This is a genomic window from Allobosea sp. MMO-172 (assembly GCF_037147855.1).
Lineage (GTDB): Bacteria > Pseudomonadota > Alphaproteobacteria > Rhizobiales > Beijerinckiaceae > Allobosea.
Window position 1 is genome coordinate 56,444 of record NZ_JBBCUM010000001.1, and the last position, 114,291, is coordinate 170,734.

General features: G+C 67.3%; 100 protein-coding genes (1 of these 100 running past the window's edge). 49 read left to right on the plus strand and 51 right to left on the minus strand.

Annotation, left to right across the window (positions count from 1 at the left end; genetic code table 11):
- Window positions 1-50 precede the first annotated feature (50 nt).
- Complete coding sequence (locus WFK61_RS00270; protein WP_336809483.1) at window positions 51-1,334, minus strand: cystathionine gamma-synthase family protein; 1,284 nt, start codon at window positions 1,332-1,334, stop codon at window positions 51-53.
- Between the two features lie 133 nt (window positions 1,335-1,467).
- Here WFK61_RS00270 and WFK61_RS00275 point away from each other — a divergent pair, with 133 nt between their 5' ends.
- Window positions 1,468-1,938: an Lrp/AsnC family transcriptional regulator gene (locus WFK61_RS00275; protein ID WP_061964482.1), complete on the plus strand. Its 471-nt coding sequence runs from the start codon at window positions 1,468-1,470 to the stop codon at window positions 1,936-1,938.
- Here the strand turns inward: WFK61_RS00275 and WFK61_RS00280 are convergent, their stop codons facing one another.
- Both WFK61_RS00280 and WFK61_RS00285 read right to left on the minus strand, forming a co-directional pair.
- Complete coding sequence (locus tag WFK61_RS00280; RefSeq protein WP_336809487.1) at window positions 1,939-2,943, minus strand: alpha/beta hydrolase; 1,005 nt, start codon at window positions 2,941-2,943, stop codon at window positions 1,939-1,941.
- A 133-nt stretch (window positions 2,944-3,076) separates the two neighbouring features.
- Window positions 3,077-4,207 carry an alpha/beta hydrolase gene (locus tag WFK61_RS00285; RefSeq protein WP_336809489.1) on the minus strand — a complete coding sequence of 377 codons (1,131 nt, stop codon included), beginning with the start codon at window positions 4,205-4,207 and terminating at the stop codon, window positions 3,077-3,079.
- Between the two features lie 153 nt (window positions 4,208-4,360).
- Between WFK61_RS00285 and meaB the strand changes: the two genes are divergently transcribed.
- Together meaB and WFK61_RS00295 are read left to right on the plus strand one after the other, a co-directional pair.
- A complete protein-coding gene (meaB, locus tag WFK61_RS00290; protein WP_336809491.1) occupies window positions 4,361-5,347 on the plus strand; it encodes a methylmalonyl Co-A mutase-associated GTPase MeaB in 987 nt (328 codons plus the stop codon).
- 85 nt (window positions 5,348-5,432) lie between these two features.
- Complete coding sequence (locus tag WFK61_RS00295; RefSeq protein ID WP_336809493.1) at window positions 5,433-6,803, plus strand: TIGR03808 family TAT-translocated repetitive protein; 1,371 nt, start codon at window positions 5,433-5,435, stop codon at window positions 6,801-6,803.
- A gap of 8 nt (window positions 6,804-6,811) precedes the next feature.
- Here WFK61_RS00295 and WFK61_RS00300 read toward each other — a convergent pair whose 3' ends face one another.
- A complete protein-coding gene (locus WFK61_RS00300; protein WP_336809495.1) occupies window positions 6,812-7,807 on the minus strand; it encodes an asparaginase in 996 nt (331 codons plus the stop codon).
- Window positions 7,808-7,947: 140 nt separating this feature from the next.
- Here WFK61_RS00300 and WFK61_RS00305 point away from each other — a divergent pair, with 140 nt between their 5' ends.
- The 5 genes from WFK61_RS00305 to WFK61_RS00325 all read left to right on the plus strand — a co-directional run bounded on the left by WFK61_RS00305 (window position 7,948) and on the right by WFK61_RS00325 (window position 14,464).
- The gene (locus WFK61_RS00305) at window positions 7,948-8,772 is read left to right on the plus strand and encodes an alpha/beta hydrolase (RefSeq protein ID WP_336809497.1); all 825 of its coding nucleotides are present in this window, start codon (window positions 7,948-7,950) and stop codon (window positions 8,770-8,772) included.
- Between the two features lie 52 nt (window positions 8,773-8,824).
- Entirely contained in the window at window positions 8,825-9,061 is a 237-nt protein-coding gene (locus WFK61_RS00310) for an Lrp/AsnC ligand binding domain-containing protein (protein ID WP_038361355.1), read from the plus strand.
- Between the two features lie 228 nt (window positions 9,062-9,289).
- The gene (locus WFK61_RS00315) at window positions 9,290-11,593 is read left to right on the plus strand and encodes an NADP-dependent malic enzyme (RefSeq protein WP_336809499.1); all 2,304 of its coding nucleotides are present in this window, start codon (window positions 9,290-9,292) and stop codon (window positions 11,591-11,593) included.
- 142 nt (window positions 11,594-11,735) lie between these two features.
- Complete coding sequence (locus WFK61_RS00320) at window positions 11,736-13,334, plus strand: peptide ABC transporter substrate-binding protein (RefSeq protein ID WP_336809500.1); 1,599 nt, start codon at window positions 11,736-11,738, stop codon at window positions 13,332-13,334.
- A gap of 272 nt (window positions 13,335-13,606) precedes the next feature.
- On the plus strand, window positions 13,607-14,464 hold the full coding sequence (locus WFK61_RS00325) for a D-amino-acid transaminase (protein ID WP_336809502.1): 858 nt from the start codon (window positions 13,607-13,609) through the stop codon (window positions 14,462-14,464).
- Between the two features lie 121 nt (window positions 14,465-14,585).
- Here WFK61_RS00325 and guaD read toward each other — a convergent pair whose 3' ends face one another.
- Window positions 14,586-15,911, minus strand: coding sequence for a guanine deaminase (gene guaD, locus WFK61_RS00330; protein ID WP_336809504.1), 1,326 nt, complete (start codon window positions 15,909-15,911; stop codon window positions 14,586-14,588).
- Window positions 15,912-16,028: 117 nt separating this feature from the next.
- Between guaD and xdhA the strand changes: the two genes are divergently transcribed.
- The 10 genes from xdhA to WFK61_RS00380 all read left to right on the plus strand — a co-directional run bounded on the left by xdhA (window position 16,029) and on the right by WFK61_RS00380 (window position 27,767).
- Complete coding sequence (gene xdhA / locus WFK61_RS00335) at window positions 16,029-17,519, plus strand: xanthine dehydrogenase small subunit (RefSeq protein WP_336809506.1); 1,491 nt, start codon at window positions 16,029-16,031, stop codon at window positions 17,517-17,519.
- Window positions 17,512-19,854, plus strand: a complete 2,343-nt coding sequence (xdhB, locus tag WFK61_RS00340; RefSeq protein WP_336809508.1) for a xanthine dehydrogenase molybdopterin binding subunit — start codon at window positions 17,512-17,514, stop codon at window positions 19,852-19,854. Before xdhA ends, xdhB begins: the two co-directional genes overlap by 8 nt.
- Window positions 19,851-20,693, plus strand: a complete 843-nt coding sequence (gene xdhC, locus WFK61_RS00345) for a xanthine dehydrogenase accessory protein XdhC (RefSeq protein WP_336809510.1) — start codon at window positions 19,851-19,853, stop codon at window positions 20,691-20,693. Before xdhB ends, xdhC begins: the two co-directional genes overlap by 4 nt.
- A complete protein-coding gene (locus tag WFK61_RS00350; RefSeq protein WP_336809512.1) occupies window positions 20,677-22,221 on the plus strand; it encodes an ABC transporter ATP-binding protein in 1,545 nt (514 codons plus the stop codon). The genes xdhC and WFK61_RS00350 overlap by 17 nt, the downstream gene beginning before the upstream one ends.
- Window positions 22,214-23,278 carry an ABC transporter permease gene (locus tag WFK61_RS00355; RefSeq protein ID WP_336809514.1) on the plus strand — a complete coding sequence of 355 codons (1,065 nt, stop codon included), beginning with the start codon at window positions 22,214-22,216 and terminating at the stop codon, window positions 23,276-23,278. Before WFK61_RS00350 ends, WFK61_RS00355 begins: the two co-directional genes overlap by 8 nt.
- Window positions 23,275-24,198, plus strand: a complete 924-nt coding sequence (locus tag WFK61_RS00360; protein WP_336809516.1) for an ABC transporter permease — start codon at window positions 23,275-23,277, stop codon at window positions 24,196-24,198. The genes WFK61_RS00355 and WFK61_RS00360 overlap by 4 nt, the downstream gene beginning before the upstream one ends.
- Window positions 24,199-24,231: 33 nt before the next feature.
- Window positions 24,232-25,311, plus strand: coding sequence for a BMP family ABC transporter substrate-binding protein (locus WFK61_RS00365; RefSeq protein ID WP_336809518.1), 1,080 nt, complete (start codon window positions 24,232-24,234; stop codon window positions 25,309-25,311).
- A 292-nt stretch (window positions 25,312-25,603) separates the two neighbouring features.
- Complete coding sequence (locus WFK61_RS00370; RefSeq protein ID WP_336810081.1) at window positions 25,604-25,903, plus strand: HU family DNA-binding protein; 300 nt, start codon at window positions 25,604-25,606, stop codon at window positions 25,901-25,903.
- 83 nt (window positions 25,904-25,986) lie between these two features.
- Window positions 25,987-27,162 carry a vWA domain-containing protein gene (locus WFK61_RS00375; protein WP_336809520.1) on the plus strand — a complete coding sequence of 392 codons (1,176 nt, stop codon included), beginning with the start codon at window positions 25,987-25,989 and terminating at the stop codon, window positions 27,160-27,162.
- A gap of 11 nt (window positions 27,163-27,173) precedes the next feature.
- Window positions 27,174-27,767 (plus strand): hypothetical protein, encoded by a 594-nt coding sequence (locus tag WFK61_RS00380; RefSeq protein WP_336809522.1) that lies wholly within the window; start codon window positions 27,174-27,176, stop codon window positions 27,765-27,767.
- A 3-nt stretch (window positions 27,768-27,770) separates the two neighbouring features.
- Here WFK61_RS00380 and WFK61_RS00385 read toward each other — a convergent pair whose 3' ends face one another.
- From WFK61_RS00385 to WFK61_RS00395, 3 genes are all read right to left on the minus strand, one after another.
- Window positions 27,771-28,193, minus strand: coding sequence for a universal stress protein (locus WFK61_RS00385; RefSeq protein WP_291652199.1), 423 nt, complete (start codon window positions 28,191-28,193; stop codon window positions 27,771-27,773).
- A gap of 116 nt (window positions 28,194-28,309) precedes the next feature.
- Window positions 28,310-28,630 (minus strand): 2Fe-2S iron-sulfur cluster-binding protein, encoded by a 321-nt coding sequence (locus WFK61_RS00390; protein WP_336809523.1) that lies wholly within the window; start codon window positions 28,628-28,630, stop codon window positions 28,310-28,312.
- Between the two features lie 85 nt (window positions 28,631-28,715).
- Entirely contained in the window at window positions 28,716-29,054 is a 339-nt protein-coding gene (locus WFK61_RS00395) for an Hpt domain-containing protein (RefSeq protein WP_336809525.1), read from the minus strand.
- A 262-nt stretch (window positions 29,055-29,316) separates the two neighbouring features.
- Here WFK61_RS00395 and WFK61_RS00400 point away from each other — a divergent pair, with 262 nt between their 5' ends.
- Window positions 29,317-35,349, plus strand: coding sequence for an apolipoprotein A-IV repeat region-like domain-containing protein (locus tag WFK61_RS00400; RefSeq protein ID WP_336809527.1), 6,033 nt, complete (start codon window positions 29,317-29,319; stop codon window positions 35,347-35,349).
- Between the two features lie 84 nt (window positions 35,350-35,433).
- On the opposite strand, the gene WFK61_RS00405 is transcribed toward WFK61_RS00400, so the two are convergent.
- The 5 genes from WFK61_RS00405 to WFK61_RS00425 all read right to left on the minus strand — a co-directional run bounded on the left by WFK61_RS00405 (window position 35,434) and on the right by WFK61_RS00425 (window position 40,065).
- Window positions 35,434-36,147 carry a DNA helicase gene (locus WFK61_RS00405; RefSeq protein WP_336809529.1) on the minus strand — a complete coding sequence of 238 codons (714 nt, stop codon included), beginning with the start codon at window positions 36,145-36,147 and terminating at the stop codon, window positions 35,434-35,436.
- Between the two features lie 187 nt (window positions 36,148-36,334).
- Entirely contained in the window at window positions 36,335-36,940 is a 606-nt protein-coding gene (locus WFK61_RS00410) for an ABC-type transport auxiliary lipoprotein family protein (RefSeq protein WP_336809531.1), read from the minus strand.
- Between the two features lie 3 nt (window positions 36,941-36,943).
- Window positions 36,944-38,086 carry an MlaD family protein gene (locus WFK61_RS00415; protein WP_336809533.1) on the minus strand — a complete coding sequence of 381 codons (1,143 nt, stop codon included), beginning with the start codon at window positions 38,084-38,086 and terminating at the stop codon, window positions 36,944-36,946.
- 3 nt (window positions 38,087-38,089) lie between these two features.
- Window positions 38,090-38,923: an ABC transporter ATP-binding protein gene (locus WFK61_RS00420; protein WP_336809534.1), complete on the minus strand. Its 834-nt coding sequence runs from the start codon at window positions 38,921-38,923 to the stop codon at window positions 38,090-38,092.
- Window positions 38,924-38,925: 2 nt separating this feature from the next.
- On the minus strand, window positions 38,926-40,065 hold the full coding sequence (locus tag WFK61_RS00425; protein WP_336809536.1) for an MlaE family lipid ABC transporter permease subunit: 1,140 nt from the start codon (window positions 40,063-40,065) through the stop codon (window positions 38,926-38,928).
- Window positions 40,066-40,377: 312 nt separating this feature from the next.
- Between WFK61_RS00425 and WFK61_RS00430 the strand changes: the two genes are divergently transcribed.
- On the plus strand, window positions 40,378-41,235 hold the full coding sequence (locus tag WFK61_RS00430) for a hypothetical protein (protein ID WP_336809538.1): 858 nt from the start codon (window positions 40,378-40,380) through the stop codon (window positions 41,233-41,235).
- Window positions 41,236-41,252: 17 nt separating this feature from the next.
- Here the strand turns inward: WFK61_RS00430 and WFK61_RS00435 are convergent, their stop codons facing one another.
- From WFK61_RS00435 to WFK61_RS00445, 3 genes are all read right to left on the minus strand, one after another.
- Window positions 41,253-42,128 carry an ABC transporter permease gene (locus tag WFK61_RS00435; protein WP_336809540.1) on the minus strand — a complete coding sequence of 292 codons (876 nt, stop codon included), beginning with the start codon at window positions 42,126-42,128 and terminating at the stop codon, window positions 41,253-41,255.
- A complete protein-coding gene (locus WFK61_RS00440) occupies window positions 42,125-42,946 on the minus strand; it encodes an ABC transporter ATP-binding protein (protein ID WP_336809542.1) in 822 nt (273 codons plus the stop codon). Before WFK61_RS00440 ends, WFK61_RS00435 begins: the two co-directional genes overlap by 4 nt.
- Window positions 42,947-43,103: 157 nt before the next feature.
- On the minus strand, window positions 43,104-44,135 hold the full coding sequence (locus tag WFK61_RS00445) for an ABC transporter substrate-binding protein (protein WP_336809544.1): 1,032 nt from the start codon (window positions 44,133-44,135) through the stop codon (window positions 43,104-43,106).
- A 148-nt stretch (window positions 44,136-44,283) separates the two neighbouring features.
- On the opposite strand from WFK61_RS00445, the gene WFK61_RS00450 reads away from it, so the two are divergent.
- The gene (locus WFK61_RS00450) at window positions 44,284-45,084 is read left to right on the plus strand and encodes a creatininase family protein (protein WP_336809546.1); all 801 of its coding nucleotides are present in this window, start codon (window positions 44,284-44,286) and stop codon (window positions 45,082-45,084) included.
- 151 nt (window positions 45,085-45,235) lie between these two features.
- Here the strand turns inward: WFK61_RS00450 and soxR are convergent, their stop codons facing one another.
- Window positions 45,236-45,691 carry a redox-sensitive transcriptional activator SoxR gene (soxR, locus tag WFK61_RS00455; protein ID WP_336809548.1) on the minus strand — a complete coding sequence of 152 codons (456 nt, stop codon included), beginning with the start codon at window positions 45,689-45,691 and terminating at the stop codon, window positions 45,236-45,238.
- Window positions 45,692-45,767: 76 nt separating this feature from the next.
- Between soxR and WFK61_RS00460 the strand changes: the two genes are divergently transcribed.
- Together WFK61_RS00460 and WFK61_RS00465 are read left to right on the plus strand one after the other, a co-directional pair.
- Window positions 45,768-46,361 (plus strand): NADPH-dependent FMN reductase, encoded by a 594-nt coding sequence (locus WFK61_RS00460; protein ID WP_336809550.1) that lies wholly within the window; start codon window positions 45,768-45,770, stop codon window positions 46,359-46,361.
- A 98-nt stretch (window positions 46,362-46,459) separates the two neighbouring features.
- Window positions 46,460-47,224, plus strand: a complete 765-nt coding sequence (locus tag WFK61_RS00465; protein ID WP_336809552.1) for an MBL fold metallo-hydrolase — start codon at window positions 46,460-46,462, stop codon at window positions 47,222-47,224.
- Window positions 47,225-47,355: 131 nt separating this feature from the next.
- On the opposite strand, the gene WFK61_RS00470 is transcribed toward WFK61_RS00465, so the two are convergent.
- From WFK61_RS00470 to otnK, 3 genes are all read right to left on the minus strand, one after another.
- Window positions 47,356-48,885, minus strand: coding sequence for a malonate--CoA ligase (locus WFK61_RS00470; RefSeq protein WP_336809554.1), 1,530 nt, complete (start codon window positions 48,883-48,885; stop codon window positions 47,356-47,358).
- A gap of 130 nt (window positions 48,886-49,015) precedes the next feature.
- Window positions 49,016-50,350 (minus strand): malonyl-CoA decarboxylase, encoded by a 1,335-nt coding sequence (locus tag WFK61_RS00475; RefSeq protein ID WP_336809556.1) that lies wholly within the window; start codon window positions 50,348-50,350, stop codon window positions 49,016-49,018.
- 58 nt (window positions 50,351-50,408) lie between these two features.
- Window positions 50,409-51,674 carry a 3-oxo-tetronate kinase gene (otnK, locus tag WFK61_RS00480; RefSeq protein WP_336809558.1) on the minus strand — a complete coding sequence of 422 codons (1,266 nt, stop codon included), beginning with the start codon at window positions 51,672-51,674 and terminating at the stop codon, window positions 50,409-50,411.
- A 291-nt stretch (window positions 51,675-51,965) separates the two neighbouring features.
- Here otnK and WFK61_RS00485 point away from each other — a divergent pair, with 291 nt between their 5' ends.
- The 6 genes from WFK61_RS00485 to WFK61_RS00510 all read left to right on the plus strand — a co-directional run bounded on the left by WFK61_RS00485 (window position 51,966) and on the right by WFK61_RS00510 (window position 58,650).
- Complete coding sequence (locus WFK61_RS00485) at window positions 51,966-53,471, plus strand: ABC transporter substrate-binding protein (RefSeq protein ID WP_336809560.1); 1,506 nt, start codon at window positions 51,966-51,968, stop codon at window positions 53,469-53,471.
- Window positions 53,472-53,616: 145 nt separating this feature from the next.
- Complete coding sequence (locus tag WFK61_RS00490) at window positions 53,617-54,561, plus strand: ABC transporter permease (protein WP_336809562.1); 945 nt, start codon at window positions 53,617-53,619, stop codon at window positions 54,559-54,561.
- On the plus strand, window positions 54,561-55,442 hold the full coding sequence (locus WFK61_RS00495; protein WP_336809564.1) for an ABC transporter permease: 882 nt from the start codon (window positions 54,561-54,563) through the stop codon (window positions 55,440-55,442). Before WFK61_RS00490 ends, WFK61_RS00495 begins: the two co-directional genes overlap by 1 nt.
- 17 nt (window positions 55,443-55,459) lie before the next feature.
- A complete protein-coding gene (locus WFK61_RS00500) occupies window positions 55,460-57,259 on the plus strand; it encodes a gamma-glutamyltransferase family protein (RefSeq protein ID WP_336809566.1) in 1,800 nt (599 codons plus the stop codon).
- Between the two features lie 12 nt (window positions 57,260-57,271).
- A complete protein-coding gene (locus WFK61_RS00505; RefSeq protein ID WP_336809568.1) occupies window positions 57,272-58,000 on the plus strand; it encodes a DUF1028 domain-containing protein in 729 nt (242 codons plus the stop codon).
- Between the two features lie 83 nt (window positions 58,001-58,083).
- Entirely contained in the window at window positions 58,084-58,650 is a 567-nt protein-coding gene (locus tag WFK61_RS00510; RefSeq protein WP_465246942.1) for a DUF2345 domain-containing protein, read from the plus strand.
- A 1-nt stretch (window position 58,651) separates the two neighbouring features.
- Here WFK61_RS00510 and WFK61_RS00515 read toward each other — a convergent pair whose 3' ends face one another.
- The 10 genes from WFK61_RS00515 to WFK61_RS00560 all read right to left on the minus strand — a co-directional run bounded on the left by WFK61_RS00515 (window position 58,652) and on the right by WFK61_RS00560 (window position 69,620).
- Window positions 58,652-59,773, minus strand: a complete 1,122-nt coding sequence (locus WFK61_RS00515; protein ID WP_336809572.1) for an alanine racemase — start codon at window positions 59,771-59,773, stop codon at window positions 58,652-58,654.
- Complete coding sequence (locus WFK61_RS00520) at window positions 59,770-60,228, minus strand: RidA family protein (protein WP_336809574.1); 459 nt, start codon at window positions 60,226-60,228, stop codon at window positions 59,770-59,772. Before WFK61_RS00520 ends, WFK61_RS00515 begins: the two co-directional genes overlap by 4 nt.
- Window positions 60,229-60,279: 51 nt before the next feature.
- A complete protein-coding gene (locus tag WFK61_RS00525) occupies window positions 60,280-60,789 on the minus strand; it encodes a GNAT family N-acetyltransferase (protein ID WP_336809575.1) in 510 nt (169 codons plus the stop codon).
- Between the two features lie 6 nt (window positions 60,790-60,795).
- Window positions 60,796-61,959: an amidohydrolase/deacetylase family metallohydrolase gene (locus tag WFK61_RS00530; RefSeq protein WP_336809577.1), complete on the minus strand. Its 1,164-nt coding sequence runs from the start codon at window positions 61,957-61,959 to the stop codon at window positions 60,796-60,798.
- Between the two features lie 24 nt (window positions 61,960-61,983).
- Window positions 61,984-62,919: an N-carbamoyl-D-amino-acid hydrolase gene (locus WFK61_RS00535; RefSeq protein ID WP_336809579.1), complete on the minus strand. Its 936-nt coding sequence runs from the start codon at window positions 62,917-62,919 to the stop codon at window positions 61,984-61,986.
- A gap of 113 nt (window positions 62,920-63,032) precedes the next feature.
- The gene (locus WFK61_RS00540) at window positions 63,033-63,887 is read right to left on the minus strand and encodes an ABC transporter permease (RefSeq protein ID WP_336810082.1); all 855 of its coding nucleotides are present in this window, start codon (window positions 63,885-63,887) and stop codon (window positions 63,033-63,035) included.
- A gap of 38 nt (window positions 63,888-63,925) precedes the next feature.
- Entirely contained in the window at window positions 63,926-64,867 is a 942-nt protein-coding gene (locus WFK61_RS00545) for an ABC transporter permease (protein ID WP_336809581.1), read from the minus strand.
- 135 nt (window positions 64,868-65,002) lie between these two features.
- The gene (locus WFK61_RS00550; RefSeq protein WP_336809583.1) at window positions 65,003-66,598 is read right to left on the minus strand and encodes an ABC transporter substrate-binding protein; all 1,596 of its coding nucleotides are present in this window, start codon (window positions 66,596-66,598) and stop codon (window positions 65,003-65,005) included.
- 215 nt (window positions 66,599-66,813) lie between these two features.
- Window positions 66,814-68,226 (minus strand): amidase, encoded by a 1,413-nt coding sequence (locus tag WFK61_RS00555; protein ID WP_336809585.1) that lies wholly within the window; start codon window positions 68,224-68,226, stop codon window positions 66,814-66,816.
- A gap of 164 nt (window positions 68,227-68,390) precedes the next feature.
- Window positions 68,391-69,620 carry a M20 family metallo-hydrolase gene (locus WFK61_RS00560; RefSeq protein ID WP_336809587.1) on the minus strand — a complete coding sequence of 410 codons (1,230 nt, stop codon included), beginning with the start codon at window positions 69,618-69,620 and terminating at the stop codon, window positions 68,391-68,393.
- A gap of 144 nt (window positions 69,621-69,764) precedes the next feature.
- On the opposite strand from WFK61_RS00560, the gene WFK61_RS00565 reads away from it, so the two are divergent.
- The 3 genes from WFK61_RS00565 (at window position 69,765) to WFK61_RS00575 (ending at window position 73,037) form a co-directional block, all read left to right on the plus strand.
- Window positions 69,765-71,171: an MATE family efflux transporter gene (locus WFK61_RS00565; protein ID WP_336809589.1), complete on the plus strand. Its 1,407-nt coding sequence runs from the start codon at window positions 69,765-69,767 to the stop codon at window positions 71,169-71,171.
- 195 nt (window positions 71,172-71,366) lie between these two features.
- A complete protein-coding gene (locus WFK61_RS00570) occupies window positions 71,367-72,128 on the plus strand; it encodes a L,D-transpeptidase (protein ID WP_336809591.1) in 762 nt (253 codons plus the stop codon).
- Between the two features lie 96 nt (window positions 72,129-72,224).
- Entirely contained in the window at window positions 72,225-73,037 is an 813-nt protein-coding gene (locus tag WFK61_RS00575; protein WP_336809593.1) for a DUF2076 domain-containing protein, read from the plus strand.
- A gap of 93 nt (window positions 73,038-73,130) precedes the next feature.
- Here the strand turns inward: WFK61_RS00575 and WFK61_RS00580 are convergent, their stop codons facing one another.
- Window positions 73,131-73,946 (minus strand): L,D-transpeptidase, encoded by an 816-nt coding sequence (locus WFK61_RS00580; RefSeq protein ID WP_336809595.1) that lies wholly within the window; start codon window positions 73,944-73,946, stop codon window positions 73,131-73,133.
- Window positions 73,947-74,116: 170 nt separating this feature from the next.
- Window positions 74,117-75,547: a lipopolysaccharide biosynthesis protein gene (locus WFK61_RS00585; RefSeq protein ID WP_336809597.1), complete on the minus strand. Its 1,431-nt coding sequence runs from the start codon at window positions 75,545-75,547 to the stop codon at window positions 74,117-74,119.
- 214 nt (window positions 75,548-75,761) lie between these two features.
- Here WFK61_RS00585 and WFK61_RS00590 point away from each other — a divergent pair, with 214 nt between their 5' ends.
- Complete coding sequence (locus WFK61_RS00590) at window positions 75,762-76,253, plus strand: GNAT family N-acetyltransferase (protein WP_336809599.1); 492 nt, start codon at window positions 75,762-75,764, stop codon at window positions 76,251-76,253.
- Window positions 76,250-77,092, plus strand: coding sequence for a DMT family transporter (locus WFK61_RS00595; RefSeq protein ID WP_336809601.1), 843 nt, complete (start codon window positions 76,250-76,252; stop codon window positions 77,090-77,092). Before WFK61_RS00590 ends, WFK61_RS00595 begins: the two co-directional genes overlap by 4 nt.
- Here WFK61_RS00595 and WFK61_RS00600 read toward each other — a convergent pair.
- The 3 genes from WFK61_RS00600 to WFK61_RS00610 all read right to left on the minus strand — a co-directional run bounded on the left by WFK61_RS00600 (window position 77,079) and on the right by WFK61_RS00610 (window position 78,731).
- Window positions 77,079-77,507 (minus strand): DUF1801 domain-containing protein, encoded by a 429-nt coding sequence (locus WFK61_RS00600; RefSeq protein WP_336809603.1) that lies wholly within the window; start codon window positions 77,505-77,507, stop codon window positions 77,079-77,081. The two genes, WFK61_RS00595 and WFK61_RS00600, sit on opposite strands and share 14 nt — an antisense overlap.
- Window positions 77,508-77,568: 61 nt before the next feature.
- On the minus strand, window positions 77,569-78,051 hold the full coding sequence (locus WFK61_RS00605) for a PaaI family thioesterase (protein ID WP_336809605.1): 483 nt from the start codon (window positions 78,049-78,051) through the stop codon (window positions 77,569-77,571).
- 224 nt (window positions 78,052-78,275) lie between these two features.
- Window positions 78,276-78,731 (minus strand): MarR family winged helix-turn-helix transcriptional regulator, encoded by a 456-nt coding sequence (locus tag WFK61_RS00610; protein ID WP_257735460.1) that lies wholly within the window; start codon window positions 78,729-78,731, stop codon window positions 78,276-78,278.
- 229 nt (window positions 78,732-78,960) lie between these two features.
- Between WFK61_RS00610 and groES the strand changes: the two genes are divergently transcribed.
- From groES to WFK61_RS00630, 4 genes are all read left to right on the plus strand, one after another.
- The gene (gene groES / locus WFK61_RS00615) at window positions 78,961-79,248 is read left to right on the plus strand and encodes a co-chaperone GroES (RefSeq protein WP_047576256.1); all 288 of its coding nucleotides are present in this window, start codon (window positions 78,961-78,963) and stop codon (window positions 79,246-79,248) included.
- Between the two features lie 49 nt (window positions 79,249-79,297).
- On the plus strand, window positions 79,298-80,935 hold the full coding sequence (gene groL / locus WFK61_RS00620) for a chaperonin GroEL (protein ID WP_336809609.1): 1,638 nt from the start codon (window positions 79,298-79,300) through the stop codon (window positions 80,933-80,935).
- Window positions 80,936-81,151: 216 nt separating this feature from the next.
- Entirely contained in the window at window positions 81,152-82,261 is a 1,110-nt protein-coding gene (locus WFK61_RS00625) for a branched-chain amino acid ABC transporter substrate-binding protein (protein WP_336809610.1), read from the plus strand.
- A gap of 373 nt (window positions 82,262-82,634) precedes the next feature.
- Complete coding sequence (locus WFK61_RS00630; protein ID WP_336809611.1) at window positions 82,635-84,728, plus strand: ABC transporter ATP-binding protein/permease; 2,094 nt, start codon at window positions 82,635-82,637, stop codon at window positions 84,726-84,728.
- 102 nt (window positions 84,729-84,830) lie between these two features.
- Here the strand turns inward: WFK61_RS00630 and WFK61_RS00635 are convergent, their stop codons facing one another.
- The 9 genes from WFK61_RS00635 to WFK61_RS00675 all read right to left on the minus strand — a co-directional run bounded on the left by WFK61_RS00635 (window position 84,831) and on the right by WFK61_RS00675 (window position 94,599).
- Window positions 84,831-85,316: an META domain-containing protein gene (locus WFK61_RS00635; protein ID WP_336809612.1), complete on the minus strand. Its 486-nt coding sequence runs from the start codon at window positions 85,314-85,316 to the stop codon at window positions 84,831-84,833.
- A 134-nt stretch (window positions 85,317-85,450) separates the two neighbouring features.
- Entirely contained in the window at window positions 85,451-86,437 is a 987-nt protein-coding gene (gene hisG, locus WFK61_RS00640) for an ATP phosphoribosyltransferase (protein WP_336809613.1), read from the minus strand.
- The gene (locus tag WFK61_RS00645) at window positions 86,434-87,546 is read right to left on the minus strand and encodes an ATP phosphoribosyltransferase regulatory subunit (protein ID WP_336809614.1); all 1,113 of its coding nucleotides are present in this window, start codon (window positions 87,544-87,546) and stop codon (window positions 86,434-86,436) included. The genes hisG and WFK61_RS00645 overlap by 4 nt, the downstream gene beginning before the upstream one ends.
- 243 nt (window positions 87,547-87,789) lie before the next feature.
- A complete protein-coding gene (gene hisS, locus WFK61_RS00650) occupies window positions 87,790-89,364 on the minus strand; it encodes a histidine--tRNA ligase (protein WP_336809615.1) in 1,575 nt (524 codons plus the stop codon).
- A 195-nt stretch (window positions 89,365-89,559) separates the two neighbouring features.
- The gene (glcF, locus tag WFK61_RS00655) at window positions 89,560-90,930 is read right to left on the minus strand and encodes a glycolate oxidase subunit GlcF (RefSeq protein ID WP_336809616.1); all 1,371 of its coding nucleotides are present in this window, start codon (window positions 90,928-90,930) and stop codon (window positions 89,560-89,562) included.
- Between the two features lie 6 nt (window positions 90,931-90,936).
- The gene (locus WFK61_RS00660) at window positions 90,937-91,563 is read right to left on the minus strand and encodes a DUF2585 domain-containing protein (RefSeq protein ID WP_336809617.1); all 627 of its coding nucleotides are present in this window, start codon (window positions 91,561-91,563) and stop codon (window positions 90,937-90,939) included.
- Window positions 91,563-92,750 (minus strand): FAD-binding protein, encoded by a 1,188-nt coding sequence (locus WFK61_RS00665; RefSeq protein ID WP_336809618.1) that lies wholly within the window; start codon window positions 92,748-92,750, stop codon window positions 91,563-91,565. Before WFK61_RS00665 ends, WFK61_RS00660 begins: the two co-directional genes overlap by 1 nt.
- A 69-nt stretch (window positions 92,751-92,819) precedes the next feature.
- Window positions 92,820-93,104, minus strand: a complete 285-nt coding sequence (locus WFK61_RS00670) for a GIY-YIG nuclease family protein (RefSeq protein WP_336809619.1) — start codon at window positions 93,102-93,104, stop codon at window positions 92,820-92,822.
- Window positions 93,105-93,162: 58 nt separating this feature from the next.
- The gene (locus WFK61_RS00675) at window positions 93,163-94,599 is read right to left on the minus strand and encodes an FAD-binding oxidoreductase (protein ID WP_336809620.1); all 1,437 of its coding nucleotides are present in this window, start codon (window positions 94,597-94,599) and stop codon (window positions 93,163-93,165) included.
- Window positions 94,600-94,736: 137 nt separating this feature from the next.
- Here WFK61_RS00675 and WFK61_RS00680 point away from each other — a divergent pair, with 137 nt between their 5' ends.
- Entirely contained in the window at window positions 94,737-95,642 is a 906-nt protein-coding gene (locus tag WFK61_RS00680; protein ID WP_336810083.1) for a LysR family transcriptional regulator, read from the plus strand.
- Between the two features lie 60 nt (window positions 95,643-95,702).
- On the plus strand, window positions 95,703-96,638 hold the full coding sequence (locus WFK61_RS00685; RefSeq protein WP_336809621.1) for an SMP-30/gluconolactonase/LRE family protein: 936 nt from the start codon (window positions 95,703-95,705) through the stop codon (window positions 96,636-96,638).
- Between the two features lie 17 nt (window positions 96,639-96,655).
- Here WFK61_RS00685 and WFK61_RS00690 read toward each other — a convergent pair whose 3' ends face one another.
- The 3 genes from WFK61_RS00690 to mscL form a co-directional block, all read right to left on the minus strand.
- Window positions 96,656-97,717, minus strand: a complete 1,062-nt coding sequence (locus WFK61_RS00690) for an AbrB family transcriptional regulator (protein WP_336809622.1) — start codon at window positions 97,715-97,717, stop codon at window positions 96,656-96,658.
- Between the two features lie 119 nt (window positions 97,718-97,836).
- Entirely contained in the window at window positions 97,837-99,030 is a 1,194-nt protein-coding gene (locus WFK61_RS00695) for a pyridoxal phosphate-dependent aminotransferase (RefSeq protein ID WP_336809623.1), read from the minus strand.
- Window positions 99,031-99,152: 122 nt separating this feature from the next.
- Window positions 99,153-99,572, minus strand: a complete 420-nt coding sequence (gene mscL / locus WFK61_RS00700; RefSeq protein WP_336809624.1) for a large conductance mechanosensitive channel protein MscL — start codon at window positions 99,570-99,572, stop codon at window positions 99,153-99,155.
- A gap of 271 nt (window positions 99,573-99,843) precedes the next feature.
- Between mscL and WFK61_RS00705 the strand changes: the two genes are divergently transcribed.
- Window positions 99,844-103,416 carry a PAS domain-containing hybrid sensor histidine kinase/response regulator gene (locus WFK61_RS00705; RefSeq protein WP_336809625.1) on the plus strand — a complete coding sequence of 1,191 codons (3,573 nt, stop codon included), beginning with the start codon at window positions 99,844-99,846 and terminating at the stop codon, window positions 103,414-103,416.
- Between the two features lie 144 nt (window positions 103,417-103,560).
- Here the strand turns inward: WFK61_RS00705 and WFK61_RS00710 are convergent, their stop codons facing one another.
- Window positions 103,561-104,121: a thioesterase family protein gene (locus WFK61_RS00710; protein ID WP_336809626.1), complete on the minus strand. Its 561-nt coding sequence runs from the start codon at window positions 104,119-104,121 to the stop codon at window positions 103,561-103,563.
- Between the two features lie 104 nt (window positions 104,122-104,225).
- Between WFK61_RS00710 and WFK61_RS00715 the strand changes: the two genes are divergently transcribed.
- The 4 genes from WFK61_RS00715 to WFK61_RS00730 all read left to right on the plus strand — a co-directional run bounded on the left by WFK61_RS00715 (window position 104,226) and on the right by WFK61_RS00730 (window position 107,031).
- On the plus strand, window positions 104,226-104,738 hold the full coding sequence (locus WFK61_RS00715) for a tyrosine phosphatase family protein (RefSeq protein ID WP_336809627.1): 513 nt from the start codon (window positions 104,226-104,228) through the stop codon (window positions 104,736-104,738).
- Between the two features lie 414 nt (window positions 104,739-105,152).
- Entirely contained in the window at window positions 105,153-105,617 is a 465-nt protein-coding gene (locus WFK61_RS00720; protein WP_173049670.1) for an Lrp/AsnC family transcriptional regulator, read from the plus strand.
- A gap of 76 nt (window positions 105,618-105,693) precedes the next feature.
- The gene (locus WFK61_RS00725) at window positions 105,694-105,951 is read left to right on the plus strand and encodes an exodeoxyribonuclease VII small subunit (protein WP_257732584.1); all 258 of its coding nucleotides are present in this window, start codon (window positions 105,694-105,696) and stop codon (window positions 105,949-105,951) included.
- A 159-nt stretch (window positions 105,952-106,110) separates the two neighbouring features.
- Entirely contained in the window at window positions 106,111-107,031 is a 921-nt protein-coding gene (locus tag WFK61_RS00730; protein WP_310089561.1) for a pirin family protein, read from the plus strand.
- Window positions 107,032-107,038: 7 nt separating this feature from the next.
- On the opposite strand, the gene WFK61_RS00735 is transcribed toward WFK61_RS00730, so the two are convergent.
- On the minus strand, window positions 107,039-108,268 hold the full coding sequence (locus tag WFK61_RS00735; RefSeq protein ID WP_336809628.1) for an MFS transporter: 1,230 nt from the start codon (window positions 108,266-108,268) through the stop codon (window positions 107,039-107,041).
- Window positions 108,269-108,449: 181 nt separating this feature from the next.
- Between WFK61_RS00735 and dxs the strand changes: the two genes are divergently transcribed.
- Both dxs and WFK61_RS00745 read left to right on the plus strand, forming a co-directional pair.
- Entirely contained in the window at window positions 108,450-110,360 is a 1,911-nt protein-coding gene (dxs, locus tag WFK61_RS00740) for a 1-deoxy-D-xylulose-5-phosphate synthase (protein WP_336809629.1), read from the plus strand.
- A 10-nt stretch (window positions 110,361-110,370) separates the two neighbouring features.
- Window positions 110,371-111,093, plus strand: coding sequence for a TlyA family RNA methyltransferase (locus WFK61_RS00745; protein WP_336809630.1), 723 nt, complete (start codon window positions 110,371-110,373; stop codon window positions 111,091-111,093).
- Window positions 111,094-111,155: 62 nt separating this feature from the next.
- On the opposite strand, the gene WFK61_RS00750 is transcribed toward WFK61_RS00745, so the two are convergent.
- Entirely contained in the window at window positions 111,156-111,656 is a 501-nt protein-coding gene (locus WFK61_RS00750) for a hypothetical protein (protein WP_336809631.1), read from the minus strand.
- An 87-nt stretch (window positions 111,657-111,743) separates the two neighbouring features.
- Here WFK61_RS00750 and WFK61_RS00755 point away from each other — a divergent pair, with 87 nt between their 5' ends.
- Both WFK61_RS00755 and WFK61_RS00760 read left to right on the plus strand, forming a co-directional pair.
- Window positions 111,744-112,511 (plus strand): SOS response-associated peptidase, encoded by a 768-nt coding sequence (locus WFK61_RS00755; RefSeq protein WP_336809632.1) that lies wholly within the window; start codon window positions 111,744-111,746, stop codon window positions 112,509-112,511.
- A 51-nt stretch (window positions 112,512-112,562) separates the two neighbouring features.
- Window positions 112,563-114,158 (plus strand): gamma-glutamyltransferase family protein, encoded by a 1,596-nt coding sequence (locus WFK61_RS00760; protein ID WP_336809633.1) that lies wholly within the window; start codon window positions 112,563-112,565, stop codon window positions 114,156-114,158.
- 53 nt (window positions 114,159-114,211) lie between these two features.
- Here the strand turns inward: WFK61_RS00760 and WFK61_RS00765 are convergent, their stop codons facing one another.
- A protein-coding gene (locus WFK61_RS00765; RefSeq protein WP_336809634.1) for an ABC transporter permease crosses the window boundary here: on the minus strand, window positions 114,212-114,291 show its 3' portion. The gene runs 697 nt beyond the window's last position; 80 of the gene's 777 nt are visible here — the last part of the coding sequence; the start codon falls outside the window, past its right edge; it ends in the stop codon at window positions 114,212-114,214.

The window sequence follows — 114,291 nt, forward strand, 5'->3', positions numbered from 1 at the left end:
CCGATTTCCGTGATGCTCGGGTCAAGTTCGAGCATGATGGCGGACGGCCCTCACACCGCTTCGAAGGCCTGCGCCAGATCGGAGATCAGGTCCTCGATATTCTCGATGCCGACGGAGATCCGGATCAGCGCGTCGGTCAGGCCGATCTCCTCGCGCAATTCGCGGGCGACGCCGGAATGGGTCATCGCGGCGGGATGCGAGACCAGTGTCTCGGTGCCGCCGAGGCTGACCGCGAGCTTCATGATCTGGAGGTTGTCGAGCACGGCGAAGGCTTCCTTCTCGCCGCCCTTGACGTCGAAGGCGAACGTGGAGCCCGCTGCCGTGCACTGGCGGTCGAAGACCGCCTTGCGCGGGTCGCCGTCCTTGAGATTGCCGAGATAGTGAACCCTGGCGACCTTGGGGTGGCTCTCCAGATACTCCGCCACGAGCTTGGCGTTCTCGTTGGCGCGGCTCATCCGGATGTCGAGCGTCTCCAGCGAGCGCATCAGCATCCAGCAGGAATTCGGGTCGAGTTGCGTGCCGAGCGAGCCGCGCCAGGCCTTGACCTGCCGCACCAGCGCCTCGGAGCCGCTGATCGAGCCACCGACGAGGTCGGAATGGCCGCCGACATATTTGGTCAGCGAGAGCAGCGAGAGATCGGCACCCTGCTTCAGCGGCTTCTGGTATTTCGGGCCGAGCATGGTGTTGTCGACCACGACGGGCGGGCGGTGGCCCTGCGACTTCTCAAGCTCGTCGGCGATCATCTTGCAGGCGGCGAGGTCGACGAGGCCGTTGGTCGGGTTGGCGGGCGTCTCGACCAGGATCATTGCGACGCGCCCCTTGGCGGCGGCGGCCCGCGCGACCTCCCGCATCTGCTCGATGTCGAGGCCATCGGTGAAGCCGAACGGCGTGACGCCGAAGGCGCCCATCTGGTTCTTCAGCAGCGTCTCGGTGCCGCCATAGAGCGGGCGCGAATGCAGGATCGTGTCGCCCGGGCGCAGGAAGGCGAAGCAGGTCGTCGCGATCGCCGCCATGCCCGAGGCGAAGACGGCGCATTTCTCGGCCTCGTCCCAGATCGCCAAGCGATCCTCGAGGATCTCCATATTGGGATGGTTGAAGCGCGAATAGACGAGGCCGGGCTTCTCGCCGGGCTTGGGCTGGCGCCGGCCCGAGGTGAAGTCGAAGAAGTCCTTGCCCTGCTGGGCGTTCTCGAAAACGAAGGTCGAGGTCAGGAAGACCGGCGGCTTGAGCGAGCCTTCCGACATGGCCGGCGAATAGCCGAAGCCCATCATCAGTGTCTCGGGATGGAGCTTGCGGTTGGCGATCCGGTCCTTGTGGTAGTTGTCTTCGCTCATGGCCGTCTCCCTTGCGATCCTGCGATGCAGGCCGGTTTCTGGCACCAGATTATTCCCATCATCGCGCCATTGCTTGGCCGATCAGCATCATCCTAATGTGCCGCAAGCAGCTTTCTGCTCATTTTCGACAAGGATGGAGCATATCGTGCTCGACAGCATCGACCGCCGGATTCTCGCCGTGCTGCGCGAGGACGGACGCATCACCAACCAGGACCTGTCGCAGCGCGTCGGGCTGTCGCCGACGCCGTGCCTCCGGCGCCTGAAGCGGCTGGAAGAGACCGGCGTCATCCAGGGCTATACGGCGGTCGTCGACCCCAAGGCCTATGGCCTGCCCTTCAGCGTCTTCGTCTCGGTGCGCCTCACCCAGCAGAACCAGGAGCAGATATCCGAGTTCGAGAAGGCCGTCGAAAGCTGGAGCGAGGTCGCCGAATGCTACCTGATGACCGGCTCGCAGGATTATCTGCTGCGCGTCGTGACCGATGGTATCGAGGGCTATGAGCGCTTCCTGAAGCAGAAGGCGACGCGGCTCAAATGCATCCAGTCGGTCGAATCCAATTTCGCACTGGCGACGATCAAGAAGCGCTCCGGGCTGCCGCCTGTGTGATCAGCCGCCGCGATCCATGGCGCGGCGCACGACCTGCGTGACCTCGCTATTGGACAGGAAGAGGTCGTGGCGCAGCATGCTCCAGCCCCGGCCGGAGGTGTCGGCGACGCGAACGCCCAGCGCTTCCAGCCGCGAGCGATCCGCCGCACCGGCGCGCGCGACGCCGCCGGCGATGCGCGCGGAGACGGCCAGCGCCCGGTCGCCGGGATCGATGATCACGGTCATGCGCTGGGCGAGCGGCCCGAGCTTCTTCACCGTCTGCTCGAAGGCATCGATATCGACATCCGGCGAGGCCAGCACGACCGAGCCGATCCGGGCGTAGATCTCCTGGGAATCGCGCAGCTCGCGCAGGCCTTCCAGGGTCAGGAACGTGCCCATGGAATGGGCGACGATATGGATGCGGCCGACGGTCGGATTGGCGACGAGCGCCTGCAGCGCCTGGACGAAGCCGTCGCGCGACCAGAGCGCGCTTTCGCGGTCATAGGCGTAGTCGAAAAGCTTGCCGCCCGAGGGCCAGGTGAACAGCGCCGTGCGGCCCTGGAATTCCAGCGAATGCGAGAGCTGGCCGGCGCTGCGCGCGGCAGTCTCGAAGGTCTCGTTGAAGCCGTGGATGTAGAGCAGAACGTCGCGCCCGTTCACGGCATCGGAGAAAGCCCGCGCCGCATCGCCCGAGGTTTCGCGGGAGACTCCGAGCACCGCCCAGTCGCCGCTGACGGCCGAGGACACGCGGCCGGAAATGCCGCGCCCCGGCGGCGACAGTCGCGCCTCGGCGAAGGTCAGCGGGCCACGGTCGGTGTTGAAATAAGGCGTGGCATTGCCGGTCGAGCGGCGCGTCGTCATGACGAGCAATCGCGGGTCCTTGCCGAGCGCCGAACTATCGGCGCGCTCCGGCTCGGAAAAGGGCGAGACACTGGCCTCGCTCTGCGCGCAGGCCGCGAGGCCGAGCGGCAGGAACGCTGCGAGAGCCAGCGAACGGCATGAAAAGGCGCGCCTTGTAACGGGCATGAAGACAGGCATCCGGTCAGAATTGAGGGGCCGAGCTGGCAGCCGGACCTCTAAAGGCAGGCCAAGGCGGCCAGAATGGGGCAAGCGGCCCGCGGCCGCTGCGAAGCGGCCGGAGCGTTGCGCGGAAGCGACATCACTGCGCGGCGCCGGAAATGATCTGGATCGGCGCGGTGACGACGAGCCCGACGGTCGACCCCACCGTGCCCATCACGCCGCCGGCGACATCGCCCAGCCTGTCGCCGAATTGCGGCCCGGCGAAGCCGATGCCCTTATCCTGCTGCAGCCGCTGGCCGATCATCTGCACGACCTTCGGCGAGGACGCGAATTTCGCGTGGTTGAGACTGTCGCCGGAGGAAACCTCGGAGAGGTCGATCAGCCGCACGCCGAGCTTTTCCAGCTCGGCGATCGTCTCGGTGTCCTTGCTCGACACCGCGCCCAGCCGCTTCTTGTCGCCGGCGAACCGCCTGGAGAAGTCCAGCGCCCGGTCATCAGCCGAAACGAAAACCGTTATCGGCCGCCGGATTTCGCGCATCTGCATCTTGAACACGTCGAGATCGACGTCGGGCGCCGCGAGCATGACGTCGCGGAGCTTGCCGCCGAAGGCGCCGTCACCACGGATCGCGGCCTGCCGGAGCGTCTCCAGCGTCAGGAGCGTGCCCATGGAATGGGCGAGGATATCCATGCGCGACGGGCCGAGATCGCGAGCGATCGCGCGCAGGTTCGCCTCAAGGAAATCGCGGGAATAGAAGGCGCTTTCGCGATCATAGGGATAGGCCAGCAGCTGACCGCGCGAGGGCCAGGTGAACAGCACGGGCACGCCCTTGAAGCCGGAATCGTAGACGATCTGGGCGAAGCGATAGACCGAATCGGCGAAATTCGTGTTGTAGCCGTGGACGAAGACCAGCACGTCGCGCTGGGAGGCCGGCCGCCGCGCCAGTTCCTTGCGCACGTCCGAAACGACCGGCGCGAGGTCGAGCTTCTGGAGATTGGTGGCGGTGAAATGCTTCGCGGGATCGCCCGGGCCTGAGTCAGGCAGCTCCAGATTGCCGGACTTGTGGACATGCGGGACGGTGATGTCGAGGCGGGCGAAGGATAGCGTGGGACCACGCTCTCCGCTGAAATAGACCGGCTGCGCCGAGGCCTCGCGCGTCGTCGCGACATAGATCTGGACGGTCCCGGCGACATCCGCCTTCGGCGCCTGGCTCAGCTCCAGAACGCGTGGCGTGCCGCAGGCGGCGAGCGCCAGCGGGACAAACAGGACCAACAGGAGAACACGAAGCCGCATCGCCACGCACATCATTGCCAAGTCGTCTCACCGCAACAGCGAATTCACAAGATGCGCACATGACACAGTGATGAAGCAAGTGAAGCGCGCGGACGCCTTGTCGCCCGCTCCCGCGACTTGCTAACTGGATGCATGGTCGACAGCAGCTCTCCAGCCGATCCGCTCGGCGACGCGATTCTCGCCGGCGAGCGCGCCGCGCTGGCCCGGGCGATCACGCTGGCGGAATCGCGCCGCGCCGACCATCGCGAGCAGGCGCAGGCCCTGATCCAGCGGCTGCTGCCGCATACCGGCCGCGCCATCCGGGTCGGCATCACCGGCGTGCCGGGCGTCGGCAAATCGACCACGATCGATGCGCTGGGCACCTATCTGACGGAGAAGGGCCACAAGGTCGCGGTGCTCGCGGTCGACCCGTCCTCCACGCGCACCGGCGGCTCGATCCTCGGCGACAAGACGCGCATGGCCCGGCTCGCGATCGACCCCGATGCCTATATCCGCCCCTCCCCGTCCTCGGGCACGCTCGGCGGGGTCGCCGCCAAGACGCGCGAGACGATGCTGCTTTGCGAGGCCGCGGGCTTCGACGTGATCCTGGTCGAGACGGTCGGCGTCGGCCAGTCCGAGACCGCGGTCGCCGACCTCACCGATTTCTTCCTCGTGCTGATGCTGCCCAATGCCGGCGACGAATTGCAGGGCATCAAGAAGGGCATCATCGAGCTCGCCGACATGATAGCGGTCAACAAGGCCGATGGCGACGGCGCGACGCCTGCCCGCGCCGCCGCCGCGCAGTACAAGGCCGCCCTGCACATCCTGGCGCCGACCTCGCCGCTGTGGAGCACGCCGGTCGTGACGATCTCGGGATTGACCGGGCTCGGGCTCGACGCGCTCTGGGCGAAGATCGAGGATCACCGCGCCCGCTTCGAGGCCAAAGGCCTGATCGCCGACAAGCGCCGCAAGCAGGATGTAAAATGGATGTGGGCGATGGTGCAGGACCGGCTTCAGGCGAAGCTCCGGCACGATCCCGCCCTGAAGGCCCGGACACCGGAGCTGGAAGCCGCCGTGGCAGCCGGACGCCTGCCCCCGACATCCGCCGCTGACGAGATCGCGCGGGCGCTGGGGTTGTAGGGCTCGCGTCGCGCACTCCAGTTCCAGATCGGCACAGCCTGAGCTGGCACGCGGCTTGATCAGCGGCTGCCGAGCAGGAGGTTCCATGGTGCATTCCCGACGCAGCGTGCTGGCGATGGGGCTTTTCGGCACGGCTTCGGCCGTTCTGCCCGCACATGCCCAGTCGCGGGCCCCTGCTGCCACGCCTCTCGGCCATCTCGGGCTCGACGCCAGCCAGTTGGGGCTGCGGCCCGGCGCCACGGAAGACCAGTCACGGCAATTCCAGACTGCGCTGAAGCAGGCCGCCGCGCGCGGGGCGCCGCTCCTGCTACCGCCCGGACGCTACCGGGTCGGCGGCATCATGTTGCCGGAGAATGCCCGGATCATCGGCGTGCCCGGCGAGACGCATCTCGTCACCGCGGACGGCCGCCCCGTGCTGATCGCCCGCAATCTTGGCCGGGCCGAGCTGACCGGCCTGAACTTCGACGGGCTCGACATTCCCTCGGCCCAGCGCAGCGGCTTGCTGACGGCGGAGAATGTCGGCGAACTCATCATTTCCAGCTGCGCCTTCGCCAAGGCCGGCTCGGTCGGCCTGACGCTCGACCGCTGCGGCGGGCGCGTCACGACGAGCCGCTTCCGCGACATGCGCGATGCCGCCTTGTTCGCGATCGATTCGAAAGGGCTCACCGTCGAGCAGAACCGGATCGAGGATTGCGGCAACAACGGCATCCAGATCTGGCGCAACCAGCCGGGCGACGACGGCTCGATCGTGCGCGGAAACCATGTGATGCGCATCCGGACCGATAGCGGCGGCGACGGCCAGAACGGCAACGGCATCAATGTCTTTCGCGCCGGCGGCGTCATTGTCGAGGGTAACCAGATCCGCGACTGCGCGCTGACCTTCATCCGCAACAATTCCGGCTCGGGCGTCCAGATCCTCGGCAATCAAGGGCGGCGCTGCGGCGAGGTCGGCCTCTTCTCCGAATTCGCGTTCGAAGGCGCGATCCTGGCCAATAACCATCTTGAAGATTGTGCGGTGGGGGCCTGCATCACCAATCTCGACCATGGCGGGCGCATCGCGGTCTGCGCCAACAACATCATCCGCAACGCGACGCGCAGGGTCGCGCCCTTCAGCAAGGAGGCGGGCGGCGGCTTCGGCATCCAGGTCGAGGCGGAAGCGGCGGTGACCGGGAACGTCATCGAGAACGCCAGCGAGGTCGGCATCGTGCTCGGCTGGTCCTGGGCCATGCGCAACCTCGCCGCCACCGGCAACGTCATCAGCAAGACCGGGATCGGCATCTCGGTCTCGGTCGTGCCGAAAGAGCGCAACGCGCTGGTCGCCAACAACGTCATCGCTGAGGCCCGCAACGGTGCCGTGATCGGCACCGAATACGGCAAGCCCGTCACCGGCGACCTGACCAAAGCCCCCGACGCCAAAGCCTCGGGGATCATGGTCGCCAACAACGCGGTGCGTTGAAGCTTGCCTCAGGCGGCTGCGCGGATGCGGCCGACCTCGATGCCGTTCCAGTTCTTCAGCACGGTCTCGCGCAGCGGCGCGAAGGCGGCCTGCGTGGCATCGTCCATCGGCAGGAAGCGCGCGATCAGGGCACCGAGCGCAATCTCGGCGGCGCGGCCGGCGCCGTCATCGCATTTCAGAGCGATGCCGTAGCCGAGTTCCGGCAGAGACGCGCAATAGACGCCTTCGGCCCCGGTCTTGGTGAAGGCGCGCTCACCCAGCAAGTCCATCAGGCGGGTGTCGTAGCGGCCCGTGCCGGCGACCATGAAGGGATGGGCCGCCGCTGCCGCGCGGATGCGCGCCGCCGCCTTCGCCCGCTCCGGCCCAAAGCCCCGGCCGGTGCCGAACCGGGCGAAGCCCAGCGCCAGCGCCGAAAGCGGCACGGCGTAAGACGGGATCGAGCAGCCATCGATGCCCATCCGGTCTGCGCTATGCGCGGCGCCCGTCACGGCCTCCAACGCGCCGCGCACCGCCTGCTGTACCGGGTGGTCCGCCATCACATAGCCCTTGGGGTCCTCGTCCATGTTGCAGGACAGGCAGACGAAGCCGGCATGCTTGCCCGAGCAGTTGTTGTTCAGCGCGCTCGGCTCGGCGCCGGACTTCGCCAGAGCCCGCGAGACGAGTTCGTTCGACGGCCAATGCGCGCCGCATTCGAGGCAGCCGGCATCGCGGCCGGCCTTGCGCAGCATCGCAAGCGAGGTCTCGGCATGGAGCGGCTCGCCGGAATGCGAGGAGACGGCGAGCGCGATCTCGGCTGCGGTCAGCCCATAGCGGTCGGCGGCGCCGCTCTCGATCAAGGGCAGGCCCTGGATCGCCTTGACGGCCGAGCGCGGGAAAACCGGACGCTCGACATCGCCGGCGGAGAACACCACGCCGCCATCGGCGTCGACGACGATCGCCGCGCCGCGATGGCGCGATTCGACGACATTGCCGCGCGTGACCTCGGCGAGAACAGGGTTTTCCATGGCGACCTCCGTTGCCCATTGCGATGGGCTTGCCGCCTTTTGGCGCCGGAGCGGGATCCTGTCAAAAGCGCTGGCGCGAAGCGCGCCGGGCTGCCACGGTGCCGCCCAGCAGACCCGCGCCCTTCAGCGATGGAAGACCGATGTCGCCGGACTACGAGACCGAATACAATAACCGCGCCCGCGTGCCGGAACATCCCGGCATCATCGCCGGCTGGCAGGCCGATGCCGCCGCCTATCGCGGTGAAGCGCTGTGCGAGCTCGATGTCTCCTATGGCGAGGGCGCGCGCCAGGCCTATGACCTGTTCAAGCCCGAGACGATCCGCGGCAACGCGCTGGTGATGTTCATCCATGGTGGCTACTGGCAGGCGCTCGACCGCAGCTATTTCTCGCATATGGCGCGCGGGCTGAACCGGCTGGGCCTGCCGGTCGCGGTCATCGGCTACGATCTCTGCCCGCAGGTCCATCTCGGCCATATCGTCTGGGAACTGCAGCAGGCGGCAGCGGCGCTCTGGCGGCGCTTCGGCCTGCCGGTAATCGCGACGGGGCACTCCGCCGGCGGCCATCTCAGCGCCTGCACGCTCGCCACCGACTGGAAGAATGTCGATCCCGACCTGCCGGATCAGCTCGTGCCGGCGGCCTATGGCATCTCCGGCCTCTACAATCTGAAACCCCTCGTCGAGACCAGCATTAACAAGGCGCTCAATCTCGACCTCGCTGCCGCGGAACTGGAAAGCCCGCTGTTCTGGCCGGCCCCGTCGCGCCTGACCATGGATGCGGTGGTCGGCGGCGCCGAGAGCGACGAGTATCACCGGCAGAGCCGCCGGCTCGTCGATGTCTGGGGGCTGGAGGGCGTGACGACGCGCTATGAGGAAATTCCCGGCGCCAACCATTTCACCGTGATCGCCGGGCTGACCGACCCAGAGAACGCGATGACCCGGCGGATCGCCGCGCTCGCGGGCGCTTGATCTTCCGGCGTCGAAGATTCTATCCAGACCCAACAGAGTTTCGGAGCGCGCGATGCAGACCTTCTTCGTCGAGATCAAATGCAAGCTCGGCAAGACCTACGAGGTCGCCAGCGAACTAGCCGATCGCGAGATCGCCTCCGAGATCTATTCGACCGCCGGCAATTACGACATCCTGGCCAAGTTCCACGTCGCAGCCGATGTCGACATCGGCCATTTCGTCGCGCAGAAGGTGCAGTCGATTCCCGAGATCGCCGACACGCATACGATCATCACCTTCAAGGCGTTCTGATCCGTCCGAGCCGCTGTTCAGGACGATTTTCCGAATCGGATGAATCGCTTGCAGGCGCCGGCTGCGACGACGCTTCAGGCGCTTCACAGATTGATTCAAATTCAATCGGTTGAGCCGGAACGCCGCCGCCATGGCACAAGGTGCTTTGCGGATTAGGGGCATTCCAAGGCTTGACGCCGCAGCGTTTCCGCGCGACCTCCCTTGCTCCGGATGCTGGGGTCGCCACCGATGAAAAGCACGCTCTCCACCGATCTGCGCTCGGGCGCGCTCGTCTACCACCGTCAGCCCCGGCCCGGTAAGCTCGAGATCCAGGCGACCAAGCCGCTCGGCAACCAGCGCGACCTCGCGCTCGCCTATTCGCCCGGCGTCGCCGCCGCCTGCGAGGCGATCGTCGACGATCCCTCCGAGGCCGCCGAGCTGACCTCGCGCCAGAACCTCGTCGCCGTCATCACCAACGGCACGGCCGTGCTCGGCCTCGGCGATATCGGCCCGCTCGCTTCCAAGCCGGTGATGGAGGGCAAGGCCGTCCTCTTCAAGAAATTCGCCGGGATCGACTGCTTCGACATCGAGGTCGAGCAAAAGAACATCGAGAAATTCGTCGAGGTCGTCGCGGCGCTGGAGCCGACCTTCGGCGGCATCAATCTCGAGGACATCAAGGGCCCGGAATGCTTCGAGATCGAGGAGCAGCTCAAGGCCCGGATGAAGATCCCGGTCTTCCATGACGACCAGCATGGCACGGCGATCATCGTCGGCGCTGCCGTCCTGAACGGGCTCGATCTCGCGGGCAAGAAGATCGCCGACGTCAAGATCGTCGTCTCCGGCGCGGGCGCCGCGGCGCTCGCCTGCACCAATCTGCTCGTCGAGCTTGGGGCGCAGCGCAAGAACATCTGGATCAGCGATATCGACGGCGTGGTCTACAAGGGCCGCAACACGCTGATGGACCGCTGGAAGGAGGTCTATGCGCAGGAGACCGACGCCCGCACCCTCAGCGACGTCATCGGCGGCGCCGATATCTTCCTCGGCCTTTCCGCGGCCGGCGTGCTCAAGCCCGAGATGGCCAAGCAGATGGCGCCGAAGCCGCTGATCCTGGCGCTTGCCAACCCCAATCCCGAGATCACGCCGGAAGACGCGCTCGCCGTGCGCCCCGACGCGATGATCTGCACCGGCCGCTCGGACTATCCGAACCAGGTCAATAACGTCCTCTGCTTCCCCTATATCTTCCGCGGCGCGCTCGACGTTCAGGCGACGACGATCAACGAGGCGATGAAGCTCGCCGCCGTGCGCGCCATCGCCTCGCTCGCCCGCGAGGCGACTTCCGACATCGCGGCCCGCGCCTATGGCGGCGAGGCCTCGACCTTCGGTGCGAACTCGCTGATCCCGAACCCGTTCGACCCGCGCCTGATCATGCGCATCGCCCCGGCCGTCGCGGAAGCCGCGATGGTCACCGGCGTCGCGCGCAAGCCGCTGGTCGATGTCGAGGCCTATCGCGAGCAGCTCTCGCGCTTCGTCTTCCGCTCCGGCTTCCTGATGAAGCCGCTGTTCCAGAAGGCCAAGGCCGATCCCAAGCGCGTGATCTATGCCGAGGGCGAGGATGAACGCGTGCTGCGCGCCGCTCAGGTCGCGCTGGAGGAAGGGCTGGCTGTTCCGATCCTGATCGGCCGGCCGAGCGTGATCGAGACGCGCATCCAGCGCTTCGGCCTGACCCTCAGGCCGGGAGTCGATTTCGAGGTGGTGAATCCCGAGGACGACCCGCGCTATCGCGACTACGTCCAGAGCTATCTCGAGATCGCCGGCCGGCGCGGCATCACGCCCGAGGCGGCGCGCTCGCTCGTGCGCACCAACAACACCGTGATCGCGGCGCTCGCCGTGGCGCGGGGCGAAGCGGACGCGATGATCTCGGGCCTCGAAGGCCGCTTCATGTCGCGGCTGCGGCATATCAAGGACATCATCGGCCTGGCGCCGGGCGTCTGCGACATCGCCGCGATGACGCTCATCATCACCAACAAGGGCGCCTTCTTCCTGTCGGACACCCATGTGAAGCATGATCCGACGGCGGAGGAGATCGCCGACATGACCGTGCTCGCTGCCGACCATGTCCAGCGCTTCGGCATCGACCCGAAGATCGCCCTGCTCTCGCATTCCGATTTCGGCGCGGCCGACACCCCGTCTTCGCTCAAGATGCGCAAGGCGCTGAAGCTGATCCGCGAGCGGGCGCCGCATCTCGAATGCGATGGCGAGATGGAGGCTGACACCGCCCTCGTGCCGCTGATCCGCGAGCGCGTCCTGCCCTCTTCGACGCTGAAGGAGATGGCGAACGTCCTGATCTTCCCCAATCTCGACGCCGCCAACATCTCCTACCAGTTCGCCAAGGTGATGGCCGATGCCCTGCCGGTCGGCCCGATCCTGATCGGCACGGCCAAGCCCGCGCATATCCTCACCGGCTCGGTGACGGCCCGCGGCGTGGTCAACATGACCGCCGTCGCGGTGGTCGAGGCGCAGGAGAGCGCAGCCGCGGCCGCGGCGGGCAAGTGAGCCTATAGCCAACCCCTGACAATCAAGACGCGAAAACCACGGCCCTGCCGTCGTTTTCGCGCTTGGCAGACTCAACGCGACAGGGTCTACTCCCCTGAAGCCGGGCATCGCTCGCAACGGTGCCCGGTTGAGGGAGGTTGCCATGCTCGACGTCACGCGCCGCCACGCCCCCTTGGCCTTCGCCGCCATCCTGGCCGCGACGCGTGCTGCCGCTGCGCAGGGCCGCATCGTCTTCCATCGCGGCAATGACGGCGATCCCGAGACGCTCGATCCGCACAAGACCTCGACCGTCGCGGAAGCCCATCTGCTGCGCGATCTGCGCGAGGGCCTCGTCATCCACGACATGAAGGGCGAGGTCGTGCCCGGCGTCGCCGAGAGCTGGACGATGAGCCCGGACGGCAGGAGCTGGCGCTTCAAGCTGCGCGGCAACGCGAAATGGTCGAATGGCGACCCGGTCAGGGCGTCGGATTTCGTCTATTCCTTCCGGCGCATCGTCAATCCCGAGACCGGCGCGAAATACGCCAACCTGCTCTTCCCGATCCGTAATGCCGAGGCGATCCACAAGGCCGCCGCCGGCTCCTCGCTCGAAGCGCTCGGCGTCAGCGCGCCCGACGAGGGCACGCTGGAGATCGTGCTGGAACGGCCGACGCCCTATCTCCTCGAACTGCTGACCCATCAGAGCGCCCTGCCCGTCCACGCGGCCAGCGCAGCCAAAGCGGCGCAGGAGCCCGGGCGACCGGAGAACTGGATCACCAACGGCCCCTACATGCTCCGGGAGTTCGCGCCGAACTCGCATATCCGGCTGGACCGCAATCCGCATTTCCATGCAGCCGCCGATGTGAAGATCGACACCGTGATCTTCTACCCGGCCTCCGATCTTGCCGCGGCGGCGCGGCGCTTCCAGGCCGGCGAGCTGCACCTGACGACGGACATTCCCGCCGACCAGTTCAAGAGCCTGAAGGAGAAACTCGGCGATCAGGTGCGGATCGGCCCCTATCTCGCGACCTATTTCCTGATCATCAACAGCGCCAAGCCGCCCTTCGACGACGAGCGCGTCCGGCGGGCGCTCTCGCTCCAGATCGACCGCGAATTCATCGCCGACCGGATCTGGGGCGGCACGATGCTGCCGGCCTATGGCGTGATCCCCCCGCATATCGGCAATTACGGCGAGCGGGCCGAACTCGATTTCCGCCATGCCTCGGTGCTGGAGCGCGAGGACGAGGCCAGGCGCCTGCTCGCCTCGGCCGGGTTCGGCAGCGTGCCGCTCCAGGTCGAGTTCCGCTTCAACACCACCGGCAACAACCGCCGCACGGCCGAGGCCATCGCGGAGCAGTGGCGCGCCATCGGCGTCGAGACCCGCTTCGTCGAGACCGATTTCCGCACGCATTTCGCCTATCTGCGCGACGGCGGGGATTTCGACGTCGCCCGCTACGGCTGGATCGGCGACTATTCCGACCCGCAGAACTTCCTGTTCCTGTTCGAGAGCGACAATGCCGGCTTCAACATCGGCAAGTACCGGAACCCGCAATTCGACGCGCTGATGAAGCTCGCGGCCGAGGAGCTCGACATCGCCCGCCGCGCCGCGATCCTGCGAGAGGCCGACAGCATCGTCATCCGCGAGGAGCCCTGGATCCCGGTGCTGCACTACTCGACCAAGAATCTGGTCTCGCCGAAGCTCTCGGGCTTCGAGCAGAACCTGCGCGGCGCGATCCCGACGCGGTTCCTGAGCCTGAAGGCCTAGCTTTTCTGAACTCCCCTTTCCCCGGTCATCCCGGACGGAGCGAAGCGGAGATCCGGGATCCATTCCGGAACCTCACCGAGACATGTTCCGGAATGGATCCCGGGTCTCCCTGCGGTCGCCCGGGATGACCCGCATGTTCCCATAGAAACCATCGAGTGGGCAGCCGGCCCTGCATCAGACGCCGGGCCGTTTCCCCGCCTTGAGGCTCGCAAGCGGCGTCAAGCTTCGCTAGGAAGGTCCGGCGTTCCCTTCCAATCAGCGAGTCCGCATCGATGAGCCGCATCGTCTACGTCAATGGCGCCTATCTTCCCGAGGAAGAGGCCAAGATCTCCGTTTTCGACCGCGGCTTCATTTTTGGCGACGGCATCTACGAGGTTTCGGCTGTCATCGGCGGCAAGCTCGTCGATTGCGAGGCGCATCTGGCCCGGCTCGAGCGCTCCTGCGGCGAAATCCGGCTTGCCCTGCCCTGGTCGAAGACCGAGCTCGTCGCGATCCATGAGGAGCTGATCAAGCGCAACGCTCTGGACGAGGGCGGCATCTATCTGCAGGTCTCGCGCGGCGCTGCCGATCGCGACTTCCCGTTCCCGAAGGATGTCGCGCCCACGCTGGTGATGTTCACCCAGGCCCGCAACTTCGTGAATGCGCCGACGGCCAAGACCGGCATCAAGGTCGTCTCGACCCCGGACCTGCGCTGGGCCCGCCGCGACATCAAGAGCGTCAACCTGCTCGCCCCCGTGCTCGCCAAGCAGTTCGCGCTGGAAAGCGGCGCGCAGGAAGCCTGGCTCATCGAGGACGGCGTGGTGACGGAGGGCGCCTCCTCCACCGCTTGGATCGTCAAGGGCAAGACGCTGATCTCGCGTCCGCTTTCTAACAAGGTGCTGCCGGGCATCACCCGCAAGGCGGTGCTGGCCTATCTCGCCGAGTCCGGCTTCAGCTTCGAGGAGCGCGAGTTCACGCTGGAAGAGGCGCTCGATGCCGAGGAGGCCTTCATCACCTCCGCGACCAGCCTCGTCATGCCGGTGACCACGATCGATGGCCACACGATCCATAACGGAGCGCCTGGCCCGACCGCGCTACGCCTGCGCGAGATCTATATCGACTACGCCCGCAAGGGCGGCGTGCTGGGCTGAGCCCTTCGGCCCGCTTGATGGCGTCATGCTCGCCCTTGTGGCGAGCATCCACGTCTTGAACGCGACCTTCGATCAGCAAAGACGTGGATGGTCGGGACAAGCCCGACCATGACGGATGGCGCTAAGCGCCGCCCGAGAATGACGCGCCGGCAGCCAATTCCCCCATCACATAGGTCGCCGCGACATTGCGCTCGTCGCCCAGCGTGACGAGCACGAAGAGCTCCTCCGCCAGATCGCGCACCGTCTCCATGCGATGCGCCATCGCCCGCGTCGCGCCCGTATCGAGCACGACGACATCCGCCTCGCGGCCGGTCTCGAAACTGCCGATCAGGTGATCGAGGCCGAGCGCCACGGCATTGCCCAGCGTGATCGCATGCAGGGCGTCCAAAGCCGACAGGCTTTGCCCTTGAAGCTGCAGCACCTTGTAGGCCTCGGCCATGGTCCTGAGCATCGAATAGGACGTGCCGCCGCCGATGTCGGTCGCAACCGCGACCTTGACGCCGCGTTGCCTTGCATGAGCCCAGTCGAACAGCCCTGAGCCAAGGAAGAGGTTCGAAGTCGGGCAGAACACCGCGACGGCGCCGGTCTCCGCGAAAGCCTGCCATTCGTTGTGGGTCATGTGGATGCAGTGACCCATCAAGCTCTTCGGGCTGAGCAGGCCGTAGCTTCTGTAGATATCGGCGTAATCAGCGGCTTCCGGGTAAAGCTCGCGAGCGAAGGCGATCTCGGCCCGGTTCTCGTCGATATGGGTCTGGACATGGCAGTCGGGATGCTCGGCCGCGAGCCTGCCCGCCGCCGCCATCTGTTCCGGCGTCGAGGTGATCGCGAAGCGCGGCGTGATCGCATAGAGCTGCCGGCCCTTGCCGTGCCAACGGGCGATCAGCGCCTTCGAATCGCGATAGCCGCTCTCGGCCGTGTCGGTGAGCGCCTCCGGCGCATTGCGGTCCATCATCACCTTGCCGGCGATCATGCGGGTGTTGCGGCGCTGCGATTCCGTGAAGAAGGCTTCGGCCGATTGCGGATGCACTGAGCAATAGACCGCTGCCGTTGTGGTGCCATTGCCCAGAAGCTCGTCGAGGAAGAAGCGCGAAAGCTTCTCGGCATGGCCTTGGTGGCTAAGCTTCTGCTCCTCGATGAAGGTGTATTTGTTCAGCCATTCCATCAGTTGCGCGCCATAGGAGGCGACGACCTGCGTCTGCGGCATGTGGATATGGGCGTCGATGAAGCCCGGCATGATCAGATGCGGGCGATGGTCGGCGATCTCCGTATCGGCCGGCAGCGTCCGCAGCAGGTCCCGCGCTTCACCGGCCGCCTTGATCAGTCCGTTCTCGATGACGAGCAAACCATCCTCGATGAAGCGATGCGCGGCCTCGCCGGCAGTCCGCGGATCATCGACGAACCAGAGCAGGCGGCCGCGCAGGGCACGCAGGGCGGCAGATGAAGTCACGATCGGCAGCTCCGGCACAATTCCACATCACATCTGCACCAAATCGAAGCTTCCGGCCAAGCGCGGATCATGCCTAATCTGCAGGCATGATTTGGCTTTGCGAACGGAGCGGACGGGATGCGTGAGACGCTGCGCTTCCTGCTCGGCGACAGGCTGCTCGAGATCGAAACCTGCGATCCGACGCTCACCGTGCTCGACTGGCTGCGCCTCGACCAGCGCATGACCGGCACCAAGGAAGGCTGCGCCGAGGGCGATTGCGGCGCCTGCACCGTCGTCGTCGGCCGGCTCGATCGCGGCCGACTGCGCTACGAGGCGATCAATGCCTGCATCCGCTTCCTGCCGACGCTGGATGGCTGCCAGCTTCTTACCGTCGAGCATCTGAAGGGGGCGGATGGCGCCCTGCACCCGGTCCAGCAGGCGATGGTCGACTGCCACGGCTCGCAATGCGGCTTCTGTACGCCCGGCTTCGTGATGTCGTTGCTGGCGCTCAGATTAAACGAAGCCGAGCCGGGCATCGGCCGCATCGAGGATGCGCTTGCCGGCAATCTCTGCCGCTGTACCGGCTATGAGCCGATCATCGCCGCTGGCCGCAGCATGGACGCGATCGCGCCGCGCGAGGCGGACCGCTTCCTGCTGGAGCGCGAGGCCGTCGCAGCCCGGCTTGCAGGACTGAACGACACCGAGACACTCGCCCTGCAAGGCGAAGGCGGTCGTTTCTATGCGCCCGCGACTGTCGAAGCGCTGGCCGAACTTGTCTTGGCACATCCGCAGGCGACGCTTGTGGCCGGTGCGACCGATGTCGGGCTCTGGGTCACCAAGGCGATGAAGCGGCTCGACCCGGTCATCTATCTCGGCCGGATCGAGGCGCTGCGCACCATCACCGACGAGGGCGATCACCTCCGCTTCGGGGCGATGGCGAGCCATATCGACGTCCGTGAAGCGCTGGGCGCCCTCTCGCCGCAGCTCGATGAATTGATGCGCCGCTTCGGCGGCGAGCAGGTGCGCAATGCCGGCACGATCGGCGGCAACATCGCCAATGGCTCGCCGATCGGCGACCTGCCGCCAGCTTTGATCGCGCTCGATGCGACGCTGGTGCTGGCGCGGCACAGCGAAACCGACCTCGAGCGCAGGAGCATCCCGCTCGATAGCTTCTTCATCGCATACCGCACGCAGGACCGGCGCCCGGGCGAATTCGTCGAGGCCGTGCTGGTGCCGAAGCTGGCGGAGGGCGTCCAGTTCCACGCCTCCAAGGTCTCGAAGCGTTTCGACGAGGATATCTCCGCCGTCTGCGGCGCCTTCCGGCTGACGCTCGGCAATGACAGCCGCATCGGCGAGGCGCGCCTCGCCTATGGCGGCATGGCCGGCACCCCGAAGCGGGCGGCAGCGGCCGAAGCCGCGCTCGTCGGTCAACGCTGGAACGAGGCGGCCGTCGCAGCGGCCATCGCAGCCCTCGCGCAGGATTTCACGCCGCTCGACGACATGCGCGCATCGGCGCAGTATCGGCTCAAGATCGCCGGCAACCTGCTGCGCCGCTTTCTGATCGAAACGACGCAGGCGCAGACGCAGACCCGGGTCGCCGGCCTGCTGGCGGAGGCCGCCCATGGGTGACGCACGCCGCAAGCTCGATATAGGACTAGAGAGCGGCCCGGTCGGCAGCTCCCGCATCCATGATTCCGCACCCAAGCATGTCGCGGGCGAAGCGCTCTATATCGACGACATCGCCGCGCCCGAGGGGCTGCTGCACGCCTATCTCGGCACGAGCACGATCGCTCATGGCCGGCTGCTCTCGCTCGATGTCGATGCCGTGCGCGCCGCGCCGGGCGTCGTTGCCGTGTTGACGGCGGCGGATGTCCCCGGCGCGAACGACATCTCCTCGACGCATCTGCATGACGAGCCGGTCTTCGCCACCGATGTCGTCCTGTTCCACGGCCAGCCGCTCTTTGCGGTGGTGGCCGAAACGCGCGAGCAGGCGCGCCATGCCGCGGCGCTGGCGAAGGCGGATTACGCCGAGGAAACGCCGCTGATCGACATCGCGGCCGCCCGCGAGGCCGGCGGCAAGCTGGTCACCGCCCCGCTCAAGCTGGAGCGCGGCGATATCACGGCCGCCATGACCGCAAGCCCGCGCCGGCTGAAGGGCGTGATGGCGATCGGGGGCCAGGAGCATTTCTACCTGGAAAGCCAGATCGCGCTCGCCATCCCCGGCGAGGACGACGACATGGCCGTACTGGTCTCGACCCAGCATCCGAGCGAGGTCCAGCATATGGTCGCGGCCGTGCTCGGCGTCGGCTCGCATGCGGTCACCGTCGAGGTCCGGCGCATGGGCGGCGGCTTCGGCGGCAAGGAGACGCAGGCCAATCTCTTCGCCTGCGTGGCGGCCATCGCGGCCCGCAAGCTGAAGCGGCCGGTGAAGCTGCGGCCCGACCGCGACGACGACATGGCGATCACCGGCAAGCGCCACGACTTCGTCTGCGATTACGAAATCGGCTTCGACGACGAAGGCCGCATCCATGCGCTCGATGCCGTCTATGCGGCGCGCTGCGGATGGAACGCCGATCTGTCGGGGCCGGTGACCGATCGCGCCCTTTTTCACATGGACAACTGCTATTTCTACCCGGCGGTGCGCGCCCGCTCGGAGCCGCTCTTCACCAACACCTGCTCGAACACCGCCTTCCGCGGCTTCGGCGGGCCGCAAGGCATGGTCGGGGCCGAGCGCTTCATCGAGGAGGTCGCCTATGCGACCGGGCTCGATCCGCTGGAGGTGCGCCGGCGCAATCTCTATGGCGCAGCCGGTCGCGACGTGACGCCCTATCACCAGACGGTCGAGGACAATATCGCGGGCGAGGTGATCGCGGAGCTGGAGCGGCGCTGCGATTACCAGGCCCGCAAGGCGGCGATCCGTGAGGCCAACAAGACGAGCGCCATCGTCAAGCGGGGCATCGCGCTGACGCCGGTGAAGTTCGGCATCTCCTTCACCGCCACATGGTTCAATCAGGCCGGCGCGCTGGTCCATGTCTATACTGACGGCACGGTCGCGCTGAACCATGGCGGCACCGAGATGGGGCAAGGGCTCTATATCAAGGTGGCGCAAGTGGTGGCGCATGCCTTCGGCATCGGGCTCGATCAGGTCAAGATCACCGCGACCACCACCGGCAAGGTGCCGAACACCTCCGCCACCGCCGCCTCCTCCGGCTCCGACCTCAACGGCATGGCAGCGCTTGATGCCTGCGAGACGATCAAGAAGCGATTGAGTGAATTCGCGGGGAAGCACTGGCAGGTCGAAGCAGAGGACATCGCCTTCCTGCCGGGGCGCGTGAAGGTCGGTCCCCGCGAGATCCCCTTCAAGGAGCTCATCGCCGCCGCCTATATGGCCCGCGTCCAGCTTTCCGCGACGGGCTTCTACGCGACGCCCAAGATCCACTGGGACCGCAAGGCCGGGCGCGGCCACCCGTTCTATTATTTCGCCTATGGCGCCGCGGCGACCGAGGTCGCGATCGATACGCTGACCGGCGAATACAAGGTCGAGCGTGTCGATATCCTGCATGATTGCGGGCAATCGCTGAATCCGGCGATCGACAAGGGGCAGATCGAAGGCGGCTTCGTGCAGGGCATGGGCTGGCTGACGACCGAGGAGCTGGTCTGGGACGGGCAAGGCCGGCTCTGGACCCATGCGCCCTCGACCTACAAGATTCCCGTCGCCTCCGATCGGCCGCGCATCTTCAATGTGCATCTGCTGGAGAATGCGCCCAACCGCGAACCGACGATCCATCGTTCCAAGGCCGTCGGCGAGCCGCCCTTGATGCTGGCGATCTCTGTTCTGCACGCGCTGTCCGATGCGGTGGCGAGCGTCGGCGATCATCGCATCTGCCCGCGCCTCGATGCGCCCGCGACGCCCGAGCGCATACTGGATGCGGTCGAGCGGGTCAGGGCGGAGGCCGCACGATGACCCTCGCCGCCTTCCTGCTAGCCCATCAGCGCGACGGCATCGTTCTCGTCCGCATCGAAGCCGCGGAAGGCTCGACGCCGCGCGAGGCCGGCGCCAGCATGGCCGTCAGCCCGAACGCCGTCGCCGGCACCATCGGCGGCGGGCAGCTCGAATTCCACTGCATCGACATCGCCCGGCACATGCTGAGCGACGGAGCCGAGGACCAGCTGCTTGATATCCCGCTCGGGCCGCAGATGGGGCAGTGCTGCGGCGGGAGGGTCCGCGTGTCGCTTCGTCATGCCGGCGCGGCCGAGATCGCCCTGCTCGGCGCGCGCGAGAAAGCGGAGGCCGCGGCCCGGCCGCCCGTCCTGATCTTCGGCGCCGGACATACCGGCCGCGCGCTGGCGCATGCACTGGCGCCCCTGCCCGTCTCCGCCTCGCTGATCGACGACCGCGACGACGTCATGAGCGGGCTGCCCGCCGCCGTCACCTGCATCCGCATGGCCGACCCTGTCGATGCGATCGCGAGCGCACCGGCTGGGGCAGCCTTCGTCGTGCTCTCGCATAGCCATGCGCTCGACTACCGGCTGGCCGAGGCGGCGCTGGCGCGTGGCGATGCGGCCTATGTCGGCATGATCGGCTCGGCCACGAAGCGCGCCCGCTTCGAATCCGGCTTCCTGCGCAGCGGCGGGCGGCGCGAGACGCTGGCGCGCCTGACCTGCCCGATCGGCGGTTCGGATGTGGACGACAAGCGCCCGGAGGTGATCGCGGCCTTGACGGCAGCCGAGCTGGTGCGTTGCTTGCTTGGCCGCCGGGAGCCGGCGAAAGGGAGACGTTCGCGACATGAATCAGCCGCGTGAGCAGAAGGTGCCGCCGCGGCTGGCGCTCGCCCATGTCTCGAAGAGCTTTCCAGGCGTCAAAGCCAATGAAGACATCAGCCTGAGCGTCCAACCCGGCGAAATCCACGCCCTGCTCGGCGAAAACGGCGCCGGCAAGTCGACGCTGGTCAAGATCATCTACGGCGTCCAGCAGGCCGACCAAGGCACCATCTCCTGGAACGGCTCGCCAGTCGCGATCCCCTCGCCCAAGGCCGCGCGCAAACTCGGCATCGGCATGGTCTTCCAGCATTTCTCGCTGTTCGACGCGATGACGGTGATCGAGAACATCGCGCTCGGGCTCGATGAGGCGGTCGACCGCGAGGAACTCAAGGCCCAGGTCGCCGCGATCCTGCAATCCTACTCGCTGCCGCTCGACCCGGAGCGCGAGGTCCATACGCTTTCGGTCGGCGAGCGCCAGCGCATCGAGATCGTGCGTTGCCTGCTGCAGAAGCCGAAGCTGCTGATCATGGACGAGCCGACCTCGGTGCTGACGCCGCAGGAGGTCGAGCGCCTGTTCGCGACGCTGCGCCAGATCGCGGCCGAGGGCTGCTCGATCCTCTACATCTCGCACAAGCTGCACGAGATCAAAGCGCTCTGCGACAGCGCGACCATCCTGCGCGGCGGGCGCGTCGTCGCGACCTGCGACCCCAAGGTCGAGACGACCAAGCGCATGGCCGAGCTGATGATCGGCGCGGAGTTGCGCAAGATCGAGCACGGCAAGGCGGCAGGGACCGGCGCCGTCCGGCTGGAGGTGAAGGGCCTGTCACTGCCTGGCGAGCCGCCGTTCGGCACCGACCTGGAGAGCGTTTCCTTCGAGGCGCGGGCCGGCGAAATCCTCGGCATCGCCGGCGTCGCCGGCAACGGGCAGGCCGAACTCCTGACCGCGCTCTCGGGCGAGCAGCTCGCGGCCGGTGCAGAAGCGATCCGGCTCGACGGCAAGGCGGTCGGCCTGGATGGCGCAGGCGCGCGCCGGGCGCTTGGCCTTGCCTGCGTCCCGGAAGAGCGCAACGGCCATGCCGCCGTGCCGGATTTCTCGCTCGCCGATAACGGCGTCCTGACCGCCCGCCATCGCCTGCCGCTGGCGCCGCATGGCTTCATCAGCCGTGGCAGCGTCAAGCGCTTCGCCGACAGCGTGATCAAGCTCTTCGACGTGCGGACCACCGGCAACGCGGCGCTGGCCCGCTCGCTCTCGGGCGGCAATCTGCAGAAATTCATCATGGGCCGCGAGATCGGCCAGCAGCCGGCCGTGCTCGTCGTCTCGCAACCGACCTGGGGCGTCGATGCCGGCGCGGCCGCCGCGATCCGGCAGGAGCTCGTCGACCTCGCCGCCAAGGGCTCGGCCGTGGTGGTGATCTCGCAGGACCTCGACGAACTGCTCGAACTCGCCGACCGGCTCTGCGTCATCAACGAGGGGCGCCTCTCGGCGCCGCGCCCGGTCGCGAGCCTCGGCATCGACGAGATCGGCCTGATGATGGGCGGCGTCCATGGCGCGGAGGCAACCCATGCTTGAATGGCGCCGCCGCCGCGAACCCAGCACGCTGATGCTGCTGGCGAGCCCGCTGATCGCGATCGGGCTCACCATGCTCATCGGCATGATCGTCTTCACCGCCATGGGCTATGACGGCTTCCACGCGGTCGAGAGCATCTTCCTGACGCCCTTCCTGGAACCGCAGCGCTGGGGCGATATCGGCGTCAAGGGCGCGCCGCTGGTGATGATCGCGCTGGGGCTGGCCATCGGCTTCCGCGCCAATGTCTGGAATATCGGCGCCGAGGGGCAATACGTCATGGGCGCGATCGCCGGCACCGGCGTCGCCCTCCTGACCTATGACATGACGGGATGGTGGATCCTGCCCGCTATGGTGCTGGCCGGCATTCTCGGCGGCATGGCCTGGGCCGCGATCCCGGCTTTCCTGCGCGTCAAGCTGCAGGTCAGCGAGATCCTGACCAGCCTGATGCTGACCTATGTCGCCGTGCAGTTCCTGTATTTCCTCGTGCGCGGACCCTGGAAGGACCCGGGCGGCTTCAATTTCCCGCAGACGCGGATGTTCACCGCCGACCAGACCCTGCCGACGGTGCTGGAAGGGACGCTCGTCCATCTCGGCATCCCCGCCGCGCTCGTGCTCGCGGTCATCGCCTGGCTGCTGATGGAGAAGACCACCGCTGGCTACGCGATCAAGGTCGTCGGCCTTGCACCGGCCGCTGCCCGCCATGGTGGCTTCAGCGCCGCGCGCACGACCTGGGCCACACTCCTGATCAGCGGCGCGCTCGCCGGGCTTGCCGGGCTGTTCGAGGCCGCAGGCCCGTTCGGGCAGCTCACGCCGCAATTCCCGGTCGGCTATGGCTTCACCGCGATCATCGTCGCCTTCCTCGGCCGGCTGAACCCGCTCGGCATCGTCTTCGGCGGTATCGTGTTGGCGGGAACCTATGTCGGTGGCGAGATCGCGCAATCGACGGTCCGGCTGCCGCAGGCCGCGACCGGCCTGTTTCAGGCCACGCTGCTCTTCATGCTGCTCGCCACCGACGTGCTGGTGCGCTGGCGGATCGCCTTCAAGCGGAGGGCGGCATGACCTCCGCGATGCTCGCCTCCATCCTGATGACGCTGATCGCGGCTTCGACGCCGCTGCTGCTGGCCGCTCTTGGGGAGCTCGTCGCCGAGAAGGCCGGCGTGCTCAATCTCGGCGTGGAGGGCATGATGCTCTGCGGCGCGGTCGCAGGCTTCGCCGTCGCCTTCTCGACCGGCAGCACCGGGATCGGCCTCGTCGCGGCGATGGCGGCCGGCATCGCGGCCTCGATGGTCTTCGCCGTGCTGGCGCTCTCGCTCACCGCCAATCAGGTCGCGACCGGGCTCGCGCTGACGATCTTCGGCATCGGCGCGTCGTCGCTGATCGGCGCGGGCTTCGTCGGACGCACGATCACGCGGCTCCAGCCGGTGTTTCCCGCGGCGCTGTCGGAGCATCCGATCCTGCGCGTGATCTTCGGGCACGACATCCTCGTCTATCTCTCGCTCGCGCTCGTCGCCGGCGTCAGCTGGTTCCTGCGCCGGACGCGACCCGGCCTGATCCTGCGCGCGGTCGGCGAGAACGACGCCTCCGCCCATGCGATCGGCTACCCCGTGGTCGCCATCCGCTATGCGGCGGTTGCCTTCGGCGGCGCGCTGGCGGGGCTCGGCGGAGCCTATTTCTCGCTGGCGCTGACGCCGATGTGGGCGGACCGCCTGACCGCAGGGCGCGGCTGGATCGCGCTTGCCCTCGTCGTATTCTCGGCCTGGAAGCCGGGGCGCCTGCTGCTCGGGGCCTATCTCTTCGGCGCCGTGATGACGCTCGAACTGCAGCTCAAGGCGGCCGGCGTCACATGGCTCGCGCCGGAGGTGCTGGCAATGGCCCCCTACCTTGCGACGATTGCAGTTCTGACCATGATGTCGCTAGGACGGAAGACCGGCCGGCTCGACGCGCCCGCCTGCCTCGGCAAACCCTTCTCGGCGTCCTGACGCCGCAACCCAAAAACGGGGAGTTTTTAGGACATGACCAGCATCATCACCCGCCGCAGGCTGACCTTCGGCGCGGCTGCCGCCTCCACCCTGCCGATCCTCGGCCGCGGCGCCTCGGCGCAGGCCCCGCTTGGCGTTGGCTTCGTCTATGTCGGCCCGATCGGCGACCACGGCTACACCTGGACGCATAACCAGGGCCGGCTCGCGCTGGAGAAGGAATACGGCGCGAAGATCAAGACGAGCTTCATCGAGAACGTCGCCGAAGGGCCGGACGCCGCCCGCGCCATCCGCCAGCTCGCGCAGGCCGGCAACCAGCTGATCTTCACGACCTCCTTCGGCTTCATGAACCCGACGATCCAGGTCGCCAAGCAGTTCCCGAAGATCCATTTCGAGCATGCCACCGGCTATATGCGCGCCGACAACGTCGCGACCTACGATGCCCGCTTCTACGAAGGCCGCGCCGTGATCGGCACCATCGCCGGCCATATGTCGAAGACCGGCCAGGCGGGCTATGTCGCCTCCTTCCCGATTCCGGAAGTGGTGATGGGTATCAACGCCTTCCACCTCGCCGCCCGCAAGGTGAACCCGAACTTCAAGACCAAGGTCGTCTGGGCCTCGACCTGGTACGATCCGGCCAAGGAAGCCGACGCGGCCAAGGCGCTGATCGACCAGGGCGCCGACATGATCACCCAGCACACCGATTCCGCCGCCCCGCTCCAGGCGGCCGAGCAGCGCGGCGTCTTCGCCTTCGGCCAGGCCTCCGACATGAGGTCCTTCGCGCCCAAGGCGCATCTCTCGGCGATCGTCGACGACTGGTCGGGCTACTACATCAAGCGCGTCAAGGAGGCCATGGACGGAACCTGGAAGACCGGCGCCGTCTGGCACGGGCTCAAGGAGGGCATGGTCAAGATCGCGCCCTATAACGACGCGGTCACGCCCGCGGCCCGCGCTGCCGCCGACGAGGTCACCAAGGCCATCATCGCCGGCACGCTCCATCCGTTCACCGGCGAGCTCAAGGACCAGAAGGGCGTCGTGCGCCTCAAGGCCGGCGAGACCGCCAGCGACGAGATGCTCTCGAAGATGGACTGGTACGTCGACGGCATCCAGGCCTGATCCGGCACCTTCGCTGCGGCGGCCCGACCTGCCGCCGCAGCGATTCGCCGGCCTCGGCACCTGACGATTGGTCAAGTTGGCCGCAGAAGCTTGTTCCGGCTCTAAAATGGGCCCGTTCCCGCCTGAAATCGATGGAACGAAGCCGTTTCCTGTGCGTATCTACCGCCGCGGGCATCGTCTTTCCGCGTTAGCCGTGGCAACTGCGTGAGTTGCGCGCCGCGAATGGCACCCATGTGTCGCGGCCGCTCATGCCGGAAACGAGCATGAACGGCCGTCATCCAACACGCGACGCCTGAACAACCTTCTCAAGGAGGATTTCATGACCAAGAACGAACTGATCGCCGCCATCGCCGAAGAGACCGGCAAGACCAAGGCCGACGTCTCGGCCATCCTGGCCTCGCTCGGCGCGACCGTCGCCAAGACCCTCAAGAAGGGCGACGACGTCACCCTCGGCGGCATCGGCAAGCTCTCCGCCGCCAAGCGCGAAGCCCGCGAGGCCCGCAACCCCTCGACCGGCGCGACCATCAAGGTCCCCGCCAAGACCGTCGTGAAGTTCAAGGTCACCAAGGACCTCGCCGACGCGGTGGCGTAAAGCCAGCCATCGGGATCGAGCAGCGTTCGCACGAGAATGCGGACGCTGCTTGACCCGGCGCCCCATGCCCTCACATTAGCGGCATGTTCCTTCGCCTCTTCACCGATCTGCGCGCCGCCAAGGTCCCCGTGACCCTGCGCGAATACCTGACGCTGCTCGAAGGGGTGGAAGCCGATCTCGCCGAACATCGCGTCGACGAATTCTACTACCTCGCCCGCGCCACGCTGGTGAAGGACGAGCGCCATCTCGACAAGTTCGACCGCATCTTCGCCCAGGTGTTCAAGGGCATGGAGACGCTGCAGCAGGCGATCGAGGAAGCCGGCATTCCCGAGGAATGGCTGCGCAAGCTCGCCGAGAAATTCCTGACCGACGAAGAGAAGGCCCAGATCGATGCGATGGGCTGGGAGAAACTCTGGGAGACGCTGAAACAGCGGCTCGACGAGCAGAAGGGCCGGCACCAGGGCGGCAGCAAGTGGATCGGCACGGCCGGCACCTCGCCCTATGGCGCCTATGGCTACAATCCCGAAGGCATCCGCATCGGCCAGGACAAGAACCGCAATTTCCGGGCGGTGAAGGTCTGGGACAAGCGCGAGTTCAAGGATTTCGACGACACGCGCGAACTCGGCCTGCGCAACATGCGCATCGCGCTCCGGCGCCTGCGCCGCTTCGCCCGCACCGGCGCGGCCGAGGAACTCGACCTCGACAACACGATTTCCGAGACCGCCCGGCACGGCTATCTTGACGTCAAGCTTCGGCCAGAACGCCGCAATGCCGTGAAGGTGCTGCTCTTCCTCGATGTCGGCGGCTCGATGGACTGGCATATCGAGCTGGCCGAGGAGCTGTTCTCGGCGGCACGGGCCGAGTTCAAGCATTTCGAGCATTTCTACTTCCACAACTGCCCCTATGAGCGGGTCTGGAAGGAGAACCGCCGGCGGCACGACCAGCAGATCGCAACCTGGGACGTACTCAGGACCTATCCATCCGATTACCGCCTGGTCTTCGTCGGCGATGCATCGATGAGCCCATACGAGATCGCGATGCCCGGCGGCTCGGTCGAGCATTGGAACGAGGAGGCCGGCGAAGTCTGGATGGAGCGACTGGCGACCAAGTTTCCGAAATCGGTCTGGCTCAATCCGGTGCAGCAGAATCTCTGGAACTACACCCAGTCGATCCGCCAGATCGGCGGGCTGATGGGCGGACGCATGTTCCCGCTGACGCTCGACGGGCTCGATGGCGCGATGAAGGTTCTGGCGCGGTGACGAATACGGTCATGAACGAAGACGACGACGCCCCTGCCCCGAGCTGGCGCCAGCGGCCGAAGCCCGTCGGCTTCGAGATCGCCTACAAGCTCGACGGCGATACGCTGGAAGTCGACCGGACGCGCCGCGTCGACAGCATCCGCCTCAGCGCGGTCGAGCAGGTGCGCTTCATCTATGCGCCCGGCAACATCTCGTCGAAGGGCTACAAGACGCAGCTCAGGCTCAGCGACGGCCGCACAGTGACCTTCGGCAACCTGTCCTGGCGCTCGCTGACCGATCTCGACCGCGACGACCCGCGCTACCACCGCTTCGTCACCGCGCTGTCGGCCGCGATCGCGCGGGCCAATCCGCGCGCCCGCTTCGTCGCCGGGCGGCCGAAGCCGATCTGGCTCGGCGTCGCCGTCGTCGGCGCGCTTTCGCTGCTGATGCTGACGGCGTTCACGCTGCGCGCCTTCCAGCAGGGCGCAACCAATGCCGGCCTGCTCGGCGTGCTGCTGATCGCCGCTTCGTTCTGGCAGGTCTGGCCGCTGGTCAGCCTCAACCGGCCGCGCGAACTCGCGACCGGCGAAGTGCCTGAAAGCCTCGTCCCCGGCGGGACGGGCTAAAGCTCAGCGGACGACCAGCACCGAGCATTTCGCCCGGCGCACGATGGCCGAGGCGTTCGAGCCGATGACATAGGCGAGCATGCCGGGCTCATGCGAGCCGATGACGATGAGGTCGATGCCGCCGGCATCGGCTTCGGCCAATACCTCGCCATGGACGGAGCCGATCAGCACCTTGGCCGAAACCTGCTCCGCCGGGAGATCGACCTTCGCCGCGATCTCGGCGAGCTTCGCCTCGGCATCTTCCTGCTGTTCGGAATCGAAATCGGCCGGCACGAATTCCATGTAGGTGACCGGGATCAGCGAGCGGACATAGACCAGCCGCACCTTTCCCCCGGAAATCTTGGCGAAGGATACGGCCGCCGCGATCGCCGGCTGAGCGAGATCGGCTTCGGCGAGATCCACGGGGACCATGATCGATCTGTACATCGCATCCTCCTAGGCTGGTTGTGCAACCACCATGGAGTTTGCCACCGCCTGCGCCATGATCCAGCGCAAAATGCGGGATGCGGCGCGGCGCCGCGCACCGGACTAGATCGGCAGGACTAACCCTGGCGTTCGGGCGTACGGACGATCAGGCCGTCGAGATCGTCGCGGATGCGGATCTGGCAGGAGAGGCGCGAGTTGGGGCGGACGTCGAAGGCGAAGTCCAGCATGTCCTCTTCCATATGCTCGGCAGGGCCGACGGCAGCGGTCCAGGCGTCGTCGACATAGACATGGCAGGTGGCGCAGGCGCAGGCGCCGCCGCATTCCGCTTCGATGCCGGGAATCGCGTTGCGGATCGCCGTCTCCATCACGGTCGAGCCGGCTTCGGCCTCGACGGTGCGGCTCTCGCCCTGAGCGTCGATGAAGGTGATATTCGGCATGAAGGACTCCAGCGGCGCGATGACGGCCTCCGCTTAGAGCATTTCAAAGCGGCACGGAACGGGGTTTCGCGCCGCAGCCACCCGCTCAGGCGGCGCAGTCGAAGCGCGCGATGGCCGCCCTCGCCTCGGCGGCGGCCAAAGCGAGCGCATCGAGCGCACTCTCGCTCGCCTGCTGCTGCGGTCCGGCTAGGCTCTCCTCGATGCGGTCGGCCGCCTCGGCGACGTGCCAGGCGCCGACAGCACGGGCCGCTCCCTTCAGGGTATGGGCCGCATCCATCCGCTCCTGCCGGTCGGCGCTGCCATGGATCGCGCGGAGGTGGACGACGCATTGCTGGGCAAAGAGTGTGAGCAATTCGCGTTCAAGTTCGTGATCGCCAGCGGTCTGGCTGGAGAGATAGGCGAAATCGATGGCCTTCTCGGTCATGTCGGGAACTCTTGAAAACGGGTCATCAAATGGCCGCATCGGCCGGTCTCATGCCCTTCAGGAAGCGCCCTGATGGTAAACGAGGCGTTAACGACGTTTGTGAATCGCGCGGTCAAATGGGTTTCCAAGGCTCCAGGGGTCCACTACCCTTCCAATTGGTAAATGATGGGCGCAGTGTCTCCGTTCACCCGGCCAGAGGCGGCATGGGGCGGCGGAGATCACCGTACGCGCCCATGTTCAGTAGCGTGGCGAGGCGGCAACGATGAATCGACCCAAGAAGCTCCAGGACCCCACTGAAGCTGCGATGTCGGCGATCGAAGAGGCGCTGCGGCTCGACCAGCCCAAGGACAGCACCGAGACGCCGGTCGAGACCGAGCCCCGGCTGCCCTCGACCAGCGAGAACGACCTGAAGCTCGAACTGCCGCGCGTCGAGCCGGCTCCGGCCGCGCCGTCGCCCGCGCCCGCTGCTCCCGCCCAGCAGCAACAAGCCGCGCCGCCGCGCGCCGCGATCGCGCCCGATACCAGCCGCGTCGCCAACGACGACCGCCGGGATTCGAGCTCGCTCGTCCAGGCCTTCGCCGTGCGCCCCTCAAGCAGGCCCTACTGGTTCGCCGCTCTTGCCTCCCTCGCCTGGCTCGGCGGCGCCGCCTTCGTCCTGCTCGGCCGCTATGGCTCGTTCAGCAACGGCCTGCCTGAGCCCGTCGCCAGCTTCGGCATCGGCGAGTGGACCCTGCTCGCGCTCTCGATCGGCGCGCCGGTCGTGTTCTTCTTCGTGCTGGCGGCGCTGTATCGCCGCACCCAGGAAATGCGCCTGATCTCGCGCGCCATGACCGAGGTCGCGCTGCGCCTCGCCGAGCCGGAGGTTGCCGGCGCCGATTCCGTGCTGTCGCTCAGCCAGACCATCCGCCGCGAGGTCGCCGCCATGGGCGACGGCATCGAGCGTGCGGTCGCGCGCGCCGGCGAGCTGGAAACCATCGTGCGCGGCGAGATCTCGACGCTCGAGCGCGCCTATGCCGACAACGAAATCCGTTTGCGCTCGCTGATCGACGAGCTCGTCACCCAGCGCGAGGCCGTGGTCGGCAATGCCGAGCGCGTCAAGCTCGCCATCAGCGGTGCCCATGACGGGCTCGCCAAGGATCTCGACAGCGCCAGCCGCGCCATCGCGGACGCGGTCTCGCAGGCCGGCGACCGCGTCACCGGCTCGCTCGGCGCCAAGGGCGACCAGATCACGCAGGCGCTCGGCCGCGCCGGCGAGAAGATGATCGAGGAAATCAGCGGCCGCAGCCACGACCTCGTCGAGCGCCTGCAGATCACCTCCGGTGAAGTCTCCGAGCGCCTGGCCGGCGCCAGCGGCAACCTCTCGGACATGCTCGACGGCCGCGCCAAGGAGATCGCAAGCTCGCTGGAGCGCACCGGCGCGGTCCTCACCGAGGGCCTGACCACCGGCGCCCAGGACGTCACCCGCGCCATCAGCGAGACCGGCAACCAGGTCGCCGAGACGCTGACCGGCCGCGTCGAGACCGTCAACGAACTGCTTAAAAACACCGGCGAGTCGCTCGCCCGCGACATCTCGGCGCGCGGCACGGAAGCCGCAGAGCGCTTCGAGGCCAGCAGCCGCAACATGGTCGCGCAGATCGAGAGCCAGAGCGAGGCCCTGCAGGCGCGCCTGGCGGAATCCGGCGAGGCGCTGCGCAGCGCGCTGTCCGACGAGGGCGAGAGCGTCACCACGCGCCTCGCCGAGGTCGGGCGCGGCGTCAACAGCCTGCTCAACCGCCAGAACGAAGCCATCGCCAGCCGCCTCACCGAGGTCGGCGAGAGTGTCCATGGCCTGATCGGCACGCATGGCGAGACGCTGGTCAGCCGCCTCAACGAGACCGCCCGCACCGTCGACGACGTGCTGCGCGAGCGCAGCGAGGCGATCATCCTGCGCGTCAACGATGCCAGCCAGTCGCTCAGCGAATCCGTCGCGCAGCATGGCGACACCCTCACCGGCCGCATCACCGATGTCGCGGGCCAGGTGAATGGCCTCTTCACCGATCAGGGCAGCAAGCTCGTCGACCGCCTGAACGAGACCGGCCAGACCGTCCACACCCTGCTCGACCAGCAGGCCGAGAAGCTCGTCGGCCGCGTCTCCAGCGCCGGCAACGAGCTCGCCGATCTGGTCGGCCAGCAGAGCGACGGCGTCGTCGAGCGCGTGGCCGAAGCCGGCCGCAACCTCGCCAGCCTGATGGGCGAGCACAGCGACGCCACCGTCGCGCGCGTTTCCAATGCCGGCGCCGATGTCGCCAAGCTCCTGTCGGAACGCAGCGAGGCGCTGGTTTCCAGCGTCTCGGGTGCGGTCAACACCGTCGAGACTCGCCTGCGCGACGAGAGCGAATTGCTCGTCAGCCGCCTCACCCAGGCCGGGCAGGATGTCAGCGCCGTCGTCGGCAGCGAGAGCGAGCGCCTGCTCTCCGGCCTCTCGGAGACCGGCATGCGCGTCAGCGCCCTGCTCGACGAGCAGGCCGGCGCGATGACCGTCAAGGTTTCGCAGGCCGGGCTCGAGATCAAGGACCTGCTCGGCAACGAGAGCCAGGCGCTGGCCAGCCGCGTCGCCGATGTCGGCCGCTCGGTGCACGGCATCCTGGCGGAGCGCTCGAACGCGCTGATCTCCCGCCTCGCCGAAACCGGCGCCAGCATCGACCAGCAGCTCGACGAGCGCGGCGCGACGCTCGCCTCCCGCATCACCGGCAGCATCGAGGCGGCGCAGAACGCCCTTGAGCAGCAGCAGACCGGCTTCCTCGCCAACATCGGCGACACGGCTGAGAAGGTCGGCGCCCTGCTCGGCGAGCAGCGCGAGACCATGGTGCGCGACCTCGTCAGCACCGGCCGCGAAGTCCATACCCTGCTCGGCGAGCAGAGCGAGGATCTGGCACGCCGCATGACCGAGGCGACCCGCACCCTCACCGAGACGATCAATGTCGACGGCCGCCATGTCGCCGACCGCGTCTCCGAGGCGACGCTGGGCCTGCGCGACACCTTCACCGTCCATGCCGAGGAGGCGCGCACCCTGCTCGCCGGCACCGGCCGCGAGATCGTGCTGGCGCTGACCCAGCAGGGCGGGCGCGTCAACGAGGCGCTCTCGGCCAACGCCGAGTCGATGCTGCGCTCGGTCGAGGGCCGTGCCCAGGCGCTGAACGAGGCGCTGGCGCTGCGCCACGATGCCTTGATCAAGCTCTTCGACGAGCGCGGGCATGAGATCGAGGCCGCGCTCGGCGGGCGTCTCGCCGCGCTCTCGACGCTGTTCGATACGCAGGGCCGCGATGTCGAGACCGCGCTCGCCGCGCGCCTCGGCGCCTTCGAGGACCTCATCGTCAACCAGGGCGGCCTGCTGACCGCCAAGATCGCAGGCGACGCGCAGCAGCTGACGGCCGCGCTCCATTCCGGCATCGCTCAGGTCGAGAAGCTGATCTCCGAAGACAGCGTCATGCTGGCCGACAAGGCCGGCACCCGCGCGCTGGAAGCGGCCGAGCTCCTCGCCAGCCGCACCCGCGAGGCCGCGGAGGCCATGGAGAGCCAGATCAAGCTGTTCGAGGACCGTTCGGGCACCAAGAGCGCCGAGATCGCCGGCACGCTCGACAGCCTGATCGCCCGCATCGACGGCAGCCTCGGCTCGCGCGCCACCGCCCTCAACGAGGCGCTGGTCGAGCGCACGGTCGATATCGCCCGCGTGCTGGCCGAAGGCGGGCGCGAAGTCACCAAGGCGCTCGCCGCCAAGGCCGACGAGATCGGCGAGGTCGTCACCTCCAAGAGCGAGTCGCTCACCCGCACGCTCAGCGACAAGGCCGACACGATCAACGCGACGCTGGGCGGCCGCGCCCTCCAGATCGCCGATACGCTCGACCAGAGCGTCGCGCGCTTCGAGGAGCGCGTCGTCGGGCGGCTCGACACCGTCTCGAACACGCTCGACACGCGCGGCAACGAAATCGCCGCCACGCTGCAGGGCCGTTCGGAGGCCATCGCCACGGTGCTTGCCGAGCGGGCGCAGGAACTGCGCGCCCTGTTCGACGACCAGGGCGGCGGCATGGTCTCGGCGCTTGCCGGCCAGAGCGAGGCGATCGCTGCCGCGCTCACCGAGCGCGCCGAGCAACTGCGCACCTTGTTCGACGATCGCGGGCTCGGCATCGTCGCCGCGCTCGGCCGTCGTGGCGACGCCATCTCGGGCGCGCTCGACCAGCGCGCCGAGCAGCTGCGCGCGATCTTCGAGGGCCAGGGTGCCGGCATCGTCACGGCCCTGGAGCGCCAGGGCACGGCGATCGCCAACTCGCTGGACGAGCGGACGGACGCCATGCGCGCCGCCTTCGACGCCAAGAGCCACGGCCTCGTCGAACTCATCGGCCGCCAGGGCGAGACCCTCGCCCAGTCGCTCGACGAGCGGGTGGAGACCCTGCGCGCGGTGTTCGACGCCAAGGGCAACGGGGCCGTCGAGGCTCTGAACGAACGCGGCGAGGCGCTGGCCGCCGAGTTCGCCACGGTCGGCGAGACGGTGGTGCGCGCGCTCGAAAGCCGCGGCAACGCCATCGTCACCGGGCTGCGCGATCGCGGCGCGGTCATCGCCAACGCGGTCGAGGCTTCGTCAAACGCGCTGCGCGAGACGCTCGAAGCCGGTTCGCGCCAGTCGATCGAGGCGCTGGTCGGCACCAACGAGCAGCTGCGCGAGGAGCTCGGCGGCATGCTGGGACGCCTCGGCGAAGCCAACAAGCTGATGCAGCAGATCGTCAACGGCGCGAACAAGAACCTCGCCGCCGTCGAGAACAGCCTGTCGACCCGCGTCGGCGAATTGCAGACTGTGATCGGCACCGTCATGGCGGAGGCCGGCTCGGCCTCGCAGCAGGTCACGGCGCAGATCGCCGAGCTGAAGAGCTTCTCGGAAGGCACGCTGCGCGAGACGACCGCGCTGATCGGCCAGCTCGACGATCGCGGCACCTCGCTCAACGAGGTGACCCAGGCCAGCAGCGCGGCGCTCAACGCCGTCGCCGGCCGGCTGGAGCAGATCGAGGGCCGCGTCGGCAAGGCGCTGGCCGAGCGCCGCGATGCGCTGGAGCAGCTGCACGGGCTGATCGCCAACCGCACCGACGATGTCGAGTCGATCACCCGCACCTTCGCCTCGCTGATCGACGATTCGCTCAGCACGGCCGAAGCGCGCGCCCGCCAGATCGGCACGGTTCTGTCCGACTCGGCGGAATCGACGACGAACGCGATCGCCCAGCAGTTCGAGACGATCCGCTCGGCCACCGGCCAGGAGCGCGAGCGCACGGCGGAAGCCCTGCGCGCGGCCTATGCCCAGGTCTCGACCGAGATCGGCGGCGAGATCACCAAGGTGACCGAGCGCTTCCAGAAGGCGGCGCAGGACATGCGCGGCATCACCGGCGACATCCAGCGCGAGCTGGAGGCGACGCGCGCCGAACTGAAGCGCGGCGTGCTCGAACTGCCGGCGGAGGCCCAGGAATCGACCTCGGCCATGCGCCGGGTCGTGGCCGAGCAGATCAAGGCGCTGAACGATCTCACCGAGATCGTGACGCGCTCCGGCCGCCGTGGCGACGTCTCGCTGCCGATCGACCATGTCGCCAGCCGGCGCCCGGTCGCGGCTGCGGCCGCCCCTGCCCCGGTTGCCCCGGCCCGGCCCGCCCAGACGTTCTCGCCGGCGCCGCAGCCTGCACCTGTCGCGGAAGAGCCGCTGCTGCGGCCGTCCATCGATGCGGCGAGCGAGCCCGCGCAGCCTGCCGCGCCGCGCCCGAACGTCCGGATCGAGACCGCGACCGCGCCGACCCGCCCGGCCACGGTGCAGGAGGCCCCGCGCCGCCAGCCGGAACCGGCCCAGCAGCAGCCGGCCAAGGCCGGCTGGCTCTCGGACCTGCTGACCCGCGCCTCGCGCGAGGACAAGCAGCCCGAGCCGAGCAAGCCGACCTCCCACTCGATCGAGAAGCTCGACTCGCTCTCCGTCGATATCGCGCGGATGATCGACCATGACGCGGCCGTCGAGCTGTGGGACCGCTACAAGCGCGGCGAGCGCAATGTCTTCACCCGCCGGCTCTACACGCTGCAGGGCCAGCAGACCTTCGACGAGATGCGCCGCAAGTACCGCCGCGACGCCGAGTTCAAGGACACGGTGGACCGCTATATCGAGGAGTTCGAGCGCCTGCTCGGCGAAGCCGCGAAGGATGACCGCGACTCGATGGTTGCCAAGACCTACCTGACCTCGGAGACCGGCAAGGTCTACACGATGCTTGCCCATGCCAGCGGGCGCTTCGAGTAAGCGACGCCGTCCCTGCCGAGACGAGAAAGGCCGCCCCCTTGGGCGGCCTTTCCTTTTGGAGTTCTGCGAAAGCCGGGAGCTGTCCTAAGCCGCCGCCCGGAAGCGCGCCTCGCCCCGGTTCACGAAGCAGGTCTTGTCGAACAGGGAGAGGTCGAGCGGATTGGGCAGGCGCACATCCGCGATCTCGGGGAACGGCCTGCCGGCTTCTTCATAGGAACGGTCGACCTGCGAGAGGAAGACGAGGATCAGCCCCCTCTCCCGCGCGAACGCCTTCAATATGCTGACCTGAAGCGCCAGCTCCGGCGTGTCGCGGCGCTGGTCGAGCAGTTGCAGGTAGTCGATCACCGCGACCGTGCCACGCGGCGCCTCCGCCAGTCTCGCGACGATATAGTCCGCACTGATCGCATCGGAGCAGTCGCAGTCGAACAGACCGGTGAATTCACCCGGTTCGATGTTGATCGCACGCAGCCGGGAGAGGACGTCGGCCTGGGTATATTCGAGCGTCAGGAACACGCCGCGGCGCCCGGCCCGCATGGCCTCAGCCAGAAGGGCAAGGCTTGCGAGCGTCTTGCCCTGCCCCGGCCGCCCGGCGATCAGGACGAGATCGCCCGGCTCCAGCAGCGGCCACAATGCGCGAACCGACGTCATTCCCGGCTGCTTCGCCGCGAGCAGGCTCCAGCTGCGATAACCCTCCTCGACCGCGATGCGGTCGAGCGCGGCATGGAGCGGGATGCGTTCCGCCCGGCTCATGAGCCGGGCCTTGCGCTTCAACTGATGGATCGGGGCCGACAAATTCATGACGTGAACCTCCTATCGCGAGCAGCTGGCGCAATCCCTCCTCATGCGTGATGCCCGGACAGTCGGTCAGGTCGTCGGAATGCCCTGCATGATGTTGCTTCCCCGGCTGGAGGGGGGAGGCTCGGGCCGAGCCGGAATCAGAATCTAGCGCAGCTGCGGGCGGAAGGAAATCGTTGGGAGGGCGCGCTCAGCGCGCCCAGCGCACGATCTCGACCAGAACCTGCGACAGTGCCCGGTCGAGCGCCTGGGCCGCGCCCGCGCCGTCGACGGAACCCGCCGGCACGCGCGCTGCGAAGAGCCGCGCCCGCTGGATCTGGCCGGTCCGGTCGCCAACGATCCGCGCCGTGATCTCGACCACCGCCATGCCGGTCGCGGCGTCGATGTTGAAGCTGCGGATATTGGTGTTGAGCTGGACGTCCGGGGAGATGCGCTGGCCCGGGCCGGAGACGGAGCCGACACGGCCGGCATTCTCGAAGGTCTGAATCAGGCGGGCCTGCACCAGCGCGGGCACCCGGTCGGCCCATTGCGCCCCGCCGACGAAGGAGAGCGCGCCGCTCGAATCCCGGACGATGACGCGATCGGAATCGAGCGCCTGCACCGCCGTCGGCTCGGCCACGACCATGATCGCCCGAGAGCCACCGACCTTGCCGAACCCGCCCGGTGCCGACAGATCGAAAGTGGTCGGCGTCGCTCCGCCACCGCAGCCGGCGAGCAGCGCGGCTGCGGCCACGGCCAGGACGGGGAGGAAGTGGCGAGCCCGGCGGGCCGGAGGAAGCTGAGCCTCGGTCGTCATGGGCTAACGGGATCCGTTGTACTGGGGAAGCGGCGGCTTGCCGCCGAAAATGAACTGCTGCGGGTTGCGTTCGAAATTCCGCAAGGTGCGGTTCAGTTCCGTAAGCGTACGCTTGCCGTCCGAAGCCAGCGATTCGACATCGCGCAGGCCCGGCCCGGTGAAGCGGTTGATGCCGGCGGTGATCTCGGCGGTGCGCTTGTCGAGATTGTCGGCCAGCGTCCGGATCGACTTGGCGGCGTCCGCAACCTCCTGGAAGGCGCTGCGGCCATCGGGGCCGGACCCGGATTCGAGGAAGCCCTTCGCCGCCTTGAGCACGCCCTCGATCTGGTCGGCCGCCTTGTCGAGCTTGGCCGTGATCGAGGCTGCGTCCTTGACCGTCTTGGCGACTTCGGCGCTCGAGCCGCCGAGCGCGCCGGTAAACTTGTCGACATTGTCGACGATGCTGGCGATGCGGTTGCGATCGACCGAGCGGACCACCGCCGTCAGTTCCTCGCTGAGAGCCTGCAGCTTCTGCGAGAGCGGCTGGACCGTCTCGGCGATGCTGCCGAAGCTGGCCATCAGCTTGTCGACGCCATCGGCGTTGTTGCCGAGCGCCTGCGAGAATTTCTCGACATTGCGGACGGTGTTGTTGATCGGCGTGGCGTTCTGCTTGATCAGCCCGTCGAGCGACGTGAGCATCCCATCGGCCTTCTGCGCGACGTTGCGCACGGTCTCGATGATGTCCTGCAATTCGGAGCGCTCGGCGATGATCGTCGGCATCGGCTCGCCGGGCTTGGCCTTCAGCATCGGCGCGGCGGGGTCACCGCCGATGAGCTGAAGCGCGACCACGCCGGCCAGGCCTTGCGCCTCGATGCGTGCGCGCGTGTCCTCGCGGACCGGCGTCGTATTGGCGACCTGGATCACGGCATAGATGCGCCGCGGATCGTCCGGCTGAAGCTCGATACTGGTGACCTCGCCGACGCGCAGGCCGTTGAACAGCACGCTCGATCCGCGGCCCAGGCCGGTCACCGTGCCGGTGAAGATGACGCGGATGCTGTCCTTGCGCCCGGCTCCGCCGCTGTTGAACCAGTAGACAAAGCCGAAGGCCGCCGCGAGGACAGCGAGCGTGAACAGACCGACAAGTGCGTAATTGGCGCGCGATTCCATGGCCTAGCCGCTTCGTCCCTGCTCTCCTGCCGGCAGCCTGGCCATGGCGCGCTCCCCGCCGAAATAGGCCTTCAACCATGGATGGTCGGACGCCAGCATCGTCGCCAGCGGGCCGACCGCGATCACCTTCTTGTCCGCCAGAGCGGCGATTCGGTCGCAGGCATGATACAGGCTGTCGAGATCGTGGGTTACCATGAAGACGGTCAGACCCAGAGTCTGCTTCAAGGTCATGATCAGGTCGTCGAATTCGGCGGCGCCGATCGGGTCCAGCCCCGATGTCGGCTCGTCCAGGAAGACGATCTCGGGGTCGAGCGCGAGCGCGCGCGCCAGAGCCGCGCGCTTGATCATGCCGCCCGAGAGTTCGGAAGGCGCCTTGTCGGCGGCGTCGCGCGGCAGGCCGACAAGATCGAGCTTCACCATCGCCAGCTCGTCGAGCAGATCGGGCGAGAGCTCAAGATACTCGCGCATCGGCACCTGGATGTTCTGCTTCACGGTCAGGGCCGAGAACAGCGCGCCCTGCTGGAACATCACGCCGAAGCGCCGCTCGAGTACGCGGCGCTGCTGCAGGTTGAGCTCGTCGACATCCTCGCCGAAGACCTCGATCGTCCCGCGCCGCTTGCGGACGAGGCCGAGGATGGTGCGCGTCAGCACCGACTTACCCTGGCCCGAGCCGCCGACGAAGCCGAGGATCTCGCCGCGCAGCACGTCGAGATCGAGCCCGTCCATGATCACCTTGTCGCCGAAGGCGACCTTGAGATCGCGGACACGGATGACCGCCTCGGGCTCGCCGGGCGCCTGCGCCGGATGATTGAGGTGAGGAGCGTCCTGCCGCGTCATCGTCAGAACTCGATCGAGGCGAAGAACATGGCGAAAAGCCCGTCGACGACGATGACCATGAAGATCGCCTTCACCACCGAGGCCGTGACCTGCCGGCCGAGCGATTCCGCCGAGCCCTTGACCGCGAGCCCCTCGATCGAGGCGATCAGCCCGATGACGAAGGCCATGAAGGGCGCCTTGATCAGGCCGACGGCGAAATGCTTCCAGGTGATGACCGATTGCAGACGGGCAAGGAAGGTATCGACGCCGATGCCGCCATAGAGCCAGGAGACGAGCCCGGCGCCGACCAGGCCGGCCATCGCGGAGATGAAGGTCAGGATCGGCAGCGAGATGATCAGCGCGAGGATGCGCGGCACCACCAGGACCTCGATCGGGTCGAGCCCCATCACGCGCAACGCGTCGATCTCCTCGCGCATCTTCATCGAGCCGATCTCGGCAGTGAAGGCCGAGCCCGAGCGACCGGCGATCATGATCGAGGTCAGCAGCACCGCAAGCTCGCGCAGGATCAGGATGCCCGTCAGGTTCACGACGAAGGCGGAGGCGCCGAACTGCTGGAGCTGGAAGATGCCCTGCTGCGCGACGATGCAGCCGACGAGGAACGAGATCAGCATGATGATCGGCGCGCCGTTGAAGGCGATCAGCTCGATCTGGTTGACCAGCGACGGCCCGCGGAACTTGCGCGGTCCCAACACGACGCTGATCGAGCCGACCACGACCTCGCCGAGGAACATCGCGCCGCCGACCATGTCGCGGCCGAAGCGCACGACGCCCTCGCCAATATCGACGAGGATATCGATGGGGCCGACATGCCGGTGCGGTTTCGGCGGATCGTCGTGGACCTGAACCTCGGCCAACAGGATGCCGTGCTCGCGCCGGCTGCTGACGAGTTCGATATCGACGCCGTCCTGCTCCTGCCGGGCCTTCAGGCGGTTGAGGACATAGGCGCCAAGCGTATCGAGCCGCGTCACGTCGGAGAGGTCGATCCGGGCGCCGGCCTGCGTCAGGCCTTCGGTGATCTCGCCGATCAGTTCCTCGATCCGCGGGGCGCGGTCGGCGCTCCACGAGCCCGCCAGCGCCACCGCGAGCGTGCCCGCGTCATCGCGGATAGTCGCCTGCGGTTCGGCGGTATCGAGGCTCGCCATGTCGCCGTGAGGTCCCTGTTCCCCTGGCCGAAACGGCCCTGCAGCCTCGTGCGACCGCGCGTTGCCGGTCACATCAGCTTCCACCCCCTGCCCTGTATTGCCGTGCCGCGCGTGCTTGGCAAGCATCGGGCCATCCATTGCCGCCCACTGTGTCGCCAATGCCGCGAAAGACCTGCGAACCACGCCTTCGCGGGCGAGCTGTTCCAATTCGGGGCGAAAGCAGCAATTCCTTAAGAAATCGCAAGGCAGGCTCGATTTGTAACGTCACGACCGCCCTGCTGATTCGGCCGGTCCTTCGAAGGCAGATTCGTCATGGGCGACGCGCGCTCGCTGACACCGCTGAGCCAGGCCGATTACGAGGCGATCGAAGCCGCAGTGATGGAGACCGCGCGCGGCCGCTGGTTCATGGTCGAATATGCCAAGCGCAACCGGCAGGCGGACACACTGCAGCTGCTCGGCGCCATCGAGCGGATCGAGCGGGTCGTCGGGCTCGGCGTGCAGGAGACCAGCCGCGAGACCAACCTGATCGAGGCTGCGGCGCTGATCAGCGACCTGCGCACCGATCTCGAGCGCATCAGCGGCAAGGCCGAAGCCCGCTCGTCGGGACTGGCGGCCCAGATCGAGAAGGCCGCCGGCACCGTGCTCGCCGCGACCGAAAGCATCCAGGAGGCTGCGTGGAGCCTGCGCGAGACCGGCGCGGACACGGAAGCCTGCGACGCGCTCGACCGACGCGCGGCCGAGATCTCGACGGCGATCGGCGTCGTCGACAGCGTGGTCCAGCGCATCGACAAGATCGCCGATACGATCGCGATGCTGGATTCGAGCCTGCGCGCCTTCGGCGAGGTTTCGCGCGAAACCAGCGTGAGCTTCGAGTCGATGGCGGCGACCGCGGCAGCGATGACCGTGCCGCCGCCCTCCTCGATGCCGCGCCAGTACGACGACCTCGAGATCGCGACCGAGGGGCGTCAGCCCGTCCCGCTGGAGCGCAACGACCGGCCAGCGGACGAGGCGCGCCTCGCCACGGCTCCGCTGCTCGACGACGATATCGTCTTCAGCGATTCCGACAGTGCGATGCCGGAGGCGTTGCGCCTGGCGGCAAGCCCGTCCGAGACCGCCCTGCGCGAGCTCGACGCGCTGCCGGCCGAGCGCAAGCTCGCCTATTTCGTTTAGCTCGCTTCGCCAGCCGCTCAGTTCTCGCGGCGGATCGCGCTTTCGTGCCAGCGGTGCAGCAGCAGGTACGAGATCAGGCTCGTCGCCAGGAAGATCGCGATGCCTGAGAGCGAGATCATCACCAGCGCCGCGAAGACGCGCGGAATCTTGAGCTGATAGCCCGCTTCCAGAATGCGATACGCGAGGCCCGAGGCGCTGCCGCCGGTGCCGGCGACGAATTCCGCGACGACCGCGCCGATCAGCGCGAGGCCGCCTGAAATCTTCAGCCCGGCAAGGAAATAGGGCAGCGCCGCCGGCAGCTTGAGATAGCGCATCGTCTGCCAGCGCGAGGCGCCGTAAAGCTCGAACAGGTTGACGAGGTTATGGTCGGCCGAGTTCAGCCCGAGGATGGTGTTCGACAGGATGGGGAAGAAGGCGACGATCCAGGCGCAGATCAGCAGCGAGAGGTCGATATCGTTGGCCCAGATGATGATCAGCGGCGCGATGGCGACGATCGGCGTGACCTGCAGGATCACCGCATAAGGCAGCAGCGCCATCTCCAGCCATTTCGACTGGCTGAACAGCACCGCGAGCGTCACGCCGACGACGACGGCGGCGGCAAGCGCCATGAAGGTGATCTTCAAGGTGACCCAGAGCGAGCCCGAGAGCGTGCCCCAGTCCGCGACCAGCGTCTGCGCGACCAGGATCGGCCCCGGCAGGACATAGTGCGGGATCTCGTTCCAGCGGACGGCGAATTCCCAGAGCGCCAGCACGGCGACGCCGATCACTAGCGGCGCGAGGATGCGTGGCCAGACGCTGGCGGGCAGGCCGAGGATGCGGGCCTCGGCCACCGCGACGGGCAGCGCCTGGGCGTCGGTTCCGTCCGGGCTCAAGGTTTCGACGGGCGCGCTCATTGGCCGATCGCCTCCTTGAGCTTGGTGGAGGCGACGCGGCAGAGATGGGCGTATTCGCCGGAGGTCCGGAAGAGTTCGTCGCGCGGATAGGCGGCATCGACCGAAAGATCGGCCATGACCCGGCCGGGCCGTGCCGCCATCACCACGATGCGCTGCGAGAGATAGACCGACTCGAAGACCGAGTGGGTAACGAAGACGGCAGTGAAGCGCTCGCGCTCCCACAGGGATAGCAGGTCGTCGTTGAGGCGATGACGGGTGATCTCGTCAAGCGCCGCGAAGGGCTCGTCCATCAGCAGGATCTTGGGCCGCATCACCAGCGCGCGGGCAATCGAGACACGCATTTTCATGCCGCCCGAGAGCTCGCGCGGATAGGATTTCTCGAAACCCTTGAGTCCGACCAGCGCCAGCATCTCGGCGGCGCGCGCCTCCGCTTCGGCGCGGGCCACGCCCTTGAGCTTGAGCGGCAGCATGACGTTGGCCAGCGCATTGGCCCAGGGCATCAGCGTCGGGTCCTGAAAGACGAAGCCGAGATCGCGGGCGCCATGGCCGGCGCTGCCCTGCGCCTCTCCGGTCTCGCCCGGCCAGGTGATCGTGCCGGAACTCGGCGCGCCGAGGCCCGCGATCATGCGCAGCAGCGTCGACTTTCCGCAGCCGGAGGGGCCGAGCAGGCTGATGAACTGCCCCGCCCCCAGCTCCAGATCGACATCGCGCACGGCGAGCGTGCCGTTGGCGAAGCGCTTCGAGACGTGCCGGACCGCCACCAGCGGCGTGCCTGCGCTCTCGTTGCCCGAGGGTGTGCTTAGATAGGCCGTGTCCAAAGCCTGATGATCCGATCTCGATACCAATTCCGCCACGTCATCCCGGGCGACCGAAGGGAGACCCGGGATCCATTCCGGAACCGCTCAGGAATGGATCCCGGATCGGCGCAGCTTCGCTGCTTGTCCGGGATGACCCGCTCTTTCCGCAAGGGCTCACTCAGCCCTTGCCGATGCCCTTGTTGACGAAGTCGAGGCTGTAGGCCTTCTTCACGTCGACGCCAGCCGGAACGACGCCGGCCTCGCTCATCGTCTTGTAGAAGCTCGCCCAGCGCGCGTCGGTCATCGCGCCGATGCCGAGCGTCTTGGCGTCACCGGAGACGACGATGCCGCGCTCGGTCATGACCTTCAGCGCGTAGTCGATCTTCTCCTGATCCATGTCGGGATTGTCCTTCAGGATCCGGGCATTGGCGGCCTCGTTGCCGGCGCCGCCCTTCATGTACTCGGCCCAGCCTTCCAGCGTGGCGTCGGTGAAGCGCTGCACCAGCTCCTTCTTCTCCTGGACCATCTTCCGGGAGATCGTGATCGTGGTGTTGTAGTTCTCGAAGCCGGCATCGGCGAGGAGATGCACGACCGGGTCGACACCCGCCTTGCGGATGACGAAGGGCTCGGAGGAGAGGAAGCCCTGCTGCGTCAGCTTCTTGTCGGCGAGGAACGGCGCCATGTTGAAGGTGTAGGGGCGGATCTGCTCGTCCTGGAAGCCGAACTTGAGCTTCAAGAAGGGCCAGAAACCGACGCGGGCCTGCGCTGCGATCAGGATCGGCTTGCCCTTGAGATCGGCGAGCGTGTCGTTGCCCTGGCCGGGATGCGAGATCAGGACCTGCGGGTCCTTCTGGAAGATAGAAGCGATGCAGAGGAAGGGCAGGTTCTCATGCGCGAAGCTGAGCGCCTCCAGCGAGTTGCCCATGATCATGTCGACGCGGCCGCCGAGCAGCAGCTGGGTCGGATTCTGCTGCGGGCCGCCGGGGCGGATCTCCACGTCGAGACCGTATTTCTTGTAGATGCCGTTGGCCGCGGCGAGATAGAAGCCGCCATGCTCGGTCTGGGCGCGCCAGTTGGTCTGGTAGCTGACCTTGTCGAGCGTCTGCGCGTTGACGCGCGCGCCCGGCACGGGGATCAGCAGGGACGCGGTGGAGCCGCCGATCAGCCCCAGCGCGGCGCGCCGGTTCACGCGATATTTCATCGTCGTCATCTCGCTATCTCCCCTCACGCCTCGGCCGGCCCGGCCTCTGGCCCGTCTCCTTATCCCATGCGATAGGACGACGGGACAATGCAACGCCGTGCCGCCGGGTTTCTGCACAGAAACAAGGCGATCGCATCGGCTCCTGACAGGCCTGATCATGACCGCACGTTTCTGGGGCGACCTGAAGAGCTCCGACTTCGCCACGCTTTCGCCTGACCGCACCGTCGCGGTGCTGCCGCTGGCCGCGATCGAGCAGCACGGCCCGCATCTGCCGGTCTCGGTCGATACCACCGTGATGAACGGAATGCTGGGCGAGGCGATGCCGCTGGTGCCTGATGATCTCGACGTGCTGGTGCTGCCGACGCAGGCCGTCTGCAAGTCGAACGAGCATCTGCATTCGCCGGGCACGGTCACCATCGGCTGGGAAAGCGCGATCCGCTCCTGGATCGAGATCGGCGAGAGCGTGAAGCGGGCAGGCCTGCGCAAGCTCGTGCTGATCACCTCGCATGGCGGCAATGTCGACCCGATGAAGATCGTCGCGCGCGAGCTGCGCGTCGATCACAGGATGCTCGCCGTCTGCACGGCCTGGATGTCCTTCGGACTGCCGGAGGGGCTCTATGGCGAGCTCGACATCCGCCACGGCATCCATGGCGGCGATGTCGAGACCTCGCTGATGCTGCATTTCCGACCGGATCTCGTCGACATGAGCCGGGCCGCGCTGTTCAAGCCGCATACCGTGACCATGGCCGAGGACGGCTATGCGCATCTGCGCCCGACCGGCCCGCATGCCTTCGCCTGGATGGCGCAGGACGTGAACCGCGCCGGCGCCGCCGGCGATGCCAGCCTCGCGACGGCAGCGAAGGGCAGGACGACGGCGGCGCTTCAGGCGCAAGGCTTCGTCCTGCTGATGGCCGATGTCGCTCGGATGCCGCTCGATACGCTCTACAAGGCGGGTTGATCGATAGGGCGCAACCTCTCCCCGCTGCGTCATCCCGGGCTTGCCCCGGGATCCATCATAGAGTGCGGAGTCCTATGATGGATCCCGGATCGGCGCTGCTGCGCAGCTTGTCCGGGATGACGGCGCGCCTGTAAGAAGCCTCCCCCAAAACTCATTCGGGATCGAGGAGGCGCGGCCCCGGCCCCTCCTCGGCCAGGCGGTCGAGCGGGTTGTGCAGCGGGCAATCCCGCACCGAGAGGCAGCCGCAGCCGATGCAGCCGTTCAGGTGGTCGCGCAGTCGCGTCAGCCGGTCGATGCGGCGCTCCAGCTCCTGCTTCCAGGCGGAGGACAGCCGCGTCCAGTCGGCGACGGTCGGGGTGCGCTCCTGCGGCAGCGCCTTGAAGGCCTCGCGGATGGTCTTCAGCGGAATGCCGGCGCGCTGCGCCACCTTGATGATCGCGACCCGGCGCAGCACCTCGCGGGCATAGCGGCGCTGGTTGCCCGCCGTGCGATGGCTGCGGATCAGCCCTTCCGCCTCGTAGAAATGCAAGGCCGACACGGCGAGCCCGCTGCGGCGGGCGACATCGCCGACGCTGAGCTCTCCCGGCAAACGCAGCTGCTGGGACATTGGAAACGCCTCTTGACCTGAACCTTACTTGAGGTTCTATAAGCCGCGCTCCCGTGAAGCAAACCGGAGCGTTTCCATGCACCAGAAGGTCGATACGCGGATCAGGCTCGCCCTGATCTATGGCAGCAGCCGCGAGGGCCGCTTCTGCGACAAGGTCGCCGGCTGGGCGATCTCGCAGATCGCTGGCGACGGCCCCTTCGACCTCGCGGTCGTCGATCCCGGCGAGATCGACCTGCCGCCGCGCCATGTCAGCGGCAAGCACCCAGCGCTTGAAGAACTGCGGCAGATTATCGGCTGGGCCGACGGTTTCGTCGTGGTGACGCCGGAATACAACCGCGGCTACCCCGCGATCCTGAAGTTCCTGATCGACGCGGTCGGGCCGGAATGGCGCGGCAAGCCGGTCGGCTTCGTCTCCTATGGTGGCATCTCGGGGGGCTTACGCGCCGTCGAGCAACTCCGCCTCGTCTTCGGCGAGCTCCATGCCGCGCCGATCCGCGACGGCGTCGCCTTCGCCGATGTCTGGAGCCGCTTCGATGCGGAGGGCGGATTGCTGAACGCCGACCGCGCCGAGCAGGCGATGGCGACGATGCTGGCGCAACTGCATTGGTGGGCCAGCGCGCTACGCAAGGCGCGCGAAAGCGTGCCCTACGGCCAGTTCGCGGCGGCGTGATACGTCACGCGAACGTGGAAAGAGCTTCACAAATCCGAACTGGTCTCTTCGTGGCGGGATGCGGAACAATGCCTTTCCCTGATGAGGAGCCGACGGATATGAAGCTCAAACTTCTCCGCAACGCGACGCTGAAGCTCACCTATGGCGGCAGGACCTTCCTGATCGACCCCGATTTCGGCCCGCGCCACAGCCGCCGCTCCTTCACCGGGCGTTCGGAGAATCCGATGGTCGATCTGCCCGAGCCGATCGAGGACATCATCGCCGGCGTCGACACCGTGATCGTCTCGCATCTCCATGCCGACCATTTCGACGAGGTCGCCAAGGAGCGCCTGCCGAAGGACCTGCCCGTCATCTGCCAGCCCGGCGACGAGGCGGCGATCGCGCAGGCGGGCTTCTCCTCGATCACGGCGATCGACTGCTTTATCCGGCTCGGCCAGATCATCCTGAAGCGGCACCCGGCCCAGCACGGCACCGGCGCCGTGGTCGAGACGATGGGGCCGGTGATGGGCCTGAGCTTCGAGGCGCCGGGCGAGCCGACGCTCTACTGGTGCGGCGACAGCGTGCTCTACCCGCCGCTGCGCGATGCCGCGACGGCGACGGGGCCGGACGTCATCGTGACCCATTCCTGCGGGGCGATGTGGGACAACACGCTGATCGTGATGGATGACGAACAGACGCTCGATCTCGCCGAAGCCTTCCCGCTGGTGACGGTGATCGCGACGCATATGGAAGCGCTGGACCACGCGACCGTCAGCCGTACCGCTCTACGCAAGGCAGCGAAGGAGCGCGGCGTCGATACGCGGCGCCTGCGCATCCCCGCCGATGGCGAGACGATCGAGCTCGGCGTGCCGGCGCTGGTGTGAGTCACCCCGCACATGCCGTCATCCCGGGCGACCGCAGGGAGACCCGGGATCCATTCCGGAACGGATCAGGCATGGATCCCGGCTCTTCGCTTCGCTCCGGCCGGGATGACACACGATGAAGGTAGAGGAGTTTACTCCCCCGCCTTCAGCTGCTTGGCGTAGATGTCCTTGTACTGCTCGCGCAGCAGGTTCTTCTGGACCTTGCCCATGGTGTTGCGCGGCAATTCGGCGACGACGAAGACCTGCTTGGGCTGCTTGAACTTGGCGAGCCGCTGCTCCAGCGCCGTGGCGATGCCCTTCGCGGTGATCTCGGCACCTGGCTTGCAGACCACGACCGCGGTGACGCCCTCACCGAAATCGGGATGCGGCACGCCGATGACCGCGCTCTCGATCACGCCCGGCATCTCGTCGATCTCGGTCTCGACTTCCTTCGGGTAGACGTTGTAGCCGCCGGTGATGATCAGGTCCTTGCCACGCCCGACGATATGGACGTAACCGGCCGGATCGATCTTGCCGAGATCGCCGGTGATGAAGAAGCCGTCGGCCCGGAACTCGGCCTTGGTCTTCTCGGGATTGCGCCAATAGCCCTTGAAGACGTTGGGGCCCTTGACCTCGATCATGCCGATCTCGTCGCGGGCGATCTCCTTGCCGCTCTCGGGATCGGTGACGCGGGCCGAGACACCCGGCAACGGGAAGCCGACCGTGCCGGCGACCCGATCGCCTTCATAGGGGTTCGAGGTGTTCATATTAGTCTCGGTCATGCCGTAGCGCTCGAGGATGGCGTGGCCGGTCTTCTCGCGCCATTCGCGATGCGTCTCGGCCAGCAGCGGCGCCGAGCCGGAAACGAAGAGGCGCATATGCTTCGTCGCCTCCTTGGTGAGGCGGGCATCCTGAAGCAAGCGGACGTAGAAGGTCGGCACGCCCATCATGCTCGTGGCCTGCGGCAGATACTTGAAGACCTGCTCGGGATCGAACTTGGGCAGCAGGATCATCGAGGCGCCGGACAAGAGGATCACGTTGGTCGCGACGAAGAGGCCGTGCGTATGAAAGTTCGGCAGGGCGTGCAGCAGCACGTCCCCCTTCGTGAAGCGCCAATAATCGACCAGCGCCAGCGCATTGGACGACAGGTTGTCGTGGCTCAGCATCGCGCCCTTGGAGCGGCCGGTCGTGCCGGAGGTGTAGAGGATCGCGGCAAGATCGTCCGGCCCGCGCGCCACATCCGCGAAATCGCTCGAAGCGGCATTGGCCTTGTCGAGCAGGCTGCCATTGCCGATGCCGAGCGTCTCCAGCTTGGCGCCGGCCTTCTCGGCATAGGGACGCAGGGCCTCGGCCTTGGCGGGATCGCAGACGAAGACGGCGGGTTCGGCATCGCCCAGGAAATATTCGATCTCGGCCGGGGTATAGGCGGTGTTGAGCGGAAGGAAGATCGCGCCGGCCCTCACCGTGCCGAGATAGAGCATCAGCGCCTCGAAGCTCTTCTCGACCTGAACTGCGACGCGGTCACCCGGCTTGACGCCAAGCCCGACCAACGCATCGGCAAAGCGCGCTGAAACAGCGACCATGTCGCCATAGGAGAAACGCCGGCCGTCATCGAGCAGCGCGAAGGGCGCATCCGGCGCCGGCATGCGCGAGCGGATCAGGTCGAAGAGGTGATTGCCCATGATTTCGGGTCCTTTCAGGCGTTTCCGTCCGAGAGGTCGGAATGAATCTGGTATTCAGTCCGATCCTCTCGATCTTTGATTTTGCATCGGCTTTGTCCGAAAACCGCGTCCCACTTTTCGGGCCGATGCTTTAGCTCGTAGCAGGGCGCAGCAGCTTGCGCACGCCGGACGAGGCCACCACCGTGTTGCGTGTGGCGAAGGCCTCGTGATTGGTCTCGATATCGTCGAGATCGTAGCGGTAATTGACCATCACGCCGTGGGACTCGCGCAGGCCTCGCGCCGAGAGATTGCCGCCGACATTGATCCGTTCCAGCCGCGCACCGTTGCCGAGATGGAAGCGCGCGACGGGATCGATGACCCGGCCCGAGGCCGTGCGCGCCCGCAGCATATATTGCGCCGTCATCTGGCCGAGCAGCTTGTCGCGGCGCGCCTTCGTGGCGTCATCGAGCGAAATCGTCTCGCCGGCCGGGCGCGCAAGCTCGGCGCGCTCCTCATTGGTGAGAGCGAGATCGCCGGGCTCGTCGGCGATGCCGGCCAACCAGCGCGCGAAGCCCGGCACCGGCGAGAGCGTGACGAAGGTATCGAGCCCGGGCAATTCGCGCTTCAGGTCCTCCGCCACCTGCTTGATCAGGAAATTGCCGAAGGAGATGCCGCGCAGGCCCTCCTGGCAGTTCGAGATCGAATAGAACACCGCCGTGGTCGCCTGCTGCGCAGGGAGGACCTCGCGCTCCGGCTCCAGCACCTCGCCGATGCTGCGCGGGATGTCGCCGGTCAGCGCGACCTCGACGAAGATCAGGGGATCGTCGACGAGCTGCGGATGGAAGAAGGCGAAGCAGCGCCGGTCCGCTGGTTCCAGCCGGCGCCTCAGATCGTCCCAACCCTGGATTTCGTGCACCGCCTCGTAGCGGATGATCTTCTCCAGCACGTTGGCCGGCGTGCGCCAGTCGATCCGCCGCAGGACGAGGAAGCCGCGGTTGAACCAGGAGCCGAAGAGATGACGGAAATCGTCGTCGATGCCCTTCAGCTCAGGTTCCGCCGCCATCGCCTCGAACAGCGCCTCGCGCATCCGCACCAGCACATGCGTCCCCTCGGGCGCGAGGTTGAGGCGACGCAGCAATTCCTGCCGGCGCGGCTCGGCCGCGAGATGGAGCGCGGAGACGGTCGCGGCATACGGCTTGGCGCGATAGGCCTCGATCGCCGCGTCGAGCCGGTCATGATCGGGGCCGAAGCGCTCCTGCAGCATATTGAAGAAGGCGAGCCGGCCGGGTTTGTCGAGCCCCTGCCAGGCCTCCAGCACGGCCTGCGCCAGTGCCATGCCCGAAGCCTCGCCACGTCCGGAGAGCAGGTCCTCGCAGAGCTTGTCGATCGGGCGCGAGCGGCTGCCGAGAAAGCGCTCGAAGCCGATCAGCGCGCGGCCTCGATCCGCCACGTTGGTCAGAAGTTCGCCCAGAAATGCCATGTCCATGCCGGCTCCCAGTTCGCAGGCTGATCCTATACGAGTTTCAGCGCAGGCAAATCGGGCATCAGCGCAGCAGGCTCCAGGCCTTCAGGAAGAAATCCGGCGTGCCGAAATTGCCGGATTTCAGAGCGACGACCATCTCCGGCCCGTCGACGACGCGGGTCCAGGGCACGCCGGGGTCGATTTCCGGGCCGATTTCCAGCGTGTGGATGCCCAGGCCCAGCACGGTCGCGCCCGAGGTCTCGCCGCCCGCGACCAGAAGCCGCGTCACGCCACCTTCCGAAAGCCGGCGCGCGACTTCGGCAAAAGCGTGCTCGACGATGCTGCCGGCCTTGTCGCGGCCGAGCTTGTCCTGCACTGCCGCAACCTCGGCCGGATCGTCGCTGGAATAGAGGACGAACGGCTGGTCGGCCGGCTGCGCCAGCGCCCAGGCGGCGAGGCTCGCGGCATCCTGCCGGCCATCGGCCAGCGCCAGCGGATCGACCTTGAGCGCCGGATAGCCCGCCTCCAGCGCCGCCTTGATCTGGCCGCGCGTCGCCGTCGAGCAACTGCCCGAGATGATGCCGGCGCGGCCGGCCGGCGCCTTCAGCTCCACAGGACCGGAACGTTCCGGCAGAAGGCCGGCGCGGCGAAAATTCTGCGGCAGGCCCATGGCGATGCCCGAGCCGCCGGTCAGCAGGACATGTTCGGACACGGCATGTCCGAGCGTCATCAGGTCCTCGTTGGTCAGCGCGTCGGTCACGGCATAGCGGATGCCATCGGCCTGCAACTTCGCGAGGCGCGCCTTCACGGCGGCCGGGCCGGCAAGAACCGTCGCGTAGTCGACGAGGCCGGTTTCGGTCTTCGCCTGCGCCGACATCAATCGCATCAGGCTGGAGTCCCGCATCGGCGTCAGGGGATGGTCCTTCATCGAGCTTTCATGCAGCGGCACCGCGCCGACGAAGAGATAGCCCTGATAGATCGAGCGGCCATTCGCCGGGAAAGCCGGGCAGACGATGGCGAGCTTGGCGCCGAGGCGCTCTGCCAGCGCATTCGCCACCGGCCCGATATTGCCTTGCGCCGTCGAATCGAAGGTCGAGCAGTACTTGAACAGGATCTGGCGCGCGCCGCCCTTCAGCAGCGCCTCGCAGGCGGCGAGCGAATCCGCGACGGCCTCGGCTACCGGATTGGTCCGCGATTTCAGCGCGACGACGACCGCATCGGCCTCCGGCAAGGCTGAGCCGGCCGGCGGCACGCCGATCACCTGCACGGTGCGCATGCCTGCCCGGTTCAGCATCAGCGCGACGTCGGTCGCGCCCGTCATGTCGTCGGCGATCACGCCCAGCAGCATGCTCAATCTCCCTCACGCGCCTACGAGCGCCGTTCTAGAGGCTGCCGCCCGCCGAGGCGACCGCCATCGCCGCATCGTGCATGTCCTCCCCGGACATGGAAGCCCGGTTTCCGGGCAAAGCCAGACCTGCCCACGGGGCAGGCAATCTTGCCTGCGAATTGATGCGGCGCATCATCGACGCCGGGCACGATCTGAGTCAGGTTAGTGCCACAAGGAACAAATCGAGCAGGACGACCCACGCATGACGCGCCGGGAACGTTCGCCGAAAACCGTCCGGAACGAGGGGACATCATGAAGCTGTTGAAGGTTGCGATCTCGGCCGCCGCACTCGCGCTCGCGACATTGCCGGCGCTGGCACAGGCTCCGTCCACCCTGCGGATCGGCCTGCAGGAAGACCCCGACATGCTCGACCCGCACAAGGCGCGCACCTTCGTCGGCCGCATCGTCTTCATGGGGCTGTGCGACCGGCTGGTCGACATCACGCCCGAGCTGAAGCTGGTGCCGCGGCTGGCGACGGAATGGAACTTCTCCGCCGACGGCCTGACGCTGACCATGAAGCTGCGCAGCGATGCAAAGTTCCACGACGGCGAAGCCTTCAATGCCGAGGCCGCAAAGGCCAATCTGGAGCGTGCCCGGACCCTGCCCGACTCGCTGCGCAAGGCAGAGCTCGCCTCGGTCGACACCATCGAGGCGCCTGACGCCACCACGTTGGTGATCAAGCTGAAGCGCCCGGACGCGACGCTGCTCTCGCAGCTCACCGATCGCGCCGGCATGATGCTCTCGCCCAAGACCCTGTCGGGCGACGTCGCGGCGAAGCCCGTCTGCTCCGGCCCCTACAAATTCGTCGAGCGCGTGCAGAACGACCGGATCGTGCTCGAAAAATTTCGGGAGCACTGGGAGGCCGACAAGTACAATTTCGACCGCGTGCTCTACCGCTCGATCCCCGACACGACCGTGCGCCTCGCCAATCTGCGCTCGGGCGAACTCGACATGCTGGAGCGGCTGGCGCCGACCGACGTGAAATCGGCGCAGGGCGACAAGTCGCTGAAGGTCGAGAGCATCGCCAATCTCGGCTACCAGGGCATCACCATCAACACCAACCATGGCGAGGCCGCCAACCAGCCGATGGGCAAGGACAAGCGCGTGCGCCAGGCGCTCTCGCTGTCGATCGACCGCAAGGTGCTGAGCCAGGTCGTGTTCGAGGGGCTCTATGCGCCGTCGAACCAGCCCTTCAACCCCGGCAATTTCTTCGTCAGCGCCGATCTGCCGGTGCCGGCCCGCGACCTCGCCAAGGCGAAGGCGCTGCTCAAGGAAGCCGGGCAGTCCAAGGTTACGGTCGAACTCTTCGTCACCAACAACCCGGTCGACGCCCAGCTCGGGCAGGTGATCCAGGCGATGGCGCAGGAAGCCGGCATCGACATCCAGATCCGCTCGACGGAATTCGCCAGCCAGCTGCGCGACCAGCAGCAGGGCAAGTTCCAGATGAGCCGCGTCGGCTGGTCCGGCCGCATCGATCCGGACGGCAACATCCATCCCTTCGCCCATTCGAAGGGCAACCAGAACGACGGCAAATACGCCAATGCGGAGGTCGACAAGCTGCTCGACGAAGCCCGCACGATCTACGATCCGGCCGAGCGCAAGAAGCGCTACGACGCCGCGCAGAAGATCCTGCAGGACGAGCTGCCGATCGTCTATCTCTATAACCAGACGGTGTTCTTCGCGATGCGCTCCAACCTGCAGGGCTTCGCGATCAATCCGGACGGCATCATCCGGCTGGCTGGAATGAAGCGTTCGTGAGGGGAGCTTCCGGCTTCACAACCGCACCGTCATCCCGGGCGGCCGAAGGTCGACCCGGGATCCATCGTAGAGCGCTGTTCTCTCCGATGGATCCCGGAGTTCCGCTTCGCTGCATCCGGGATGACGGAGCAGTTTCGAGCGCATCATGTTCACTCTGATCCTCCGCCGCTTCCTGATCGCGATACCGACGCTCTTCCTGGTGTCGCTCTTCGTCTTCGCCCTGCAGCGCGCGCTGCCGGGCGACCCCTTCCTCGTCATCGCGGGCGAGGAACGCGACCCCGAGGTGATCGCGCGTTTGCGCGAGATTTACCGGATGGACGATCCGATCTTCGTCCAGTTCTTCGCCTGGCTCGGGCAGGTCGTGCAGGGCGATTTCGGCCGCTCGCTGCGCACCGGCGAGCCGGTCCTGAACCTCATCCTGCAGAAGCTGCCGGTGACGATCCAGCTCGCCACGGCCTCGATCCTCGTCGCGATCTGCATCGGCATCCCGATCGGCATCCTCGCGGCGCGCCGCAAGGGCACGATCGTCGACTATTCCGCCAGCGCGGTCGCGCTGTCGGGATTGTCGATCCCGAATTTCTGGTTCGGGATCATGCTGATCCTCTTGGTCTCGGTGCACCTGAAATGGCTGCCGGCCTCGGGCTATGAATCGATCTTCGAACACCCGTGGGAGGCGATCAAACGCCTGATCATGCCGGCTTTCGTGCTCGGCAACGGGCTCGCCGCCTTCCTGATGCGCCATACCCGCTCGGCGATGCTGGAGGTGCTGCGCTCGGACTATGTCCGCACCGCCCGCGCCAAGGGGCTCGACGAGGACACGGTCGTGCACCGCCATGCGCTGCGCAACGCGCTGGTGCCGATCATCACCCTGACCACGCTGCTCTTCGGCGAATTGTTGGCGGGAGCGGTGCTGACCGAACAGGTCTTCACCATCCCCGGCTTCGGCAAGCTGATCGTCGATGCCGTGTTCAACCGCGATTATGGCGTGGTGCAGGGCGTCGTGCTGTGCACGGCCATCGGCTTCATCCTGATGAACCTGATCGCCGACATCCTCTACATCCTCGTCAACCCGCGCCTGAGGACCGGCTGATGGCATCGCTCGATTCCATCGCCTCCGCCGGCGCATCGTCCGGCTCCGGCGGGCGCCCCGGCGTGCTGGCGCGCCTCATCCGCAACAAGTCCGCGCTGCTCGGCGGCGGGCTCGTCCTGATCTTCGTGCTGATGGCGGTGCTGGCTCCGGTGCTGCCATTGGCCGATCCGTTCAAGTCGAACTTCCTCGCGATCCGCAAACCGCCCTCCGAGCTCTACTGGTTCGGTACGGACGAGCTCGGCCGCGATCAGGTCGCGCGGCTGTTCTTCGGGGCTCAGGCCTCGCTGCTTGCCGGCATCGTCTCGGTGCTGATCGCGGTCGCGATCGGCCTGCCCTTCGGCCTGCTTGCCGGCTGGTATGGCGGCTGGATCGACATCGTGATCTCGCGCGTCACCGAGGCCTTGCTCGCCTGCCCCTTCCTGATCCTCGCCATCGCCTTCGCCGCCGTGCTCGGCCCGTCGCTGACCAATGCGATGATCGCGATCGGTTTGTCTGCCGTGCCGATCTTCATCCGGCTGATCCGCGGCCAGGTGATGAACGTCAAGGCGGAGGATTTCGTCGAGGGCGCGCGGGCTGTCGGCGCGCGCGATCTACGGCTGATGTTCCGCCATGTCCTGCCCAACACCCTGTCCCCCATCGTGGTGCAGTCGACATTGTTCATGGCGCAGGCGATCATCCTGGAAGCCGCCCTCTCCTTCCTCGGCCTCGGCCAGCAGCCGCCGGCGCCGTCCTGGGGGCAGATGCTCAACGTCGCCAAGAACTTCATGGAACAGGCGCCGTGGATGTCGGTGGCGCCGGGCATCTGCATCTTCCTTGCCGTGCTCGGCTTCAACCTGCTCGGCGACGGCCTGCGCGACGCGCTCGACCCGAAAGAAAACTAGGCTTCAGGGATACGCCCATGTTCACCACCCGCCCCGAAATCCTCGGCACTTTCGGCGTCGTGACCTCGACGCACTGGCTCGCCACTGCGTCCGGCATGGCGATGCTGGAAAAGGGCGGCAACGCCTTCGACGCCTGCGCCGCCGCAGCCTTCGTGCTGCAGGTGGTGGAGCCGCATCTCGTCGGCCCGGCCGGCGATATGCCGGCCGTGTTCTATTCAGCCGAAACCGGGAAGGTCGAGACGCTCTGCGCGCAGGGCCCTGCCCCGCAGGCAGCCACCATCGCCGCCTACAAGGCGCTCGGCCTCGACCTGATCCCGGGCTCCGGCCTGCTCGCGACCGTCATCCCCGGCGCCTTCGGCGGCTGGATGACGCTGCTGCGCGATCATGGCCGGCTGAAGCTGCGCGAAGTGCTGGAGCCGGCGATCGGTTATTTCGAGAACGGCCACCCGATGCTGCCGCGCGTCTCGGATTCGATCCGGGAGCTGACCGATCTCTTCACCAACGAGTGGTCGACCTCCGGCGCGGTCTACTTGCCCGGCGGCAATGTGCCGGAGGCGCGCAAGCTCTTCGCCAACAAGGCCGCGGCCGAGACCTACAAGCGCATCCTCGCCGAGGCGGAAGCCAAGGGCAGCGACCGACAGGAGCAAATCCAGGGCGCCTATGACGCCTGGTACAAGGGCTTCGTCGCCGAGGCGATGGACCGGTTCTGCCGCACGCAGGAGGTGATGGATTCCTCCGGTCGGCGCAACAAGGGCCTGCTGACCGCACAGGACATGGCGAATTACAAGCCGACCTACGAGACGCCGACCTCAGTGACCTATCACGACTGGGAAGTGTTCAAGATCGGCCCCTGGGGCCAGGGCCCGGCCTTCCTGCAGACGCTGAAGATCCTCGAGGGCGTCGACCTCGCCGGGATGGGCCCGGCGAGCCCGGAGTTCGTCCACCATGTCGTCGAGGCGATGAAGCTCGCCTTCGCCGATCGCGAGGCCTATTACGGCGACCCGGATTTCGTGAAGGTGCCGCTCGCAACGCTGCTCTCCGAGGATTACGCCGCCGGTCGCCGAGGCTTGATCGGCGAGCGCGCCTCGCTGGAACTGCGGCCGGGTGTCGTCTCCGGCTACGAGGCGCAGGTCGCGCATGCGATGAAGGCGCTCGGCGCCATTGCCCAGCCGACCCAGGGCGGCGCCAGCGTCGGCGAGCCGACCATGGCCTCGATGGTCGCGGCCGGTCGCAAGGGCGACACCGTCCATATCGACGTCATCGACAAATGGGGCAACATGATCGCGGCGACGCCCTCGGGCGGCTGGCTGCAATCCTCGCCGGTCATCCCGGAGCTCGGCTTCCCGCTGAATTCCCGCGCCCAGATGTTCTGGCTGGAAGAGGGCCTGCCCTCGTCGCTCGCGCCGGGCAAGCGGCCGCGCACGACGCTGACGCCTTCGATCGCCTTCGAGCACGGCAAGCCCCGCCTCGCCTTCGGCACGCCGGGTGGCGACCAGCAGGAGCAGTGGCAGCTCGGCCTGTTCCTGCGCCGCGTCCATCACGGCCTCAACCTGCAGGAGGCGATCGACCTGCCGCTGTTCCACACGCAGCACTTCCCCTCCTCCTTCTACCCGCGCTCGTCGCGGCCGGGCCACATGATGATCGAGGAGAGCATCGGCGCCGCCGCACTCGCCGATCTGGAGCGGCGCGGCCATGCCGTCGAGAAGGCGCCGGCCTGGACGGTCGGGCGCTTGACCGCGGCGGAGCGTGGCGATGACGGCCTCTTGCGCGCCGCCGCGACGCCGCGTCTGATGCAGGCCTATGCCGCGGGGCGCTGAGGAGCTGATCGCATGACCTGGTCCATCGTCGCCCGCGACGCCGCGACCGGCGCCTATGGTGTCGCCGTCTCGACCTGCGCCTTCGCCGTCGGTGCCCGTGTGCCCTATGGCGGCGGGCGCATCGGCGCGATCGCGACGCAGGCCTTCGTCAATCCGCTCTACGGGATCGACGGCCTCCGGCTGCTGCAGGAGGGGCGCTCGGCGGTCGAGATCATCGCGACGCTGACGGCGGCCGACGAGGGCCGCGCCCATCGCCAGCTTCATGTCATCGACCGCGACGGCAAGACCGCCTCGCATACCGGCGCGGCCTGCATCGACTGGTGCGGCGCCGTCGACGGCCCGCAGGTCTCGGTCGCCGGCAACATGCTGTCCGGGCCGGAGGTCATTCAGCAGACGTTGAAGGCCTATATCGCCGCCTCGGCGCTGGATTTCGACGAGCGCCTGCTGGTCGCGCTGGAAGCCGGCGAGAAGGCCGGCGGCGATAAGCGCGGCAAGCAATCCGCCGCGATCCGGATCTGGGCCGGCGAGCCTGTACCCAGCCTCGACATCCGCGTCGACGACCACACCGCCCCGCTGACGGAGCTGCGCCGGCTCTGGCGCGTCGCGCATCAGCGCTCGGTGCCGTTCCAGCAGGCCTCGCCCTCGCGCGGGCGCCCCGCCGGCGTGACCGATCGGGCCGAGCTCGACCGGCTCTGCACGGAATACGCCGCCGCCTGGAACGCCCGGCACCCGGAGAGCTGACCGGCCACATCCATTCTCGCTACCGCCGACGCATGATAGGCTGACGCTTCGTCACCCCGTCATGCCGGCGAGAGGGGAATGCGATGGCCGATCCGAACACCGAAGCGCTCCAGAAGCGCATCGCAACGCTGGAAGCGCAGGTCGCGGCTCTGCTTCAGGCGATATCGGCGGACCGGGGCGGCAACGTCGTCATCAACGCCCCGGGCTCGTTGACGATCAATTGCGGGATGGGCATCGCGCTCACGGCGGGCAGTGCGATGACGCTAACCTCGGGCGGCAATCTCGCGGTGACCGCGGGCGCCAATGCCAGCATGGTCATCGGCAGCCGCCTGCGCGTCAGCAGCGGTCATGAAGCGTCGTTCGAAACGCGCAGCTTCAACGTCAGCGCGGCGGTCGGCTGCGACATCGATGCCGGTCAGAACCTTACCATCGCCTCCGGCAAGGAGATAGCGGTTACCGCCGGCAAGACGCTCGCAATCGAAAGCGCCGACGCGGCATCCCTGAAGAGCGGCGATGCCAGGTTGAACCTGAAGAAGGACGGCAGCGTCGACCTGCAGGGGCGCGACATCACGCTCAGAGCTTCCGGACGCCTCGAAGCCAAGGCGTCCGGCAATGTCACGATCAAGGGATCGAAGATTCTCCAGAACTAACTCAGGTCAGGCGACCGCGCGCCGCGACCGGCAGTTCCCCGATCAGCTTGTCGCCGCGCACGGTGATCAGGCGATCGACCATGTTGACGACGACGCAGACATGGTTCGGCACCACGCGCACGATTTCGCCGACGAGCGGGCGCTTGTTCGAGGCGGAGAGATCGAGGAAGCCGTGCTCCTCGGCGAACTGAGCGATCCGGGCGGCCGGGTACTCGAGGATATAGCCGTGGCCGTCGAGATTGCCCTTGTCGCTGGTCAGCGTCTTCGAGCCTGAATCGAGGATGCCGCGCTCCGGGCCGGCCCGGCTCACCACCGTCGCGTAGACGGTCAGTGCGCAATCCTCCAGCGTCGCGACCCCGGCCGCGATCTGCATGCGATCGTTGAAGATCGAGGTGCCCGAGCGGTGCTCGGTCGCGCCCTTGAGCTTGCCCATGTTCGGGATGTTGGGCGAGCCGCCGGTCGAGATGATGTCGGCCTTGAGGCCGGCATCGCGCAGGCCGGCATTGGCCGTGTCGAGGAAGCCCTGCGTGCGCTCCCAGCCATCCTCCGGCGGATACATCAGGAAGCCCGCGAAGCGCAGCCCCGGCGAAGCCGCAACCATCTTGGCGAGTTCGACCGCCTCGCCGGGGGTCTCGACGCCGGCGCGCTTGCGGCCGGTATCGCATTCGATGACGACCTCCAGGTCACGGCCGGCGATCTCGCCGGCGCGCGGCAGGCCGGAGATGGTGACCGGGTTGTCGGCGGCGACGATCATCCGGACGCGGCGCTGGAGCGCGCCGAGGCGACCAAGCTTCTCCTCGCCGAGGATGTTGTAGCTGATCATGATGTCGTCGAGGCCGCCATCGGCCATGACCTCGGCCTCGCCGAGCTTCTGGCAGGTGATGCCGCGTGCGCCGGCCTCGACCTGGAGCCGCGCCAGCTCGGGCGACTTATGCGTCTTGATATGCGGGCGGTTGGCGACACCCGCAGCATCGCAGGCAGCCTGGAGCCGGGCGATATTAGCATCGACCTTGTCGAGGTCGATCACCACGGCAGGCGTGCCGTAGACGCGGGAGATCTCGGCGGCGAGCGGGGTCGCAGCCGGCTGGTCGACGGCCTTCGAGGTGGTCGCGGTCACGCTCATGGGTGCACCTTGACGATGACTTCGATCTCGACGGTCATGCGGTTGGGCAGCGAGCCCATGCCGACGGCCGAGCGGGCATGGCGGCCACGGTCGCCGAGCACGGCGACGAACAGGTCCGAGCAGCCGTTGATGACCTTGGGATGGTCGGAGAAATCCGGGGCGGCATTGACCATGCCGAGCAGCTTGACGACCTCGACCTTGTCGAGCGAGCCGACCGCCTTCTTCATCGCCGCGAGCAGGCCGAGGCCGGTCTGCTTGGCATGCTCATAAGCCTGCTCGATGGTGACGTCGGCGCCGACCTTGCCGGTCGGATAGGTGCCGTCGGCCCGCTTCGGGCCCTGGCCCGAGAGATAGACCATGTCGCCGACCTGCTTGAAGCTGACATAGGTCGCGACCGGCGTCGGCACCTCCGGCAGGGTCAGTCCCAGTTCCTTCAGCCTGTCTTCGGCGCTCATGGCGTTCCTCTCCTCAAATTCCGCCGGCATCTCTGGTGCCGGCCTGTCCTGTCAGTCGTTCAGTTCGCGGCGCATATAGCGTGCCGCATCGTCATAGCTCGCAAGCTTGCGATCAAGCGCGGGATCATGCGCCTCACGAAAACCCTGCCGCCGCCAGAAGCCGGTCGAATCGTTGACCGCGACCAGCGCCAGGCTCGTATAGCCGGTTTCGGCGGCCCGACGGGCGATGCTGGCGACGATTGCGCCTGCCGCACCGCTGCCGCGCCCGGAGGGCAGCAGGGCGAGATCATGAAGGTACCAGTTCGCGACAGCCTGCGGGATTTCGCCGAGCAGCGAATTCAGGGCGGGGATGGCGCCCGCCGGCCAGGGATGGCTGACGAGATAGCCCTGGAGCGCCCCGTCTCCCGCCGCCAGCACATGGCAACCCTCTGGCGCCAGACGCAAACGCTCGGCGAAGACCGCTTCGTCCTCGGGGTAGTCCGGGTGCACGACGGCCGCGATGTCCATCACGGCCGGCAGGTCGGCCGGCGCCATGCGGCGCCAGCCCGTTTCGCGTGACATCTAAGCTTACGCCGCGACCTTCGGGAACTTGCTGGTCCGCTTCGGGTGCCACCACTTGCCCTTGAGCACGACACCCTCGGAGACGATCTTGCGGTCGCCGATCAGGTGCTCGCCGACCACGTCCTCGTAGTCGAACTTGCCTTCCTTGACGGTAAGGATCGTCGCGTCGCCGAGCGAGCCGACCTTGAGCGAGCCGTATTCCGGGCGCTTCAGCGCCATGGCGGCGTTCACCGTCGAAGCCGCGATGACGTTGCCCAGGCTCATACCCATGCAGAGGAACTTCGACATCGTCGTGACCTGATCATAGGCCGGGCCGTCGATGCAGAGCTTGTGCACGTCCGACGAGATCACGTCCGGCTCGAAGCCGTTGGCGAGCATGGCGCGCGTGGTCTTGAACGAGAACGAGCCCTTGCCGTGGCCGATGTCGAAGATGACGCCGCGCTTGCGGGCGGCCAGCACCTCCGGCTTCACCGTGCCCTGCGCGGTCGCCGGCGCATTCGGGAAGGGGCGGAAGGCGTGGGTCAGCACGTCGCCCGGGCGCAGCATGCCGATGACTTCCTCATAGGACGGCGGCGGATGGTCGATATGACACATCAGGGGCATGCCGACCTCGTTGGCGACCTGCAGCGCGATGTTGAGCGGCGCGGTGCCCTGCTCGCCCGAGGCGTGCAGGCCGACGCGGACCTTGATGCCGACGATGTAGTCGCGGTTCTTGTCGGCGACCTCGGCGCAGTCGATCGGGTTCATCAGGCGCAGGTCGCCGCTCTCGCCGACCATGACGCGATGATCGAAGCCGTAGATGCCGGCATGCGAGACATGGAGATAGGCGAGGATGCGCGCCTGGCTCTGCTCGATGACGTGCTTGCGAAAGCCCGGCCAGTTGCCGGGGCCGGCCGAGCCGGTATCGACCGAGGTGGTGACGCCGGAGACGCGGCAGAACTCGTCGGCGTCGATGCCGAGCGAGGTGCCGCCCCAGTAGACATGGGTGTGCAGGTCGATCAGGCCGGGAGAGACGATGTAGCCGGAAACGTCGCGGATCTCCTTGGCGCCCTTCAGGTCCTTGCCGAAGCCGGAGACCTTGCCGTCCGTGAAGGCGACATCGAGGATGCCGTCATGCTTCTGGGAGGGGTCGATGACGCGGCCGCCCTTCAGGATGAGATCGTGGGTCACTTTGTTTTTTCCTTTGGAGGCTGATCAAACCGGAGAGACGGCGCCCTTGCGCTCGACGATCAGGCCGTAGGCCTGAGGCTCGCGATGCCTGGCGAAGTTGAAGGTGGAGGCCTTATAGCTCTTTCCAAGGTCCATGTCGCAACGGGCGACGACGAGTTCGTCTCCCTCTGTCACGGCCTGCGCCACGACCTCGCCGGTCGGCGCGATGATGCAGGAACCGCCGATCTGGTCGACGCCGGCTTCCAGCCCCGCCTTGGCGACGCCGACGACCCAGGTGGCGTTCTGATAGGCACCGGCCTGCATCACGAGCTGGTTGTGGAAATTGCCGAGCCGGTCATGGTCCGGGGCCGGCGGGTTGTGCTTGGGCGTGTTGTAACCGAGCACGATCAATTCGACGTCCTGCAGGCCCATCGAGCGATAGCTCTCGGGCCAGCGGCGGTCGTTGCAGATCATCATGCCGATATTGGCGTCCATCGTCCGCCAGACCGGCCAGCCGAGCTCGCCGGTCTCGAAATAGCGCTTCTCCAGATTCTGGAAGGGCGCGGCCGGGCGGTGCTCGGGATGTCCCGGCAGGTGAATCTTGCGGTACTTGCCGACGATCGAGCCCGACTTGTCGACGAGGATCGCCGTGTTGAAGCGGCGCTTGCGGCCCTGTTCGAAGGCCAGCTCGCAATAACCGAGATGGAAGCCGACCCCGAGGCGCCTGCTCTCCTCGAAGAGCGGCGCGGTCTCGTTCGAGGGCATCGCGCTCTCGAAATAGCCGTCGATCTCGGCTTCGTCGTCAATCCACCAATGCGGGAAGAAGGCAGTGAGCGCGGCCTCCGGATAGACCACGAGATCGGCGCCGTGGCTCTTGGCCTGCCGCATCAGTTCGACCATGCGGGCGACGGCCGAGGCCCGGCTCTCATCGCGCTGGATGGGGCCGAGCTGGGCGGCGGCGACGGTCAGGATTCGGGTCACGTCATAGGCTCCGGATGAGGTTCACCCTCAAGGGCAAGGCTTTCAAGCAGTGAGCCGGCCCGTCAAGCGCCGGCAATGCGGGGCGTGGGTTGTCCCAGCTGCGGGGCGGGCCCTCAGAGAGTCTTGGCGAGCCTCGGATCGAGGGAGTCGCGCAGGCCGTCGCCGAGCAGGTTCACCGCGAGCACGGTGATCGAGAGGAACACGGCCGGGAACAGGATGATATGCGGCCGGACCTGCCAGAGCGCCCTGCCCTCGGCCATGATGTTGCCCCAGGACGGCGTTGCCGGCGGGACGCCGGCGCCGATGAAGGACAGGATCGCCTCGACGATCATGGCGCTGGCGCAGATATAGGTCGCCTGCACGCTCATCGGTGCGAAGGTATTGGGCAGGATATGGCGCCAGATGATGCGCGGCACCCGCGCGCCGTTGGCCACCGCCGCCTCGACATAGGGCTGTTCGCGCAAGGACAGCACGACGCCGCGGACGAGCCGCGCCACGCGCGGGATCTCGGCGATGGTGATGGCGATGATGACGTTCTGGATCGAGCCGCGCGTCAGCGCCATCAGGGCGATGGCGAGCAGGATCGGCGGGATCGACATCATGCCGTCGATGATGCGCATGATGATGCCATCGGCCCAGCGCACGAAACCGGCGAAGAGGCCGATCGTGAGGCCGATGATCGAGGACAGCACCGCGACGCTGAAGCCGACGAGCAGCGAGACGCGGGCGCCGTAGACGACGCGCGAGTAGACGTCGCGGCCGAGCATGTCGGTGCCGAACCAGTAGAGCTCGGAGGGCACGCGGGTGCGGCGGGCCGGCGAGATCGCGGTCGGGTCGGTGGTCCAGAGCAAGGGCGCGAAGATGCCGATCAATGCCATCAGGACGAGGAGCCCGCCGCCGATCGCAACGGAGGGATGCCGGCGCAAATAGCGGCGGAAGCGGGCGGCGCGGCCGAGTTCGGTCTTCACCGGTTCAGCGGCGGGCGCCGCAAGGGTCGATTGAGCGCTCAATAGCGGATCCTCGGGTCGACGAGGGTATAGGTCAGGTCGATCAGCAGGTTCACGAGCACGTAGACCAGGCTGAACATCAGCACGACGCCCTGGATGACGGGGTAATCGCGGCGCAGGATGGCATCGACGGTGAGCCGGCCGAGGCCGGGAATGGCGAAGACGCTCTCGGTGACGACGGCGCCGCCGATCAGGAGCGCGATGCCGATGCCGATGATGGTGACGATCGGCACGGCCGCATTCTTCAGCGAATGCAGGAAGAGCACGTCCTTCTGCGCCACGCCCTTAGCCTGCGCGGTGCGGACATAGTCCTGCTGCAGCACTTCGAGCATGGTCGCGCGGGTGATGCGGGCGATCAGCGCGATATAGACGAGGCCGAGCGTCACGGCCGGCAGGATCAGGTTCCTGAGCCAGGGCCAGAAGCCCTGCGAGAACGGCGTGTAGCCCTGCACCGGCAGCCAATCGAGCTTGAGCGCGAAGAAATAGGCGAGCAGGTAGCCGACGACGAAGACCGGGACCGAGAAGCCGAGCACGGCGAAGCCCATCGCCGCCTTGTCGACCCAGCTGCCGGCCTTCCAGGCGGCGACCACGCCCATCGGCACGGCGACCACGACGGCGAAGATCAGCGTCAGCACCATCAGCGACAGCGTCGGCTCGATACGCTGCCCGATGAGCTGGGTCACCGGCAGGTTGGTGAAGATCGAGGTGCCGAGATCGCCCTGGATCACGCGGAACGACCATTCGGCGAAGCGCACGAGATAGGGCCGGTCCAGCCCCAGGCTGGCGCGGATGCGCTCGACATCGGCGGGCGAGGCCTGGTCACCGGCGATGATCGCGGCGGGATCGCCCGGCGCGATGTAGAGCAGCGAAAACACGAACAGCGCCACGAAGGCCATCACGGGGATGGTCGTAATGATGCGCCTGACGACGAAAGCGAGCATAAGGCAGTCGGACCTCGATCACGGCTAATCCGGGAGCCGCGGCCCGGAGTTCTTCCGGGTCGCAGCAAAGCGAGGCAGCAGAGCCGAGCGGGCTCCGCAAGGGCGGAGCGGCCTCGCCGCTCCGCGTGAGGGCCCTCAGCCCTTCTTGACGTCCCAGAAGAACGGCAGCGGCCCGCTGACCACGCCGGTGACGTTCTTCCGCCAGGCCTGGTAGCCGAGATAGAAGCCGGTCGGCGCGAACACGACGTTCTCGACCGCCGCCTTGTTGAGGCGGCCCATCGCGGCCTTCTCCTCGGCGAGGTCCTTGGCGTTGAACCAGTTGGTCACCTCGGTCTCGACGGAGGGCACGTCCGGCCAGCCGAACCAGGCCTTGTCGCCATTGGCCCGGATCGCGGTATAGGCGGCCGGATTGATGCAGTCGGCGCCGGCATGCCAGGTGTGGAACATGCTCCAGCCGCCCTGGCCCGGAGGCGTCTTCTGGGCGCGGCGGGAGCCGACGGTGCCCCAGTCCGTGGCGACGAAGTCGACATTCATGCCGATGCTCTTGAGCAGCGAGGCGGTGACGTCGCCCATCGACTTGGTCGCGGCCATGTCCTGCGCGACGACGCAGACCACTGGCTCCCCCTTGTAGCCGGCCTCGGCGAGGAGCTTCTTGGCCTCGGCGACATTGCGCTTCTTGAGGATGTCGCCGCCTTCCTCGGTGTAGAGCGGCGTACCCGGCGTGAAGAAGCCCGGCAGCGGCTTCCAGAGCTTGTCGTCGTCGCCGACGACGGCGCGCATGTAGTCTTCCTGGTTCAGCGCCGTCAGCACGGCCTGACGCACCTTCACGTTGTTGAAGGGCGGGAACAGGTGATTCATGCGGAAGGCGCCGACATTGCCGAGCGGATCGCCGATATCGACGTTGATGTCCTTGTGGCCCTTCAGCACCGGCACGAGATCGGCGAGCGGGGTCTCCCACCAGTCGACCTCGCCGTTCTGGAGCGCGGCGGCGGCGGTCGCCGGGTCGGGCATGATCACCCATTCGACCCGGTCGACGAGGATGTTCTTGCCGCCGGCGAGCCAGTCCGCCTTCTCGGAGCGGGGCTTGTAGTCGGCGAACTTCTCGAACACCGCCTTGGCGCCCGGCACCCAGTCGTTGCGCAGGAACTTCATCGGGCCGGAGCCGACGAATTCGGTGATCTGCGTGAACGGGTCGGTCTTGGCGATGCGCTCGGGCATCACGAAGGAACAGGGCGCGTTGTTCTTGGCCAGCGCCAGCAGCATCTTCGGGAAGGGCTGCTTCAGCGACCATTTCCAGGTCAGCTCGTCGACAGGCACCAGCTCGACCTGGATGGCCCGCAGCATCAGGCCCATCGGATCACGCGCCGACCAGCGCACGAGGCTCGCGACCACATCCTTCGAGGTGACCGGCGTCCCGTCATGGAATTTGAGGCCGGAGCGCAGCTTGAAAGTCCAGGTCAGGCCGTCGGAGGAAACCTCCTCCGTCTCGACCATCTGGCGCTGCGGCTGGAACTTCGAATCGATGCCGTAAAGCGTGTCCCAGACCAGCGCCGCGGCGTTGCGGACGACGTATTGCGTGCCCCAGATCGGGTCGAAATTCGCGAGATTGGCCTGCGGTACGAAGCGTAGGGTCTTGCTTGGACTTTGCGCCAGGGCCGGCATCGCCAGCCCACCGGTCGCCGCGGCCATGCCGGCGCCCGTCGCGGATTTCAGAAACGTCCTGCGATCCATCATGCTCTCCCCTGAAGCGGCGCCTCTGAACGGGCTGCCTTGCCGCAAGTTTGGGCAGAAAAAATCCGCCTGACAACACGCAGCAGCACCCGATCGAGGCCGGATCTTCGCCTGCACGGTTCGTGCCAGACGGAACTTTCGGGGGGAGAACCCGCAGTTTCTGCTCCCGGACGGGCTTTTTTGCCCGTTCCGGGAAAAGCGAAAAATATTCGGGCCTAAATCGGTTTGACCGGTTCATCCACACGGGCGAAGGGCCGCGCCTGTTCGAAGGCTGCCGCTGCCCGCAGCACGAGCGCATCCTTGCCAAAGGCGCCGATAATCTGGAGGCCGGCCGGCAGGCCCGCGCTGGTCAGGCCGCAAGGCACCGAGACCGCCGGCTGCTCGGTGATGTTGAAGGGGTAGGTGAAGGGCGTCCAGCGCGTCCAGTCCTCGCCATAGGCACCGTGCTCCGGCGTGTCGCGCCCGACTGCGAAGGCCGGCAGCGGCAGGGTCGGCGTCAGCAGCAGGTCGTATTGCTGGTGGAACTGCGCCATGCGGTAAGCCAGCGCGTTGCGCTGGTTCAGGAGCGCATCGACATAGGCAGAGGCCGGGATGCGCTCGCCCTGCTCCGCCACCGCGACGAGGCCGGGGTCCATCTGCTTGCGGCCGGCGGCATCGATGTTCTTCAGGGCCAGCGCCGCGCCCGAGGACCAGAGCGTCATCAGGATGTCGATCGGATCGTCGAAGCCGGGATCGACCTCCTCCACCGTCGCGCCGAGTTCCGTGAAGGCCTGCGCGGCAGCGGCCGTCAGAGAGGCGATCTCGGGATCGACGGCCACATTCCGGCCGAGACGCGGCGACCAGGCGACGCGCAAGCCCCTCATGCTGCCCTTGAGGCCATCGACATAATCCGGCGGGCGATCGAGCAGCGCCGTCATGTCGCGCGCATCGGGCTGGCCGATCGCCTTCATGGCCAGCGCCGTATCCATGACGGTGCGGGTCAGCGGCCCGAGATGGGCGAGGAAGCCCATGACCGAGATCGGCCAGGCCGGGACGCGGCCATAGCTCGGCTTCAGGCCGACGACGCCGGTGAAGGCCGCGGGAATGCGCACGGAGCCCGCCCCGTCGGTACCAATATGGATGCAGCCGAGATTGAGCGCGGCGCAAACGGCTGCGCCCGAGGAGGAGCCGCCCGGCCCCGTGCCGGTGTTCCAGGGATTGCGGGTGATGCCGGTCGCAGGCGAATCGCCGACGCCCTTCCAGCCATATTCCGGCATCGTGGTCTTGCCGAGGAAGACCGTTCCGGCCTCGCGCAACCGCGCCGTGACCGGGGAATCCTCCGGGAATGGCGCGTCGGAGGCAATGGCGGAGCCGCGCTGCATCGACCAGCCGGCGACGCCGAGATTGTCCTTGATTGTGACCGGCACGCCGTCGAGCGGGCCAATCGCCTCGCCCTTCAGCCAGCGCGCCTGCGAGGCTTCGGCCATGGCGAGCGTCACCGCCTCGTCGCGGACGGCGAAGGCGTTGACCTCAGGCTCGAAGCGCTCGATGCGGGCCAGCGTGTCCTTCGCAACCTCGACGGGGGAGAGCTGCTTGCTGGCGTAGAGTGGGCCGAGCTCGGCGGCGGAAAGCGTGGCGATCGTCGTCATCGAAGCTCCTTTTACGGCCTCATTGATTGCGAGCCCTCATCCTGAGGAGGCCCGCTAGGGCCGTCTCGAAGGATGCTCCAGATGCTTCCGGAGCCTCCTGGAACATCCTTCGAGACGGCCCTAGCGGGCCTCCTCAGGATGAGGGCTCACTTATTCAAGCTCTTTCAGGCGTTGGCGACGCGCCAGGCGGTGGTGAGCAGGATATTGGCACCGGCGACCATGTCGTCATCGGTGCTGAACTCGGCCGGGTTGTGCGAGAGCCCGCCGATGGAGGGGATGAACACCATCGCCGTCGGGCAAAGCCGCGCCATCATCTGCGCGTCATGGCCGGCGCCCGAGATCATGCGCCGGATCGGCAGGCCGAACTGGCCCGCGCTGCGCTCCACCTCGGCGATCAGCTCCTCGGCGAAGGGCGTCGCCGGGAAGCGTGCGAGATCGCGGAAGGAGATCTCGATGCCGTCGCGCTCGGCGAGTTCGGCGCAGAAGGCGCGGACCGCAGCCTCGGCCTGGGCCAGCGGCGCGTCGAGCGGATTGCGCAGGTCGAGCGTCATCACCACCGTCTCGGGCACGACATTGACGTTGCCGGGCTGGACGCGGATGACGCCGCTATTGGCGAGCTGGTTGGGGATGGTCTTGGTCAATTCGTTGGCGAAGATGTTGATGCGCGCAGCCGCCAGCCCGGGGTCCTTGCGATAGGCCATCGGCGTCGTGCCGGCATGGCTCGGGCGGCCCTTCAGGGTGAGTTCCAGCCAGCAGATCGCCTGAATGCCGGTGACGGCGCCGAGCCCGCCGCCCTCGTTCTCGAGGACCGGGCCCTGCTCGATATGCATCTCGATATAGGCATGGGCCGGCAGGAAGCCCGGCTTCTCGGCGCCCTCGTAGCCGATGCGCTTCAGTTCGGCGCCAAGGCCGACGCCCTCGGAATCGACCTCCCTGTGCGCTGCCTCGACGCTCATGCCACCGGCCCAGACATAGGAGCCGAGCATGTCGGGGTGGAAGCGCGCGCCCTCCTCGTTGGTGAAGGCGATCACCGCCATGTCGCGCTTCGGCGTCAGGCCGGCATCACGCAGGGCCGCGAGGACCTCGACGCCGGCGACGACGCCGAGAGCGCCGTCGAAGCGCCCGCCGGTGCCGACCGTGTCAATATGCGAGCCCATGATGACGGCCGGGCCGTCCTCCTGGCCCTTGAGGATGCCAACGATGTTGCCGATCGCGTCGACGCGGGTATCGAGGCCGAGCGCCTTCATCTGGCCGACCAGCCAGTCGCGGCCCTGCCTGTCCTCGTCGGTCAGGGCGAGACGGCGGCAGCCGCCTTCCGGCGTCGCACCGATCTTCGAGAGTTCGGCCAGGCGCGAGGTCAGCCTCGCGCCATCGATCCTCAGATTGGTGCTCATCGCCTCAGGCCCTCCGTAGTCGGCAAGGCAAGATGCAGACCGCGATGGCGCTTGTCGACCCGCGTCCAGCGCATCGGCTCCGGACGATGAAGCGCGCGCCAGCGACTGTTTCGACGGTGCAATCGGCGGTAGAAGCGGCGCCCCATGTCTGCAATCGCCGCGTCCCGCTCCGATCATCCCTGGCTCGCCGAGGCGCGGGCCATGCTCGCGCTGGGCTGGCCGATGGTGCTGACCAATGTCGCGCAGAACGCGATGACGGCAACCGACGTCATCATGATGGGCCAGCTCGGCCCGGATGCGCTGGCGGCCGGCGCGCTCGGCACCAATCTCTACAATGCCGCGCTGATCTTCGGCATCGGCGCGATGGGCGCGGTCGCACCGATGCTCGCGATCGAGCTCGGCCGCAACAAGCATGCGGTGCGCGATCTGCGCCGCACGGTGCGGCAGGGCTTCTGGGCAGCCGCGACCATGGTCGGGCCGATGTGGCTCTTTCTGTGGCAGGCGGAGTTCATCCTGCGGGCGATGGGCCAGGACCCGGTCCTGTCGAAGGCGGCGGCCTCCTATATCCACACGCTGCAATGGGGCCTGCTGCCCTTCTTCCTCTATCTGTGCCTGCGCGGCTTCGTCGCGGCGCTGCAGCGACCGCGCTGGGCCTTCATCGTTGTGCTCTTCGCGGTGGCGTTCAACGCCTTCGCCAACTGGTGCCTGATGTTCGGGCGGCTCGGCTTCCCCGCGCTCGGCCTGCCGGGTTCGGGGCTGGCGACCGCGATATCCTCGACCCTGATGTTCCTCGGCCTGACGCTCGTCGTCTCGCTCGACCGGCGCTTCCGGCGCTATCAGGTCTTCGGCCGCTTCTGGGTGCCCGATTGGCCGCGCTATCGCGCCTTCTGGCGCATGGGCCTGCCGATCTCGCTGACGCTCTCGTTCGAATCGCTGATCTTCTACGGCGCGGCCTTCATGATGGGGCTGATCGGCTCGACCGCGCTCGCGGCCCATGCCATCGCGATCCAGATCGCCTCGCTCGCCTTCATGGTGCCGCTCGGCATCGGCCAGGCCGGGACCGTACGGGTCGGGCGCGCCTTCGGCTCCGGCGACAAGGAGGGCATCCGGCGCGCCGGCATGATGGCGCTGATCCTGGCGCTGAGCTTCATGTGCTTCACAGCGCTGCTGATGGCGATCGTGCCGCATTGGCTGATCGCGCCCTTTCTCGACCGTTCGAAGCCCGGCGCGGAGGCGGTGGCCCAGATCGCCACGGTCTTCCTGTTCTATGCGGCCGTCTTCCAGATCGCCGACGGGGCACAGGTCATCGGCTCGTCGATCCTGCGCGGCCTCGGCGACACGCGCCTGCCGATGATCCTCGCCGGCATCGGCTATTGGGGCATCGGCCTGCCGCTTTCGGCCGTGCTCGGCTTCATGACGCCGCTCGCCGGCAGCGGCATCTGGATCGGGCTGGTGACCGGGCTCACGGTCGTTGCCGTAATGATGCTCTGGCGCTGGTGGGACCGCGAGAGGTTGGGGCTGCTGAAATGGGGTTTGCGGGAGGCGGCCTGAGCTTGCCCGACAGGGCTTTCCGGCGCCGGCCTCATCTGTTGCCGAACGGCCACAGCGTTGCACGGACACAATTTGGCCATCTCCTGTTCACCCCAAGGCCATCTCGGGCACCTTGAACGGGGGTCAACAGCGGCGCATGGAACCAATGCGCTGTTCCGCCGTTCTTTTTTGCCCGTAACGCCGAGTTGTCCGTCGATGTCTCCCGACCGTCCGTCCGCCTCTCCCCTCGCCCGGCCGACCCGCCGCGTCTTCGCGGTCCTGAGCCCGCTCTTCCTCGCCGCCTGCGTTGCCAACCGGCGCCCGGAGCCGTTCGAGGTCGCGCATCAGGGGCCGCATATCAGCGCTGAATACCTGGCGATGTATGGCGAGCGGCCGGATGAGCAGCACCCGCTGCCGGCCACGGACCTCTCCGAGGTCGAGCCGCAGTTCCTGCGCCGCATCGTCTCGTACCCGACCCGCGAACAGCCCGGCACGATCGTCGTCGATACCGACAACCGCTATCTCTATCTCGTGATGGAAGGTGGCAAGGCCGTCCGCTACGGCATCGGCGTCGGCAAGCAGGGCATGTCCTGGCGCGGCCGCGCCACGGTCGCCCGCAAGGCGCAGTGGCCGCGCTGGACCCCGACGCCGGCGATGATCGCCCGCGAGCCGGAGCGCAACCGCCCCTGGGCGGCCGGCATGGCCGGCGGCCTCGAGAACCCGCTCGGCGCCCGCGCGCTCTATCTCTACCAGGGCGGCCGCGACACGCTCTACCGCATTCACGGCACCTCCGAGCCGTGGTCGATCGGCAAGTCGGTCTCCTCGGGCTGCATCCGCCTGTTCAACCAGGACATCATCGATCTCTACAGCCGCGTCCCGACCGGCACGACGGTCGTGGTGTTGAACCGCGGCACGCTGCAGGCGCCGTCCGAGGTCGACGAGATGCCGCCACCGGACGACGATTTCGGCAGCATCTGAGGTCGGCAACGTCACGCCGACGCCTTGATACCGTCACAGGCCGATCCCACCTCTTGAGCGCGGCGCAACCGCGCCGCGCAACGAGAGGAGATGACGATGACGCCGCAAGAACGCGACGTGATCGCCGGGATTTTCGACCGCCTTCGGCAGGCGGCCAACCAGCCCCGCGACCCCGAGGCTGAGAATTTCATCGCGGAACGCCTGCGCGAGCAGCCCTATGCGCCCTATGCCATGGCCCAGGCGGTCTATGTGCAGGAGCAGGCGCTTGCCAACCTGAACCAGCAGGTCGAGAGCCTGCAGGCGCAGTTGCGCGAGGCGCAGACGCGCGCCAGCGAGGCGGCCCAGCCGCAGGCCGGCGGCTTCCTGTCCGGCATTTTCGGCGGCGGTTCGGTGCCGCGCACCGGCTCGGTTCCGCCCGTGCCGCCGCGCGCTGACGCCGCAGCGCCGTCCGGCGTCTGGAACACGCAGCCGCAGGCGCAAGCGGCTGCTCCCGGTCAGGCCATGCCGATGCAGGCGCAGGGTCAGAGTCAGCCCGGCCCCTGGAGCAACCAGCCGCAGCAGGCGCCCGGACGCGGCGGCGGCTTCATGGCGAGCGCGCTGACCACGGCAGCCGGCGTCGCCGGTGGCATGATGCTCGGCAATGTGCTGAGCAACGCCTTCGGCGGCGGCAGCAAGCCTGCGACGCAGACCGCAAGCGACGCCGGCGCGAGCTCCAGCTCAAGCCCGGCGGCGCCCCAGCAGGCGGCTGCCGACCAGAGCGCCAGCGCCCAGCCGGCGGCCAGCCAGACCGCGCAGGATAGCGGCTACGGCCAGGGCTATGACGGCGAGGCCAATTACCAGAACGCCAACTACGACGATGCCGATCCCGGCTTCGACGATGGCGGCGGGGACGACGACAGCTGGGTCTGAGGCGTCCTTCGCCCCTGACAAGCCTATCGAATGCAAACGGCGGCCCGCGATGCGCGGCCGCCGTTTTTCATGAGCGGTGAGCGAGACGGGGGCTCAGATCACCAGCACCTTGGCGCCGACGCGGACGCGCTCGTAGAGGTCGGTGACGTCATCATTGGTCATGCGGATGCAGCCCGAGGACACCGCCTGCCCGATCGTGTTCGGCTCGTTGGTGCCGTGGATGCGATAGAGCGTCGAGCCCAGATACATGGCGCGCGCGCCCATCGGGTTGTCGGGACCGCCGGTCATGAAGCGCGGCAGGTCGGGCCGGCGCTTCAGCATCTCGGCCGGCGGCGTCCAGCTCGGCCATTCCGCCTTGCGAGTGATCGTCTTCATGCCGGCCCAGGAGAAGCCCGGCCGGCCGACGCCGATGCCGTAGCGCATGGCCCGGCCACCCGGCTGCACCAGAAAGAGGAAGCGCTGCGGGGTATCGATGATGATCGTGCCCGGCTTGTGCGGGCCATCATAGGCGACTTCCTGCTTGCGGAAACGCGGATCGACAATGCTCTGGATGCCCTGCTGCGGCTCGACAGGCTCGCCGAGCGCGGCCATGCGGCGGCCGGCGCGTGGCTGGCGTGCGGCCTCGAACGGGTCTTCATAGCCGCCCTGCGGCTGCACCCGCTGGCCATAGGCATAGCCGCCGGGGCGGTTATAGACCGCGCCGCCACGCCCCGCCGGCGTCGGGTCGCGGCCGGTCATCAACATCTCGATGAAGCCGCCGCCATAGTTGCCGCGCCCGCCGCCTGAAGCCATCGGATCGTTCGGCGCGGCATAGCCGTAATTCTGGCGGTAGCCCTGCGCGAGGGCCGGCCCGGCCACGGCCAGGGCGCCGGCAACGGCGAGGAGCGGGAGGATGATCTTTCGACGCATGACGCGGGTACTCTCGACATCGACTGCCTGAAAGCCTGCGGCGTGCCCTGAAAGGAATGGTGAATCGTTGACTCTCAGGCGCACAAACCGGCCTTAACCGAGGCAATTCGCGGAATTAACCTTAGCGAGCGGTCAAACGACAGGGTGAAGGAAACCTTGCCGGCGCGGCCTCACCGGCGCGCGGACCGCCGGGCGAGCCAGCGCAGCTTCAGGCCGGTGCGCCAGCGCCCTACATCGCAGGCGAGGATCACCGCCGCATAGACCAGCCCGCCGAGGACGACCTGGAGCGGCAGCTCCAGCGGCGCCGGAAGCACGCCGCGCAACGGCCAGACCGCAAGGCCCATCGCGATGCCGGCGGCGAGGACGCAGGCGATCTCGCGCAATGGCGGCAGGACCGGCAATGCGCGCAGCGCGACCACGGCCATGACTAGCAGCGCCGTCAGGTAAGCAGCACTTTGCGCGACCGAGACCGTCGCCGGCGCCAGCGTCCCCGGCAGCGCGAAGATGAGGGCGAGATTGACGGCGAGCCCGATCAGGGACGCGAGGATCGCGACGAGCGTGCGCTTCGCCAGCAGGAAGACGGGCGCGAGACCGGCCTGGAACAGTGCGATCGCCGCGAAGCCCGGCAGCAGCAGCGCCATATGGCCGGCGAAATGGCCGCGGAAGCTCGCGGGCACGAAAAGCCGCTCGAAGGCCGGCAGGATCAGCCAGAAGCCGAGCGCGACCGGCAGCACGCAGGCGATCACCGGGACCATGTTGCGGGCGATGCGCTTCTGCGCGGCGATGCGGCCCCGCGTCTCGTCGAGGCGGATGACCTCGCGCAGCAGCACGATCTCCAGCATCGTGGCCAGAACCGGGAAGAGCCGGAGGCCGATATCGGACGCCAGCGAGAAATAGCCGGCCTCGGCGAAGCCAAGCCTGTCGGCGAGGATGGCGCGGTTGAGGAGCGGGATCGCGGCGTAGACGGCGTTGCCCGCGACCAGCGGCAGGGCGTAGCGCGCGAAACCGCGCATCAGGTCGGTCCGGGGCGCGCCTGGCGGCGGCCTCATATCGGCGAGCCTGCCGCGATTGGCGATAACGGCGGCAACCGCGCTGAGCACGCCGCCCAGCAGGACGACGGCCGGATCGCGGGTCCACCAGGCGCCACCGACCATTAGCAGCAGTGCCGCGACGCTGCGGACCAGCACGAGCCGAGCATAGGCCGCGTCGCGAAAGCGGGAGCGGGCGATGGCCGCGTGATAGTCGAACCAGCCGGCGGCGATGCCGCCCGCGACCGAGACCATCAGCAGCGCGGCCGGCAGCCCTGCATCCACGCCCGCGAGCAAGGCCGCGGCAAGCAGCGCGCAAAGCGACAGGCTGACGCCGGCGAAGAGCAGATCGAGCGTCGCCCGGATGCCGGGATCGCTCTCGCGGGTTTCGACAGAGTAGAACCGCACGACGGAGAGCTTCAGCCAGTCGAGCAGCGCCGTGTTGACGAGCACGACGGTGGCGGCGCCGATGGCGTAAAGACCGAAAGCTTCGGGGCCGAGGAACAGGGCGACGAGCAGCCCGAGGACGAAATTCAGCCCGGCATTGACGATGAAGGGCAGAAGAACGGTCATCGGGCCTTCGTCACTCCCTTACGATCCTGCGGCTGCCACGGCGCAAGCGCGCGACTCATCGGCGCTGGCGCCCGCGAAACCGGGGGTAGCCGGACGAAACCGGTTTTCCAAGAGGCGTTGCGCGGCACCGCATGCCCCGCCCTGCCGCCAGGGCATTGGGCGATGCCGTTCCCGCATCTGTACGGCAGCTGGATTTGACCGTAAGGCCAACATCATGATCCCGCCCATCCGGCCTGCCCGAGACGACGATTCCGGCCCGCTTTCCGCTCTGATCGCGGCGAGCTTCGCGGAGTATCCGGGCTGCATCTTCGTCGAGGAAGAGCTGCCGGAACTGCGCCGGCCGGCCTCCTGTTTCGCAGCCAAGGGCGGCCTGCTCTGGGTCGTGGACGGGCCGGACGGCCGCATCACCGGTTCTCTCGGCGTCGTGCCGGTGCCCGGGCAGAATGCGGTCGAGCTCGCCAAGGTCTATGTCGACGGCGCCCTCCGGGGCTCCGGGCTGGCGCAAGCCCTCTTCGCCAAGGCGATGGATTTCGCCGAACAAGGTGGCTTTGCCGAGATGGCGCTGTGGTCGGATAGCCGCTTCGCGCGCGGCCACCGCTTCTACGAGAAGCTCGGCTTCGTCCGCTGGCCGGGCGAGCGCTATCTCGGCGACGCCTCGGCAAGCTGGGAATACCATTTCCGCAAGCCGCTGCGCGCCAGCCCATGACGCTGTCCGTCGCCTTCCGAGCCGCGCTCGGCATCGCCCTGCTCACCGCCATGGACGGGGTGATCAAGGGCCAGATGCAGGAGCACCCCTTCATCGTGGCGCTGTTCATGCGCTTCCTGATGGGCGGCATCTGCGCGCTGATCGTGCTGGCCATCGCGCGTCCGCCCCGGCCGACGCAAGCAAGCCTGATCGGCAATCTCGCGCGGATTCCGCTGGTGGTGCTCACCGCCGGCAGCTTCTTCTATTCGGTCTCGGTGCTGCCGCTGGCGGAAGCCCTGACCCTCTCCTTCCTCGCGCCGGTCTTCGTCGCCCTGCTCGGCGGCCTCCTGCTCAAGGAGAAGATCGACAAGCGCATCCTGCAGGCGCTCGGCTTCGGAATCGCCGGCATGCTGGTGATGGTCTGGCCGCGGCTGCAGGGCCATGTCAGCGGCGCCGGACTCGGCGTCGCCGCCGCGCTGTTCTCGGCGGTGAGCTACGCCTTCAACCTGATCCTGCTTCGGCGCATCGCGGTCCGGGAACACCCGACCGTCATCGTCGCCTTCCAGAATGCCGGACCGGCGGTCTGCCTCGCGATCCCGGCTGCGCTAGCCTTCGTGCCGATGACTTGGGCGGATTTCGCCGCCTATCTCTTCGCAGGCGTGCTCGGCGTCGCCGGCCACCTGACGCTGACCTCGGCCTATGCGCGGGCCGCGGCCTCGCGCCTCGCGCCCATCGAGTACACGGCGCTGATCTGGGCGAGCCTGCTCGGCTTCTTCGTGTTCGGCGAGGTGCCCCTCTACACGACCTATCTAGGCGCCCTGCTGATCGTCGCAGGCGCCGTCGCGGTCAGCCGGCGCTGATTTCACCCTTGAGGTGATAGGTCAGGGCGAGCGCGATGCAGTGGTCGAGCGCCTCGGCTGGCACAGGTTCGCCCAGACGGAAGACCAGAGTGCGCGCGCCATCCACCCGCAAGGCATCCGGGTAAAGCTGCCTGAAGGTATCCGCCAGGCTGGTCTGGCAGTGAACGAAGAGTGCGTAGGCCTCAGGCTCGGCCCGCAGCGGACCAAGGCGGATCGTCGTGCCGATACGCGGCCTGACGGGATGATAGGCCGGCTCGTTCCATTTCAGGGTTTCCTGCAAGGTTCCGATGACCGGCCTTGCCGCCGCGACATCGAAGATGCGCTGGCGCAGTTCGAGCAATGGACCGCGCAGCGGCGCCGGAAAAGACTGGTATCGCGCCGCGACATCGGGAGCATGGAACGGAACGACGGGCATCGGGCAGCTCCGTGGAGAGCCCCCTCAATAGCGCGGCCGCGTGAGGCCGCACAGAGGCCGGTCAAGCCTCGGCGCGCTTCGCCGGAAAGACCAGGCAGGTCTCGGTGCCATGCGCGAGCAACTTGCCGCGCGCGTCGACCAGCTTGCCTTCGGTCGTGATCACCGAATTGCCGCGATGGATCAGCTTGCCCTCGCAGCGCACCGGGCCGCTATCCGGCATGACCGGGCGGACATAGTTCAGCTTCATCTCCAGCGTGGTGTAGCCCTCGCCCGGCTTCAGCGTGGCGTGGGCGGCGCAAGCCATGGCGGAATCGAGGATCGTCGCGGTCCAGCCGCCATGGATCGTACCGAGCGGATTGAAGAAACGCGGTGATGGCGTTCCGACGAAGACCACCCTGCCCTCGTCGGCCTCGGCCAGCTCGAAATCCATCGCGTCGGCGAATGGCGGCGCCGGATTGGTGCCGGCGATGATGCCGCGCAGGAAGCTCAAGCCATCGCCCGCGACCAGTTCCTCGCGAGACACCACCCCAACCGCGCGCTTCATACCGATCTCCATTCGTGTATCTGCACGATATGAAGAGAAACGCGAGTGCGTCAATCCGGGGCAGAAGGAGAACCTTTTAGCGGTCATCCCGGACGTAGCGAAGCGGAGATCCGGGATCCATTCCGGAGCCTTTTCCGATTGAAGCTTCGGAATGGATCCCGGGTCTCCCTGTGGTCGCCCGGGATGACCACTGAAAGGCTCGAACTCGACGTTAGAACCCGACCTCAGCGCTCACCGCGTGCGGCCCGGCGCAATGCCTTGAGCCCGTCGCGGGTTTCGCGCCAGCGGTCCTCGCCGAAGCCGCCCTCGATCTTGTCCTGCGCCTCCCGCCAATACGGGATCGCGGCCTCGATCGCGGCCCTGCCCTTCTCGGTCACCGCATAGACCGAGGCCCGGCCGCGACACTCGACCGGCTCGACCATGCCCTCGGCCGCCAGAAGCTGGAGATTGCGGGTCAGCGAGGTCCGCTCCAGCGCGAAGCGCTCGGCCAGCTCCGTGACCGATTTCCATTGCCCGGTGCTGAGCGCCGAAAGCAGCACGAACTGGGTGATCTTGAGCCCGCTCGGGCGCATCGCCTCGTCATAGGCCCGCGTCACGGCGCGGGCGGTCATGCGGACATGCAACGCGACGCAGGAGCGGGCGATGGCGTCGAGGCGCGGGTCGGGAGCGGGCGTCGTCATTCCGCCATGTTAGCGTGTTCAAGCGCTGCTGCCAGCAGGCCTGAAGCGACCTGCGACACCGCATCCGCCGACGTTCACTTTATCGCGGAGTGCTTCCTTGACTCTCCGTACCCCCGCGCCTATCTCCGCTGGCATCTGTTAGCACTCTCACTTGGTGACTGCTAACAGCCTCCCCCGGGAGCCCTTCAGCGGCACCCGAAACGAATAAGACCGAGAGGAAGACAGAACCATGAAGTTCCGTCCGTTGCATGACCGCGTCGTGGTCCGCCGCCTTGACAGCGAAGAGAAGACCAAGGGCGGCATCATCATCCCCGAGACCGCCAAGGAAAAGCCCCAGGAGGGCGAGGTCATCGCCGTCGGTTCCGGCGCGCGTGACGAGGCCGGCAAGCTCGTTGCCCTCGACGTCAAGAAGGGCGACCGCGTCCTGTTCGGCAAGTGGTCGGGCACCGAGGTCAAGATCGACGGTCAGGACCTCCTGATCATGAAGGAATCCGACATCATGGGCGTCGTCGGCTGATCGCCGCCTGACCGCTCTCTTCCGTTTCAAGTTCTAAGGAGTAGCTCTCATGGCTGCCAAAGACGTCAAATTCGGCACTGAAGCCCGCGACAAGATGCTGCGCGGCGTGGATGTCCTCGCCAACGCCGTGAAGGTCACGCTCGGTCCGAAGGGCCGCAACGTCGTGATCGAGAAGTCGTTCGGCGCTCCGCGCATCACCAAGGACGGCGTCACCGTCGCCAAGGAGATCGAGCTTTCCGACAAGTTCGAGAACATGGGCGCCCAGATGGTCCGCGAAGTCGCTTCGCGCCAGAACGACCATGCCGGCGACGGCACCACCACCGCCACCGTCCTCGCCCAGGCGATCGTCCGTGAAGGCGCCAAGTCGGTTGCCGCCGGCATGAACCCGATGGACCTGAAGCGCGGCATCGACCTGGCGGTCGAGGCGATCGTTTCGGACCTCAAGAAGAACTCGAAGAAGGTCACCTCGAACGCGGAAGTCGCGCAGGTCGGCACCATCTCGGCCAACGGCGACTCGTCGGTCGGCGAGATGATCTCGAAGGCCATGCAGAAGGTCGGCAACGAGGGTGTCATCACCGTCGAGGAAGCCAAGACCGCCGAGACCGAGCTCGACGTCGTCGAGGGCATGCAGTTCGACCGCGGCTACCTGTCGCCGTACTTCATCACCAACTCCGAGAAGATGGTCGCCGAGCTCGACGACCCCTACATCCTCGTCTTCGAGAAGAAGCTCTCGTCGCTCCAGGCGATGCTGCCGATCCTCGAGGCCGTCGTGCAGACCGGCAAGCCGCTGCTCATCATCGCCGAGGACGTCGAGGGCGAGGCCCTGGCCACGCTCGTCGTCAACAAGCTCCGTGGCGGCCTGAAGGTCGCGGCCGTCAAGGCTCCGGGCTTCGGTGATCGCCGCAAGGCCATGCTCGAGGACATCTCGATCCTGACCGCCGGCCAGATGATCTCGGAAGACCTCGGCATCAAGCTCGAGACCGTGACGCTCAACATGCTCGGCCGCGCCAAGCGCGTGCGCATCGAGAAGGAGAACACCACGATCATCGACGGCGCCGGCAAGAAGAAGGACATCGAGGCTCGCGTCGGCCAGATCAAGGCCCAGATCGAGGAGACCTCCTCGGACTACGACCGTGAGAAGCTCCAGGAGCGTCTGGCCAAGCTCGCCGGCGGCGTCGCGGTCATCCGCGTCGGCGGCGCGACCGAGGTCGAGGTCAAGGAGAAGAAGGACCGCGTTGACGATGCCCTGAACGCGACCCGCGCTGCGGTCGAAGAAGGCATCCTCCCCGGCGGTGGCGTTGCGCTCCTGCGCGCGCTGTCCTCGGTCAAGACGATCAAGACCCAGAACGACGACCAGAAGACCGGTGTCGAGATCGTCCGCAAGGCGATCACCGCTCCGGCCCGCCAGATCGTCGAGAACGCCGGCGATGACGGCGCGGTCGTGGTCGGCAAGCTGCTGGAGTCGAAGGACTACACCTACGGCTACAACGCCCAGACCGGCGAGTACGGCGATCTGGTCAAGGCCGGCATCATCGACCCGACCAAGGTCGTCCGCACGGCGATCCAGGACGCGGCTTCGATCGCGGGCCTGCTGATCACCACCGAGGCGATGGTCGCTGACCTGCCGAAGAAGGACGCCCCGATGCCCCCGATGGGCGGCGGCGGCATGGGCGGCATGGACTTCTGAGGAAGTCCAGCTTCTCGAAAGCTACCAGGAAGGCCCGGCGCAAGCCGGGCCTTTTTAGTTGGGCGATGATGCAGCGCCTCAGCCGCCGGGTGCGCCATGCGTTCACGGCGCCCCGCCGGGCTGCCTTCGCCATGCCGCCGCCATGTCTTCTCGCCTATAAAAGCGGCAAGCGCGCCAGTCTCTGACGCGCCAAACGGCAATCATCGGGAGAGGCTCATGACGACCTCCAAACTCCTCACCGGCGTCGCTTTCGCCGCCACGCTGCTCGCCTCGCAGATCGCGCGCGCCGACATCACCATCGGCCTCGTCGCACCGCTGACCGGCCCGGTCGCCGCCTATGGCGACCAGGTCAAGAACGGCGCCCAGACCGCCGTCGACGCCATCAACAAGGCCGGCGGCGTGCTCGGCGAGAAGCTCGTGCTGAAGCTTGCCGACGATGCCGGCGACCCGAAGCAGGGCGTCTCCTCCGCCAACCTGCTCGTAGGCGACAAGGTCAAGTTCGTCGTGGGGCCGGTGACCTCCGGCGTCGCCATGGCGGTCTCGGACGTGTTCGCCGAGAGCGGCGTGCTGATGGTGACGCCGACCGCGACCTCGCCGGCGCTGACCACGCGCGGCCTGACCAATGTCTTCCGCACCTGCGGGCGCGACGACCAGCAGGCCGACATCGCCGCCGCCTATGTCCTGAAGAACCTGAAGGACAAGAAGATCGCGATCGTCCACGACAAGGGCACCTACGGCAAGGGCCTGGCCGATGCCTTCCAGAAGGGCATCAATGCCGGCGGGCTCAAGGAAATCGCGGCGCTGACCGTCAATCCCGGCGACAAGGACCTCTCGGCCGTGGTGACGCGCCTGAAGGCTGCGAATGTCGAGGCGATCTATTTCGGCGGCTACCACCCCGAGGGCGGCCTGCTCGCGCGCCAGCTCGCCGATGCCGGCGTCAAGGCGACGATCATCGGCGGCGAGGGCCTGTCCAACACCGAGTTCGCGGCGATCGGCGGCGACCATGCCACCGGCACGCTCTTCACCAACGCGACCGACGCGCTGAAGAACCCCGACTCGGCCCAGGCCGTCGCGGCGCTGAAGGAGAAGGGCATCCCGCCGGAGGCCTTCACGCTGAACGCTTATGCCGCCGTCGAGGTACTCAAGGCTGCGATCGAGAAGGCCGGCAAGCCGGGCGATGCCAATGGCGCGGCCAAGGCGCTGCAGTCCGGCATGCCGGTCAAGACCGCGATCGGCACGCTGACCTACGGCAAGACCGGCGACCTGAGCTCGCCGAGCTTCTCGATGTACAAGTGGGACGCCGGCAAGATCGTCGCGGCGCCCTGATCGGCTGGTCTGATCCTTCCAGCTTCGCGCCCCGGACGAGCCCGCTCGCCCGGGGCGTTTCGTTTTATTGCCGCACCATATTGTGCGGAAGCGCGGGTCATCCCGGACAAGCTGCGGAGCAGCGCTGATCCGGGATCCATGCCGGAGCCTTTCCGATAAAGCTTCCGGCATGGATCCCGGGTCTCCCTGCGGTCGCCCGGGATGATCGCGCCCTTTTTCTGGAAACCGGTTCTCAGGGCCGTTGTGCTCCTCGCCGCCAGCTCTCCGCGAGATGACAATTTGCTCATCCGGGCGCGCTGCCATTGAAAGGCCACTCCCGCTGCGACATGGTCCGAATCGTGGCTTTCACCGTTTTCCGCCAGGATTCCCTTCCATGCGCTTGTTGAGCATCCTCGTCGCCCTGCTGGCGGCTGCTACGCTGGTCGTCGGCCAGCAGGCCGGATCGGCCGGAGTGATCGGCATGGGAGTCGTCGGCCTCCTGCTGGCGGCGGTGACCTTCCGCTCGCCGGCCCTGCCCTTCTTCCTGCGGATATTCTCCAGCGTCTTCGCGATCGAGTACCTGGTGTTCGGCGGAGCCGCGATCGCGGCCCATCTCGGTTGGTGGCCGGCAACGCTCGGCATCCCGCCGGTCCCGACCAGTCTGCCGACCACGGTCGGCGTCTTCGCGATCCTGATCTACGCGATCTCCTTCGTGCCGGTGATCGCGCGCATCGCCCGCATCGCCTCGCCCTATTTCGAGTCCGATCAGATCACCACCGCCAATCTCTGGCCGATCGGACCGTTCAAGATCCGGCTCGGCACGCTTGCGGTCTCGCTCTTCGTCTTCCTGATCGTGCTGAACCAGGTGCAGGTCGGCATCACGCTGCGCCTCTCCTTCTTCAACCGCGACATGTATGACGCGCTGCAGAACAAGGATGCCGCGGCGTTCTGGTACCAGCTGTTCTATGTGTTCTGCGTCTGGGCCGTGCTCTGGGTCGCCTCGAACCTCATCGAGCTGTTCGCCAACTATACGATCCTGATCCGCTGGCGGCAGTTCATGGCGAACGAGTACACGAAAGCGTGGCTCGACCATGCGACGCATTACCGGATCGCGCTCGCCGGCACTGTCGACAACCCCGACCAGCGCATCGCCGAAGACACGCGCTCCTTCGTCAACCAGACCTACGGCTTCGCGCTGCCCCTGCTCTCGCAGGTTTCCACGCTGGTCTCGTTCTCGATCATCCTCTGGAACATCCCCGTCGCCTTCACCCTGCCGGGCACGTCCTTCGCCGTCCCCGGCTACATCTTCTGGGTGGCATTCTTCTATGCGGCAGCGGCGACCTGGCTGACCCATATCATCGGCCGCCCGCTGATCCGCCTCGAATTCGAACAGGAGAAGCGCGAGGCGAATTTCCGCTTCTCGCTGGCACGCCTGCGTGAGTATTCCGAGCAGATCGCCCTGATGGTCGGCGAACCGACGGAGCGCGGCCAGCTCGCCCAGCGCTTCCGCGACATCGTCGAGAACTTCTACCGGCTGGTCTGGCGCCGGCTGAAGCTGACCAGCTTCACCCTGTCCTACAACCAGCTCAGCGTCGTCCTGCCCTACATCATTCTGGCGCCGTACTATTTCGCCGGCACGATCACGCTCGGCGTCATGATGCAGGTTGCCGGCGCCTTCGACCGCGTGCAGACGGCCCTGTCCTTCATCATCAACAGCTACTCCTCGATCGCCTCCTATCTCGCCTCGATCAACCGCCTCACCTCCTTCGAGACGGCGATCGCGGAGGCGCAGCACGGCTCGATCAGCGAGGAGGCGCTCGGCCGCGAGACCTCGCGCGACGAGAGCCTGCACATCCGTGATGCGACGCTCCTCCTGCCGAACGGCAAGCCGATCGTGAAGCTCGGCGCGCTCGATCTCGGCACGGCGCGCTCGACGCTGCTGATCGGTCCTTCCGGCTCCGGCAAGTCGACGCTGTTCCGCGCCATCGCCGGCATCTGGCCCTTCGGCGACGGCAAGGTCGGCATACCCGCCGAAGCGCAGATCATGCTGCTGCCGCAGCGGCCCTACCTGCCGCAAGGCTCGCTCAGGGCGGCGCTCGCCTACCCGGCCGAGGAAGGCGCCTATGACGACGCCGCGATCCGCGCCGCGATGGAGAAGGTCAAGCTCGGCCATCTTGCTGAGAAGCTCGACGAGGTCGACCTCTGGGGGCAGCGCCTCTCGGGCGGCGAGCAGCAGCGTCTCGCCGTCGCGCGCTCCCTGCTGAGCAAGCCGGACTGGCTCTTCCTCGACGAGGCGACCGCCTCGCTCGACGAAAAGCTGGAAGGCGAGATCTACGCGACGATCGACCGCGAATTGCCGCAGACCCGCATCGTCTCGATCGGCCACCGCACGACGCTGCGCAACATGCACGACGCCATCGTCACCATGGAGCCGAATGCGGACGGCACCTTCACGCCGACGCCGACCGGGAAAGCCCCGGCCGCCTGAGGCCGGAAGCGGAGCCGAACAAGAAAAAGGGTCGCTCGCGCGACCCTTTTTCGTATCCGTCGATTGTGCCGAAAGCCTTGCCCGACGAGCGGGACGACAGCCTCAGAGCGAGCGGCTGAGGGTCAATTCACCGGCCCCGCCCTTCAGGACGAGGCGACCGCTGACCAGATCCCATTTCTGGGCCGAGCGCAGCGCCATCAGGAAAGCCCGCTCGAAATCGAGCGTGCCCTTGTCGCAGCTGCGGCGGGTTACGGCGATCGGGCCGACCGCGAAGCTCTGCTGACGCAGGGGGTAGGCGGAAGCCGAGAAGGTGTTGCAGCCGCCGAAGCCCGTGCCGCGCAGGTTCTGGTCGACGATCAGCGTCGCGCGGCGCTCCTGGACCGGCTTGCCGTTCATCGCCACGAGGCTCCAACTCGCGCCGAGAGGGAAGGTCTTTTCCTGCTGCGGGATCGGAATCGGCGTGATGCCGCCGCCCAACTCCTCGCGCGAGGGCAACTGCCCGCGGCGCTGCGCCATCGCCTCGACCGGCATCAGCATCGGCGCGGCAAGCGCCGCAAGAACGGCCGCAAGGCCAAGGCGTCGGATCATGATCGTCTTACCTGCATTCACTCGCACGGCAGCGCGACGTGCCGCCAAACCGGTTAACACGCCTAGAGGCCAATTGGTTCGGGATCAAGGCTGAACCGTGGGCGATCCCGTCATTCCGATGCTGCCGCGCAGCATCAGATGCGGGCGTTCAGCCGCTCCAGCAGGCGGTTCGCGCGGCGGAAGACATAGGTCGGGGCGCTGACGGTGATATCATCGGCGCCGAGCCCATCGAGATGCTCGACCAGTGCGAAGACCGCCTTGTCGGGGCAATGCAGGGTCAGCGGCGTGCCGCTGGCCGGCGCACCGAACGGCAAACGGGCGCCGAAGCGCTCCTCCAGCGCCGCCAGCGCGTCGGGAGCGAGATCGAGCCGGGCGCGGACCTCGCGCAGCGTGCGCCCCTCCTCCTCCGCCGCGATCCGCGAGAGGATGGTCTTGGCCGCGGCCTTCGCCCGCTCGCCCCAGGGCGCCTGCATCGAAGCGACGAGATTGGCCTCGGAGGCCAGCATCACGCCATCGTCGAGCACCTTCAGCGCGTTGGCGGAGAGCGTCGCGCCGGTCGTGGTGATGTCCACGACGATCTCGGCCGTGCCGGCAGCCGGCGCGCCCTCGGTCGCGCCGAGGCTTTCGACGATGCGATAGTCGGCAAGGCCGTGCTGCGCGAAGAAGCGCCGGGTCAGGTTCACGTATTTGGTGGCGACGCGCAGCTTCTTGCCGTGGCGCGCCCGCATGGCGGAGGCGACATCGTCGAGATCGGCCATGTTGCGCACGTCGATCCAGGCCTGCGGCACGGCGACGACGACATTGGCATGGCCGAAGCCGAGCGGCGTCAGCATCTCGACCGCCGCATCGGCATCCGAGAGCTGCTCGCGAACGAGGTCCTCGCCGGTGATGCCGATATGGGCGGCGCCGGACGAGAGCTGCGCGACGATCTCGGAAGCCGAGAGGAAGGCGACCTCCGCCCCGTCCACCCCGGCAATGGAGCCGCGATAGTCGCGCTCGCCGCGCGACTTGACGAATTTCAGGCCGGCGCGGCCGAAGAAGGCGGTGGCGTTCTCCTGCAGGCGGCCCTTGGAGGGCACAGCGAGGACGAGCGGCGCGTCGTTATCCGGCAGCTGGCTCATGCGGCGTCTCCCGTCAGCCGGTCGAGCCAGAGCGAGGCGCCGACGGCGGGAAGCGGCCGGCTCGCGCCGAGACGGCCGAGGACGTTGTCGTAGCGGCCGCCACCGGCCACGGGCTTGCCGTCGCCGCGGGCCGTGTCGTGAAGCTCGAAGATGAAGCCGGTGTAGTAGTCGAGATTGCGGGCGAAGCCGGCCGAGAAGCGGATGGCGCCGATATCGACGCCGCGCGCGGCGAGGAAGCCGGTGCGCTCGTCGAAGGCGTCGAGCTGCCGGCCGATATCGAGCGAGGCCTGATCGGCGAGGCCGCGCAGCGAGGCCGAGGCCGCATCGGGATCGCCGGAGACGGCGAGCACCTGCGCCAGCAGCGCCTTGACGTCGCCATTGACCGGGTTCTCCCGCTCGGCGGCGCGCGCCAGGAAGCGCTCGGCGATATCGGCGGCGGAGCGCCCGCCAACGGTCGAGATGCCGGCGATCGAGAGCACATCCTCGACGAAGGCACGGGCGGCCTTGGGGTCCTGTCCATCGAGCGCCTTGAGCAGGCCGGCATGAGCGGCATCGCCCTCGGCGGCCGGGGGATCGAGCGCGTCGACGGCATCCGTGCCCTTGCCCTGCACGACGGCGCGGACCAGCCGGCGACGAGCGCCCTGCGGAACCGCGAGCCCATCGAGCAGCGCACCAAGCACGGCGACATCGCCCATGACGATGCGCGGCTCGGCGAGGCCGAGCATGGCCGTCGCCTCGATGGTCAGCGCCATGATCTCGGCATCGGCCGCGGTGAAATCGTCGCGGCCGAAGGATTCAAGGCCAGCCTGGAGGAACTCGCCGGGCTCGCCGGAACGCATGCGGAAGACCGGCCCGGCATAGGCATAGGCCGCAGGCTCCGTCCGGCCCGAGGCGATATGATCGAGGGCGACGGGGATGGTGTATTCGGGGCGCAGGCACCAGTCGCGGCCGTCGGCATCCTGCGTCATGAAGATGCGGCGGCGGATATCCTCGCCGGAGAGATCGAGAAAGACATCGGCCGGCTGGAGGATCGCCGGCTCGGCATGCTCATAGCCCTCGCCGGCGAAGAGCGCGATCACGGTCTCGATGCTGGCGCGGCTTGCGGGCACGGCTGGTCCTGTCCTGTTGCGAGCGCCGTCCTAGCAGCGATGCGACGCATTTTCGAGGGATTTGAGGGAAATGGGTGAACGGGATTCGATAGGTCGCGGAATCTGCTACCGGCTCTTTCCTTCTCCCCTCGGGGGAGAAGGTGGCAGCGCGAAGCGCTGACGGATGAGGGAAGGCACGCGATCGCCTAGACGGCCCTCATCCGTCTGCTTCGCAGACACCTTCTCCCCCGAGGGGAGAAGGGTTCAGAAATGTCGCGCCAGCACCCGCTTCACGCCCTCGACCAGTTCGGCGACCGGCACGGCGAACTGGGCCTCGGCCTGCTTGGCCTTATGCTCGGCGGAATCCTTGACGTCGCGGCTGGCGGCGGCGAGCTCGGCGCCAAGGATCAGGTCCTTGATCACGACCGTGCCGGCCTCGCGCTCGGAGGAGCCCTGAATGATCGCGCAGATCGCGCCGCGGCGATCGGCATATTTCATCTGGGCGTTGAAGCCGGAGGCGCCGAGATAGAGATCGGCGCGCAGCAGCGGCTTGCCCTCGGCGTCCTTGGCCTGACGCAGCGCCGAGACCATCGCCTGATAGCCCGGCATGAATTCCGGCGACTTGTTGTCCATCGCGGTGACGACGACGAGCGGGAGTTCGTTGCGGCTGTCGACGATCGGTGACTTCACCGCCTTCAGCGCCGAGAACAGCCGGGAGACGCCGATCGAGAAACCGGTCGCCGGCACGGGCTCGGGCCGGAAGCGGCCGACGAGACCGTCATAGCGCCCGCCGCCAGCGACGGAGCCGAAGCGCACCACCTGCCCGTCGTCATTGGTGACCGGGAAGGTCAATTCCACCTCGTAGACCGGGCCGGTATAATATTCGAGGCCACGGACGATCGAGGGGTCGATAATGATGCGTCCGAGATAGCCCGCCGCCGTGATCAGTTCGCGGATCTGCTCCAGCTCGGCGATGCCGGCCTGACCATTCTCGGCGCCTTCGACGAGGCCGCGCAGATCGATGAGCGCCGCTGCCGAGAGCTTGGCCGAACCTTCGCTGTCCTGAGCGTTCGTCTTGCCCAGCTCGGCAAGCTTCTGACCGAGTTCGAGATAGCGCAGGATGCGGTCCGACTGCGCGTCGGAGAGGCCCGCCCCCTTGGTGAAGTCGCCGCTCTCGTCCTTGCGGCCTTCACCGAGAAGCTTGCGGACCTCTTCCAGCGGGAATTTGTCAGCCTTGTCGATCGCCCGGAGCACGGTGAGGCGCGCGGCGGGGTCGATGCCGGCCGCATCCATCACGCCATCCAACACCTTGCGGTTGTTGACCTTCACCACATAGTCGCCGCGCTTGATGCCGAGCTTCTCCATCGTGTCAGCGGCGAGCATGCAGATCTCGGCATCGCCCGCGACAGTGCCGGAGCCGACGATATCGGCGTCGAACTGCATGAACTGGCGGAAGCGGCCCGGGCCCGGCTTCTCGTTGCGGAAGACATAGCCGACGCGATAGCTGCGATAGGGCTTCGGCAGCGCGTCGAAATTCTCGGCGACATAGCGGGCGAGCGGCGCCGTCAGGTCGTAGCGCAGCGAGAGCCACTGCTCGTCATCGTCCTGGAAGGAGAAGACGCCCTCGTTCGGCCGGTCCTGATCCGGCAGGAACTTGCCGAGCGCGTCGGTATACTCGACGAAGGGCGTCTCGACCGGATCGAAGCCATAGACCGAGAAGCTCTCGCGGATGACGGAGAGCATGCGCTCGGTGGCGGCGACATCGGCCGGGCCACGATCGACGAAGCCGCGCGGCTGGCGGGCCTTCAGCTTTGCAGGGGCGATCTTGTCGGCGGACATGGGGGCTCGCAACTCGAATAAGTAAGCAATTACTTATTCGCGGGTTAGACGGTACGGGCCCGAGGGGCAAGCTTGTTCCCTTCTCCCCTTGGGGGAGAAGGTGGCAGCGCGAAGCGCTGACGGATGAGGGAATGCAGGCGCCGAGCCGCCCTCATCCGCCTGCCGGCACCTTCTCCCCCCAAGGGGAGAAGGACGCTACTCGGCCGCCAGCGCGTGCGCCCGCAACGGCCGATCCTCGATTCCGGCCCGCGCCAACTTCTCCGGCAATGGCCCGCCTGTCGCCCAGTCCAGCAGCTCAGCGGTATGCACAACCGGGGTCGTGGAGCCCTTGTCGGCAAAGCCTTTCGCGAGCTGCGTCATGCAGCCGATATTGCCGGTCGCGACCAGCATCGGCTTGGTGCGCTCGATATTGCCGACCTTGCGCTCGCGCAGCTTCCCCGCGATCTCGGGCTGGAGGATGTTGTAGACGCCGGCCGAGCCACAGCAGATATGGCCCTCCGGCACCTCCTTGACCTTGAAGCCGGCGCCCGACAACAGGCGCTTCGGGCCGTCCTTGAGCTGCTGGCCGTGCTGCATCGAGCAGGCCGAGTGATAGGCGATCGGCATCGCGACATCGCGGATGGGAGCGAGCTCCAGCGTCTCCAGAAACTCGGTGACGTCCTTCGCCAGCGCGGAGACCTGCGCCGCCTTCTCGGCATAATCAGGCTCGTTGCGGAACATGAAGCCGTAATCCTTGATCGTCGTGCCGCAGCCGGAGGCGGTGATCAGGATCGCGTCGAGCCCCTCGCCGTCGATCTCCGCCTTCCAGGCGTCGATATTGGTGCGGGCGAAGGCGAGCGCATCGTGTTCCTGCCCCATATGGTGGACGAGCGCGCCGCAGCAGCCCTCCCCCTTCGGCAGCACGACCTCGACGCCGTGGCGGTTGAGCAGGCGGATCGTCGCCTCGTTGATCGCGGGATCGAGCACCGGCTGGGCGCAGCCGGAAAGCAGGGCGACGCGGCGCTTGCGCTCGGCCGGCGGCGGGAAGCTTTGCGGACCTTCCATGGCGGAGCGTGTCGGCAGGCGCGCCGGCGCCAGAGCCAGCATCGCCTTCAGGCGCGAGCCGACGACCGGGATCACGCCCAGCACCGGAGCGAGCGGCTTGGCCGCCAGCGCCATCAGCATCGCGGCCCGGAAGCGGCCGGGATAGGGCAGGATCGCCGCCAGAACCTTGCGCAGCAACCGGTCATGCCACGAGCGCGTATAGGTCTCCTCGATATGGGCGCGGGCGTGGTCGACGAGGTGCATGTAATGCACGCCGGAGGGGCAGGTCGACATGCAGGAGAGGCAGGAAAGGCAGCGGTCGACATGCTTGACCACCTCTTCGGTGGCGGGCTTGCCGTTCTCCAGCATGTCCTTGATCAGGTAGATGCGCCCGCGCGGGGAATCGAGTTCGTCGCCGAGCAGCAGATAGGTCGGGCAGGTCGCGGTGCAGAAGCCGCAATGCACGCAGGTGCGCAGGATCTTCTCCGAGGCCGGCATGCGCGGGTCGGAGGCGAGGCGCTCGGGGGTGAAGTTCGTCTGCATGGCGCGTCAGGCTCCACCCTGCCAGGCTTTGATCCAGTCCATCGGCCAAAGCAGCATGATGACGTTGAGGGTGAGGTTGTCGCGGATGAGCCAGCCGACGATCAGCTCCATCGCCAACGCGCTGGTCACCGTCAGCCAGACCGGCGCGAAACGGGCGAAGAAGAAGCCCAGCACCATCGAGAGAATGTCGCTGACCGAGTTCAGGACGCTGTCGCCGTAATAGTCGAGCGAGATCGTCGCCGAGCGATAGTGATTGATCACGGCATTGGTGTTCTCGGCGATCTCCCAGGCGCCTTCGAGCAGGATCGAGAGCAGGAGCGCGAGGCCGAAGGAGATCGGCAGGCCGGTGATGCGGCGGATCAGCCAGAACAGGCCGTAGAACAGGAAGCCGTGGATGATGTGCGAGAAGGTGTACCAGTCGGCGATGTGCTGGGAGTTCTCGGAGGACATCACCGTGCCCTGCCAGAACTTGATCGTCCCGCATTTACAGATCGGCTCGCGCCCCATCCAGAGCAGGATGGCGGCGACGCCGGCGATCAGCAGCGCGGCGGCCAGCGCGAGCGCGACGGGGCTGAGCCGATTGGGCGCCCAGCTGGTGCGGGTTTCAGCGGCAAGGCTATCGGCGAGCGTCATCAGATCCCCGCATAGATCCGGCCGGGCTCGAAGATACCGGCGGGATCGAAGCTCTTCTTGATACCGGCCGTCACCCGCATCAGCGGCTCGGCCAGCGGCTGGAACACATCGACGGCGGCGCGGATCGCGTCCGACGCCCGCACCAGCGTCGCATGGCCGCCGAGCGGCTTCAGCGCGGCGCGGATCGCGGCGGCGCCGGCATCGCCATAGGCGGGAACCGCGAGCCAGACCAGTCCGCCGCCCCAGTCGTAGAAGCAGCGCGCGGCCGGGATCATCCGCGCGATCGCCGCGACGGCCCTCGGGCCGTTGGTCGGGGCGAGCGAAAGCCGCCAGACCGCGTCATCGCTCCCGGCGAAGAAGGCCGCATCGCGGATATCGGCCCAGAGTTCGGTCGAGGCCGTTCCTTCCAGCCGATCGGGCGCGCCATAGTCGTCGAGCAGCAGCGCGAGTTCACCGGCACGGTAATCGATCGAGTCCGAAAAATTCTCCAGACGCAGCAGGGTCAGCGCCTCCTCGCCAGCGATCCGGGCAGGAAGATGCGCCGCCGCCATCGGCTCGAAAGGCGAGCCCAACGCTTTCGCCAGCAGCGCAACTCCCACTTTGTCGGAGAGACCGCGCCATTGCAGCGTCGCGACGCGTTCCGGCCGCGGCAGCACGCGGAAGGTGACTTCGGTGAGGAAGCCGAGCGTGCCGTGGCTGCCGCTGAGCAGCTTCACGAGATCGAGCCCGGTGACGTTCTTCATCACCCGCCCGCCGGACTTGATCATCTCGCCGCGGCCATTGACCAGCCTGACCCCGATCAGGGAATCGCGGGCGGCGCCGGCATTGATCCGGCGCGGGCCGGAGATGTTGCAGGCAGCGACCGCGCCAATCGTCGGCTCCCCCTCGCTGCCATAGAGCGCGCGATGGTCCATCGGCTCGAAGGGCAGCATCTGGCCCCGCTCGGCGAGCGTTTCCTGCACGAGCGCGAGCGGGGTGCCGGCGCGGGCGGCGATAACCATCTCGGCCGGCTCGTAGAGCGTGATGCCGGTGAGACCGGCGCAGGAAAGCGTGCTCGCCGCCTGGGCAGGGCGGCCGAGCCCGACGCGCGTACCGCCGCCGCGCAAGGTGAGCGGCACGGCGCTGTCGATGACCGATTTCACGACCGCGCAGGCCTGCGCCTCGGTAGTGGGAATGTGGACGATCATGCGTCGCCCTTTGTCATTCCGGGGCTTCGCGCAGCGAAGAACCCGGAACCCACGACCGGGTGAGCCCGTTCAAGCCAGCCCGTCATAGAGATCCGTCCATTCGGGATTGATGTCCTCGATCAATTTGATCTTCCAGGCGCGGCGCCATTTCTTCAGTGCCTTCTCCCGATCGATGGCTTCGTGGACCCATTCGAATTCTTCGTACCAGACAAGTCGATCAACGTCGTATCGAGAGGTAAAACCGATACTCTGCTTCACCTTGTGTTCTTGAACGCGCCTCGCAAGATCATTGGTGATACCCAGATAGAGCGTACCGTCCTTCTTTCGGGCGAGGAGATAGACAAAATACGGCATCCCTCTCACCCGGTCGTGGGTTCCGGGTTCTCGCTGCGCGAGCCCCGGAATGACAAAGCTACGCCGCCACCCTGCCTTCCAGCGGGAAGACCTTTGCCGGATTGAGCAGCCAGCGCTCGTCGAACACCGCTCTCACCCGCATTTGCTGAGCAAGGTCCTCGGGATTGAACTGGAAGGTCATCAGGTCGCGCTTCTCGATGCCGACGCCGTGCTCGCCGGTGAGGCAACCGCCGACCTCGACGCAGAGCTTGAGGATATCCATGCCGGCATCCTCCGCCTTCTGCGCCTCGACCGGATCGTTGCAGTTGTAGAGGATCAGCGGATGGAGATTGCCGTCGCCGGCGTGGAAGACATTGGCGACGCGCAGGCCATAGCCCTTCACGATCTCGTCCATGCGCCGGAGCACGTAGGGCAATTGCCCGGTCGGGATCGTGCCGTCCATGCAGATATAGTCGGCGATGCGGCCGGTGGCGCCGAAGGCGGATTTACGGCCCTTCCAGATCGCGGCCGCCTCCATCGCCGATTTCGATTCCTTGACCGTCGAGACGCCGTGCTCCCTGGCGATGGCGACGATACGGGCGAGCTGGGCGTCCATCTCGTCGTCCGAGCCTTCGACCTCGATAATCAGGAGCGCCTCGACATCCATCGGGTAACCGGCCTTGGCGAAGGCCTCGCAGATCTCGATCGCCGGCTTGTCCATGAATTCCATCGCGACCGGAATGATACCGGCGCCGATGATCGCGGCGACCGCCGCGCCCGCCTGCTCGCTGGTCGGGAAGCCGAACAGCACGGGCCGCGCGCCCTCGGCCGTGCGCAGGATGCGCACCGTCGCCTCTGTGACGATGCCGAGCTGGCCTTCCGAGCCGTTGATGAGGCCGAGCAGGTCGTAGCCCGGTGAATCGAGGTGGCTGCCACCGATCTCAACGACCGAGCCATCGAGCATGACCATGGTCACGCCGAGCACGTTGTTGGTAGTGACGCCGTATTTCAGGCAATGCGCCCCGCCCGAGTTCATGCCGATATTGCCGCCGATCGAGCAGGCGAGTTGCGAGGACGGATCGGGCGCGTAGAAAAAGCCCTCGGCCGAGACCGCGCCGGTGACCGCAAGATTGGTCACGCCGGCCTCGACCCGCGCGACGCGGTTGGCATAGTCGATCTCGAGGATGCGGTTCATCTTGGAGACGCCAATGACGACCGCGTCCTCCTGCGGAATCGCGCCACCGGCGAGCGAGGTGCCGGAGCCGCGCGGCACCACGGGCACGCCCTCCTCCCGGCAATAGCGCAGGACGGCAGCAACCTCCTGCGTCGTCGAGGGCAGGACGACGGCGAGCGGCATGCGACGATAGGCCGTCAGCGCATCGGTCTCGTAGGGGCGGCGCTCGTCATCGCTGGTGATCAGCGCCTGCGGCGGAACGAGGCGCGCAAGGCCCGCGATGATCGATTCGCGGCGGGCGAGGATGCCGGCATCCGGCACCGGAAAGGCTATCGCGCTCATCTCTCCCCTCCGCTCTCCACGACTCGCAACGCGCTACAGATGCATTCTGTGTGCGCGGCAGATTAGATCAATTCAATGGCACTTGCAGTGCGGCCAAAGCCAGCCATTATTTCCAGATTGGAAAAGGTGGCGTGGCGATGGACCGGTTCGGCGATCTCGACGTGTTCGCACATGTGGTGACGACCAAGAGCATGTCGGCGGCCGGCCGGCAGCTCAACCTGTCGCCGGCCGTGATCTCGAAGCGCATCCGCCGGCTGGAGGAGCGTCTCGGCGTGCGCCTGCTCCAGCGCACGACGCGGCAGCTTGCCCTCACCGAGGCCGGACAGGGCTTCTACGAGCGCGTCGTCTCGATCCTGTCCTCGATCGAGGAGGCCGAGTCCTGGGTGTCGAGCGGCGCCGGGCAGGTGCGCGGCACGCTCAGGGTTTCGGCGCCGACGTCTTTCGGCCGAATGCATGTCGCGCCGCATCTCAAGCGCTTCCTCGACGCCAATCCGCTGGTGACGGTGGAGCTCGTGCTGAGCGATGCTTTCGTCGACGTCGTCGGCGAGGGTTTCGATCTCGCGATCCGCATCGCGGACCTGCAGGATTCCAGCCTCGTCGCCAAGCGTCTCGCCCGCAATCACCGGGTGCTTTGCGCGACGCCGGGCTATCTGGCGGAGCATGGAACGCCGGCCGATATCGCCGAGCTGTCGCGCCATACCCTGATCGCACACAATGCCGACCATTGGCGGCTCGACGGGCCGGAAGGGCCGGTCTCGGTGCGGGTCAACGGTCCACTCCGCACCAATTCTAGCGAGGTCGTGCGCGAGGCCCTGCTCGGCGGCGTCGGCATCGCGCTGCGCTCCACCTGGGATGTCGGGCCGGAGCTGAAGTCGGGCGCGCTGCAGCGCGTCCTGCCAGCCTATGCGGTCGGCTCGCGCGTCGCGGTCTATGCGGTCTATCCGAGCCGCCGGCATATGGAGCAGAAAGTGCGCGCCTTCGTCGACTATCTCGGCGAGCTCTATGGCGCCACGCCCTATTGGGATGCGGGGCTTGCGCTCTAGACCATTGCCGGACCTCACCCGGATTGGCGATGCTTCGGCAAAGGCTCAGGGAGGAATGACATGTTCGGCCAGCTCGAAGGCACGGGGGTTACGGTCCTCGATCCGCGCTTCCATCGCGTCGTTCCGGGCTCCGCCCGGGTCGAACGGCTCTGGACGGGCGCGCGCTGGTCGGAGGGGCCGGCCTGGTTCCCGGCCCATAACACGCTCGTCTGGTCGGATATCCCGAATGACCGCATGCTGCGCTACGACGCGCTGAGCGGCCAGGTCGGCACCTTCCGCCAGCCGGCACGCAATTCCAACGGCAACACGGTCGATGCGGAGGGCCGGCTCGTCACCTGCGAGCATGGCGGACGGCAGGTGACGCGCACCGAGCATGACGGCTCGGTCACGGTGCTCGCCAGCCATTTCGGCGGCAGGCGATTGAACTCGCCGAACGATGCCGTGGTGAAATCGGACGGCTCGATCTGGTTCACCGACCCGGATTACGGCATCCTCAGCGACTATGAGGGCGACAAGTCCCAAGGCGAGATCGGTGCCTGCCATGTCTATCGGATCGATGGCCAGACCGGCGAGATCGCCATCGTCGCCGATGATTTCGTCAAGCCCAACGGCCTCGCCTTCTCGCCGGACGAGAGCATCCTCTACATCGCCGATACCGGCGGCAGCCATGATCCAGAGAACGGGCCGCGGCATATCCGCAGCTTCAGGATGGGAAGGGACGGCATCGCGCTGGGCGAATCGAAGGTCTTCGCTACCTGCACGGCTGGGCTGTTCGACGGTTTCCGCCTCGATATCGAGGGACGCATCTGGACCAGCGCGGCCGACGGCGTCCACATCTACCACCCCGATGGCACGCTGATCGGCAAGGTCCATATCCCGGAGATCGTCGCGAATGTCTGCTGGGGCGGGCCGAAGCTCAACCGCCTGTTCATCTGCGGCACGACCTCGCTCTACGCGGTGATGACACACACGAACGGAGCGGCGCGGCCGGTCTGAAGGCCGCGTTCAGGCGATCAGCGCGGCGGCGCGTTCTTCACGCGGCTGAGCACCAGCGGCATCGCCAGCCCGATCGCGACGAAGCGCACGAGGTGGTGCGCGCCGACATAGAGCGTATCGAGCCCCATCGCGAAGGCGAGCATCGCCATCGCTTCCAGGCCGCCGGGCGCGAAGGCTGCCATGCCGCTGGCATAGGACACCCCAGCAAGCCAGGCGGCCGGCCAGGCGAACAGGAAGGCGACACCGATCGAGACCGCGAAGCCGCCGATGGCGAGCGGGAACAGGCCCTTCAGCTCGTCGCGCGGGATATGGGCGATGCGTCCGCCCATGGTGGTGGCGAGCAGGACCTGAACGGCGATCTGGATCGGCATCGGCAGCGAGCCCTCGACGAGCCCGCTGCCATGCAGGGCCGCACTGGCGAAGGTTGCGCCAAACATCAGCGGAGCGGAGAGGCCGATCCGCTCGAAGAAAAGTCCAAGTGCCAGCCCCGCCATGGCGACGCCGAACATGGTGCCGGCATCGACGGCCTTGATATCGGGAACCGGCATGCCGGCAGCCGCCCCGCTCAATTGCATCACGCTCGGCAGCAGCGCGACCAGCACGAGCAGGCGGAACAATTGGACCACCGAGATGCGGCCGATATTGGCGCCCTTCTCCTGGGCCACGGCGAGCACGGTCGACAAGGCGCCGGGCGCGGAAGCCAGCAGGGCATCGATCCAGGGCCAGCGCGCGACATGGCGCAGATAGGCGCCGGTCGCGAGCATGATCGCCGTGGCGCCGACGAGGAGCAGGACGAGGGAGGCGGGATAACGCGCCGCGGCCGCGAGCGCCTCCGGTGTCACCGCCGAGCCGAGGATCGCGCCGGAGAGCACCATGGTCGCGTCGAACCAGGGCCGGCGCAGGTTCGGCAGCGGGCGCACCAGGGCGACCGCCGCGCTGATCAGCATCGAGCCGGAGAGCCAGGCCGCCGGCATGCCGAGCAAGGCGAAAGCCCCGCCACCGACGGTCGCCAGCGCGATGACCAGGATTTCCCGCCAGAGGATGACCAGCCGGTTCGTGGGGTAGCCGAACGGTTTCATCGCGTTCCCGCCGCGCCGGGAACAGGCGGCGCCGGGCGTTCATGGCGATGCTCCGGCAGCGGGTCAACCGACCCGCTCCCCACCAGATGCAAGGCGGCGTTGCGCCGCCCGCCTTGGCCTCAGCCTGCGGCCAGGGCCTTCTGCAGGCGCGCGACGGCCTCGACCAGATCCGAGGACTTGCGGGCGAAGCAGAGCCGAAGGCCCGTCTCGCCGCCGGGGCCGAAGGCGGTGCCGGGCGCGAGGCCGACATTGGCGCTGTCGACCAGATCGAGCGCGAGCTTGCGCGAATCCTCGCGGCCATCGACCGAGAAGAACTGGTAGAACGCCCCGACCGGCGCCGAGAGCGTGACGCGGTTCGTCGCCTTCAGGCCCTCGAACACGATGCGGCGCCCTTCGGCCGCGCGTGCGATCTGCTCGGCGACGAAGCCCTCCCCCTCGTCGAGAGCGGCGATGGCGCCGCGCTGAACGAAGACCGGCGAGCCGGAGGTCGAATACTGGATCAGGTTCTCGACGACCTGCCCGAAGGCGAGCGGCACCTCGATCCAGCCGATGCGCCAGCCGGTCATCGCCCAGTTCTTCGAGAAGGTCTGGACGAAGATGACGCGGTCCTCGGCCTCCATGATGTCGTGGAAGGAGGGCGCGCGCTCCGAACCGTCATAGATGAAGCGGCCGTAGATCTCGTCGGCGACAATCCAGATGCCGCGCTTGCGCGAGAGCGCGAGCAGCGCCTCCTGCTCAGCCCTGGTCGCGGTCCAGCCCGTGGGGTTCGACGGCGAGTTCACCAGGATGCCGCGGGTGCGCGGCGTGATCGCGGCGGCGAGCCGGTCGAGATCGAGGGTGAACTGGCCGTGCTTGTAGTCCATCGGCACGCAGACGGTGCTCGCGCCGCTGATCGAGACCGCCGCGCCGAAATTCGGCCAGGCCGGGGTCGGGATCAGGATCTCGTCGCCGGGGCCGGCGATCATCCGCACCGCGATCTGGACCGACTGCATGCCCGAGCCGGTGACGTAGAAGCTCTCCGGCGAGAACGGACGGCCATAGAGGCGCTGGTGATAGCGGGCGAGCGCCTCGCGCAATTCGGGAATGCCGCGCTGCCAGGTGTAGAAGGTCTCGCCTGCCGCGAGCGAGCGTGCTGCCGCGTCGGCGATGAAGGCGGGTGTCGAGAGGTCGCCCTCGCCGACCCAGAGCGGGATCAGGCCCTGCTTGAGGCGGCCGTGATTGACCACCTCGACGATCCCGCTTTCCGGCGCGTTCCGGGCTTCCGGACGAAGCTCGGCAAGCAGGGTGCTGCCCGGCAGGATGGCACTGTTCATGGGGTTCGGCCTCGCGAAATTCAGTGCCCCACCTTTAGCCGATCACGGCGCGGCGAGGCATGAAATCGCGAGATCAGGTCAATCGGCGGCCGTGATGATTCACGGCCGCAGAGGGAGAAAGATCAGGCCTGCTTCTGCTTAAGCAGGTCGCGGATCTCGCCGAGCAGGACGACATCCTCGGCCTTGGCCGCGGGAGCCTCCTCCTTCGCCGGCTGCTGCTTCTGCAGCCTGTTGATGCCCTTGACGACGATGAAGAGCACGAAGGCGATGATCAGGAAGTTGATCGCCGCTGTGACGAAGTTGCCATAGGCGAGGACCGCGCCCTGCTTCTTCGCCTCCGAAAGAATCGGCGAGGTGACGGCGCTGTTGAGGCCGAAGAAATAGTTCGAGAAGTCGACACTGCCGACCGCGCCGATAAACGGCATGATGATATCGGAGACGAGCGAGTCGACGATCCGGCTGAACGCGGCGCCGATGATGACGCCGATGGCGAGGTCGACGACATTGCCCTTCAGGGCGAATTTCTTGAATTCTTCCAACATGAATCACCCCTTGAGAATCGGCAAGGCTACCCCGACAGCCAAGTCCGGACGCTAGCCAGCGGCGCAGAACAGGGAAAGCCCGAAAACGCAGCAATGCCGGCCCTTATCCGCCTGCAACGCAAAGAACTGGGGATGAATTCGGCCTGAGGACTTGCGCCAATGGCCTATGGCGAGCGGACAAGCCGTCCGATACTCTGCGGAAAACCCAGAAGCGGAACTCCATGGCGCCTGCATCCCGGCCTCGTTCGCATACGGCACCCGCGAGGGCGGCATGATCCCCGCCTGGTCGGTGGTGCTGGTCGCGCTGGCCTATCTGTGCGGGCTCTTCGCCGTCGCGCATATGGCCGATACCTCCGGGCGCAAGCTGATGACCGGAAGGGCGCGGACGACGATCTATGCGCTGGCGCTCGGCGTCTACTGCACCTCCTGGACCTTCTACGGCTCGGTCGGCTTCGCCAATCGCGCGGGCTTCGACTTCCTCGGCATCTATGTCGGGCCGATCCTCGTGATCGGGCTGGGCCATCGCTTCGTCGGCCGCATCGTCACCATCGCCAAGTCGCAGAACATCACCTCGATCGCCGATTTCGTCGGCGCGCGCTACGGCAAGAGCGAACGCGTCGCCGCGCTGGTCTGCCTCGTCGCGGTGATCGGCGCCCTGCCCTATATCTCGCTGCAGCTCAAGGCCGTGGCCAACTCGCTTTCGGTCTTCCTCGCGGCGACCGGCGGCCATCCGCCGACCCCGGACGTGCCGGTGCTCAGCGACCTGCCCTTCCTCGTCGCGGTGGTGCTCGCCGGCTTCGCCTGCGCCTTCGGCACCCGCCATATCGACGCCACCGAGCACCAGGACGGGCTCGTGCTGGCGATCGCGGTCGAGTCCCTGATCAAGCTCGTCGCCTTCCTCGTGCTCGGCTTCTTCATCGTCTACGGGCTGTTCGGCGGTGCCGGCGACCTGCTGGCGCAGGCGGCCCATCCGGCCAACGGCGCCCTCCCGATCTGGGAGCGTACCTCGAGCTGGCCGAACTTCCTGACGCTGACCTTCCTGTCGAGCTGCGCGGCGCTGCTGCTGGCCCGGCAGTTCCACATGACGATCGTCGAGAACCGCGACGTGCGCGACGTGCGCCGCGCGGCCTGGATGTTCCCGCTCTATCTCGTGCTGATCAACCTGTTCGTGCTGCCGCTGGCGGCGGCCGGCGAGCTCCTGATCCCCGGCAGCGGCGTCGACCGCGACATGACCGTGCTGCTTCTGCCCCTGCAGCGCGAAGCCGGAGTGATCGCGCTGCTCGTCTTCGTCGGCGGGCTCTCGGCCGCGACCGCGATGGTGATCGTGGCTTCCGTCGCGCTCGCGATCATGATCTCCAACCATCTCGTGATGCCGCTGCTGCTGCGCGGCCGGCGGGGCCTGAGCGACCCCGGCCGCGCCGTCAGGCTGTTCGGCCGGCGCGGCGAGGGCAACAGCAATCTCGGCGGCGATCTCGGCTCGCAGGTGGTGGTGATCCGGCGCGTCAGCATCTTCGTCGTGATCCTGCTCGGCTATCTCTATTACCGCGCCTCCGGCGAGGCCGCGCTGGTCTCGATCGGCCTGCTCTCCTTCGCGGCGACGGCGCAGATCGCACCGGCCTTCTTCGGCGGGCTGTTCTGGCGGCGCGGGACGGCGCTGGGCGCGGCCGCCGGGCTCACGGTCGGCACGCTGGTCTGGGCCTACACGCTGCTGATGCCGAGCCTCGCCCTGCCCGGCGGCTGGTGGAGCGAGATCGTCGCCCATGGTCCGTTCGGCGCCGGCATCTTCCGGCCGGAGGCGCTGTTCGGGCTGGAATGGCCGGCGCTGCCGCATGGCGTGTTCTGGAGTCTCGGCTTCAACATCCTCGCCTATGTCGGCTTCTCGCTGCTGCGGCCCGCCAATGCGATGGAACGGCTGCAGGCCAATGCCTTCGTCGAGTCGCAGCCGACGACGATGGCGCAGTCCTTCTCGCTCTGGCGCACCACCATCACCGAGGGCGAGCTGCAATCGACGATCGCGCGCTATCTCGGAGCGGAGCGCACGCAGCGCGCCTTCGAGGGGTTCAACAGCGGCCGCGGCGAAGCGTCCGAACCCGGCCGGCAGGCCGATATCCACCTGCTGCGCTTCGGCGAGCACCTGCTCTCCTCCGCGATCGGCGCCGCCTCGTCCCGCCTCGTGCTGTCGCTGCTACTGAAACGGCGAAACCTCTCGACCGAGGCCGCCTTCAAGCTGCTCGACGATGCCTCGGCGGCGCTCCAGTACAACCGCGACATCCTCCAGCACGGGCTCGACCATGCCGGCCAGGGCATCACCGTGCTCGACCGGGACCTGCGCCTGCTCGCCTGGAACCAGGCCTTCATCCAGCTTTACGATCTGCCGGCCTCGCTGGTGCGCTTCGGCACGGGGCTTGACGAGATCGTCCGCTTCAACGCGGCCCGCGGTGCCTATGGCACCGGCGCGCGCGACGAATTGATGGCGGCGCGGCTCGAAAGCTTCATCAATGACCGCGAGCCGGTGCGCCTCAAGCTCTACCCGTCGAAGAAAGTGATCGAGGTCCGCACCAACGCGCTGCCGGATGGTGGCTTCGTCACGACCTATACCGACATCACCGAGACCGTCGCCGGCGAGGAGGAGCTCGAGCGCGCCAACAAGGGCCTCGAACGCCGCGTCGCCGAGCGGACCGAGGAACTGCTGCACGTGAATGCCGAGCTGCAACGTGCCAAGGCCGAGGCCGAGGCCGCCAATGCCTCCAAGACGCGCTTCCTCGCCGCCGCCAGCCACGACATCCTGCAGCCACTCAACGCCGCGCGCCTCTATGCGACCTCACTGGTCGAGCGCGACCGTGGCAGTGGCCAGCCGGAGCTGGCGGAGAATATCGACGCCTCGCTTGATGCCGTCGAGGAGATCCTGACGGCGCTGCTGGAGATATCGCGGCTCGATGGCGGCGCGCTCAAGCCGGAGCTCTCCTCCTTCCGGCTGGACGAGCTGATGCGTCAGCTCCAGCGCGAATTCGAGCCGAGCGCCCAGGAGAAGGGCCTGAAGCTGATCTTCATGCCGACAAGCCTGACGCTCCGTTCGGACCGGCGCCTGCTGCGCCGCCTGCTGCAGAACCTGATCTCCAACGCGATCAAGTACACACCGAGCGGCAAGGTGCTGATCGGCTGCCGCCGCCGGGGCAGTCAGGTCGCGGTCGAGGTGATCGATACGGGGCTGGGCATCCCCCAGAGCAAGCAGAAGACCGTGTTCCGCGAGTTCCAGCGGCTCGACCAGGGCGCGAAGGTGGCGCGGGGCCTCGGGCTCGGCCTCTCGATCGTGCAGCGTATCGCGCGCGCGCTCGACCATGGGCTGACGCTCGATTCGGCACCTGGACGCGGCACGCGCTTCTCGATCTCGGTGCCACGTGCCGCGCCCTTGCCGGCGATGACGACGGCGGCCGCGCCGCGCAATGCCCCAGCGGGACAGCTCGCAGGCATGCGGCTTCTCGTCGTCGACAACGAGCCCGCCATCCTCGACGGCATGAAGCGCCTGCTCGAAGGCTGGGGCTGCCGCGTCACCATCGCCGCCAGCCTCGAAGAGGCGCTGCCCCATGTCGGCAGCAAGGGCGAGGCCGATGTGCTGATCGCCGACTACCATCTCGACCACGGCAACGGCCTGACGGCGATCAGCGCCCTCCGGGCCCGCGCCCGCACGCCGATGCCGGCGATCCTGCTCACCGCCGACCGGACGCCGCATGTCCGCGAAGCGGCGAACGCGCTCGACGTCCACCTGCTCAACAAGCCGCTGAAGCCCGCCGCCTTGCGCGCGCTTCTGGCGCAATGGCGGGCGACGCGACTGGCGGCGGAATAACGCCTCAGGCGCTTTTCACGCTCGGAACTACGACCGTCATCCCGGGCTTGCCCCGGGATCCATCGTAGAGCGCTGAGCCTTACGATGGATCCCGGAGTTCCGCTTCGCTCCATCCGGGATGACGGTAGAGGTTCATGCGTATTTTCAGGCCGCAGTCGAGGCGGCGCTGCGCATGGCGTCCTCGGAGGCAAGGAAGGCCGCGACTTCCGGGCTCGGTTCCGGGCTCTCCGCGGTGACGCCGATCTCGCCGAGCAAGCGCGCGACCGGGACATAGGCGCGCGCCTTCTTGTCGTAGAGCGCCGCCCGGACCAGTGCGACCGCCGCGACGATCTCGGTGCCGTCGCGCCCCTGCATCAGCATGCGATGCTGCATCACCAGCCAGCTCTCGCTCCAGCACAGGATCGTCGTCTCGACCCGGAACGGGCGGAACAGACGCATCTCGCGGCGGAAGCGGATCGTGCCGGCATTGACCACGGGCAGCCAGCGATGCCGCAGCACCGCGCGCCACAGGCCGCTGCGCAGCATCAGGTCGAGCCGGCCGAGATCCATCAACGTCCAGTAGCGGCCATTGTTCATGTGCAGGCTGGTGTCGAGATCGTGGAACCAGACCCGGAAGGGCAGGACGGACGCATCTGCCGGCAGGTCGAGCCGCGGGCGGAAGCGCGTCGTCAGCAGGAGCCAGATCAGGCGGAACCAGAGATTCATGGGGAGCTTTTCGGCGCTGGATCGATCGGAGCTGCGCCTCCATGTCATGGAGATGCCGGCACTGTCGATCATGCTATCGTCTGCCATCCCACCGGAGCCCGTCCTTGGCCACTCTGCACGTTTCCCCGCTGTCGCGGCTCGACGAGACGGTCGCAGCCGTCCGCGCCCGGCATCTCGTGACGCTGATCAATGTCGGCACGACCGTCGCGCGGCCGGCAGGGATCGCTCCCGAACGGCATCTCTTCCTGGGCATGTCCGATATCAATCAGGCTTTGGACGACCATGTCCTCGCCGGGCAGGAGCATATGGCGCGCCTGCTGACTTTCATTCGCGATTGGGACCGCGCGGAGCCGATGGTGATCCATTGCTGGGCCGGGATCAGCCGCTCGACGGCCGCCGCCTATATCGCCGCCTGTGCACTTGGCCCCGAGCGCGATGAAGACGAGGTGGCAGACGCGCTGCGCGCCGTCGCCCCTTCCGCGACACCGAATGCCCGGCTGGTCGCGCTGGCCGATGCGGCGCTCGGACGGCGCGGCCGGATGACCCGCGCGATCGAGCGAATCGGGCGCGGCGCCGACGCTTTCGAAGGCACGCCCTTCGCCATGCCGCTTGGCTGAATCCCCGCCTTCGACCACGCAGCTTCCTGCGCGCATTCTCCTACAGCGCTGCCAATGCTACGGCACTTTCGCCCAATCGCTGCAGAAGATTGCTTGCGTCGCGTGAATTTTGCGACGATGCATCGCGCGGGAGGCCGAAGAGCCTCTAACAGAATCCGGAGGGGTCTCGATGGGCTTTGGAGGAGCCGCATGCCAGGAGGAGCGCGCAGCCGATATCTTTCGATATCGGCAAGTCGGTCCGACGCCGCAGGCGGCCCTCCAAAGCCCACCTGCGGCGCCGGGAATTCGACCGCCCGCGGCGTCGCGGCGCTTGCCGATACCAAGGGTATCGGCTTCACCCCGCTCCTGGCGGAGCGGACGAATTGCCGGCGTCGAGACCCCTCCGGATTCTGTTAGAGGCTCTTGCCCGTGACCATGACGATCGAGCTCGATTCACGCGACCGCTCCATCCTGCGGATTCTCCAGCAGGATGGGCGCATCACCAATTCGGACCTCGCCGAGAAGGTGCACCTCTCGCCCTCCGCCTGTCTGCGACGCGTGCGCCAACTTGAAGAAAGCGGCCTGATCCGCGGCTATGCGATGATGCTCGACGACAAGATCGCGGGCTTTCCCGGCACGGCCTTCGTCTTCGTCACGCTCGACCAGCAGGGCCGCGCCTCGCTGGAGAGCTTCGAGCAGGCGGTGCAGAGCCTGCCGGAGATTCTCGAATGCCATCTGCTGGCCGGCGCGCATGACTATCTGATGCGCGTGATCTATCGCGACAGCGCCGATTTCGAGCGCATCCATACCGATATCATCACGCAATTGCCGGGCGTCACCCGCGTGCAATCGACACTGACCTTGCGCACGATCAAGAAGACCTCCGCCCTGCCGGTTTGAGTCAGCAGCACCGCGAAGCGGGTTGCAGCCGGACGCGCTCCAGCCGATAAGCTCACCCGCAAAGAGGAATCAGGCCGTGAGCGAAGAGAAGACCAACGCCGATGTCGCCACCCTGCCCTTCGAGGCGGCGATGAAGGAACTCGAAGCCATCGTCGCGCGGCTGGAGCGCGGCGACGTGCCGCTCGAGGAATCGATCGCGATCTACACGCGCGGCGAAGCGCTGAAGGCGCGCTGCGACGCACTGCTGAAGCAGGCGGAGGCCCGGATCGAGCGCATCACGCTCGGTGCCGACGGCAAGCCGACGGGCGCTGCCCCGCTCGACGTCGAGAACTGAGCCGGCAGAGCGCCAAAAAGCTCAATAGTGAGATCACCACGCAATGCCGCGGCACGCCAAGTGCCGCGGCATTGCATTTCTGCCAGCGGCCGGTTGCGGCCGGGCGCTTGCCTGCGCGCCTCTCCGGAGCGAGATTCGGCCTCGACCAAGGAGGCCCTCATGTCGCAACTCCCCGCCGACGATCCGATCCTGGGCGATGCCCGTTCCTGCGAGGCGATCGAGAAGGTGATCGTGCCCCGCTCCCATGACCTCGGCGGCTTTCAGGTCCGCCGGGCGCTGCCGGCGATCGGTCAGCGCATGGTCGGCCCCTTCATCTTCTTCGACCAGATGGGCCCGGCCGAGTTCCATCTCGGTGAAGGGCTCGACGTGCGCCCTCACCCGCATATCGGGCTCTCGACCGTGACCTATCTCTTCGACGGCGAGATCATGCATCGCGACTCGCTGGGCACGGCGCTTGCGATCAAGCCGGGCGCGGTGAACCTGATGACGGCCGGGCGCGGCATCGTCCATTCCGAGCGCACCGGCATGGAAGCCCGCGCCACCGGCCCGAAGCTCTACGGCATCCAGGCCTGGCTCGCGCTGCCCAAGACGCATGAGGAGATCGCGCCGGAGTTCAAGCATCATGGCGCGCAGGAGCTGCCCCGCATCGTCGAGGGCGGCAAGCGCATCAGCCTGATCATGGGCTCGGCCTATGGCCAGACCTCGCCGGTGAAGTTCCCATGGGATGCGCTCTATGCCGAGGCCGTGCTCTCGCCCGGCGCGATCCTGCCGCTCGACCCCGACTATGACGAGCGCGCGATCTATATCGTTTCCGGCAAGGTCGATATCGCCGGCGACGAGTTCGGCGCCGGCCAGCTCCTCGTCTTCAAGCCGGGCGACCGCATCTCGATCCTCGCCATCGACCAGGCCCGGGTGATGATCGTCGGCGGCGAGCCGATGGACGGCCCGCGCAACATCTGGTGGAACTTCGTCTCCTCCTCGAAGGAGCGGATCGAGCAGGCCAAGCACGAATGGAAGACCGGCCGCTTCGACACCGTGCCCGGCGACGAGAGCGAGTTCATCCCGCTCCCGGAGGGCTGAGGCCGCCTCAGGCGGCCTCGGAGATGTCCCGCAGCTGCGGCACCCGCGAGAAGCCGATCAGGAGCAGCTGGATCAGGAAGCCCGCCGTCGCCAGCGCAAGGCAGGCGGCGATGCCGAGATGCGCCGCGACGGAAGCACCGATCGCGGCGCCGATCGGCCGCGCGCCGAAGGTCGCCGTCATGATGAGCGCGGAGACACGGCCGAGCATGGCGTTCGGCGTCACCGCCTGTCGCAGTGTCATGGTCGAGATCGTCCAGATGATCGGCCCGACGCCGAACAGGAAGAAGCTCGCGGCGACCAGATAGACCGAGGGCAGCCAGAGCGTCGCGAACATCACGCCGGCTGCGCAGAGCCCGGCGAAGGGCCCGAGCAGGATCAGCGTCCCGAACGTGACCTGCCTGGCAATGGCCGGCGCGAGGATGGCGCCGACGATCATGCCCGCGCCGTAGATGCCGAGCGAGATGCCGACCTGCGTCGCGCTCAGCCCCAGATTCTGGACGGCATAGGCGACATAGACCGCCTGGAAGATGAACCACGACACGTTGAAGAACACGGCGGTCATCAGGATCGGCCGGAGCAGGTCGTGGCCGGCGACGAAGCGCGCGCCCTCCTTGAGATCGTGCAGCAGGTCGCGGCGCGGGCCTGACGGCGCCTCGTCTTTCGGCAAGCCGGCCAGCAGCAGCGCCGCGAGGATGGAGAGCCCGGCCGCCAGCCCATAGGCCGTGGAGACGCCGATCCAGCCGACGAGCGCCCCGCCGAGCGCCGGGCCGCCGGCATAGGCGGCGCTGCGTGCCAGCTCCAGCCAGCGATTGGCGTCCGCCAACCGCTCGCGCGGCACGACGGAGGGAACGAAGGCCGGCGCGGCCACGCTGTAGCAGACCGTACCGATGGCCCCGAGCGCGCCGATCAGAGCAAGCCAGCTCAGGTTGAGGCTGCCTGCGGCGAGCAAGAGCGGGATCGCCAGCAGGGACACCGCGCGCAGTACCTCCGTGCCGACCATCAACCGGCGCCGCGAGGCGCGATCGACCATCAGGCCAGCGGGAATCGACAACAGGAGGAAAGGCAAGGTCTGCGCCGTCTGGAGCCAGCCGGTCTCGGCCGGGCCGGCCGCCAGCAGCAGCACGGCCGCCAGAGGCGCAGCCGCCAGCGCGATCTGCTCCGAGAACTGGGCGAAGAGATTGGACCAGCCGATGCGGCGGAATGCCGTAGGCAAGGGCGTGGCATCGGTCGGTTGCATGGTCTGATATCCCCGGAAGCGGTCGTGTACGCACTGAAATGCGTTGCCGGCGCGGGAACCACCCGTTTCGTGGCAAGGCGAGGCGCGCGCCGTCGACTTGGTCGAAAACGCAAGCACGGTTTGCATGCGCGCCGCGCAGGCTCTATTTCGAGGGCACCCCAGCGAAGGATCAGACAGCCTCGTGCCCCGTCCCGCCACGCCGCTCCTCGACACGATCCACGACACCGCCGACCTGCGGGCCCTCGACGACGCGAAGCTGCGCCAGGTCGCCGACGAGCTTCGGTTTGAGACGATCGACGCCGTCTCCGTCACGGGCGGGCATCTCGGCGCGGGCTTAGGCGTGGTCGAGCTCACCGTCGCGCTGCATCATGTCTTCGACACCCCGCGCGACCGCCTGATCTGGGATGTCGGCCACCAGGCCTATCCGCACAAGATCCTGACCGGCCGGCGCGAGCGCATCCGTACGCTGCGCCAGCCGGGCGGCCTCTCCGGCTTCACCAAGCGCGCCGAGAGCGATTACGACCCGTTCGGCGCCGCGCATTCCTCGACCTCGATCTCGGCCGGGCTCGGCATGGCGGTCGGCCGCGATCTCGCCGGCGGGCGCAACAATGTCGTCGCGGTGATCGGCGACGGCGCGATGTCAGCCGGCATGGCCTATGAAGCCATGAACAATGCCGGGGCGCTCGGCTCTCGCCTCATCGTCATCCTCAACGACAACGACATGTCGATCGCCCCGCCTGTCGGCGCCATGTCGGCCTATCTGGCGCGGCTAGTCTCGGGGCGGACCTATCGCTCGATCCGCGAGGTCGCCAAGCAGCTCGCCGAGAAGCTGCCGCGCTTCTTCCACGACAAGGCCAAGCGCACCGAGGAATATGCCCGCGGCTTCTGGACCGGCGGGACGATGTTCGAGGAGCTCGGCTTCTACTATGTCGGGCCGATCGACGGGCATAATCTCGACCATCTGCTGCCAGTGCTGCGCAATGTCCGCGATGCCGGGAACGGGCCGATCCTGGTCCATGTCGTGACGCAGAAGGGCAAGGGCTATGCCCCGGCCGAGGCCAGCGCCGACAAGTACCATGGCGTGGTCAAGTTCGACCCCGTCACTGGCCAGCAGGCGAAGGCGCCGGCCAATGCGCCGAGCTACACCAATGTCTTCGCCCAGGCCCTGATCAAGCAGGCGCGCGAGGACGACAAGGTCGTCGCCGTCACCGCCGCGATGCCCTCCGGCACCGGGCTCGACGCCTTCGGCAAGGAATTCCCGGGCCGCACCTTCGATGTCGGCATCGCCGAACAGCATGCCGTCACCTTCGCGGCGGGCCTCGCCACCGAGGGCTACAAGCCGTTCGTGGCGATCTACTCGACCTTCATGCAGCGCGCCTACGACCAGATCGTGCATGACGTGGCGATCCAGAAGCTGCCGGTGCGCTTCGCGCTCGATCGGGCCGGGCTCGTCGGCGCGGATGGCGCGACCCATGCCGGCTCCTTCGACATCGCCTATCTCGCCTGCCTGCCGGACATGGTGGTGATGGCGGCGGCCGACGAGGCCGAGCTCACCCATATGGTCGCGACCGCTGCGGCCTATGACGAGGGGCCGATCGCCTTCCGCTATCCGCGCGGCGAAGGCGTCGGCGTCGAGATCCCCGACGTTGGTGTCCCCCTCGAAATCGGCGAGGGCCGCGTCGTCCGCGAGGGCACGCGGATCGCCCTGCTCTCGCTGGGGACGCGCTTGGCCGAATGCCTCAAGGCCGCCGATTTGCTGGCGCAGCGCGGCCTGTCGACGACGGTCGCCGATGCGCGCTTCGCCAAGCCGCTCGACGAGGCCCTGATCCTGAGGCTCGCCCGCGAGCACGAGGTTCTCGTCACCGTCGAGGAAGGCTCGGTCGGCGGCTTCGGCAGCCATGTCCTGCATCTGCTGGCGCAGAACGGCGCGCTCGATGCCGGCCTGAAGGTCAGGAGCCTGACGCTGCCGGACGTATTCCAGGACCATGACAAGCCGGAGGCGATGTACGCCGCGGCCGGGCTCGACGCCGCGGGCATCGTGAAGACCGTCGAGAGCGCGCTGGGCCAGCCCAGCGCGGTGAAGCTCGCCTGATCGCCCTGCCATGAAGAGCCGGGCCGATCAGCTGCTCGTCGAGCGCGGCTTCTTCGAGAGCCGGGCACGGGCGCAAGCCGCAATCGCGGCGGGGCTCGTTACAGTCAATGGCTCGGCCGTGCGCAAGGCCTCCGAGATGGTGGCCGATGATGCGGAGCTGACCGCGCGGGCGCCACATCCTTACGTCTCGCGCGGCGGGCTGAAACTGGCGGGCGCGCTCGATGCCTTCGGCTTCGATCCGCAGGGGCTGACCTGCCTCGATGTCGGCTCCTCGACCGGCGGCTTCACCGACCTGCTCTTGCAGCGTGGTGCCCGCCATGTCGTCGCGGTCGATGTCGGGCGGGACCAGCTGCATCACTCGCTGCGCGCCGACCCACGCGTCACCAGCTTCGAGGGACAGGATATCCGCACGCTGGATGGCGAAGCCCTGCCGGAGCGGCCGAGCCTCGCCGCGATCGACGTCAGCTTCATCTCGCTGAAGCTGGTGCTGCCGGCCGTCGCTGCCCTGCTCGCGCCAGGCGCCGGCATCGCGGCGCTGATCAAGCCGCAATTCGAAGCCGGGCGCGCCGCGCTCAAGAAGGGCATCGTGCGCGACGAGGCGATCCAGCTGCAGGTCTGCGACGAGATCGTTGCGACGCTAGAAGCGCTCGGCTTCGCGGTCGAAGGCCCGATACCCTCCCCGATCGAAGGCGGAGACGGCAATCGCGAGTTTCTCGTGGGTGCGCGGCGCTAGCTTCGGACCGAAAAGTGGTATGCACTTTTCGGGATTATCCGATGCGGGAACAACACGTCTGATCAGCGCGCAAGCAAGGCGTCGATCTGCGCCTGCAGGGCCGTGTCCTCGAACTTCCCGATATCGATCGTGCCGTTCGCGTTGATGAACTGGGTCGCGCGCGCGATCTGCCGGCGCAGCGCTTCGCTGGCGACCTCGACGATCTCCGGCAGCTCCGGCGAAGGCGGCGTTTCCGCGAGAAGAGCGGTCACCGTGCGCACCAGCCGCGTCATCGCATGGCAGGCCTCGTCGAAGGCCCTGGCCCTGTTCGGATTCAGGTCGTCATAGGCGGCAAGCGCCGAGGCGGCGCAGCGCAGGGCCGAGGCGGCGAAATGCTCGCGATAGCTGACAACCTGCCAGGCCAGGAGATCGGCGAGGATCGTCTCATCCATCGCGACCATCTCGATCAGCATCAGGGCTTCGCTGTAGCGGTTGAGAAAATCGGTCGACAGACGCGGGTGGACACCGGCGTCGAGCCGTTCGGCCGCCGTTCCCGCCAGCATGTCCGTCGCGATGACGCTCATCCGCTACCCCAAATCGGCGCGACTATGTTGGTGCAACCGCAAATAAAGTGTTGATTCCGAGCGCTCGTCTCGACGTAAACAGCGGGCATGTGCGGACGCTATGCGATCACCCTGCCACCCGAGGCGATGCGCGAGACTTTCGGCTATCGCGAGCAGCCGAATTTCCCGCCCCGCTACAATATCGCGCCGACGCAGCCGGTGCCGATCGTCAGGCTGTATGACGGCGCGCGGCAATTCATGCTGATGCGCTGGGGCTTCATTCCCGGCTGGGTCAAGGACCCCAAGGATTTCCCGCTCGTCATCAATATCCGGATCGAGAGCGCCGCCGAAAAGCCTTCCTTCCGCAACGCGCTGACGCGGCGGCGCTGCCTGGTGCCGGCCGACGGCTTCTACGAATGGCGGCGCAGCGGCACCGGCAGACAAGCCCGCAACGAGGCCTTCCTGTTCCGCAAGCACGATCGCGGCCCCTTCGCCTTCGCCGGGCTCTGGGAGACCTGGCATTCCCCCGACGGATCCGAGATCGACACGGTCGCGATGATGACGGGGCCGGCCAATGGCACGATGGCGCCGATCCATCACCGCAGCCCGATCATCCTCGACCCGCGCGACTATCAGGCCTGGCTCGACCCGCAGGCCACGCCGGAACAGACCGGGCGCCTGCTCAGGCCCCCACCCGACGACCTGCTGGAGGCTGTCGCCATCGGCAATGCCGTCAACAAGGTCGCGAACGACACGGCCGAAATCCAGCTGCCGCTGGCCGAGCTTCCACAGCAGGAAGCGCCCGAGGAGCCGAAGCGCCATGCGCGCAAAGCGACCCGGCCTCCCGCGGATGACGGGCAAGGCAGCCTGTTCTAGCGCCGGATTCGTGCTCTGATCGTCATCAGAAGACGACGAGGAGACGCGAACATGCACGGCCGCCGCCCCACCATGACCTCCCGCCACGGCATGGTCGCCGCGGCCCATCCCCTGGCGGCGCAGGCCGGCGCGAAATTGCTGGCGCAAGGCGGCAACGCCTTCGATGCCGCCGCCGCCACGGCTGCCGCGCTCAACGTGGTCGAGCCCTTCATGTCGGGGCTCGCCGGCATGGGCCTCTCGACGATGTGGGTCGCGGCCGAGAAGCGCGTGCGCGTGCTCGATTTCGTACCGCCGATCCCGGCGAGCTTCCCTGCCGACCGCTTCAGCAAGCGCACCGACCTGGAGCGCGGCGCGCTCGCCGTCGCCTCGCCCGGCAATCTCGCCGGCTGGTGCGAGCTGGTGAAGACCTATGGCCGCAAGTCGTTCGCCGAAGTCTTCGCACCGGCGATCGCGCTGGCGCGGGACGGTTTCGCGCTGGCCGAGTTCGGCGCGGCCGAGTTCGAGGAGAACGACCCGCTGCTGAAGGCGATTCCCGCGCTCTACCCGGCCTGGTCGAAGAACTACCAGCCAAGCGGCGCGATGCATCTCGGCTCGGTGCTCGTGCAGCCGGACCTCGCGAAGACCCTCACCGAGATCGCCGAGAACGGACCGGAGCATTTCTATCGCGGCGCGCTCGGCGAGAAAGTCATCGCGCATCTGCAGGCACTCGGCGGCTCTCTGACCATGGCCGATCTCGCGGCGGTGAAGACGGTCTGGCGCGAGCCGATGGCGGCGGACTTCAAGGGGCTTTCGGTGCATGTGCCGCCACCGCCCTGCGAGGGCTTCCAGTTCCTGCTGACCTTGCGCCTGCTCGATGGGGTCGATCTCGCGTCGAAGCCAAGGGACGGGGCGGATCATCTCGACCTCGTCTATCGCGCGATCCGCCTCGCCGCCGGCGAGCGCATCGCCCATAACAACCCCTCGCCGGAGAAGCTCGCCGAGATCATGTCGGAGGCCTCGGTCGCGCGCCTGCGCCAGCGCCTCACCGACGGCAAGCCGGTGACCGGCCCCACCGAGCAATGGGTGCCCCAGGACAAGGAAGATCCGGCGCACACGACCTCGCTCTCGGTGGCCGACAGCGAGGGCAACCTGATCTGCATCACGCAGAGCCTCGGCAGCCCCTTCGGCAGCGGCGTGGTCGTGCCCGGCACGGGGCTCTGCTTCAACAACTTCCTGTATTGGGCCGATGTGCAGCCAGGCAGCCCGAACCGCTCCAAGCCCGGCGACGAATTGCCGATGTGCATGTCGCCGACGCTGTCGACCCGCGACGGCAAGCCGGTGCTCGCGCTCGGCACGCCCGGCAGCTACGGCATCATGCAGACGCAGGCGCAGGCCATGGTCCAGTATCTCGTCTTCGGCCTGCCGCTTCAGGAGGCGATCGAGGCGCCGCGCGCCCGCCTCTGGGACGGCCGCCTTGTCGAGATCGAGAACCGGATCGCGCCCGAGACGATCGCCGAGCTGGTCAGGCGCGGACATGAGGCACGCGCCTTCGATGTCGGCTGGACGATGCGCTGCGGCGGCATGCAGGCGGTAGCGGTGGATCCCGCTACCGGCGTCTTCACCGGCGCCGCCGACCCGCGCCGCGACGGCTACGTCGCGACGCCCTGAGTATCGGAGAACTGGATCGCCGCTGTGCGCGGATAGGCGCACAGCGCTTCAACTCAGGCGACGATCTCGCCGCGGAAGGCCCAGCGGGTCATCCGCCGCTCGACCAGGGCGCAGAGCGCATAGAGCGCGATGC

Coding starts and splice junctions, on each gene's coding strand:
- WFK61_RS00270 (WP_336809483.1), bottom strand. CDS start 1,334: ATGAGCGAAGACAACTACCACAAGGACCGGATCGCCAACCGCAAGCTC.
- WFK61_RS00275 (WP_061964482.1), top strand. CDS start 1,468: ATGGAGCATATCGTGCTCGACAGCATCGACCGCCGGATTCTCGCCGTG.
- WFK61_RS00280 (WP_336809487.1), bottom strand. CDS start 2,943: ATGCCCGTTACAAGGCGCGCCTTTTCATGCCGTTCGCTGGCTCTCGCA.
- meaB (WP_336809491.1), top strand. CDS start 4,361: ATGGTCGACAGCAGCTCTCCAGCCGATCCGCTCGGCGACGCGATTCTC.
- WFK61_RS00295 (WP_336809493.1), top strand. CDS start 5,433: ATGGTGCATTCCCGACGCAGCGTGCTGGCGATGGGGCTTTTCGGCACG.
- WFK61_RS00300 (WP_336809495.1), bottom strand. CDS start 7,807: ATGGAAAACCCTGTTCTCGCCGAGGTCACGCGCGGCAATGTCGTCGAA.
- WFK61_RS00305 (WP_336809497.1), top strand. CDS start 7,948: ATGTCGCCGGACTACGAGACCGAATACAATAACCGCGCCCGCGTGCCG.
- WFK61_RS00310 (WP_038361355.1), top strand. CDS start 8,825: ATGCAGACCTTCTTCGTCGAGATCAAATGCAAGCTCGGCAAGACCTAC.
- WFK61_RS00315 (WP_336809499.1), top strand. CDS start 9,290: ATGAAAAGCACGCTCTCCACCGATCTGCGCTCGGGCGCGCTCGTCTAC.
- WFK61_RS00320 (WP_336809500.1), top strand. CDS start 11,736: ATGCTCGACGTCACGCGCCGCCACGCCCCCTTGGCCTTCGCCGCCATC.
- WFK61_RS00325 (WP_336809502.1), top strand. CDS start 13,607: ATGAGCCGCATCGTCTACGTCAATGGCGCCTATCTTCCCGAGGAAGAG.
- xdhA (WP_336809506.1), top strand. CDS start 16,029: ATGCGTGAGACGCTGCGCTTCCTGCTCGGCGACAGGCTGCTCGAGATC.
- xdhB (WP_336809508.1), top strand. CDS start 17,512: ATGGGTGACGCACGCCGCAAGCTCGATATAGGACTAGAGAGCGGCCCG.
- xdhC (WP_336809510.1), top strand. CDS start 19,851: ATGACCCTCGCCGCCTTCCTGCTAGCCCATCAGCGCGACGGCATCGTT.
- WFK61_RS00350 (WP_336809512.1), top strand. CDS start 20,677: ATGAATCAGCCGCGTGAGCAGAAGGTGCCGCCGCGGCTGGCGCTCGCC.
- WFK61_RS00355 (WP_336809514.1), top strand. CDS start 22,214: ATGCTTGAATGGCGCCGCCGCCGCGAACCCAGCACGCTGATGCTGCTG.
- WFK61_RS00360 (WP_336809516.1), top strand. CDS start 23,275: ATGACCTCCGCGATGCTCGCCTCCATCCTGATGACGCTGATCGCGGCT.
- WFK61_RS00365 (WP_336809518.1), top strand. CDS start 24,232: ATGACCAGCATCATCACCCGCCGCAGGCTGACCTTCGGCGCGGCTGCC.
- WFK61_RS00375 (WP_336809520.1), top strand. CDS start 25,987: ATGTTCCTTCGCCTCTTCACCGATCTGCGCGCCGCCAAGGTCCCCGTG.
- WFK61_RS00380 (WP_336809522.1), top strand. CDS start 27,174: ATGAACGAAGACGACGACGCCCCTGCCCCGAGCTGGCGCCAGCGGCCG.
- WFK61_RS00385 (WP_291652199.1), bottom strand. CDS start 28,193: ATGTACAGATCGATCATGGTCCCCGTGGATCTCGCCGAAGCCGATCTC.
- WFK61_RS00390 (WP_336809523.1), bottom strand. CDS start 28,630: ATGCCGAATATCACCTTCATCGACGCTCAGGGCGAGAGCCGCACCGTC.
- WFK61_RS00395 (WP_336809525.1), bottom strand. CDS start 29,054: ATGACCGAGAAGGCCATCGATTTCGCCTATCTCTCCAGCCAGACCGCT.
- WFK61_RS00400 (WP_336809527.1), top strand. CDS start 29,317: ATGAATCGACCCAAGAAGCTCCAGGACCCCACTGAAGCTGCGATGTCG.
- WFK61_RS00405 (WP_336809529.1), bottom strand. CDS start 36,147: ATGAATTTGTCGGCCCCGATCCATCAGTTGAAGCGCAAGGCCCGGCTC.
- WFK61_RS00410 (WP_336809531.1), bottom strand. CDS start 36,940: ATGACGACCGAGGCTCAGCTTCCTCCGGCCCGCCGGGCTCGCCACTTC.
- WFK61_RS00415 (WP_336809533.1), bottom strand. CDS start 38,086: ATGGAATCGCGCGCCAATTACGCACTTGTCGGTCTGTTCACGCTCGCT.
- WFK61_RS00420 (WP_336809534.1), bottom strand. CDS start 38,923: ATGACGCGGCAGGACGCTCCTCACCTCAATCATCCGGCGCAGGCGCCC.
- WFK61_RS00425 (WP_336809536.1), bottom strand. CDS start 40,065: ATGGCGAGCCTCGATACCGCCGAACCGCAGGCGACTATCCGCGATGAC.
- WFK61_RS00430 (WP_336809538.1), top strand. CDS start 40,378: ATGGGCGACGCGCGCTCGCTGACACCGCTGAGCCAGGCCGATTACGAG.
- WFK61_RS00435 (WP_336809540.1), bottom strand. CDS start 42,128: ATGAGCGCGCCCGTCGAAACCTTGAGCCCGGACGGAACCGACGCCCAG.
- WFK61_RS00445 (WP_336809544.1), bottom strand. CDS start 44,135: ATGACGACGATGAAATATCGCGTGAACCGGCGCGCCGCGCTGGGGCTG.
- WFK61_RS00450 (WP_336809546.1), top strand. CDS start 44,284: ATGACCGCACGTTTCTGGGGCGACCTGAAGAGCTCCGACTTCGCCACG.
- soxR (WP_336809548.1), bottom strand. CDS start 45,691: ATGTCCCAGCAGCTGCGTTTGCCGGGAGAGCTCAGCGTCGGCGATGTC.
- WFK61_RS00460 (WP_336809550.1), top strand. CDS start 45,768: ATGCACCAGAAGGTCGATACGCGGATCAGGCTCGCCCTGATCTATGGC.
- WFK61_RS00465 (WP_336809552.1), top strand. CDS start 46,460: ATGAAGCTCAAACTTCTCCGCAACGCGACGCTGAAGCTCACCTATGGC.
- WFK61_RS00470 (WP_336809554.1), bottom strand. CDS start 48,885: ATGGGCAATCACCTCTTCGACCTGATCCGCTCGCGCATGCCGGCGCCG.
- WFK61_RS00475 (WP_336809556.1), bottom strand. CDS start 50,350: ATGGACATGGCATTTCTGGGCGAACTTCTGACCAACGTGGCGGATCGA.
- otnK (WP_336809558.1), bottom strand. CDS start 51,674: ATGCTGCTGGGCGTGATCGCCGACGACATGACGGGCGCGACCGACGTC.
- WFK61_RS00485 (WP_336809560.1), top strand. CDS start 51,966: ATGAAGCTGTTGAAGGTTGCGATCTCGGCCGCCGCACTCGCGCTCGCG.
- WFK61_RS00490 (WP_336809562.1), top strand. CDS start 53,617: ATGTTCACTCTGATCCTCCGCCGCTTCCTGATCGCGATACCGACGCTC.
- WFK61_RS00495 (WP_336809564.1), top strand. CDS start 54,561: ATGGCATCGCTCGATTCCATCGCCTCCGCCGGCGCATCGTCCGGCTCC.
- WFK61_RS00500 (WP_336809566.1), top strand. CDS start 55,460: ATGTTCACCACCCGCCCCGAAATCCTCGGCACTTTCGGCGTCGTGACC.
- WFK61_RS00505 (WP_336809568.1), top strand. CDS start 57,272: ATGACCTGGTCCATCGTCGCCCGCGACGCCGCGACCGGCGCCTATGGT.
- WFK61_RS00510 (WP_465246942.1), top strand. CDS start 58,084: ATGGCCGATCCGAACACCGAAGCGCTCCAGAAGCGCATCGCAACGCTG.
- WFK61_RS00515 (WP_336809572.1), bottom strand. CDS start 59,773: ATGAGCGTGACCGCGACCACCTCGAAGGCCGTCGACCAGCCGGCTGCG.
- WFK61_RS00520 (WP_336809574.1), bottom strand. CDS start 60,228: ATGAGCGCCGAAGACAGGCTGAAGGAACTGGGACTGACCCTGCCGGAG.
- WFK61_RS00525 (WP_336809575.1), bottom strand. CDS start 60,789: ATGTCACGCGAAACGGGCTGGCGCCGCATGGCGCCGGCCGACCTGCCG.
- WFK61_RS00545 (WP_336809581.1), bottom strand. CDS start 64,867: ATGCTCGCTTTCGTCGTCAGGCGCATCATTACGACCATCCCCGTGATG.
- WFK61_RS00550 (WP_336809583.1), bottom strand. CDS start 66,598: ATGGATCGCAGGACGTTTCTGAAATCCGCGACGGGCGCCGGCATGGCC.
- WFK61_RS00555 (WP_336809585.1), bottom strand. CDS start 68,226: ATGACGACGATCGCCACGCTTTCCGCCGCCGAGCTCGGCCCACTCTAC.
- WFK61_RS00560 (WP_336809587.1), bottom strand. CDS start 69,620: ATGAGCACCAATCTGAGGATCGATGGCGCGAGGCTGACCTCGCGCCTG.
- WFK61_RS00565 (WP_336809589.1), top strand. CDS start 69,765: ATGTCTGCAATCGCCGCGTCCCGCTCCGATCATCCCTGGCTCGCCGAG.
- WFK61_RS00570 (WP_336809591.1), top strand. CDS start 71,367: ATGTCTCCCGACCGTCCGTCCGCCTCTCCCCTCGCCCGGCCGACCCGC.
- WFK61_RS00575 (WP_336809593.1), top strand. CDS start 72,225: ATGACGCCGCAAGAACGCGACGTGATCGCCGGGATTTTCGACCGCCTT.
- WFK61_RS00580 (WP_336809595.1), bottom strand. CDS start 73,946: ATGCGTCGAAAGATCATCCTCCCGCTCCTCGCCGTTGCCGGCGCCCTG.
- WFK61_RS00585 (WP_336809597.1), bottom strand. CDS start 75,547: ATGACCGTTCTTCTGCCCTTCATCGTCAATGCCGGGCTGAATTTCGTC.
- WFK61_RS00590 (WP_336809599.1), top strand. CDS start 75,762: ATGATCCCGCCCATCCGGCCTGCCCGAGACGACGATTCCGGCCCGCTT.
- WFK61_RS00595 (WP_336809601.1), top strand. CDS start 76,250: ATGACGCTGTCCGTCGCCTTCCGAGCCGCGCTCGGCATCGCCCTGCTC.
- WFK61_RS00600 (WP_336809603.1), bottom strand. CDS start 77,507: ATGCCCGTCGTTCCGTTCCATGCTCCCGATGTCGCGGCGCGATACCAG.
- WFK61_RS00605 (WP_336809605.1), bottom strand. CDS start 78,051: ATGAAGCGCGCGGTTGGGGTGGTGTCTCGCGAGGAACTGGTCGCGGGC.
- WFK61_RS00610 (WP_257735460.1), bottom strand. CDS start 78,731: ATGACGACGCCCGCTCCCGACCCGCGCCTCGACGCCATCGCCCGCTCC.
- groES (WP_047576256.1), top strand. CDS start 78,961: ATGAAGTTCCGTCCGTTGCATGACCGCGTCGTGGTCCGCCGCCTTGAC.
- groL (WP_336809609.1), top strand. CDS start 79,298: ATGGCTGCCAAAGACGTCAAATTCGGCACTGAAGCCCGCGACAAGATG.
- WFK61_RS00625 (WP_336809610.1), top strand. CDS start 81,152: ATGACGACCTCCAAACTCCTCACCGGCGTCGCTTTCGCCGCCACGCTG.
- WFK61_RS00630 (WP_336809611.1), top strand. CDS start 82,635: ATGCGCTTGTTGAGCATCCTCGTCGCCCTGCTGGCGGCTGCTACGCTG.
- WFK61_RS00635 (WP_336809612.1), bottom strand. CDS start 85,316: ATGATCCGACGCCTTGGCCTTGCGGCCGTTCTTGCGGCGCTTGCCGCG.
- hisG (WP_336809613.1), bottom strand. CDS start 86,437: ATGAGCCAGCTGCCGGATAACGACGCGCCGCTCGTCCTCGCTGTGCCC.
- hisS (WP_336809615.1), bottom strand. CDS start 89,364: ATGTCCGCCGACAAGATCGCCCCTGCAAAGCTGAAGGCCCGCCAGCCG.
- glcF (WP_336809616.1), bottom strand. CDS start 90,930: ATGCAGACGAACTTCACCCCCGAGCGCCTCGCCTCCGACCCGCGCATG.
- WFK61_RS00660 (WP_336809617.1), bottom strand. CDS start 91,563: ATGACGCTCGCCGATAGCCTTGCCGCTGAAACCCGCACCAGCTGGGCG.
- WFK61_RS00665 (WP_336809618.1), bottom strand. CDS start 92,750: ATGATCGTCCACATTCCCACTACCGAGGCGCAGGCCTGCGCGGTCGTG.
- WFK61_RS00670 (WP_336809619.1), bottom strand. CDS start 93,104: ATGCCGTATTTTGTCTATCTCCTCGCCCGAAAGAAGGACGGTACGCTC.
- WFK61_RS00675 (WP_336809620.1), bottom strand. CDS start 94,599: ATGAGCGCGATAGCCTTTCCGGTGCCGGATGCCGGCATCCTCGCCCGC.
- WFK61_RS00680 (WP_336810083.1), top strand. CDS start 94,737: ATGGACCGGTTCGGCGATCTCGACGTGTTCGCACATGTGGTGACGACC.
- WFK61_RS00685 (WP_336809621.1), top strand. CDS start 95,703: ATGTTCGGCCAGCTCGAAGGCACGGGGGTTACGGTCCTCGATCCGCGC.
- WFK61_RS00690 (WP_336809622.1), bottom strand. CDS start 97,717: ATGAAACCGTTCGGCTACCCCACGAACCGGCTGGTCATCCTCTGGCGG.
- WFK61_RS00695 (WP_336809623.1), bottom strand. CDS start 99,030: ATGAACAGTGCCATCCTGCCGGGCAGCACCCTGCTTGCCGAGCTTCGT.
- mscL (WP_336809624.1), bottom strand. CDS start 99,572: ATGTTGGAAGAATTCAAGAAATTCGCCCTGAAGGGCAATGTCGTCGAC.
- WFK61_RS00705 (WP_336809625.1), top strand. CDS start 99,844: ATGATCCCCGCCTGGTCGGTGGTGCTGGTCGCGCTGGCCTATCTGTGC.
- WFK61_RS00710 (WP_336809626.1), bottom strand. CDS start 104,121: ATGAATCTCTGGTTCCGCCTGATCTGGCTCCTGCTGACGACGCGCTTC.
- WFK61_RS00720 (WP_173049670.1), top strand. CDS start 105,153: ATGACGATCGAGCTCGATTCACGCGACCGCTCCATCCTGCGGATTCTC.
- WFK61_RS00730 (WP_310089561.1), top strand. CDS start 106,111: ATGTCGCAACTCCCCGCCGACGATCCGATCCTGGGCGATGCCCGTTCC.
- WFK61_RS00735 (WP_336809628.1), bottom strand. CDS start 108,268: ATGCAACCGACCGATGCCACGCCCTTGCCTACGGCATTCCGCCGCATC.
- WFK61_RS00745 (WP_336809630.1), top strand. CDS start 110,371: ATGAAGAGCCGGGCCGATCAGCTGCTCGTCGAGCGCGGCTTCTTCGAG.
- WFK61_RS00750 (WP_336809631.1), bottom strand. CDS start 111,656: ATGAGCGTCATCGCGACGGACATGCTGGCGGGAACGGCGGCCGAACGG.
- WFK61_RS00755 (WP_336809632.1), top strand. CDS start 111,744: ATGTGCGGACGCTATGCGATCACCCTGCCACCCGAGGCGATGCGCGAG.
- WFK61_RS00760 (WP_336809633.1), top strand. CDS start 112,563: ATGCACGGCCGCCGCCCCACCATGACCTCCCGCCACGGCATGGTCGCC.